General features: G+C 53.7%; 106 protein-coding genes (2 of these 106 only partly in view). 84 read left to right on the forward strand and 22 right to left on the reverse strand.

Annotated elements, in window-relative coordinates:
• From AWM70_RS00735 to AWM70_RS00870, 28 genes are all read left to right on the forward strand, one after another.
• On the forward strand, positions 1-958 hold the end of the coding sequence (locus AWM70_RS00735) for a xanthine dehydrogenase family protein molybdopterin-binding subunit (protein WP_068693467.1). The gene continues 1,274 nt to the left of window position 1, outside the view; the window shows 958 of its 2,232 coding nt (coding positions 1,275-2,232); its start codon lies off the left edge, out of view; the stop codon is at positions 956-958.
• A 64-nt stretch (positions 959-1,022) separates the two neighbouring features.
• Complete coding sequence (locus AWM70_RS00740) at positions 1,023-2,156, forward strand: XdhC family protein (RefSeq protein WP_068693469.1); 1,134 nt, start codon at positions 1,023-1,025, stop codon at positions 2,154-2,156.
• Positions 2,149-2,808 carry a nucleotidyltransferase family protein gene (locus AWM70_RS00745; protein ID WP_068693471.1) on the forward strand — a complete coding sequence of 220 codons (660 nt, stop codon included), beginning with the start codon at positions 2,149-2,151 and terminating at the stop codon, positions 2,806-2,808. The genes AWM70_RS00740 and AWM70_RS00745 overlap by 8 nt, the downstream gene beginning before the upstream one ends.
• A gap of 186 nt (positions 2,809-2,994) precedes the next feature.
• On the forward strand, positions 2,995-4,353 hold the full coding sequence (locus tag AWM70_RS00750; RefSeq protein ID WP_068693473.1) for an MATE family efflux transporter: 1,359 nt from the start codon (positions 2,995-2,997) through the stop codon (positions 4,351-4,353).
• A gap of 398 nt (positions 4,354-4,751) precedes the next feature.
• Entirely contained in the window at positions 4,752-6,386 is a 1,635-nt protein-coding gene (locus tag AWM70_RS00755) for a sensor histidine kinase (protein WP_068693474.1), read from the forward strand.
• Between the two features lie 26 nt (positions 6,387-6,412).
• Positions 6,413-7,045: a LuxR C-terminal-related transcriptional regulator gene (locus tag AWM70_RS00760; protein ID WP_068693476.1), complete on the forward strand. Its 633-nt coding sequence runs from the start codon at positions 6,413-6,415 to the stop codon at positions 7,043-7,045.
• A gap of 389 nt (positions 7,046-7,434) precedes the next feature.
• A complete protein-coding gene (locus AWM70_RS00765) occupies positions 7,435-8,178 on the forward strand; it encodes a YveK family protein (RefSeq protein WP_068693478.1) in 744 nt (247 codons plus the stop codon).
• Entirely contained in the window at positions 8,162-8,806 is a 645-nt protein-coding gene (locus AWM70_RS00770) for a CpsD/CapB family tyrosine-protein kinase (protein WP_068700219.1), read from the forward strand. The genes AWM70_RS00765 and AWM70_RS00770 overlap by 17 nt, the downstream gene beginning before the upstream one ends.
• A gap of 20 nt (positions 8,807-8,826) precedes the next feature.
• Complete coding sequence (galU, locus tag AWM70_RS00775) at positions 8,827-9,723, forward strand: UTP--glucose-1-phosphate uridylyltransferase GalU (protein ID WP_083180072.1); 897 nt, start codon at positions 8,827-8,829, stop codon at positions 9,721-9,723.
• Positions 9,724-9,744: 21 nt separating this feature from the next.
• Positions 9,745-10,458 carry a sugar transferase gene (locus AWM70_RS00780; RefSeq protein WP_068700221.1) on the forward strand — a complete coding sequence of 238 codons (714 nt, stop codon included), beginning with the start codon at positions 9,745-9,747 and terminating at the stop codon, positions 10,456-10,458.
• Between the two features lie 40 nt (positions 10,459-10,498).
• Positions 10,499-11,434 carry a glycosyltransferase gene (locus tag AWM70_RS00785; protein ID WP_068693484.1) on the forward strand — a complete coding sequence of 312 codons (936 nt, stop codon included), beginning with the start codon at positions 10,499-10,501 and terminating at the stop codon, positions 11,432-11,434.
• A 16-nt stretch (positions 11,435-11,450) separates the two neighbouring features.
• Positions 11,451-12,791, forward strand: coding sequence for an O-antigen ligase family protein (locus AWM70_RS00790; protein WP_068693486.1), 1,341 nt, complete (start codon positions 11,451-11,453; stop codon positions 12,789-12,791).
• 14 nt (positions 12,792-12,805) lie between these two features.
• Positions 12,806-13,606: a WecB/TagA/CpsF family glycosyltransferase gene (locus tag AWM70_RS00795; protein WP_068693488.1), complete on the forward strand. Its 801-nt coding sequence runs from the start codon at positions 12,806-12,808 to the stop codon at positions 13,604-13,606.
• Positions 13,599-14,123, forward strand: coding sequence for a VanZ family protein (locus tag AWM70_RS00800; RefSeq protein ID WP_068693490.1), 525 nt, complete (start codon positions 13,599-13,601; stop codon positions 14,121-14,123). Before AWM70_RS00795 ends, AWM70_RS00800 begins: the two co-directional genes overlap by 8 nt.
• Entirely contained in the window at positions 14,120-15,643 is a 1,524-nt protein-coding gene (locus tag AWM70_RS22480; protein WP_083180074.1) for an O-antigen ligase family protein, read from the forward strand. Before AWM70_RS00800 ends, AWM70_RS22480 begins: the two co-directional genes overlap by 4 nt.
• On the forward strand, positions 15,570-16,949 hold the full coding sequence (locus tag AWM70_RS00810; RefSeq protein WP_068693495.1) for a lipopolysaccharide biosynthesis protein: 1,380 nt from the start codon (positions 15,570-15,572) through the stop codon (positions 16,947-16,949). The genes AWM70_RS22480 and AWM70_RS00810 overlap by 74 nt, the downstream gene beginning before the upstream one ends.
• A gap of 20 nt (positions 16,950-16,969) precedes the next feature.
• Positions 16,970-17,827, forward strand: a complete 858-nt coding sequence (locus AWM70_RS00815; protein WP_068693497.1) for a glycosyltransferase family 2 protein — start codon at positions 16,970-16,972, stop codon at positions 17,825-17,827.
• Entirely contained in the window at positions 17,814-19,010 is a 1,197-nt protein-coding gene (locus AWM70_RS00820; RefSeq protein WP_068693498.1) for a glycosyltransferase family 4 protein, read from the forward strand. The genes AWM70_RS00815 and AWM70_RS00820 overlap by 14 nt, the downstream gene beginning before the upstream one ends.
• A complete protein-coding gene (locus AWM70_RS00825) occupies positions 19,007-20,149 on the forward strand; it encodes a glycosyltransferase family 4 protein (protein ID WP_068693499.1) in 1,143 nt (380 codons plus the stop codon). The genes AWM70_RS00820 and AWM70_RS00825 overlap by 4 nt, the downstream gene beginning before the upstream one ends.
• 28 nt (positions 20,150-20,177) lie before the next feature.
• On the forward strand, positions 20,178-21,287 hold the full coding sequence (locus AWM70_RS00830; protein WP_068693500.1) for a glycosyltransferase: 1,110 nt from the start codon (positions 20,178-20,180) through the stop codon (positions 21,285-21,287).
• Positions 21,284-22,624: a UDP-glucose dehydrogenase family protein gene (locus AWM70_RS00835; protein WP_068693501.1), complete on the forward strand. Its 1,341-nt coding sequence runs from the start codon at positions 21,284-21,286 to the stop codon at positions 22,622-22,624. Before AWM70_RS00830 ends, AWM70_RS00835 begins: the two co-directional genes overlap by 4 nt.
• A gap of 14 nt (positions 22,625-22,638) precedes the next feature.
• Positions 22,639-24,045, forward strand: a complete 1,407-nt coding sequence (locus AWM70_RS00840) for a sugar phosphate nucleotidyltransferase (RefSeq protein WP_068693504.1) — start codon at positions 22,639-22,641, stop codon at positions 24,043-24,045.
• A gap of 195 nt (positions 24,046-24,240) precedes the next feature.
• Positions 24,241-25,758 carry a glycosyl hydrolase gene (locus AWM70_RS00845; protein WP_068693510.1) on the forward strand — a complete coding sequence of 506 codons (1,518 nt, stop codon included), beginning with the start codon at positions 24,241-24,243 and terminating at the stop codon, positions 25,756-25,758.
• Positions 25,759-25,861: 103 nt separating this feature from the next.
• Positions 25,862-28,480: a discoidin domain-containing protein gene (locus AWM70_RS00850; protein WP_068693514.1), complete on the forward strand. Its 2,619-nt coding sequence runs from the start codon at positions 25,862-25,864 to the stop codon at positions 28,478-28,480.
• Between the two features lie 424 nt (positions 28,481-28,904).
• Entirely contained in the window at positions 28,905-30,089 is a 1,185-nt protein-coding gene (locus AWM70_RS22485) for a YecA family protein (protein WP_083180075.1), read from the forward strand.
• Positions 30,090-30,314: 225 nt separating this feature from the next.
• Complete coding sequence (locus AWM70_RS00860) at positions 30,315-30,575, forward strand: hypothetical protein (protein WP_151208716.1); 261 nt, start codon at positions 30,315-30,317, stop codon at positions 30,573-30,575.
• A gap of 85 nt (positions 30,576-30,660) precedes the next feature.
• Complete coding sequence (locus AWM70_RS00865) at positions 30,661-31,629, forward strand: aldo/keto reductase (RefSeq protein WP_068693518.1); 969 nt, start codon at positions 30,661-30,663, stop codon at positions 31,627-31,629.
• 116 nt (positions 31,630-31,745) lie between these two features.
• Positions 31,746-33,074: an IS3 family transposase gene (locus tag AWM70_RS00870; RefSeq protein WP_068693520.1), complete on the forward strand. Its 1,329-nt coding sequence runs from the start codon at positions 31,746-31,748 to the stop codon at positions 33,072-33,074.
• Positions 33,075-33,166: 92 nt separating this feature from the next.
• Here the strand turns inward: AWM70_RS00870 and AWM70_RS00875 are convergent, their stop codons facing one another.
• A complete protein-coding gene (locus AWM70_RS00875; RefSeq protein ID WP_068693522.1) occupies positions 33,167-33,568 on the reverse strand; it encodes a DoxX family protein in 402 nt (133 codons plus the stop codon).
• Between the two features lie 102 nt (positions 33,569-33,670).
• On the opposite strand from AWM70_RS00875, the gene AWM70_RS00880 reads away from it, so the two are divergent.
• From AWM70_RS00880 to AWM70_RS00895, 4 genes are all read left to right on the forward strand, one after another.
• Entirely contained in the window at positions 33,671-34,441 is a 771-nt protein-coding gene (locus AWM70_RS00880; RefSeq protein ID WP_068693524.1) for a protein-glutamine gamma-glutamyltransferase, read from the forward strand.
• Between the two features lie 238 nt (positions 34,442-34,679).
• Positions 34,680-35,948: a threonine synthase gene (locus tag AWM70_RS00885; protein ID WP_068693536.1), complete on the forward strand. Its 1,269-nt coding sequence runs from the start codon at positions 34,680-34,682 to the stop codon at positions 35,946-35,948.
• A 31-nt stretch (positions 35,949-35,979) separates the two neighbouring features.
• Entirely contained in the window at positions 35,980-36,453 is a 474-nt protein-coding gene (locus AWM70_RS00890) for a GNAT family N-acetyltransferase (RefSeq protein ID WP_068693537.1), read from the forward strand.
• 32 nt (positions 36,454-36,485) lie between these two features.
• Entirely contained in the window at positions 36,486-37,184 is a 699-nt protein-coding gene (locus AWM70_RS00895) for a DsbA family oxidoreductase (RefSeq protein ID WP_068693538.1), read from the forward strand.
• A 152-nt stretch (positions 37,185-37,336) separates the two neighbouring features.
• Here the strand turns inward: AWM70_RS00895 and AWM70_RS00900 are convergent, their stop codons facing one another.
• On the reverse strand, positions 37,337-38,947 hold the full coding sequence (locus tag AWM70_RS00900; protein ID WP_068693539.1) for a PucR family transcriptional regulator: 1,611 nt from the start codon (positions 38,945-38,947) through the stop codon (positions 37,337-37,339).
• A gap of 372 nt (positions 38,948-39,319) precedes the next feature.
• Here AWM70_RS00900 and AWM70_RS00905 point away from each other — a divergent pair, with 372 nt between their 5' ends.
• The 8 genes from AWM70_RS00905 to AWM70_RS00940 all read left to right on the forward strand — a co-directional run bounded on the left by AWM70_RS00905 (position 39,320) and on the right by AWM70_RS00940 (position 47,841).
• Positions 39,320-40,606 carry an amidase gene (locus AWM70_RS00905; protein ID WP_068693540.1) on the forward strand — a complete coding sequence of 429 codons (1,287 nt, stop codon included), beginning with the start codon at positions 39,320-39,322 and terminating at the stop codon, positions 40,604-40,606.
• A 27-nt stretch (positions 40,607-40,633) separates the two neighbouring features.
• Positions 40,634-41,497 carry a fumarylacetoacetate hydrolase family protein gene (locus tag AWM70_RS00910; RefSeq protein WP_068693542.1) on the forward strand — a complete coding sequence of 288 codons (864 nt, stop codon included), beginning with the start codon at positions 40,634-40,636 and terminating at the stop codon, positions 41,495-41,497.
• A gap of 104 nt (positions 41,498-41,601) precedes the next feature.
• A complete protein-coding gene (gene uraD, locus AWM70_RS00915) occupies positions 41,602-42,102 on the forward strand; it encodes a 2-oxo-4-hydroxy-4-carboxy-5-ureidoimidazoline decarboxylase (protein ID WP_083180077.1) in 501 nt (166 codons plus the stop codon).
• Between the two features lie 39 nt (positions 42,103-42,141).
• On the forward strand, positions 42,142-43,110 hold the full coding sequence (pucL, locus tag AWM70_RS00920) for a factor-independent urate hydroxylase (protein WP_068693544.1): 969 nt from the start codon (positions 42,142-42,144) through the stop codon (positions 43,108-43,110).
• Position 43,111: 1 nt separating this feature from the next.
• Positions 43,112-43,495: a hydroxyisourate hydrolase gene (gene uraH / locus AWM70_RS00925; protein ID WP_068693546.1), complete on the forward strand. Its 384-nt coding sequence runs from the start codon at positions 43,112-43,114 to the stop codon at positions 43,493-43,495.
• A gap of 83 nt (positions 43,496-43,578) precedes the next feature.
• The gene (locus AWM70_RS00930; RefSeq protein WP_068693548.1) at positions 43,579-45,108 is read left to right on the forward strand and encodes an allantoinase; all 1,530 of its coding nucleotides are present in this window, start codon (positions 43,579-43,581) and stop codon (positions 45,106-45,108) included.
• Positions 45,105-46,433 carry a Zn-dependent hydrolase gene (locus AWM70_RS00935; RefSeq protein WP_068693550.1) on the forward strand — a complete coding sequence of 443 codons (1,329 nt, stop codon included), beginning with the start codon at positions 45,105-45,107 and terminating at the stop codon, positions 46,431-46,433. The genes AWM70_RS00930 and AWM70_RS00935 overlap by 4 nt, the downstream gene beginning before the upstream one ends.
• A gap of 196 nt (positions 46,434-46,629) precedes the next feature.
• Positions 46,630-47,841 (forward strand): pyridoxal-phosphate-dependent aminotransferase family protein, encoded by a 1,212-nt coding sequence (locus tag AWM70_RS00940; RefSeq protein WP_068693552.1) that lies wholly within the window; start codon positions 46,630-46,632, stop codon positions 47,839-47,841.
• Positions 47,842-47,896: 55 nt separating this feature from the next.
• Here AWM70_RS00940 and AWM70_RS00945 read toward each other — a convergent pair whose 3' ends face one another.
• From AWM70_RS00945 to AWM70_RS00955, 3 genes are all read right to left on the reverse strand, one after another.
• On the reverse strand, positions 47,897-48,658 hold the full coding sequence (locus tag AWM70_RS00945) for a class I SAM-dependent methyltransferase (RefSeq protein WP_068693554.1): 762 nt from the start codon (positions 48,656-48,658) through the stop codon (positions 47,897-47,899).
• Entirely contained in the window at positions 48,651-49,568 is a 918-nt protein-coding gene (locus AWM70_RS00950) for an NAD(P)/FAD-dependent oxidoreductase (protein WP_068700227.1), read from the reverse strand. The genes AWM70_RS00945 and AWM70_RS00950 overlap by 8 nt, the downstream gene beginning before the upstream one ends.
• Positions 49,569-49,673: 105 nt before the next feature.
• Positions 49,674-50,171 (reverse strand): RrF2 family transcriptional regulator, encoded by a 498-nt coding sequence (locus tag AWM70_RS00955; protein WP_068693556.1) that lies wholly within the window; start codon positions 50,169-50,171, stop codon positions 49,674-49,676.
• A gap of 291 nt (positions 50,172-50,462) precedes the next feature.
• Between AWM70_RS00955 and AWM70_RS00960 the strand changes: the two genes are divergently transcribed.
• The 6 genes from AWM70_RS00960 (at position 50,463) to AWM70_RS00985 (ending at position 58,810) form a co-directional block, all read left to right on the forward strand.
• Positions 50,463-53,486, forward strand: coding sequence for an efflux RND transporter permease subunit (locus AWM70_RS00960; protein ID WP_068693558.1), 3,024 nt, complete (start codon positions 50,463-50,465; stop codon positions 53,484-53,486).
• 260 nt (positions 53,487-53,746) lie between these two features.
• Entirely contained in the window at positions 53,747-54,541 is a 795-nt protein-coding gene (locus tag AWM70_RS00965) for a methionine ABC transporter ATP-binding protein (RefSeq protein WP_068693560.1), read from the forward strand.
• Between the two features lie 65 nt (positions 54,542-54,606).
• The gene (locus tag AWM70_RS00970) at positions 54,607-55,275 is read left to right on the forward strand and encodes a methionine ABC transporter permease (RefSeq protein WP_068700228.1); all 669 of its coding nucleotides are present in this window, start codon (positions 54,607-54,609) and stop codon (positions 55,273-55,275) included.
• Between the two features lie 151 nt (positions 55,276-55,426).
• Positions 55,427-56,275 (forward strand): MetQ/NlpA family ABC transporter substrate-binding protein, encoded by an 849-nt coding sequence (locus AWM70_RS00975; protein WP_068693563.1) that lies wholly within the window; start codon positions 55,427-55,429, stop codon positions 56,273-56,275.
• A gap of 149 nt (positions 56,276-56,424) precedes the next feature.
• Positions 56,425-58,170 (forward strand): methyl-accepting chemotaxis protein, encoded by a 1,746-nt coding sequence (locus AWM70_RS00980; RefSeq protein ID WP_068693565.1) that lies wholly within the window; start codon positions 56,425-56,427, stop codon positions 58,168-58,170.
• 67 nt (positions 58,171-58,237) lie between these two features.
• The gene (locus tag AWM70_RS00985) at positions 58,238-58,810 is read left to right on the forward strand and encodes an SLOG family protein (RefSeq protein ID WP_068693567.1); all 573 of its coding nucleotides are present in this window, start codon (positions 58,238-58,240) and stop codon (positions 58,808-58,810) included.
• A gap of 91 nt (positions 58,811-58,901) precedes the next feature.
• On the opposite strand, the gene AWM70_RS00990 is transcribed toward AWM70_RS00985, so the two are convergent.
• A complete protein-coding gene (locus AWM70_RS00990) occupies positions 58,902-59,669 on the reverse strand; it encodes an SGNH/GDSL hydrolase family protein (protein ID WP_068693569.1) in 768 nt (255 codons plus the stop codon).
• Positions 59,670-59,864: 195 nt separating this feature from the next.
• Between AWM70_RS00990 and AWM70_RS00995 the strand changes: the two genes are divergently transcribed.
• The 3 genes from AWM70_RS00995 to AWM70_RS01005 all read left to right on the forward strand — a co-directional run bounded on the left by AWM70_RS00995 (position 59,865) and on the right by AWM70_RS01005 (position 62,122).
• Positions 59,865-60,860 (forward strand): Gfo/Idh/MocA family protein, encoded by a 996-nt coding sequence (locus tag AWM70_RS00995; RefSeq protein WP_068693571.1) that lies wholly within the window; start codon positions 59,865-59,867, stop codon positions 60,858-60,860.
• A 204-nt stretch (positions 60,861-61,064) separates the two neighbouring features.
• Positions 61,065-61,532 carry a MarR family winged helix-turn-helix transcriptional regulator gene (locus tag AWM70_RS01000; protein ID WP_083180078.1) on the forward strand — a complete coding sequence of 156 codons (468 nt, stop codon included), beginning with the start codon at positions 61,065-61,067 and terminating at the stop codon, positions 61,530-61,532.
• Positions 61,533-61,552: 20 nt separating this feature from the next.
• Positions 61,553-62,122, forward strand: coding sequence for an isochorismatase family protein (locus tag AWM70_RS01005; protein ID WP_068693573.1), 570 nt, complete (start codon positions 61,553-61,555; stop codon positions 62,120-62,122).
• A 79-nt stretch (positions 62,123-62,201) separates the two neighbouring features.
• Here the strand turns inward: AWM70_RS01005 and AWM70_RS01010 are convergent, their stop codons facing one another.
• Both AWM70_RS01010 and AWM70_RS01015 read right to left on the reverse strand, forming a co-directional pair.
• Positions 62,202-62,726: a hypothetical protein gene (locus AWM70_RS01010; protein WP_068693575.1), complete on the reverse strand. Its 525-nt coding sequence runs from the start codon at positions 62,724-62,726 to the stop codon at positions 62,202-62,204.
• A 91-nt stretch (positions 62,727-62,817) separates the two neighbouring features.
• A complete protein-coding gene (locus tag AWM70_RS01015; protein ID WP_068693577.1) occupies positions 62,818-63,558 on the reverse strand; it encodes a hypothetical protein in 741 nt (246 codons plus the stop codon).
• Positions 63,559-63,999: 441 nt separating this feature from the next.
• Between AWM70_RS01015 and AWM70_RS01020 the strand changes: the two genes are divergently transcribed.
• The 9 genes from AWM70_RS01020 (at position 64,000) to AWM70_RS01060 (ending at position 74,757) form a co-directional block, all read left to right on the forward strand.
• Positions 64,000-64,782: an HAD family hydrolase gene (locus AWM70_RS01020; protein WP_335582138.1), complete on the forward strand. Its 783-nt coding sequence runs from the start codon at positions 64,000-64,002 to the stop codon at positions 64,780-64,782.
• 10 nt (positions 64,783-64,792) lie between these two features.
• Positions 64,793-66,640, forward strand: coding sequence for an ABC transporter ATP-binding protein (locus AWM70_RS01025; RefSeq protein ID WP_068693579.1), 1,848 nt, complete (start codon positions 64,793-64,795; stop codon positions 66,638-66,640).
• The gene (locus AWM70_RS01030; RefSeq protein ID WP_068693580.1) at positions 66,621-68,540 is read left to right on the forward strand and encodes an ABC transporter ATP-binding protein; all 1,920 of its coding nucleotides are present in this window, start codon (positions 66,621-66,623) and stop codon (positions 68,538-68,540) included. Before AWM70_RS01025 ends, AWM70_RS01030 begins: the two co-directional genes overlap by 20 nt.
• 696 nt (positions 68,541-69,236) lie before the next feature.
• Positions 69,237-70,496: a GTPase HflX gene (gene hflX, locus AWM70_RS01035; protein WP_068700234.1), complete on the forward strand. Its 1,260-nt coding sequence runs from the start codon at positions 69,237-69,239 to the stop codon at positions 70,494-70,496.
• Between the two features lie 235 nt (positions 70,497-70,731).
• Positions 70,732-71,508: an ABC transporter permease gene (locus AWM70_RS01040; RefSeq protein ID WP_068693583.1), complete on the forward strand. Its 777-nt coding sequence runs from the start codon at positions 70,732-70,734 to the stop codon at positions 71,506-71,508.
• Positions 71,505-72,305 carry an ABC transporter permease gene (locus tag AWM70_RS01045; protein ID WP_068693585.1) on the forward strand — a complete coding sequence of 267 codons (801 nt, stop codon included), beginning with the start codon at positions 71,505-71,507 and terminating at the stop codon, positions 72,303-72,305. Before AWM70_RS01040 ends, AWM70_RS01045 begins: the two co-directional genes overlap by 4 nt.
• 117 nt (positions 72,306-72,422) lie before the next feature.
• On the forward strand, positions 72,423-73,403 hold the full coding sequence (locus AWM70_RS01050; RefSeq protein WP_068693587.1) for an ABC transporter ATP-binding protein: 981 nt from the start codon (positions 72,423-72,425) through the stop codon (positions 73,401-73,403).
• A gap of 135 nt (positions 73,404-73,538) precedes the next feature.
• Positions 73,539-74,147, forward strand: a complete 609-nt coding sequence (locus tag AWM70_RS01055; RefSeq protein WP_151208717.1) for a hypothetical protein — start codon at positions 73,539-73,541, stop codon at positions 74,145-74,147.
• A 157-nt stretch (positions 74,148-74,304) separates the two neighbouring features.
• Positions 74,305-74,757, forward strand: a complete 453-nt coding sequence (locus AWM70_RS01060; protein ID WP_068693591.1) for a cupin domain-containing protein — start codon at positions 74,305-74,307, stop codon at positions 74,755-74,757.
• A gap of 121 nt (positions 74,758-74,878) precedes the next feature.
• Here the strand turns inward: AWM70_RS01060 and AWM70_RS01065 are convergent, their stop codons facing one another.
• Positions 74,879-77,074: an alpha-galactosidase gene (locus tag AWM70_RS01065; RefSeq protein ID WP_068693593.1), complete on the reverse strand. Its 2,196-nt coding sequence runs from the start codon at positions 77,072-77,074 to the stop codon at positions 74,879-74,881.
• Between the two features lie 160 nt (positions 77,075-77,234).
• Between AWM70_RS01065 and AWM70_RS01070 the strand changes: the two genes are divergently transcribed.
• From AWM70_RS01070 to AWM70_RS01080, 3 genes are all read left to right on the forward strand, one after another.
• Entirely contained in the window at positions 77,235-78,122 is an 888-nt protein-coding gene (locus AWM70_RS01070; protein WP_068693595.1) for an AraC family transcriptional regulator, read from the forward strand.
• Positions 78,123-78,157: 35 nt separating this feature from the next.
• Positions 78,158-78,919, forward strand: coding sequence for a kanamycin nucleotidyltransferase C-terminal domain-containing protein (locus tag AWM70_RS01075; RefSeq protein WP_068693597.1), 762 nt, complete (start codon positions 78,158-78,160; stop codon positions 78,917-78,919).
• A 129-nt stretch (positions 78,920-79,048) separates the two neighbouring features.
• A complete protein-coding gene (locus tag AWM70_RS01080) occupies positions 79,049-79,348 on the forward strand; it encodes a Dabb family protein (RefSeq protein WP_068693599.1) in 300 nt (99 codons plus the stop codon).
• A 244-nt stretch (positions 79,349-79,592) separates the two neighbouring features.
• Here the strand turns inward: AWM70_RS01080 and AWM70_RS01085 are convergent, their stop codons facing one another.
• Positions 79,593-80,441: a 1,4-dihydroxy-6-naphtoate synthase gene (locus AWM70_RS01085; protein WP_068700235.1), complete on the reverse strand. Its 849-nt coding sequence runs from the start codon at positions 80,439-80,441 to the stop codon at positions 79,593-79,595.
• A gap of 15 nt (positions 80,442-80,456) precedes the next feature.
• Entirely contained in the window at positions 80,457-81,134 is a 678-nt protein-coding gene (locus tag AWM70_RS01090; protein WP_068693601.1) for a futalosine hydrolase, read from the reverse strand.
• Positions 81,135-81,371: 237 nt separating this feature from the next.
• On the opposite strand from AWM70_RS01090, the gene AWM70_RS22490 reads away from it, so the two are divergent.
• The 7 genes from AWM70_RS22490 to AWM70_RS01125 all read left to right on the forward strand — a co-directional run bounded on the left by AWM70_RS22490 (position 81,372) and on the right by AWM70_RS01125 (position 88,160).
• Positions 81,372-82,604 (forward strand): polysaccharide deacetylase family protein, encoded by a 1,233-nt coding sequence (locus tag AWM70_RS22490; RefSeq protein WP_099093052.1) that lies wholly within the window; start codon positions 81,372-81,374, stop codon positions 82,602-82,604.
• 196 nt (positions 82,605-82,800) lie between these two features.
• Complete coding sequence (locus AWM70_RS01100) at positions 82,801-83,277, forward strand: chromate efflux transcriptional regulator ChrS (protein ID WP_068693602.1); 477 nt, start codon at positions 82,801-82,803, stop codon at positions 83,275-83,277.
• An 88-nt stretch (positions 83,278-83,365) separates the two neighbouring features.
• Entirely contained in the window at positions 83,366-83,926 is a 561-nt protein-coding gene (locus AWM70_RS01105; RefSeq protein WP_068693604.1) for a mismatch-specific DNA-glycosylase, read from the forward strand.
• 274 nt (positions 83,927-84,200) lie between these two features.
• The gene (gene nrdI / locus AWM70_RS01110; protein ID WP_068693606.1) at positions 84,201-84,560 is read left to right on the forward strand and encodes a class Ib ribonucleoside-diphosphate reductase assembly flavoprotein NrdI; all 360 of its coding nucleotides are present in this window, start codon (positions 84,201-84,203) and stop codon (positions 84,558-84,560) included.
• The gene (gene nrdE / locus AWM70_RS01115; protein ID WP_068693608.1) at positions 84,547-86,631 is read left to right on the forward strand and encodes a class 1b ribonucleoside-diphosphate reductase subunit alpha; all 2,085 of its coding nucleotides are present in this window, start codon (positions 84,547-84,549) and stop codon (positions 86,629-86,631) included. The genes nrdI and nrdE overlap by 14 nt, the downstream gene beginning before the upstream one ends.
• Positions 86,632-86,695: 64 nt before the next feature.
• On the forward strand, positions 86,696-87,655 hold the full coding sequence (gene nrdF / locus AWM70_RS01120; protein WP_068693610.1) for a class 1b ribonucleoside-diphosphate reductase subunit beta: 960 nt from the start codon (positions 86,696-86,698) through the stop codon (positions 87,653-87,655).
• A gap of 205 nt (positions 87,656-87,860) precedes the next feature.
• On the forward strand, positions 87,861-88,160 hold the full coding sequence (locus AWM70_RS01125; RefSeq protein WP_237167803.1) for a DUF6944 family repetitive protein: 300 nt from the start codon (positions 87,861-87,863) through the stop codon (positions 88,158-88,160).
• Positions 88,161-88,298: 138 nt separating this feature from the next.
• Here the strand turns inward: AWM70_RS01125 and AWM70_RS01130 are convergent, their stop codons facing one another.
• Positions 88,299-89,711, reverse strand: a complete 1,413-nt coding sequence (locus AWM70_RS01130) for an MFS transporter (RefSeq protein ID WP_068693612.1) — start codon at positions 89,709-89,711, stop codon at positions 88,299-88,301.
• Positions 89,712-89,938: 227 nt separating this feature from the next.
• Here AWM70_RS01130 and AWM70_RS01135 point away from each other — a divergent pair, with 227 nt between their 5' ends.
• From AWM70_RS01135 to AWM70_RS01155, 5 genes are all read left to right on the forward strand, one after another.
• Positions 89,939-90,280, forward strand: a complete 342-nt coding sequence (locus AWM70_RS01135) for an ArsR/SmtB family transcription factor (protein ID WP_068693614.1) — start codon at positions 89,939-89,941, stop codon at positions 90,278-90,280.
• A gap of 278 nt (positions 90,281-90,558) precedes the next feature.
• Positions 90,559-91,416, forward strand: coding sequence for an aldo/keto reductase (locus AWM70_RS01140; protein WP_068693616.1), 858 nt, complete (start codon positions 90,559-90,561; stop codon positions 91,414-91,416).
• Between the two features lie 353 nt (positions 91,417-91,769).
• Complete coding sequence (gene thiM / locus AWM70_RS01145) at positions 91,770-92,645, forward strand: hydroxyethylthiazole kinase (protein ID WP_068693618.1); 876 nt, start codon at positions 91,770-91,772, stop codon at positions 92,643-92,645.
• Complete coding sequence (gene thiD / locus AWM70_RS01150) at positions 92,629-93,453, forward strand: bifunctional hydroxymethylpyrimidine kinase/phosphomethylpyrimidine kinase (protein ID WP_068693620.1); 825 nt, start codon at positions 92,629-92,631, stop codon at positions 93,451-93,453. The genes thiM and thiD overlap by 17 nt, the downstream gene beginning before the upstream one ends.
• Positions 93,454-93,685: 232 nt before the next feature.
• Positions 93,686-93,994 carry a putative quinol monooxygenase gene (locus AWM70_RS01155; RefSeq protein ID WP_068693622.1) on the forward strand — a complete coding sequence of 103 codons (309 nt, stop codon included), beginning with the start codon at positions 93,686-93,688 and terminating at the stop codon, positions 93,992-93,994.
• Positions 93,995-94,140: 146 nt separating this feature from the next.
• On the opposite strand, the gene AWM70_RS01160 is transcribed toward AWM70_RS01155, so the two are convergent.
• The gene (locus AWM70_RS01160; RefSeq protein ID WP_068693624.1) at positions 94,141-95,142 is read right to left on the reverse strand and encodes a 3'-5' exonuclease; all 1,002 of its coding nucleotides are present in this window, start codon (positions 95,140-95,142) and stop codon (positions 94,141-94,143) included.
• Between the two features lie 227 nt (positions 95,143-95,369).
• On the opposite strand from AWM70_RS01160, the gene AWM70_RS01165 reads away from it, so the two are divergent.
• Positions 95,370-96,071, forward strand: a complete 702-nt coding sequence (locus AWM70_RS01165) for a pirin family protein (RefSeq protein ID WP_068693626.1) — start codon at positions 95,370-95,372, stop codon at positions 96,069-96,071.
• Between the two features lie 51 nt (positions 96,072-96,122).
• Positions 96,123-96,461 (forward strand): hypothetical protein, encoded by a 339-nt coding sequence (locus AWM70_RS01170; RefSeq protein ID WP_068693628.1) that lies wholly within the window; start codon positions 96,123-96,125, stop codon positions 96,459-96,461.
• A 124-nt stretch (positions 96,462-96,585) separates the two neighbouring features.
• On the opposite strand, the gene AWM70_RS01175 is transcribed toward AWM70_RS01170, so the two are convergent.
• Both AWM70_RS01175 and AWM70_RS01180 read right to left on the reverse strand, forming a co-directional pair.
• Complete coding sequence (locus AWM70_RS01175; RefSeq protein WP_068693630.1) at positions 96,586-97,953, reverse strand: Nramp family divalent metal transporter; 1,368 nt, start codon at positions 97,951-97,953, stop codon at positions 96,586-96,588.
• 305 nt (positions 97,954-98,258) lie between these two features.
• A complete protein-coding gene (locus AWM70_RS01180) occupies positions 98,259-99,044 on the reverse strand; it encodes an SDR family oxidoreductase (protein ID WP_068693632.1) in 786 nt (261 codons plus the stop codon).
• 272 nt (positions 99,045-99,316) lie between these two features.
• Here AWM70_RS01180 and AWM70_RS01185 point away from each other — a divergent pair, with 272 nt between their 5' ends.
• Complete coding sequence (locus AWM70_RS01185; RefSeq protein ID WP_068693634.1) at positions 99,317-100,660, forward strand: GH1 family beta-glucosidase; 1,344 nt, start codon at positions 99,317-99,319, stop codon at positions 100,658-100,660.
• Between the two features lie 118 nt (positions 100,661-100,778).
• Here the strand turns inward: AWM70_RS01185 and AWM70_RS01190 are convergent, their stop codons facing one another.
• Complete coding sequence (locus AWM70_RS01190; protein WP_068693636.1) at positions 100,779-101,984, reverse strand: MalY/PatB family protein; 1,206 nt, start codon at positions 101,982-101,984, stop codon at positions 100,779-100,781.
• A 182-nt stretch (positions 101,985-102,166) separates the two neighbouring features.
• Between AWM70_RS01190 and AWM70_RS01195 the strand changes: the two genes are divergently transcribed.
• Complete coding sequence (locus AWM70_RS01195) at positions 102,167-103,789, forward strand: S-layer homology domain-containing protein (RefSeq protein WP_083180079.1); 1,623 nt, start codon at positions 102,167-102,169, stop codon at positions 103,787-103,789.
• A gap of 133 nt (positions 103,790-103,922) precedes the next feature.
• On the opposite strand, the gene AWM70_RS01200 is transcribed toward AWM70_RS01195, so the two are convergent.
• Positions 103,923-104,885 (reverse strand): substrate-binding domain-containing protein, encoded by a 963-nt coding sequence (locus AWM70_RS01200; protein WP_068693638.1) that lies wholly within the window; start codon positions 104,883-104,885, stop codon positions 103,923-103,925.
• A gap of 204 nt (positions 104,886-105,089) precedes the next feature.
• Between AWM70_RS01200 and modA the strand changes: the two genes are divergently transcribed.
• Both modA and modB read left to right on the forward strand, forming a co-directional pair.
• Complete coding sequence (gene modA / locus AWM70_RS01205) at positions 105,090-105,971, forward strand: molybdate ABC transporter substrate-binding protein (RefSeq protein WP_068693640.1); 882 nt, start codon at positions 105,090-105,092, stop codon at positions 105,969-105,971.
• A gap of 3 nt (positions 105,972-105,974) precedes the next feature.
• Complete coding sequence (gene modB, locus AWM70_RS01210) at positions 105,975-106,646, forward strand: molybdate ABC transporter permease subunit (protein ID WP_068693642.1); 672 nt, start codon at positions 105,975-105,977, stop codon at positions 106,644-106,646.
• 112 nt (positions 106,647-106,758) lie between these two features.
• Here the strand turns inward: modB and AWM70_RS01215 are convergent, their stop codons facing one another.
• The 3 genes from AWM70_RS01215 to AWM70_RS01225 all read right to left on the reverse strand — a co-directional run bounded on the left by AWM70_RS01215 (position 106,759) and on the right by AWM70_RS01225 (position 109,226).
• Positions 106,759-107,742 carry a ring-cleaving dioxygenase gene (locus tag AWM70_RS01215; protein ID WP_068693644.1) on the reverse strand — a complete coding sequence of 328 codons (984 nt, stop codon included), beginning with the start codon at positions 107,740-107,742 and terminating at the stop codon, positions 106,759-106,761.
• A 254-nt stretch (positions 107,743-107,996) separates the two neighbouring features.
• Positions 107,997-108,437, reverse strand: coding sequence for a threonine/serine exporter family protein (locus tag AWM70_RS01220; RefSeq protein ID WP_068693646.1), 441 nt, complete (start codon positions 108,435-108,437; stop codon positions 107,997-107,999).
• Positions 108,438-108,467: 30 nt separating this feature from the next.
• Entirely contained in the window at positions 108,468-109,226 is a 759-nt protein-coding gene (locus AWM70_RS01225; protein ID WP_068693648.1) for a threonine/serine exporter family protein, read from the reverse strand.
• A 379-nt stretch (positions 109,227-109,605) separates the two neighbouring features.
• Between AWM70_RS01225 and cyoA the strand changes: the two genes are divergently transcribed.
• The 5 genes from cyoA to AWM70_RS01250 all read left to right on the forward strand — a co-directional run bounded on the left by cyoA (position 109,606) and on the right by AWM70_RS01250 (position 114,055).
• Entirely contained in the window at positions 109,606-110,580 is a 975-nt protein-coding gene (gene cyoA, locus AWM70_RS01230) for a ubiquinol oxidase subunit II (RefSeq protein ID WP_068693650.1), read from the forward strand.
• A 21-nt stretch (positions 110,581-110,601) separates the two neighbouring features.
• Positions 110,602-112,569, forward strand: a complete 1,968-nt coding sequence (locus AWM70_RS01235; RefSeq protein ID WP_068693652.1) for a cbb3-type cytochrome c oxidase subunit I — start codon at positions 110,602-110,604, stop codon at positions 112,567-112,569.
• A complete protein-coding gene (gene cyoC / locus AWM70_RS01240; RefSeq protein ID WP_068693654.1) occupies positions 112,569-113,186 on the forward strand; it encodes a cytochrome o ubiquinol oxidase subunit III in 618 nt (205 codons plus the stop codon). Before AWM70_RS01235 ends, cyoC begins: the two co-directional genes overlap by 1 nt.
• Positions 113,187-113,516: a cytochrome o ubiquinol oxidase subunit IV gene (cyoD, locus tag AWM70_RS01245; RefSeq protein WP_068693656.1), complete on the forward strand. Its 330-nt coding sequence runs from the start codon at positions 113,187-113,189 to the stop codon at positions 113,514-113,516. It abuts the gene before it with no gap.
• Between the two features lie 251 nt (positions 113,517-113,767).
• Positions 113,768-114,055 (forward strand): hypothetical protein, encoded by a 288-nt coding sequence (locus AWM70_RS01250; RefSeq protein ID WP_083180080.1) that lies wholly within the window; start codon positions 113,768-113,770, stop codon positions 114,053-114,055.
• A gap of 97 nt (positions 114,056-114,152) precedes the next feature.
• On the opposite strand, the gene AWM70_RS01255 is transcribed toward AWM70_RS01250, so the two are convergent.
• Positions 114,153-114,587, reverse strand: a complete 435-nt coding sequence (locus AWM70_RS01255; RefSeq protein WP_068693658.1) for a hypothetical protein — start codon at positions 114,585-114,587, stop codon at positions 114,153-114,155.
• Positions 114,588-114,735: 148 nt separating this feature from the next.
• Positions 114,736-115,343: the 3' portion of a peptidylprolyl isomerase gene (locus AWM70_RS01260; protein WP_068693660.1), read on the reverse strand. Its footprint extends 184 nt past the window's final position; only the last 608 of its 792 coding nucleotides appear in the window; the start codon falls outside the window, past its right edge; its stop codon occupies positions 114,736-114,738.

Genomic DNA, 115,343 nt, shown 5'->3' on the forward strand with positions numbered 1-115,343 from the left:
TGGTCTGGCCGTTGCCAACCATGTGTCCGGCTTCCGGGCCATTGATCCCCGCTTTGATGGTTCTACGGCGGTCATCCGTCTGAAGCAGGACGGAGGGATCGAGGTCGAAACCGGGGAAATAGAGCTGGGTCAAGGCATGTCCCTGACGTATGCCCGCATAGCCAGCAAAATTCTGGGGATCCCGGAAGAAGCGATTCTGGTCAAGTCTGGCGACACAGGCCGGTATCCGTTTGGCATCGGCACTTTGGCTTCGCGCAGCACGGTTATGGGCGGCAACGCGGTACAGAAAGCGGCACAGTCGCTGGCGGCCCGCTTGAAAGAGCTGGCCAGGGAGACGCTGGGCGAAGCGGCGGACTTCCGGGAAGGTGCAGCTGTATTGGAGGGGCAAACTTATTCCTTGAGCGAGCTCGCTTCCTGGTACCGTGCCCGCCATGCGGGTGAAGAGCTGGAGATCAAAGAAACCTACGTGCCGGATACGGACCTGCCGGACGCCACTTATTTCGGCCACCCGTCGCCCAACTATCCGTTTGCGGCTCATGTAGCCGAGGTAGAGGTGGATCCGGATACAGGCAGAACGAAAGTCATCGGCTATTGGGCCGTACATGATTCAGGCACAATTATCCACGAAACAATGGCCAAAGGTCAGGTGCTTGGTGCCATCGCACAGGGGGTGGGCTGGGTGACGATGGAGGATCTGCTCGTCAAGGACGGCAAAGTCATGAACCCGTCGATGATGGATTACCGGATGCCGGGCGCCAATGATATGCCGAAGGCGGAAGTCTTTTTTATTCAGGGAAAGGATCCGAACGGTCCGCTTGGAGCCAAGTCGATCGGCGAAGTGGCGTTAGACCCGGTGCCTGGCGCTATCGCCAATGCGATTGCCCATGCTACGGGCAAACGGGGTTATGCCCTGCCGCTGTCGGCGGAGAAGGTTTGGAAATCGCTGCAGAACACGTAAGCCGATTGCGGCTGCTGGTCGGAATAGGCCCAGCCGATTTTGCGGACGGGAGGGGAAACAACAAATGGAAGAAATCGTCCGGATCTTAAAGGCTTGTGAAGAAGAGAGCTGCTCCTGCGTCATTGCCACGATCGTGGAGGTGGCCGGCTCCGCTTACCGAAGAGAAGGAGCCCGCTGCGTTATTCTGGAGAATGGCGAGGTCAAAGGCATACTCAGCGGCGGCTGCATCGAAGAGGACCTGAAGGAGCATGCCGCCAAGGTGTTTGCTACAGGGCTTCCCCGCCGTTTATATTATGATTTCCGGGCCGGGGATGACGAAGTCTGGGGGCTGGGCATCGGCTGCAACGGCGCTGTCGGGATTTGGCTGGAGCTGTATGATCCGGCCCGCTTCCCGGAGCAGGCGCGGCGAATGAGTGAAGACTACCGGCGCCGCTTGTCCGCCCGCCTTCCATATGTGGCGGTGACGGTATTGTCTTCCTCGGACCCGCTTGCTCATCCCGTCGGCGAACGCTGGACGGCTTCTGAAGAGCTTTCTGCGGAGGCCGGAGAGCTTCGTGAGCTGCGTGAGGGTCAAAAGGCAGGACGTGTAAAAGTCGCAAAGGATGGAGCAGAGCTTGAGCTCCTCGTGGAGCACGTTCGTCCGGCAGCCGAACTGGTGATTGTCGGCGCGGGGGAAGATGCGCGTATCTTATGCGAGATGGCCAAGCAGCTCGGCTGGAGAGTCGGCATCCTGTACCATGCGACAGATAAAGCAAGCCGGCAGCAGTTCCCGCACGCGGATGAACTGATGATCATTCCCCGCCTCGCTTATGAGCAGGCGGATGTTGCGGGGAAATCGGTGGTGGTCATGACCCACAATCTGGAGCTGGATCGCGAAGCGGTCCGGCAGCTGCTCCGGGCTAATCCTGCTTACTTGGGGCTTGTTGGCTCCAAATACAGACTGGAGCAGATTTTGAGCTATATTCGGAAGGCAGACCCGGGATTTGAGGACAGTCTGCTGGAGAAGCTGTATTCTCCTGCAGGGCTGGATATCGGCGCAGAAACGCCGCAGGAAATTGCGCTCAGCATTTTGGCCGAGGCGGCTGCCTGCCGCAGCGGGCAGTCCGGCGGCTTCCTGCGCGACCGCAAAGGCCTGGGCCGCCGATTCCAGGCGCACGGTCAAAGCCAGGGCCAACTTCAGGAGCCCAGCCATGTTTGAGCAAATCGGCGTGCTGATTCTCGCGGCAGGCTCGTCCAGCAGGATGGGCACTCCAAAAATGCTGCTCCCGGCCCCGGAAGGCAATCTGCTCAAGCAGACGGTTAGCCGGGCGCTGTCTGCGGGACCGCTTCATGCAGCCGTCATAGCGGCCAGGCAGGGCCCGGTCCGGCGTGAGCATATCGCCGGCCTGCCGCTGCCGGTAGAGTGGCTGGAGACAGATCACGCACAGCAGGGGCTGGGAGCTTCCTTGTCTGCGGGAGTCGAGGCTTTGGCGGGAAACAACCGCTCGCTTAGAAGCGTTATCGTGCTGCTGGGTGATCAGCCTCTGATCGATGCCCGGATCATCAGACAGGTGGCCGAACGTTACCTGGAAACCGGAAACCTGATCGTCCAGGCCAGGTACACGGACCGCCCTGCGCATCCCGTATTGTTTGATGCCGCTCTGTTTCCGGAGCTGCAAAACTTATCGGGGGATGAAGGAGCTCGCCGGCTGCTGCAGAAATACAAATCCAGAATTGATTACGTAGACGCCGGCTGTCCGGCCCCGGAGGATATTGATACACCTGAGGAATACCGGGAATATATCAGACAGCTCCAGAACGTTAACGTGCATAAAGCTCCATGGCCGGCGGACAGCTTTAAAGCGGAATAAGCCGAATAAATACAGAAACCGTTCCAAACTTATTTTGGGCGGTTTTCTGTTTGTTGCGGCTTCATAAGGCAGCGGGGATAACCAGTCTGGTGCAGGAGAGCCTGCCCTCTAAATTTTTAGGCTGATAAATCCGCAGAGTTGTTATATAGTAGCTTTACAAATATATAACAAAGAAGGTAATGGTACTTGAGTTTATTTGTGCGTGAGAAGCCGTTTTACCGGGCCTTTATTTCATTGACGCTGATCATCGGGCTGCAGAATTTGATCACTTTCGGCGTAAATTTGTCCGACAATCTGATGATTGGCGGATACAGCGAAGCGGCGCTGTCGGGCGTTGCTTTGGCTAATCAGATCCAGTTCCTGCTGCAGATGCTCGTCATGGGCACTTGTGAAGGCGTTGTCATTTTGTCCGCGAGAGCCTGGGGGGCAGGCCAGATTCAAACCGTCAAGCAGGCGGCTGCGATCGGCATGTGGATTGCCATGCTGCTTAGCGTTTTGATGTGGGCGGTCGTCTTTTTTGCCCCGCATGCCGTTTTATCCGTGTTCACAGGAGATGAAGCGGTCATTGCCGAAGGTGCGCGTTACCTGCGGATTATCTGTTTTTCTTATTTGTTTTTTGCAGCTACGAGCATTTTGCTGGCAATGCTGCGGAGCGTCGAGACGGTCAAAATCGGATTTGTTGTTTCTTTATCCACGCTTATCATTAACATTTGCCTGAACTATGTACTGATTTACGGAAAATGGGGATTCCCGGAGCTTGGTATCCGCGGCTCGGCCATTGCCACATTAAGCGCGCGTATGCTGGAAACGCTCATTGTGATTGGATTTGTCAAACGGTTTGACGACAAAATCCTGCTGCGCTTCCGAGAACTTCTGCGCATTAATCAGCCTCTGCTCCGGCAGTATCTGAGGATAGGCTCTCCTATTCTGATGTCCAACACGATCTGGGGAGCCGCCATGGCCGCGCAGACCGCTATTTTGGGACATATGGGGGCTGCCGCCATCGCGGCCAACAGCATCGCGACAACGGTGTTTCAAATCGTGACGGTTATCACTTATGCTTCGGCCAGCGCCACCTCGGTTGTCATTGGCAAAACGATCGGCCAGGGCCGGATGGAGAAGGTGAAGCCTTATGCGAAGACGCTGCAGCTGCTGTATGTCGCCATCGGGCTGGTCACTTCCGTGCTGCTGTTTGTCAGCAAAGGGTACGTGCTGCAGTTCTACAGCATTTCGGGCGAAGCCAAGGAGCTGGCTCTGCGGTTTATGACGGTGCTGGCCGTGACGGTCATTGGAACAGCCTATCAAATGCCGGCATTGACCGGCATCGTAAGGAGCGGCGGGGATACCAAATTTGTGCTGTATAACGATACGATTTTTATGTGGCTGGTGGTGCTGCCTTCATCGGCTTTGGCCGCTTTCGTATGGAATTTGCCGCCGCTCGCCGTCTTTATCTGCCTGAAATCGGATCAGATTCTGAAGTGTTTTGTAGCTTTGGTGAAGGTGAACCGGTTCCGCTGGATTCGAAGCTTTGAAAGAGCGGCCTGAGCCCAAACTGGAGCGACGTAAGCTCTGTATATATTGTGAAATGCTGTCGAACCAGAAGATGTCGGATGATGACGAAGAGCCTTCCCCATAGAAAGGGAAGGCTCTATTTTTTTGAAGAATATGGTTACAGATTGAAGGAATTGGGTAAAGAGTACTAGCCAAAATTATGTCATCAAGTGGTGGGCCAGCTCTAGGACAAACGGTTTAGAAGGAGGTGTGTTAAGCTCAAAATTTATAGGAATTTCGATTCTAATATCGAATGTAAGCGCTTTTTGAAAACGATCAGGCTTGTTATCAATTTCCTTTTTATGTATCATCCAAATAAACCTGTAAACCTGATTCCGTTCTCTTCAAAAAGCCGAACAACGGTTTGTGAAACAAAAGAATAGGGTGGTGGGATGAAGTCCAAGTCAGCATTTGAACGCAACACGTGGAGATTTACACGCTATGGTTCATTGTTTCTGATAACCTTGGTTTATCTGTTTAATCCTTCGAGCATTCCCTTATGGATCAGGTTAGGTATGATTATTGCTCTATTGGCGTCTGTCCCTGTAGCCGTCAACTTGTACCGGCATTATGCCGACAAGCCGGTTGCTCTGAAAATTGCCGTGATCTGCGAGATGGCGGTGATTGTGCTGCTTCTGCTGCCGACCGGAGGAATGGACAGCCCGTTCAAGTGGTATGCCTTAAATCCGCTCATGGTGGCGTCCGAGCTGCTGAGCGCATGGTTCGCTTGGAGCCTTCTTGTTAGCTATATCGGCGTTCTTGGTGCCGTATTTTATATCTTTTTAAATTTGGAGTTAAAAAATGTTCCAGCGTTTGCCTTTCAGAATTCCGGACTGATTGCTGCGCTGGTCGTTGTGGTTGTGGCCATGCAGATGATCGGCAGCGTGCTCCGCGAGCTGGACCGGGCCAATGAACGGACGGATGAAACGCTGGATCATATCAAATCGATTTATCACATTGTCGAAACGGCGAGCCATCACGAATTGATGAATATTGGCCAGATTATTGCCGATTGTGTGGTCAAGCTCACCAAACTTCCGAAAGCTTTGTTCTGGTTTGCCCCGCGGCCCGGGGAGGTCACGCCGGCCAGCTGCCAGACTGGCTGGAATCAGGCTGAGGAAGCGCAGCTGTTTGCACGCATGGAGCAGCATCTGGAGGAGTGGAGAAGAAACGACGAACCCTTTTACCGCGGGATTGAAGGTTTTGGCGACTTTCTGTTCATGCCGGTGCGGATGAATACCCGTTTTGTTGGCGTAATCGGCGTCAGGCTGGAAGCGGAGGGCAAGATGGAGGTGAACCGCTGGCTGGCGCAGCAGCTGATTTTGCTTCAGGAGCTCAGCTCAATTATTCTGGAACGCCATGAGCTGGCCGTGACGGAGAATCGGCTGACGATTATCAACGAGCAGAACCGGATTGCCGACGAGATGCACGACAGCGTTTCGCAAAGCCTGTTCGGCATTGTGTATGCCGCCCATTCGCTGAAGCAGACCTGGCGCGAACTGTCCGAAGAAGAGCTTGAAGAGCAGATTGATCTGATCAAGGACAGCGCAACGATGGTAGCCAAGGAGCTGCGCAAGACGATTCACAGCTTAAGCTCCAAGAAAAGCGGAGGGCAGAACTGGCTGGGCACCGTCCGTTCCCATCTCAGCACGATTTCGAGGCTGAATGGCGTTGAGATCGATTTTAAAGTGAGCGGTGATGATTACGGGCTGCCTTATCATTACCAGAAAGCCTTGTTCCGGATGATCTCGGAAACGACGGGCAACGCGATCCGTCACGGCAAAGCCAAACTGGTCCGGGTAGAGATGGCCCTGCGCCCTGAATTGATCAAGCTGTCGGTTACGGATAACGGGACCGGCTTTGACATGGACAGTGCGGCGGCCAAAGAAACCGAAGGCGGCTTAGGCATGCCTAACATGCATTATTTGACCAAATCGCTTGGCGGGGAAATCAGCATTTCCAGCACGATCGGCACAGGGACCCAGGTGGAATTGTCCATTCCGGTCGGCGTTCTTGAATACAAATAAAGTTACGCTTAGGAGGCTGCTTAACGATGAAAATCGTCATTGTAGATGACCATCCGCTTGTCAGGAAGGGACTGGCTGCCGTGATTTCCATGCAGCCCGATGTCCAGTTCGCAGGCGAAGCGACAAACAAGCGTGAAGCTTTAAGTGTTATTGAGCTTACAAGCCCTGATTTGGTATTGCTGGATTTGAAGCTGGCCGAGGAATCCGGCCTTGATGTTATTGTTGCAGCCAGAGGCATGGGCATTCGCAGCAAATTTGTGCTGCTCACCTCATCGGCAAGCCGGGAGGACTTCAAGCGGGCGGAAGAAATGCAGGTAGACGGATACGTCATGAAAGAGGCGCTGCCCGAAGAACTGCTGTATGCCATTCATCTGGTGCATAAAGGACGGAAATATTATGATCCCGGTCTTGTGACCAGCCAGCTTCAGGATAATGAAATGAGTCCTGCGGATGAATTGACGCCGAAGGAGAAAGAAGTGCTCATCTCGCTGGGGCAAGGCTGCAGCAACCGCGAGATTGCCCAGAAGCTGTTCATCAGCGAATACACGGTCAAGAAACATGTTAGTCAGATTTTGGCGAAACTTCAGGTTGCGGACCGGACCCAGGCTGCTCTTTATGCCAATTCCATCGGTTTGTGCAAATACGAGGCGACAAATTAAGCACGCTAAAATTAGACAAAAATAGAGGGTTTTCGCTCCGCATGGACGGAGGCGGGACAACAAAGGCGCGGATGCTTTCATCCGCGTCTTTGTTTATGTCCGGAAAGCAAGCCAGACAGCCGGAAACCCGCGCCGCTCTAGGGAAACGCTTACATCTGCGGCAGGCTTTGACCGCCCGATTTCACTGGTACAAAAGTGTACTTTTTTGATGTTCACAAGTAGCACCTCCCTTTCTACGAAAGTTAACCCTAAAGTAATCCAAGGAGTCATGTAATTTCACATGTAATTGCTAGAATGAAAACAGCAATAAGAGGAAGTGCTGATTTTGGCGGCTGCCGAAGGCAAGCCGTTTGCCCAGGGGCCGGCTGATAACGGAAAGGGGGATACCGATGGAGAAAACGATTTTGGATTATGTCCATATCATCCAAAAAAAGCTCTGGATCATATTCGTCTTCGTATTGATCGCTTGTGCAACCACCTATTATGTGAGCAAGACGTTTGTTACTCCGGTTTACGCTGCTTCCGGTCAGTTGATCGTTAATTCTATCAATCCTGCCCAGGGAAGCAACAATTTGAACGATCTAAATACAAGCTTGAATTTAGTCCAGAGCTACAAGGAAATTATGGAGTCGCCCAAAATTCTGGGCGAGGTCGTCACCCGTTACCCGGAGCTTGGATTAACGGAAGATGAACTGGCCAAGAAGCTGGAAGTGAAGGTTTCTGAGAAAAGCCAGGTCATGAACCTGAAGGCAACGGATGAAAGCTATTCCAGAGCGGCCGGGATTGTCAACGCGGTGTCCGCAACTTTTATCGACGCCATCCCGTCGCTGATGAATTTGAATAATGTGAAGCTGCTTACGTCGGCAAATGCCGAGCAGCCTGGCGCTCCGGTCAACGGAAGCGTGGTAATGAATCTGCTGATCAGCTTTGTTGTCTCCTTGATGGTTGCGATCGGCGTCATTCTTTTCCTTGAAAGCATCAATGACACGGTGCGGACGGAAAAGGAAGCCGAGGAGTGGTATGGGGTTCCGGTCATCGCAAGCGTTCCGATGATGTCGAGAAAGCAGGCCGGCAAACCTTCCGCCAAAATCACAGGAAGAGTGGAGGAACCGTCTTATGCTGCGTTTAAATGACAGCCTGGTGTCCGAACGAAATCCTGCTTCGGCAGCAGCGGAATCGGTCAGGTCGCTGCGGGTATATATCCGCCAGCATTTGCAAAGTGCCGGGAAGGACAGTACCGTCCTGATGCTGACTTCAGCCAATGAAGGAGAAGGGAAAACGCTGCTGGTCGCCAATCTGGCCGTATCTTTTGCCCAAGAAGGCAAAAGGGTCTGCGTGATTGACGCCAATTTGCGGAAACCGGCTCTTCATCTGGCTTTTGGCCTAAACAACGGAGGAAACGGGCTATCCGACTACTTGAGAGGCGCCTGTGAAGCAGAGGCGGCCATCCGGCCCAGCTCGATTCCGGATTTGGACGTGATCACGGCAGGGGCTGCGCCTTGGAACCCGGCTGAGCTGCTGTCCGGCGAACGAACGGAGCAGCTGCTTGCCCATCTGAAGCAGCAATACGAAATCGTGCTGCTGGACTCCGCCGGTGTACTCGGCTGCATTGATGCCCGCGTCCTGGCCTCGCAGGCCGACGGCGCCGTCCTTGTCGTAAGGTATGGCCGGACGAAACGTACAGCTGTCAGCAAAGCCAAGCAATACATGGATCAGGCCGGCGTTCCACTGCTCGGCATTGCCATGAATCAGGTCAAATAACGAAATCATTGGGAGGGTACATGATGAAAAAAGTTAAAAAGGCAATCATCCCCGCTGCAGGTCTTGGCACACGTTTCCTGCCGGCAACGAAAGCAATGCCGAAGGAAATGCTCCCGATCATCAATAAACCGACGATTCAGTATATCGTCGAAGAAGCGATAGAATCCGGCATCGAAGATATCATCATCGTAACCGGCAAAGGCAAACGGGCAATCGAAGATCACTTCGACAATGCCTTTGAGCTGGAATCCCGGCTGCTTGAGGACGGCAAGCTGGAGCTGCTGAAAGAGGTTCAGCGGTCAGCAAAGGTGGATATCCACTATATCCGCCAGAAAGAACCGAAAGGCCTTGGTCATGCCGTCTGGTGCGCGCGCCGCTTCATCGGCGACGAGCCGTTTGGCGTGCTGCTCGGGGACGACATTGTGACCGGCCAGAAACCGTGTCTGCGCCAGCTGATTGATCAATATGAAGAAACCCAAAATTCGGTGATTGGCGTCCAGCAGGTTCCCGATGATTTGACCCACCGCTACGGCATTATTGAGCCTGATTTCCAGCAGGACCGCTTGTATCGCGTTAACAACTTCGTTGAGAAGCCCTCCCCAGGTACGGCGCCTTCTAATCTGGCGATTATGGGACGTTATGTATTTACCCCAAAAATCTTTAAATATCTCGATCTGCAGGAAAAAGGTGTCGGCGGCGAAATTCAGCTGACCGATGCGATTCAGAAGCTGAATCAAAGCGAACGCGTTTATGCTTACGACTTTGAGGGAACCCGCTTCGACGTGGGCGAACGTCTGGGCTATATTCTGACAACATTGGAATTTGCGATGCAAAGCGAAGATTTGCGTTACCCGGTATTGGATGCTATGGCGGAGTATTTAGAGCGGATAGAACAAAGAACAACCATGATCGGTTGAGAGGAGTTGCGATAGATGAGCATGCCTAAGCCTAACCTTCCCGAAGAAATGGACTATGCCATGCCCACGCAAAATGTATTTTATGCCCGATACGAGGAATCCAAAACAGAGTCCAAGTCAGATCCCGGACCCATGTATCACTTTTTGAAAAGGTTCCTGGACATTGTGCTTTCCTGTATCGGTCTGGTGCTGACTGCGCCGGTATTTCTGATCGCAGCGATCTGCATCAAAGTAGAGGACCCGGGCGGCAAAGTCTTTTTCAAACAGACACGGATCGGCAAAAACGAGCGCCCCTTCGAAATGTATAAGTTCAGATCCATGGTCTCCAACGCTGAAGAGCTGAAGAAAGAGCTTATGAAATACAACGAGGTCAGCGGAGCCATGTTCAAGATGAAAAATGATCCCCGCATTACGCGCACCGGACGTTTTCTCCGCAAGACGAGCATCGACGAGCTTCCCCAGCTCTGGAACGTGCTGCTTGGCAATATGAGCCTGGTAGGTCCGCGGCCTCCTCTGCCTGACGAGGTAGCTCAATATACGGAATATCATAAGCAGCGGCTGAAGGTCATTCCCGGCTGCACGGGCTACTGGCAGGTCGGAGCGCGAAACAGCGTCGGTTTTGATGAAATGGTGCAGATGGATCTGAAATATATCAAGGACCGCTGCATCCGGCTGGACCTCAAAATCATCATGCTGACCGGCTTGAGAATTCTTAACTCTAAAGATGCCTATTAAGACTGGCAGCAAGGATGGGCGGACAGCAGGGAGGGATTGGATGCCTGACAGGAATAAACAACCAGCGCTTTCGATTATCATCTGCACTTACAACCGGGCTGCCCTGCTGTGCCAAACCCTGGAATCCCTGAAAGATCTCCGGGGGGTGGAGCAGGCTGAAATTATCGTGGTGGACAACCGCTCTACCGACGATACCCGCGAGGTGGCAGGCCGGTTCGTGAATCGCGGCGTGCTGCCGGCTCCCTGCCGCTATGTGTTTGAGCCAGTTCAAGGCTTGTCGGCGGCGCGCAATGCCGGAATTATAGCGGCGCAAGCGGAGCTGATTGCTTTTCTCGATGACGACGCCATTCCTTCGGCCGGCTGGCTCGAGGCTATTTTAACCACCTTTGAGCAGAGGCCCGAGGTGAACGCCATGGGCGGGAAAATCCATCCGCGGTTCGAAAGCGAACGCCCCGGCTGGCTGTCGGGACCGTTTGAGCTCCCTTATACGATTGTGGATTTGGGAAATGCCGTCAGGGAATATCCCTCCTCCATGCATCCTTATGGAGCGAATATGGCGATGCGCCGGACAGTTTTTGATGAAGGGATGTTCCCGCTGGAGCTGGGGCGCAAGGGCAGTCTGCTGCTGTCCGGGGAAGAGACCTGGATCTTTGAGCAGATCCGCCGCTCGGGCGGCAAAACGATTTACCACCCGGAGATGGAGGTGGAGCATTTTATTCCCTCCAGCCGGCTGAACAAGGAATGGATCATGAGGCGTTATTATTTTCAAGGCATATCAAACGGGATGAAGCGGGAGGGGTTCGGCTCCACCTGTTATCTGCTCGGCAAGACGGCGGCCAAAGTGCTGTACGTATCCGTGAGCAGGTGGTTTGCCCGGAATGAAACCGCAAGACTGTTAAATCAATGCCGAATGGAGAGCATCCGCGGAACCCTGCATACCGTGCTGAGCCGCGGAGGGGAACCAGGGACGGAGTAAAGGTGGGAGTTGGACGATGATCAACGAATGGTGGGCAGGAAGACGAAGTATGTATCCGGTAGGCGCGGGGGTCATCGTTCTCCTGTCAGCCCTGCTGCTTGGCGGCGCCGTCATTTATCAGCCCGGAGCCTGCGCAGCGCTTGCCGTTCTGGTTCTCCTGCTGGCGTTTACAATCCGGCATCCTCATCGCATCAGCTATCTGGTCCTGCTTTCAACGGCTTTGTCCGTTGATTACCTTTACAGCGGCTCGCTGTTTGGTATTGAAATTTTATCGCTGTACAAATTGGCGATTCTGGCGCTGCTGGTGCCTTGTATTTTGATTTACGGCATTTCGCTGAAATTCATATACCCGGTACTGGCGCTGTTTGCGCTGCTGGTCATTACCTTCTTTTTCTCCACTTGGCTGCCGCAGCTAACGGCATCGATTGCGATTAAGTCGTTTATCGGACTTTCACTGCCGTTTGTATTCCTGCTTATTAAATGGAGGAAAGAAGTAGCCGAGCGGCAGATGAAGATCATTTGCCTGCTTCCCATCGTAAGCGTCGGCGTCGGCGCCGTGCTGCAGCTGCTTCATCTGCACGAGCTGCTGGACGTCGAATTCACGGGAGCGGTTCGGCTGCAGGGCGCCAACATTCCGCCGCATCTTGCCATGCTGTCGTTTCTCGGCACTGCGGTTCCTTTTGTAGAGCTGAAGCGGGGCGGAGCGAACCCGAAATTTCTGTATACCGTGATGGCAGTCAATTTCGGGATTTTGATCGCGACGGGCACCCGGGGACCGATTCTGGCGCTGGTCTTCCTGGCGCTCTATTATTTCTACGATTTGGCGCGGGAATATTTGAAAGGCAAAGTCCAGCTGATCATTCCCCTGCTCGGCGGCATGGCCGTGATTATCGCAGCCGCTGCGCTGCAGTGGGACAATATGAAGAAACGCTCCTTCGAGAGATCGACGGATGATGCCGTAGACCTCTCGGGGCGATCGGAAGCGTGGGCCTATTTCCTGAAACAGGTGGACGGCCATACGCTGGCGGGCAGGGGGCTGGGCTCCGTAACGGTAGCTAATGACGGCACCTTATTCGAAGGGTTTGTTGTCCCGCACAACGAGTATATCCGGTTCTATGTAGATACCGGGTATACCGGGGCGGTACTGCTGTTTCTGTCCCTCTTCATCATCTTCTGGAAGATTTACAAGGTGCTTCCGTCCGCCGTCAAGCCGTATTATCTCGGATTGATTCTGGCGTTCCTGATTTATTCATTCTCTGACAACACGCTTTCTACCGTGCAGTTCATTATTCCGTTCTGCTGGTACCTAAACGGTCTGTACCGTTATTCCAGGCCCGGGTCAACCGATTCCTCTTAAAGAGAAGTGATACGATGAGCCAAGTTAATCTGTTTGATGTCAATTTCAATAACTACGATTTCGCTGATCTGCTGGATTACATCGACGATTCGATCCAGAACCGGAAACATTCCTATATCCTGACCTGCAACGTGGATCACTTGATCAAGCTGCGCAAGGATTCAGAGTTCAGAAACGTTTATTCGAAAGCAGGAGCCATCGTGGCCGACGGCATGCCGATTATTTGGGCCTCTCGTCTGTTGGGCAGTCCGCTGAAGCAGAAAGTATCAGGCTCGGACCTGTTCCACCGGCTCGGGAGCGATTTTGAGAAACGGAAATATCGTTTGTTCTTCCTGGGTTCCGCCAGCGGAGTCCCGGAAATGGCGAGCCGCAATCTGAAACGGCAGTTTCCAGGCATTAACGTGGTTGGCTGTTATTCGCCTTCCTATGGCTTTGAGAAAAATCCGGAGGAGAACGAATATATCGTCCGCATGCTGATCGAAACCCGGCCGGACATTGTATTCGTCGGTGTAGGTGCGCCCAAGCAGGAGAAATGGATTTATCGGAATTACCTGGAATACCAGGCGCCGGTCTCCATCGGCGTAGGCGCCACCTTCGACTTTCTGTCCGGCTCCGTCAAGCGGGCTCCCAATTTCATGCAGAAAGCGGGTTTTGAATGGTTCTGGCGGCTTGCCCAGGAGCCGCGGCGGCTATGGAAAAGATATCTGATTGACGATTCCCAGTTTGTGGCGCTGCTGATGAAAGAGTATTTCAAACAAGGTAAACGGAGAAGGGAGGGAGCGGAGATGCTGAATTCCGCGGATGACCATGAGTAAGCCGGCCCGCGTGCTGTGGCTGCCTGCAGCGGTCATGCTGCTGATCTTCCTGTTCTCGTCCCAGTCCTACGAGCAGCAAACCATTAAGAAGCCGCTTGCGGACTGGCTGGGGAGCGGCAGCATCAGCCGTCATCTCTCCGGCTTGACCATCCATTACGGGTCGCAAACGGTGGATGGCAAAACCGAAGGCTCGGCGGCAGTAGCCGAATTTTTGCTCCGTAAATGCGCTCATTTGCTGGAGTATGCCATTTTGGGCTTCTGCCTGATTTGGGCCATTCGGACCTTTCTTAAGCCGGGACTGCCGAAGGCGGCGGCGGCCGCGGTTTTCGCCAGTGCAGGTTATGCTTCTTTGGATGAATTCCACCAGCTCTTCGTCAAAGACCGCGGTCCTCATCCGGAGGATGTGCTGCTGGATACGACCGGCGCTTTGATCGGGCTGCTTTGCTATATCGGCTGGGAGAAGCTGAAAGCCAGACGGATGAAAGCCGGATCTGGCGGAGACAGGAGGACGTTATGAAACCGTTGGATTCCTTGGTTCGATATGTGCGAAGTCGGGACCAGGCCTTCTGGCTGACGGTAGCCGCCTGGGCTGCCTGCACGCTGCTGCCTTTTGCCATCGGTTCGGTCAGCGCTAAGCTGAGTCCGGCTTTGAGCCAGCAGGGGCTACTGCTGCTTCTGCTGCTGTTTCCGGCCTTTCTGCTCGCTTTAAACGGTTCGAAATATTTAGTGACCTATACCTTGTTTGTCTGGGCTATCGGTCCGGAAATCCGCAGAATATCCGATTGGCTGGGCGGAGAATACACCTCTGTCTCCGTGCTTAGCCTGGCACCGCTCCTGGCCAGCTCGATGACGATGATCCCGGTGCTCCGCGGCATTCACCGCATGGAGAAGTCCGGCAGGAAGGTGCTGCTCTATTTCGGAGCCGCCCTTCTCTATGGAAGTGTAATCGGGCTTGCGAGGAACGGAACAAGCTTTGTGTACGACTTGGCCAATTATGCGATACCCATGCTGCTGCTGCCGTTTTTTGCGATCAGACGGTTCAGCTCGGCGGAGGCGGACAACATCCTGTCCGGTTATGCCAACATTGCGGTGCTGGTGTCCGTGTACGGGATCGTTCAGTATCTGGTTGTCCCGCCTTGGGATGCGTTCTGGATGACCCATGTGGAGATGAACTCCATTGGCCTGCCGGAACCTCTGGAGGTCAGGGTGTTCTCTACCCTCAATTCGCCGGGTCCTGCCGCCGGATTCCTGGCTTGTGCCCTGGTGCCCATGGTGCTGGAGAAAAGGTGGAGAGGCAGCCTCGGCTGGATTGGCGTACTGCTGGTCGCCTTCTGCCTGCTGACGACGCTGGTCCGTTCTTCCTGGCTCATGATTATCGTGATGCTGCTGGTCTACATTGCTTCATCTCCTTCCAGGCGGAAATGGAGAACGCTGCTCCAGCTTGCCGTAGTCGCGCTTGTTCTGACCTGGGCGCTGCCCAAGCTGCCTGGAGCGGAAGGTTTGACGGCCAGAATGCAAACGCTGGGCTCCATTGAAGAAGACCATTCCTATAACGAGCGGCTGGACCTGCTGAATACGATGCTGCCAACGGTGCTTCACAACCCGGCCGGGCAGGGCATCGGCAGCGTAGGAACCGGAACCAAGCTGGGGAATGATGGCGAGCTTGGGGAATACGGCATTATGGACAATGGGTTTCTCGCCCTGCTGCTCACTTTCGGGATTGCAGGCGGACTTTGCTTCTTCGGAGCGCTGGGGCTTGTCGGCCGTTCGGTGATTGTCTCCGTACTGCGCAAGGGAACGATGCAGCTGTATGCCAGATTAGCTTTGGCCGTGTGGGCAGGGGCGGTGGCGAGTTTATTTTCGGACAACGGATTCCCGGGCCTGCGCGGCTATCTGATCTGGATGCTGATCGGCATCGGGCTTGGAGCCGGATCATCCGCAGCGGATCGAAAGGAGGAGAGCTATGGAGCAGTCCAACGTGAAGTCGTTCCCCGGCAGGAACGTATTCAGCACGTTCGGCCGATTCGCCAGAAGTAAAGCGCACAGCTCAGAGGCGCTTAAGACGATGTTCTTCAGCATCTTTATTCTGCTGATCAACATGCTGACCGGCGTCCTCACCGCCCGGTTCCTTGGACCGACGGGACGCGGGGAGCAGACGGCTATGGTGAACTGGTCGCAATTCCTCGCCTTCTGCATGACCTTCGGGATTCCTTCGGCGCTGGTATACAACGCCAAGAGAAGGTCGGAGCAGACCGGCGGTTTATATGCGACAGCCCTGCTGATGGGCGTAGGTTTCGGCGGCATCGCGATGGCAGTCGGCATTCTGGTGCTTCCGATGTGGCTCGATTCCTTTGAGCATGATGTGGTCCTGTTCTCTCAGTGGTCCATGATTTTATGTCCCTTGATCGTCATCTCGCAGATCAACAATGCCATTCTGCAGGTCAGGGACGAATACAGGCAGTACAACAGGCTTCGTTATCTGGTGCCGCTGACCACCCTGCTGATGCTGGTGGTTCTGATCCTCACCGGTACGATGAATGCTCATACGTCGGCTATAGCTTACCTGCTGCCGGCTGTGCCGTTCTACATTGCTATGACGGTACGGATGCTCCGCATTTATGGCAGACAGCTCAAGGTCAGCCTGGACAATTTCAAACGGCTGTTCACCTATGGGTTAGGTTCTTACGGGAATGACTTGATGGGTCAGGTCTCCTTGTATATCGACCAGATTCTGATAGCCGGTCTGCTGAATCCGTCGGATTTGGGTCTTTATGCCGTAGCTGTCAGTCTGGCCAAAATGGTCAGTGTGTTCTCCAACTCCATTATCGTGGTGCTGTTTCCTAAAGCGAGCGGCCTTGATAAACAGGAGGCGGTGGATATTACCTTTCGCGCCTTCCGGATCAGTATGGCGGCCACCCTTCTGGCATCGCTCGCGCTGATGCTGATCGCGCCGTATGTATTGACCCTGCTGTATGGGGCCGAGTTTAAGGCGGCGCTTTCCGTGTTCCGGCTTCTGCTGCTGCAGACGGCAATTGGCGGAGGAACCATGGTGCTGGCCCAAGCCTTTATGGCGCTCGGCAAACCGAAGGTCGTTACGCTGCTTCAGGGGCTGGGACTGGCGCTCGTGGTGCCTATGCTGTTCCTCGTGGTGCCTCATTTCGGACTGATCGGCGCCGGATATGCGATGCTGGCTTCGGTGCTGATCCGCTTTATCTTCATTTTGCTTAACTTCAAATATACATTGAAGATCAAAATTCCGCCGCTTTGGGTTACACGCGGAGATATTCAGTGGCTGCGGAAGACGATGTATTCCACACTGCGCAAAAAATCAGTGAACATGTAGAAAGGAGAGGGGAACACGCCATGCATCCTAAGACCGTTGGTTCAAAGGAAAATCGGATATCCGTCGTCATCATCGCCCAGAATGACGAACAACGCATCCCAGATGCTGTTGCTTCATGCCGCTCATTTGCGGATGAAATTGTCGTTGTGGATGGAGGGAGTGAAGACGGCACAGTAGCCACCGCCGAAGCGCTGGGGTGCCGCGTGTATGAGAACGCTTGGCCCGGGTATGCCAAACAGCGGCAGTTCGGTGAGAATCAAGCTTCTTATGATTGGATTTTTGTCATCGATACGGATGAGGTGGTGGACACCAAGCTGGCCGCCGCTTTGTTCAAGCTGAAACCCGAATTGACCGACCCCACCTCGGCTTATTCGGTTTACCGGATCGGAGACTTCCTGGGACGCTGGCTCGACAAAGGCGAATATCTGGTTCGCCTGTACAACCGCAGAGCCTACAAAATCTCGGATTCCCTTGTTCATGAGATGCCTGATGTGAAAACCTCCAAGATCGTAAAGCTGAACGGCGTTTTGTGGCATTACGGCTTCCGCAGCATTAACGACCATGTGAACCGTTTCAACAAATATACGGATCTGGAGGCACAGACGGCGCTGCGCGTACGCAAGCCGTTCCGGATCGCCAATCTGCTGTTCCGCCCGCCGGCCCGGTTTGTGCAGAAATATTTCCTTCACGGGCTGTACCGTAAGGGGGTAGCCGGGTTCGCCGTGGCGATCTTCTGGATGATGTACGAATTCCTGGCTTGCTTCAAACACTACGAGCTGACCTCCGCTCGCAAAAGGCTGGATCAGCATCAGCCTTCCAGCGCAAGAAAAGCAGCCGACCCGGAGAAGAAAGGGGAGACGAGTTATGCCGTACAATAATGGGGGCCTGGACGGCCTGAATATCATAACGACCGGCATGAGCTGGCCCACGGTTCAGCCGGGAGGATTAAATACTTATTTCAAAAATATTTGCGAGCAGCTGGCGGAGCGCAACCGCGTCCAGGCTCTGATATACAGCGCCGAGAAGCCGGATGTCCGGGAGGGGCTGGACATTCATCTGGCCGGCGAGCCGGGCATGACGATCTGGAAACGCAAAGACGCCTTTCAGCGGCTTGCCGCTGAAAGAATGGACCAAGGGCCTGTCGATGTGTTTTACTCTCATTTTGCCCCTTATGGGGTAGGTCCAGCGCTCGAAGCGAGGAAACGGGGCATTCCCGTCATCATGACTTTTCACGGTCCCTGGAACGAAGAGATGAAGATTGAAGGACGGGGTTTACAGCACCGGGTCAAGACCACAATCGCCAAAACGATTGAACGCAAGGCATACCGCCTGGCCGACCATTTTATTGTGCTCAGCGAGACGTTCCGGGACATTCTGCACCGCAATTACGGTGTCCCGCTCCACAAAATTTCCATCATTCCCGGAGCTGCGGATATTCACCGCTTTACGCCGGCCCAGAACCGGCTTGCCGTACGACGACAGCTGAATTTGCCGGAAGGGGCAACTACGATCCTGACCGTGCGTCGGCTGGTGAACCGGATGGGGCTGCTGCAGCTGCTGGATGCGTGGAGAAGGGTTTCGGCCAAATTTCCGAACGCGATTCTCCTCATCGGGGGGCGCGGACCGCTGCGGGCCGAGCTGGAGAGCCGAATCGCCGACTACGGCCTGTCCAGCAAAGTACGCCTGCTCGGTTATATTCCTGACGAAGAGCTGCCGGCCTATTACCAGGCTGCGGATATGTTTGTCGTACCGACGCAGGCCTTGGAGGGCTTTGGACTGATAACGGTTGAAGCTTTGGCTGCCGGCCTGCCGGTCATGGCTACGCCGATCGGCGGCAACCGCGAAATTCTGAGCGCATTCCGGCCGGAGCTTTTGTTTAAAAGCGCGGACAGCGCCGATATCGCAGACGGGCTGATCCGGATGCTGAGTAACCGCCGTCTGCTGCCGGACCGTGAGCAGTGCCGCAGCCATGTGCTGGAGAAGTACACCTGGGCAGGGGTTGCGGATCAGGTACAGGAACGCTTCTATGAAGCGCTGAGAAAGGAGGCCGTTTCAGGATGATTAAAGTGGCTTACATTGACCATACGGCGAAATGGAGCGGCGGTGAAGTTGCCTTGTTCAACATCCTGACGAATGTAGGCGACCACGTCGAGCCTCTCGTTATCCTTGCTGAAGAGGGAACGCTGGCCGACAGGCTGCGCGAACGAGGCATTGACGTCCGGGTTGTGCCGCTAGATGAACGCGTAAGGACAAGAGGACGAAATGCCTTAAGTCCTGGAATTGCCGGAGCGGCGCTGAAGCTGTTCAACTATGGCAGAAAGCTGGCTCCGCTGCTCAGGGAGGAGAAGGTGGCCTGCGTCCATACCAACTCGCTCAAATCGGCTTTGTACGGCACTATAGCTGCAAAGAAAGCCGGTGTTCCGCTGGTTTGGCATATCAGGGACCACATCGGCCCGCCTTACCTGAAGCCGATTGTAGCCAAATCGATCCGGTTTATGTCAAGGAGCCTGCCGAATGGCGTTATCGCCAACTCCAACTCTACCTTGAACGCGCTGGAGCTGCCGAAGTCGAAGAAGACGCTGGTTGTCTATTCGGCTTTTGCGAAAGCGATCAGCGACCAACAGCAGACCCGCAGTACCGGACAATCCTTTAACGTCCTGCTGGTCGGCCGGCTGGCCCACTGGAAAGGACAACATGTGCTGCTGGAAGCGGCGAAATCGTTCAAAGAAGATCCGCGGGTCAACTTCTGGCTGGCCGGGGATGCTCTGTTCGGGGAAGAGGCTTATAAAGATCAGCTTCTGGACCAGATGCAGGCAAGCGGCTTGAAGAACGTTTCCATGCTTGGGCATGTGGATGACGTTCAGTCGTTGATGGCTTCGGCCGATCTGCTGGTGCATACCTCCATTACACCGGAGCCTTTCGGCCAGGTGATCGTGGAAGGGATGGCGGCAGGGCTGCCGGTCATCGCCTCGAACGAAGGCGGTCCAGTTGAAATTGTTGTTCCGGGCCAGACCGGGATGCTGATTGAACCAGGCAAACCGGATATTCTCGCCGAGGCGATCCGCTGGATGCTGGAGCATCCTGAGGAACGGGAGCGCATGGGGCAGAAAGGCATCCAGCGGGTGAAGGAACGTTTTGTGATCGAAAATACGGTCAAGGACATCGTTGAATACTACCAAGGTCTTCTTTCCACGGTTTAACCGACCTTTGGGCTAAAGGATGATGGGGATGAAAGTGGCAATTGCTCATGATTATCTGATACAGATGGGCGGGGCGGAACGGGTGGTGGAGGTGCTCCACGACATGTACCCGGAGGCTCCGATCTTCACTACCGTTTCTCACAGCAGCCGTCTGCCGGACTCGCTGAAAGATGCGGATATCCGGACGACCTGGCTGCAGAATGTACCGGGGGTCAAGACGAATTTCAAAAAAATGCTGCCGCTCTATCCGCTGGCGATCCGCGATTTTGATTTCCGGGGCTACGACATCGTCCTCAGCTCCAGCAGTGCTTTCATCAAAAGCATTCAGGTGCCCCAAGGCACGTTCCACTTGTGCTACTGTCATACGCCGATGCGGTTTGCCTGGGATTATGACACCTATATGGAACGGGAACGCCAACCCGGCATGGTGAAGAAGCTGCTCAAGCTGTATATCAAACAGCTCAAATCCTGGGACCAGCGAACCTCCTCGCATGTGAACCAGTTTGTAGCCAATTCTTCAGTCGTGCAGCGCCGGATCCAGAATTATTATCAGCGGGATGCCGAAGTGATTTTTCCGCCGATCAATACTTCCCGGTTCCAAAGAGCGGCCGAGGTCGAAGACTATTACCTGATCGTATCGCGGCTTGTCTCCTACAAACGGATCGACCTGGCGGTAGAGGCTTTCAACCAAAGCGGCCTGCCGCTGTACATCGTCGGCGATGGACCGGACCGGAAACGGCTGACAGAGATGGCCAAAGGCAACATCAAATTTCTTGGCCGCCTGGACGACTCCCAGGTCAATGAGCTGATGTCGAAGTGCCGGGCGTTTATTTTTCCTGGAGAAGAGGATTTCGGCATAACACCGCTCGAAGCCAACGCGGCAGGACGTCCGGTTATCGCTTACCAAGCCGGCGGTGCGCTCGATACGATCGTGCCTTACGTAAACGGGGTATTCTTCCGCAACCAGAGGGTGGACGATCTGCTTGGAGCAGTTGCCGAGGTCGAGAGGCATGCCTGGGATGTCGAGCAGATTATGGGCCACGCGAAGAAATTCGATGAAGATACCTTTAAAGCGCAGTTCAAGGAGTATGTGGAGCAGGCTTATTTAAATTTTCTAAAGGGAGGAAGCGGATCATGAAGTTGGCAGTCATTGGAACCGGTTATGTAGGGCTTGTGTCGGGAGTATGTTTTGCTTCGAAAGGAAACGAGGTTGTATGCGTCGATATGGATCAAAACAAGATCGACAAGCTGAACCGCCTCCAGTCCCCGATTTATGAGCCCGGCATCGAACAGCTGATGGAGGAGAATGTCCGGGAAGGACGTTTATCCTTCACCTCCGACCTGCAGGAGGCCGTGCGCCGCTCCGAGCTGATCATACTGGCGGTGGGCACGCCTTCGCTGCCGAACGGCGAAGCCAATCTGCAGTTTATTGAGCGGGCGGCGGCCGACATCGGGGAAGCCATGGACGGCTACAAAATCATCGTGACCAAAAGCACGGTTCCGGTGGGCACCAATGAGAAGATCCGGCAGGTGATTGCTTCCCGCACCTCGTTTTCGTTTGAGATAGCTTCCGTTCCCGAATTTCTGCGCGAAGGTACGGCGATTCGAGATACGCTGAAGCCGGACCGCGTCGTGATCGGCCTTGACAATCCCGGGCTCGAAGGCGTGCTGACAGCGCTGCACAGGCCGTTTACGGAGAACATTTTTGTGACCGACATTCGCAGCGCGGAAATGATCAAATATGCTTCCAACGCTTTTCTGGCAACCAAAATCTCTTTTATCAATGAAATTGCCAACATTTGCGAGAAGGTCGGCGCGGATGTGACGGAGGTGGCCAAAGGCATGGGCAGCGATCAGCGCATCGGCTCGGCTTTCCTGCGGGCAGGCATCGGCTACGGGGGCTCCTGCTTCCCGAAGGATACCAAAGCGCTGATCCAGATTGCCGGCAATGTCGATTACGAGTTCAAGCTGCTGAAATCCGTGGTGGAAGTCAATACGGGTCAGCGCTACAACGTTATTGCCAAGCTGAAGGAATCGCTTGAAACGCTGAAGGGCGCCCGCATCGGCATCTGGGGCGTATCCTTCAAGCCGGACACTGATGACATCCGGGACGCCCCGGCGCTGGAGATCGTCGAAACGCTGATCCGCGAAGGGGCGGTCGTCAAGCTGTATGATCCGATTGCGCTGGACAATTTCCGGCAGCAGTTCGACCATCCGGGCCTGCACTGGTGCAGCTCTGCCGAAGAGGCGGCGGGCGGCTGCGATGCGGTCTGCCTGCTGACCGACTGGCATGAATTCAAGGAGATCAACCTGCACAAGCTGGCCGCCATGATGAGGCAGCCGGTGCTGATCGACGGACGAAACGTTTACGGGCGTGAGCAGATTGAAGGCACCGGGCTGGAATATATCTCGGTCGGCAGACCGCATATGGGCGCTTATTCCGAATATCCCCGCAAAATTGCGGAGGTTCTGTAAAGGGGTGGATGACAATGAAATTGGTACTTCTATCAGGCGGTTCAGGAAAAAGATTATGGCCTCTCTCGAACGACTCCCGGTCCAAGCAGTTCCTCAAGGTGCTTCATGATCCGGCCGGACGCCCGGAATCAATGGTGCAGCGCGTTTGGCGCCAGCTCGACCAGGTCAACCTGGCAGATTCTGCTTATCTGGCCACCGGCCGGGCGCAGGTGGAAATGATCCAAAGTCAGCTCGGCCCGGAAGTGCCGATCATTGTGGAGCCCGAGCGCCGGGATACTTTCCCGGCCATTGCGCTTACGGCAGCCTATCTTTATTCAGTAGAGAACGTTTCCCCCGAAACGGCCGTTGCGATTTTGCCGGTGGACCCTTATGTGGAGGATGCTTTCTTTCATACGGTATCAAGCCTGGAAGCTACGCTGGAGCAAAGCGGGGCCAATCTGGCGCTGATCGGCGTAGTGCCGAACCATGCTTCGGAGAAATACGGCTATATCATTCCGGCAGATGCAGGGTATGAAGCAGACGCTGCGGATGGGGCACAGGAGCGGGATCACGTATCCTTTATGCCGGTCGGCCGTTTTCAAGAGAAACCTGCGGAGGAAGCGGCCCGGGAGCTCATCGGGCAGGGCGCTCTTTGGAACTGCGGCGTGTTCGCCTTCCGCCTTGGTTATCTGCTGGATATTTTGCAGGCCAAGGGGCTGCCGCTGCAGTATGAAGAGCTGCAAAGGCAATACAAGCTGCTGGCCAAGATCAGCTTCGACTATGAAGTTGTGGAGAAGGAGCAGAACATTGTGGTCGTTCCGTACGACGGCTATTGGAAAGACCTCGGCACCTGGAATACGCTGACGGAGGAGATGGCCAATCCGCAGCTCGGCAAGGGCACAATGACCGTGGACTCCAGCAGCAGCTGCCTGATCAATGAGCTGGACATCCCGGTTGCCGTGATCGGCGCGCCGGATTTAATTGTGGCGGCAAGTCCCGACGGCATTCTGGTCACGCAGAAGGATGCATCGCCCCGGGTCAAAGAGGTGCTGAAGTCTTTCGAGCAGCGTCCGATGTATGAAGAGCGGCGCTGGGGGCACTACCGGGTGGTGGATTATATCCAGTATGATGACGGCAGCAAGGTGCTGACCAAACGGATCTTCGTTCATGCGGGACGGAATATCAGCTACCAGCTTCATAACAAACGCTGCGAAGTGTGGACGCTGGTCAGCGGTCAGGCGAAGGTGATCCTGAACGAGAAAATGCATGATGTCCGCGCAGGCGACGTCGTGCGAATCCCCGAAGGAACCAAACACAGCATTCTGGCGGTGACGGATGTCGAATTTATCGAGGTTCAAACCGGACCGGAGCTGGTGGAGGAGGACAATATCCGGATTTGCATGGATTGGGATGACATTGACCTGCACCAATTTATTTCCTGATCGTATTCTGCTTGTATAAGCAATTATGAAGAAACTGGACCAATTGGAATGCCATTCTGCCAGGATTTTCAGTAAAAATTCATACCAATGCATGAAAATTATTTATTTTTTCAAAAATCGACTAAAAACGCTAATAATAGACAAAAGAAATGTCGATACATACGGTATTCAGGTCCGAAAGGGGAAAATATCAACATGAATTACCACCGTGTGTATCGCTCTGTTTGTCGTTTATTTTTCGTCGTCCTGCCGCTTATTATTGCTTCTGTCTCTGCTGCTGTTCCTGCAAACGCCTTGGCGGGCGCGAATCCGATTAATCCGGGCGCCACTTCGGAAGCAAAAGAGTTATTGAATACGTTATACACCGTTTCTGGTAAAAATATAATCTCGGGGCAGCATGACTATCTGGAAAGCCCCGATGAAATCAATAACCGGCTTACCCGGATCAGCGGGCAGTATGCCGGGGTCCACGGCTATGAGCTAGGCCCGATTATGGGACAGACGCCAAGCCAGATTGCCGAGCAGCGCCGCAATGTCGTAAACAGCGCCATCAACTGGTACCGCTCCGGCGGTATTGTAACTATGACGTTCCATGAAGCTTTGCCAGGCACAAGCCCGCTCTGGAGCAATGTTCAGAAGTCGATTTCCCAAGCGGATTTTGATAAATACGTAACGCCTGGAACCGACGAATACAAGGCCCTGATTGCCGATCTGGACAGCGTGGCCGCATCCCTTCAAACGCTGAAGGATGCCGGGGTGCCGGTGCTGTGGAGACCGTATCATGAAATGAACGGCGACTGGTTCTGGTGGGGCAAGAAAACAAACTTCACGGATTTGTGGAACCTGATGTACGACCGGTTCGTCAATGTCCACCATCTGGACAACCTGATTTGGGTGTGGTCTCCGAATGCGCCGACCAACAGCAATTATTCTTATGGTCCTTATTTTCCGGGATTAAACAATGTCGATGTACTGGCACTGGATATCTACAATAATGATTTCAGACAATCCTATTACGATAACCTTCTGAAGCTGGCACAGGGCAAGCCGATTGCGATCGGAGAAAGCGGAGAAATGCCGGATCCGGGCGTATTGTCTTCCTCCCAGCCCCGCTGGTCGTATTTCATGACTTGGGGAAGCATGCTGACGGACAATAATTCGACCTCTACGATTGATAATTTCATGAACAGCAATTATTTTCTGACCAAATTCAAGCTTTCGCTGCTAGACAAGATTCCGTTGCTTCCGCAGCTTGAGCAGCCGGTGATCCCACTGTCGAGCGGATTGTTTGGCGAATATTATTCGAACGTTAATTTGACCGGCGTTCCGCTGACCCGAACCGATGCCAAAATCGACTTCAACTGGCGCAGCGGTTCGCCGGGTATGTCTATACCAAACGATAATTTTTCCGTCCGATGGACAGGGCAGATCAAACCGCTGTACAGCGAAACGTACACGTTCAGTACCCTGTCTGACGACGGAATACGCGTTTGGGTAAATGGCAGCCTCATCATAGACAGCTGGTTCAAGCAGAGCTGGTACGAGCGTTACGGCAGCATTGCGCTTAATGCCGGTCAGCTCTATGACATTAAGGTGGAATACTATGAGGGGCAGGGCGACAGCATGGCCAGATTGATGTGGCAAAGCGCAAGCCAGACCAAACAAACGGTACCGCCGGAAGTGCTCTTCCATTCCGAGGCTTTGCTTCAATAGATCGGCTGGGGAATTTACTGCCGACAAGCCAAGCGGCTGGCGCCCTAACATCATGCCTATCCGGTTCAAGGCTGTCCGGCTGGCAATCTTGGGGTGAAACCATATGGGATTAAGACGTCTTGCTGGAATTAAATACGGGTTGTTTATTTTGGAAATCGTCGGACTTATCGTCTTGTTATCTCATGCGGGCCGGTCCGGGCATGCGGATCTCGCAGTAAGCGCTATGGGCAGCAATGCCGTGATCTGGAAGCTGGGCAGCGAAGACGGGAAATCGGCTGAATTCGCTTCCTCCGCTAATGCTGTTAAGACAATGTCTGCTGCGGAGGCAAAGGTGGAAGCCGATTGGAGCCAGGTTCCGCCCGGCTTGAATGCGGCCAAGAACCCTGTATTCGAAATGGACTATAACCTGAAGCAAATTCCGGAGAACGGGGTTCTGTTTCGGGTTAAAATTTTGGATGCCTACAAATCCGTTCCGCAGCTGGCGGTCTTCTCCAATCATCAGCTGTCGGGCATCATTCAGGTGGCCGGCTCGTCCGGGACGGGCAGCGGCTACTCGTACAACAAGTCTTATGAGCTTTATATTCCAAAGGAACAGCTGCAGACCGGCAGCAATCAGCTCAAGCTCCAGCTGATCCGCTGTATGTACTGTTCAGCAGGGGAAGATCCTTTTCTTTGGCTGACCTGGGATGATCTCAGTCTCGAAGCGTTGTCGGCCCCGGCTGATGAGCCGATTCATGGACGTTACGTTCAGACGGGCACGAATGTCAATAACTTTGAATTTTATTACGATGAAGGCGCCGTCCGCCACCTGCCCTATGTGCTGAAATGGCTGGGGCTGGCGTACAGCGGCAACATCATGCGGGTCAGCTGCGCCAGCGATGTAGGGGAAGCCTGCTCGGACGTACTCGATTACTACAAGGTACTGAAAGAGTATAATACGCAGGCCGCGGCCTTGTATTTGTATACGGGCGATATCAAGCTGAATGCGGACGGCTCACTGCCGGACGCCGCGAAGCAGAAGCTGGCCGATTACTTTAAGCGGTATGGCAGCTATTTTCAATATTATGAAGTGGATAATGAACCTGGTCTGTTTAATCGTTCCAAAGCGGTGGATCTGGCTGTCGCCAACTGGCTGAATGAGGAGGGGAAAAAGATTTCGCCCGGACTCAAAACCGTCGCCCCGGGCTGGGCGTATTGGCCGGCTTATTCCATCAAATCGTGCCAGAACCAGAAGGGCGGCAGCCGGACCTGCGGAACGCCGGACGGTTGGGAACGTGATCCGGCGCAGCGGCTGGAGCTTGAACGGGTAACCGATCTGACCAACGGCCATGCTTACGGCAATTCTTATGCCGATCCGCAGGGCGGAAGCCTCCCGGAGAACCTAATGACGTTCAAAGGAACGCAGGATTCCTTCAGCAAACCGATGTTGTCCACTGAGTTTGGGACATCAGGCGGCCATACGGATCTGCCGATCTATGGCGCTTCGGAACCGCAGTCGGCCGTCTTTGACCGGATCATGCGGGCGCATATCGGGTTCGCCGATATGTTTATCCAGCATGCGGCATTTTACAAGGATTTCTCATTGTTCCAGACCGGCTTTGATTTGTCCGGACGTAATCCGGCGGATACCCGGCAATATGAATTCGAGACAGGCGGGGAGACAAGGGTCGATATTATGCGCCGTTTGACGCTGGCATACGCCACGCACGGCAAACCGCTTGTCTATAAGGTGCTGAACAAAGACGAGACCAAGGACAAGCTGGTCTATGTGAGGGCCGTCGATACCTCGAAGCTGGCTCCGCTGCCGGTGTCAGAGGCGACCTCCAATAAACTGCTGATTAATTTCGTCAATTTCGAGAACCGTACGCAAACGCTGAAGGTTAAAGTGACAATGCCGGAATCAACCGTTTATGAAGGGGAGAGGTTCGGAGCCGGGGAAACCTATGCAGACTCACGAACTTACGTGACGGGGCTGCAGGCGTCACCGGAGCTGACCTTCACCGAAACGCTTGGTCCTGGAGAAGCGGTGCAGTACATTCTGCAGCCTTCATCAAGCGTAGCCGCAAAGCCGCCGGCCTGGATAACGGCCTCCGAAGCCAAAGGCAGCGGGATTCAGGTTTCATGGCTGGAATCGGAAGGGGCGGCCAGCTATGATGTGCTTCGGGCGGAAGGAGAATCGGGAGCGCTGACGCCTATAGCGGAACAAGTGAAGGGAACCACCTATACCGACAGCGGGGTGGAGAAAGGCAAGCTTTACCGTTATGCGATCCGGGTGAACGGCAAAAACGAACGTTCGGAGGAAGCGAAGGTTCTTTACACGGGAACCGCCGAGCTGGATCGTTTGGCGTTTACGGTCAGCTCGAATATTCCGCTCGAGAAATCCGATCCGAAGGCTGCGATCGACGGGAATCCCCGTACCCGCTGGGATACCGGCAGCAACCAGACACCGGGCCCGTATTATCAGATTGATTTGGGGGCCATTCGCCAGGTGGGCAAGATTGTGCTCGATTATGCGAAATCCCCGTATGATTATCCCCGTCATTACCGGGTGGAGGTTTCGCTGGACGGGCGGAATTGGCGGCAGGTTGCTGAGGGGGAGGGCCGAAAGGAACGAACGGAGATCACTTTTGCTCCTGCGGAAGTGAAGCAGATCCGAATCAACCAGACCGGAACGGGCGGCAATTTCTGGTCGATTCATGAGCTGCATATTTATTCGGGTTAGATCAGGGAATAAGGTTCGCCAGGATAACTCCCAGCTGCAAGCGGGTGGCCTGGCTTTTTTTATATTCCGTTTAAAGGACGTAATGAATAAAGGCCCAAATTAGCAGAATCCAGATCGGGATCGAAATGACAAGGCTCCAAAGAAATCCCTTGGAAAAAGAGGAGTTATTGTTCTCTTCCATGACGCTCTCTCCAATACTATGAAATAAACGGAACTGAAAGGTTCCGTGCTTTACGTATAACTTACCATAGGCCGAGACCTGCTTTCCAATGGAATTCGGCATCCGGCCATTTTTTACATTGGAAATTGGCCAGGCCCAGGCTTGACAGATTGGCCGCCGGGATATAAATTGAGGGTCATATATGATATATTCGTAGGGTATATTCAGTCTTATGGGGAAATTAGAGAAAATGAGGTTTTTTCAATGTTAACTGAAATCCAATCTCTTTCTGAACAACTGACTAGAGAGTACGCAATTAAGGGGAAGGTCGCAACGGGGCTGGCCGATTTGTTGTCCTTGCTGAACAAGAACCGGCTGTTGGCATTAGCCGCTACCTATGAGGTTGCCGGCCGCTCCAAGATGAAGAAAGAACAACTGGTGGAAGCGCTTGTAGACCGGATGACCGATCCGGATTATGTCAGATCCGTTCTGCTGCTCGCTGAAGAGCCGGAATGGAAATGGTTTGAACGTCTTCTGAAGAAGCCGGTTCTGGAAGACAAGGGAGACGCCTTCGGCGAATTTGTTTTTCTACTGGAATATGGTTTGGTGCTGGCTGTTGAGGAAGAGGGGACAACGTATTTTATTCTGCCTGATGAAATCAAAGCCGCTTACAGCAAGCTGAATAAGACGCAATTCCGCAAGCAGCAAAGCCGGCTGTGGCTGATCCATGATTACGCCGCTGCTTTGACGAATCTTTACGGCGCTTATAAAACCGATACCCTGCTGAGCATATTCAACGCGCAGAACGAGGAACAGCTCACGGAAGAAGAGCTTTGGACCGCGCTGAATCACTTTCAGCTGCGCGAGCAGCTGTTCACAATCTATGGGGAATATATCGTGGATCTTTCGCTAGAGCCGGAGGAATCCGAAGAGGATTTGAACGGTCTGCTTGAGCTTCGGGGCAATAAACCTTTCTATATTCCTGAACAGTCCGAGCTTCTGAAATATAAAGACGATCTTTATTTTGAAATTACTCCGCAGCTGACCCGCCTGAAAGAGTATATCGTCAAGGAATTTGCAGCGGAAGAGGCGAAGGCCGATGCGCTCGTGGACAATGTGCAGTTGGCCTGCGCGGTCGAATCGCCAATGGAAGAGATTTTTGCCGAGTTTGAGCCTTTTGGCATTAAGTTTGAGACGGAAGAACAAGTCCGGCAGCTGTCCGAACTCGTCATCGACGTATACAACCATACCCGGATGTGGTCGAATGGCGGACATACGCCAACCGGACTCCGCAAGCTGCTCAAGCCGGATGTGGTCAAAGCCGCCCATACCACGCATTATTTTCCGAACAAAAAGCAGCAGGTTACCGTAACCAAAGTGGGCCGCAACGAACCTTGCCCTTGCGGAAGCGGACTCAAATACAAGAAATGCTGCGGCAAAGCGCAATAATATAAAATAATAAGTCCAAAGCGGCCCCTCTGCCCAAGCAGAGGGGCTTTTGATGCTGTGCAAAAGGAACGGAAACGTCTGCCGGAGCGGAAAAAAGGATTAAAGCTGTTTTCTGCCCTTACCAACTTCCTGAAACCAAACTATGATAGTGAGGGGCTGCGGGATGGCTCCTAAGAGAAGGAAATGTTGGATTGATTTGTTATATAAGAAATGGGGTCAGATACAGTGAATAATTTAAACCATATAGACATTGCTTTGCTGCATGCCCGGCAGATATATGAGGAATGCCTGCGTTTGCAGGAGGCCCGGACAGCCAAAGAACAGGCTAAAGAACAGGCCAAAGAACAGGGCAAAGGACGGAGCAGCAGGCAAAGCGCAGGCGGATTTCGAAGTGAAATGCGGAACGCGAAGCAGGCTGGAGGACTTGTCAAGATTGGGCTGAAGTTTTGGCACGGGCTGACGGGATTTGGGCGAAGGCTGCTGTAAGGCTGCCTTTATTGTTTCCGCTTTCTGGAGGAGGTTATAATAGAGGTCGAACAACCAATCTGCTCTAGGGAGGTTTGAAGGGAACATGAATTACAGAACACTTGGAAGAACAGGACTCAAGGTATCGGAAATCGGATATGGAGCCTGGGGCATTGGCAAATCGGGCTGGCTGGGTGCAGAGGATCAAGAATCGCTGAAGGCGCTCCACCGCTCCATCGACCTGGGGCTGAACTTTATTGATACTGCACTTGGTTACGGGAACGGGCACAGTGAAAGCCTGGTAGGGCAGGTCGTCCGGGAACGTTCGGAGACAATTTACGTGGCCTCTAAAATACCGCCAAAGAACGGACAGTGGCCCGCTCGGGCAGGAGTTCCGTCATCAGAAACGTTTACGGCTGAGCATGTTATTTCCAGCACGGAGCAAAGCCTGCGGAATTTGGGCATGGACACGCTGGACGTTCAGCAGTTCCATGTCTGGTCGGACGAATGGGTCGGCCAGGGCGACTGGCTGGAGGGCGTTCTGAAGCTGAAGGAGCAGGGGAAAATCCGCTTCTTCGGCGTGTCCATCAACGACCATCAGCCGGCCAATGCAATCAAACTGATCGAAACCGGAGTGGTGGATACCGTCCAGGTCATCTATAATCTCTTTGATCAAAGTCCGGAAGATGTGCTGCTTCCGGCTTGCCTGAAGCATAATGTCGGCGTAATCGTACGCGTTGCTCTGGACGAAGGCGGACTCACCGGCACTTTGACGTCGGACACGACTTTTGCGGAAGGGGATTTCCGCAGCCGGTATTTCAGGGACGACCGCAAGCAGCAGGTTGTGGAACGCGTGAATAAGATCACTCAAGATCTGAACATCTCGAACACGGAAATGGCAGAAACAGCGCTTCGTTATGTGCTCAGCCATCCCGCGGTTTCGACGGTGATCCCAGGCATGCGCACCGTCCGAAACGTGGAACGGAATATGGCGGTAGGAGACGGGAAAGGCCTGCCGGACGACCAGGTGGCTAAACTTAAGAAACACCGCTGGATCCGGAATTTTTATCAATAATACAAAAGGTGGAGCCGAGGATTAAACTGGTACCCATAGACTGGACACTTTGAAAAAAAAGGTGTCTGGGCTATGGGTACTTTTTGTATACTGGAAGAGGCAATGGAGGGGATGACATGAGTAAGAAACATTTTAACCAAGCAGAGCGCAAGGCTTTATCTAAAAATCCATATATCGCTAAGGTTAGTGAAAAATCATTAACATACACAGATGAATTTAAACGCCTTTTCATCGATCAGTATCTGTCAGGGAAAACACCTAGAGAAATCTTTGAGACGGCTGGATTTGACGTGTCTCTCATCGGCATGACGCGGGTGGAGCAGTGCGCAGATCGTTGGAAGAAGGCCTACGAACGGGATGGGATTATCGGACTCACCGACTCCAGAAGAGGGGCTTCAGGACGTCCACGGCAAAGAGAGCTTACACCTGCTGAAATCATGGCCAAACAAGAAGCGAAAATCAAACTTCTCGAGTCGCAGATTGACTTGCTAAAAAAGTTCGACAAGAACGAAAGGAGGCTATGCTTAGAGAAAAACAATCCAAGCGAAAGTCATAGATTTGAATGGATTCATCAAGCAATGAACCAGGGATTTAAGCGGATGACCCGGTATTTTTGTGAGCTCCTAGGGGTCTCAAGATCTGGCTACTATCATTACCTGCAAACCGCGGATGTACGCATCAAACGAGCTCAAAAAGATGAGGAAAGCGTAAAGTGGGTGAAGAAAGCCTTTGATCGCCGAGGTTTCAAGAAAGGAGCTCGCTCCATCAAGATGACCTTAGAGAATGAGTTTGGCATTGTGTATAACCTCAAACGGATTCGCAGACTCATGAAAAAATTCAATATCGTCTGTCCTCACCGGAAACCCAATCCCTACAAACGAATGGCCAAAGCCACTCAGGAGCACCGGACCGTGCCCAATCTTTTGCAAAGAGATTTCCGAAAAGAAATCCCCGGTCTCGCCCTGCTCACGGACATCACCTATCTGCCTTATGGATCTTCCCAAATGGCCTATTTATCCACCTTACTGGATGCTTCCACAGGCGAAGTTTTGGCTCAACATCTCTCGGACCGAATGACGCTGGATTTAGCAGCTGATACCGTAGAAAAGTTGATGAAGCAAAAGCGGCTTAAACTGCCTAAAGGAGCTTTTATCCATTCCGACCAGGGCAGCCACTATACAAGCCCAGCCTTTCAAAAGCTGCTCAAGAAGTACAAGCTTGGCCAGTCGATGTCCAGACGCGGTAACTGTTGGGATAACGCTCCGCAGGAGTCTTTCTTTGGTCATCTCAAAGACCATGTGGATCACCATAGCTGTACAACCTTTGAGAGCCTCAAACAGGAAGTAAACCGATACATACAGTATTACAACAACCACAGATATCAATGGGGACGTAAAAAGATGACTCCTGTACAGTACAGGAATCATCTTTTATCTGCGGCTTAAAACCACAAGTCCCTTTTTTTACAAGTGTCCTTGACAAAGGGTACAGTTCAGATCGTTATCCTGGCTCCACCTTTTTTTTAGGTTGGCTTCTTTTATTCGAAGAGCAGTGAATCAAGGGAATAGGAACCGGCGCCCGTGAAGGCAAGACCGATAAAAACGGCAATCAGGATCAAATGAAACTCATAGCCGTTCGCCGTGCTCCAGAAGCCGTTAGGTCCATGAACCTTAACGATCGCCATTACCATGGTCAAGGCTAACAGAATCGCAACCACCGCTGTGAACAGCCCCGCCGCAAAAGCCAGGCCGCCTATAAGCTCAACCAGGCCCGCAGCGGCTGCAGCCGGTACGCCGGGTTTAATGCCAACAGACTCCATCCACCCGCCGGTTCCTTTAATCCCGTGTCCGCCGAACCAGCCAAACAGCTTCTGGGCGCCGTGAGCGGCGAAGATCAGACCGATAACCAAACGGATAATCAACAAACCTAAACTAAGCATGGCTCCCCCTCCGGATTCGCGTTCGAAACGAACTTACACCAAAAGAGCCCAACTTACGTACAATAACCTATATTTGCGTCTGAATAGAGGAGGACTCTTCTAATGATTACTATCTTGTCCGGAAATAATGCCTTGCATGCATTAAATTTAACGCCCTGGGAACAGAATGTCCTTAATATGAAACAAAGCAGCTCGGTTACTTACACCTACAGTTCCGCTGAAGCTTTGGTGTTTGAACTCAAAATGAGAAAATCCATTGTGGATGCCGCCACGGATCTATACCGGAGCGGAGCTTCCTTTGCCGATTTCAACCGGAGCAGATGCAACCCCCGTTATTGGACCCGAACCCGTTTGGGAGGTTTTCAATTAAGAAATGATGTGCTGCCTTCGGACGGCATCAACGATATTTTCCAAAATGGGCGGATGTACGGGTTCGAATGTGCCACCGCTATTGTGCTGGTCATGTATAAAGCTATTCTGGACACGGTGGGACCAACTGCGTTCAACACTTATTTTCCCAATTTGCTGCTGTTCACCTGGTATTACGATAACGATTTGCAGTTTAACCGGGTTCAGCTGCCTGATGTATATCCCGGTGATGCTCTTTATTTTAACAATCCTGATTTCAACCCGGCTAGACCAGGCTGGCGCGGCGAAAATGTGATCATGCTGGAGCGGAATCTTTATTTTGGTCATGGTCCCGGCATATTGCCCGCAGAGGCTATGCTGGCGATTCTGAACGCCAACCGGATTCCGGGCAGCATGACCCCGGCTTACGTGCTGAAGGATGCGCTTGCCCTTAACTTCGAACATATTCGCAAGCTGCAAAGCGGGGCAGCCCGCATTGGAAGACGGAAATATTTGTTTGCCTAGCTGTTAGGCTGATCAGGGAGAAATCTCCGTTCCTAGTAGGGCAGGGCCGGAACGGAGACCCTCTTATTTTCGCTTGAATGGAACAGGAGCCGAAGAAGTAGCTTAGGAGATATTTATACAAGTTGACAGCCTATATCCGCCATGATAAATTCATTCCTGAAATGGACGGAAAGCAGTGAACAGCAAGCTAGAATAGGAGAATTTCCATCATTTAATAGCAGAGAGAAGGACTAAGGATATGCGATTCAGTTATATCAGCCACCTGCACTGCCCGAAATGCGGCAAGGAGTATCCCGCTGACCGAATTCAGCAGCTGTGCGAATGCGGTTCCCCGCTGCTGGTCGATTATGATCTGAAAGAATTGAAGAAGAACTGGATGCCTGCCGATCTGGCAGGGCGCAGCAACGATTTATGGAGATACCACGAACTTTTGCCTGTAATGGACGAGAAGAACGTGGTAACGCTTGGGGAAGGCATGACCCCTTTGCTGCGGATGGAACGTGCAGGACAGGATATGGGCATTCCACATCTGCTGATGAAAGACGAAGGCATTATTCCAACCGGCAGCTTCAAAGCCCGCGGCGCGGCTGTTGGCGTATCGAAAGCCAAGGAGCTTGGCGTTCAGGAGCTGGCAATGCCGACCAACGGAAATGCGGGAGCGGCATGGGCCCTCTACGCGGCAAGGGCGGGGATTAAGGCTTCTATCGTTATGCCGGTGGGTGCGCCGCTCATTACCCGAAACGAAGTGGCCGTATCCGGCGCCAATCTCAACCTGGTGAACGGGCTCATCAGCGACGCCGGGCAAATGGTCGGACAAGCCGTTAAAGCTCATGGGCTGTATGATGCTTCGACGTTGAAGGAGCCCTACCGGATTGAAGGCAAAAAGACGATGGGCATTGAGATTGCTGAACAAATGCACTGGAAGGTTCCGGATGTCATCTTGTATCCGACTGGCGGAGGAGTAGGGCTGATTGGCATACATAAAGCATTGAAAGAGCTTGCCGAATTAGGCTGGATTAAAAATAAGCTGCCGCGTCTGGTTGCCGTACAGGCGGCCGGCTGCGCACCGATCGTGAAGGCCTGGGAGGAAGGCCGGACCGATTCGCAGTTCTGGGAGCAGTCCGAAACTGTTGCTTTTGGCATTAACGTGCCGAAGGCGCTCGGCGATTTTCTCGTGCTTGCAGCGATTGCCGAAACGGATGGATGTGCTGTTGCGGTAGAGGATGGCGAGCTGCTGCAGGAACAGGCGCTGATCGCCCGGCTGGAGGGCGCCTTTGTTTGCCCGGAAGGAGCGGCAGCGTTTGCTGCGGCCCGCAGGCTTAAGCAAAGCGGCTGGATTCAAGCCGAGGAAACGGTGCTGGTTCTGAATACCGGCAGCGGAATTAAATATCCGGAAACGGTTAACGTAGAAGCACCGGTTCTTCAACCGGGCGATCTGCTGCAGCGCCGTACGGAAGAAGGGGAAGTAAGCTGGGGAAGAAAAGGTAAATCTACGAACGAAATGTAATTCGGGGGTGGAAGCCACGGAGGAGAACAGAATGCGGCAATCTGACGATAAGGGGCTGGAGCTGGAGATTATCCCGTGGGGTTCGCCGGCTTATGAACAGGCGCTGGAGCTGAGGGATCGGATTCTCCGGAAACCTCTTGGAATGAGTATATATAAGGATGACCTGAAGGCCGAGGAAGAGGATCTCCATATCCTGGCCCGCCAGGACTCAGCGCCGGCTGGTGTACTGCTGCTGCGCAAAGTCGATGAGGATACGCTGCAGATGAAGCAGGTAGCGGTCGATGGAAGCCGGCAGGGCCAAGGGATTGGCAGACAGCTGGTTGCCTTTGCGGAGCGAACGGCTATACTTAAGGAGGTCCGGAAGATCATTCTGCATGCCCGCTTGACCGCGGTTCCTTTCTATGAAAAGCTGGGATATGTCCGGTACGGAGAGCCTTATACGGAAATAGGCCTCCCGCATTGGTCCATGCAGAAGACACTGAAGAAGCCGGAGCCACGCGAATGAGCGGTTAAGAACGACGACTGGAGGAATTGGGAATGAACATTGAGATTTGGTCGGATTATATGTGTCCTTTTTGTTATATCGGGAAACGCAGACTGGAAACAGCCATACAGCGTTTCGGTCATCACGAGGAAATCGCAATCCGCTTTCGCAGCTTCGAGTTAAATCCGCAGGCTGAAGTGAATAGCGGCAAATCCATTGCGGAGGAGCTGGCAGCCAAATTCGGCGTCAGTGTTGAACAAGCCAAAGCGATGAATGAACAGATGACAGCTAATGCGCGCACGGCCGGTCTGACCTACAACATGGAAACCATGGTGCCGACCAATTCGTTTGATGCGCTTCGTTTGACCCACTGGGCCGCTTCCTTGGGGAAAATGAAAGAGATGAGCGAACGGCTGTTCAGCGCGGTCTTTACGGAATCCAAATCTATTGCGGACCACGAGGTATTGGCCGAGCTTGCTTCAGAGGTAGGGTTATCCCGCGAAGAGGCCAAGCAGGTGCTCGAAGGAGACGCTTATGCAGCCGAGGTGCGAATGGATGAAGAGGAAGCCGGCAAACTCGGCATAACTGGCGTTCCGTTTTTTGTATTTGATCGTAAATTTGCCGTCTCGGGCGCTCAGCCGGAGGAAGTGTTTATGCAGGCCCTTCAGAAAGCCTGGGAAGAAAGCCAACCGTTTACCGTTCTTGGAGCCGATTCTGAGGCGACCTGTACGGATGACGGCTGCAAGCTGTAAATGAAAGGAAGGGGCCAATGTCAATGACATGACGTCCTATAAACAAAATCAAGAAAGCCGTTCCTGAACCGGTTAGCTGCCGGACTGGGAACGGCTTTTTTGTGCTGATTTCCAGCTGATTTCCCGTACGGGAAAAAGGCAAGGGGCAGGGATTAAGAAACAGGTTCCCGCTCCAGGAAATCCTCAAACAGGAGAGCCAGCTTCAGCTTCAGCAGATGTTCATAGTTCCGCAGATCAAGACCAAGCAGCTCTCCGATTTTCTCCAGGCGGTAGGCCACCGTATTGCGGTGAACAAACATGTCTTTAGCCGCTTCGGCGGTCTGGCCGTTGTGATGGAGATATAGGCGCAGGGTAGTCAGCATTTCCTCAGCGGCCTCGGGGGGCCGTTCCCAAATGGGAGCCAGCAGACGGGCGCTGAATTGACGCATTTTATTGACGGGCAGCCCGGTAAAAAGGTCAGCGAACTCGATACTGCGGTAATCGACGACACGCCGGTTCAGATTCAGCCGTCTGGCTGTGTCGGCAGCGCTGAGGCATTCCTGATAAGCCTCGGCTAATTGAACGGGCTTGTGCTTCAGATTGCTGATATAAAAATAGCAGTAGCTTCCGGCCGGTTTGCCTGCCTGCTCGTCTGCCTGAGAAGAGAACAGCTGAGGGAGCAGACTGGCGAGCCGCTGAACCTCGCTTACGTTCTGACAAGGTACGATGGAGAGCAGTCCTTCTTCCATTTCTACCTGCAGCTGTGCCATTCCCTTAAGGCTGGGGTGGTATTGAAATTCCTGGCGAATTCCCCGGAGCACGGAGCGGACCGAAGCCGGATCGGTCATGGAAGGCAGCGGAGTGGTCCACAGGCACAGGAAGGGCTCTTCCATCAAATTAGTCTGCATATCGCGGGCATACCCCAGCACAGCTTCAATTGAAATATCCCGGTTGAGATAACATTGGACAAGCCAGGCCAGCTGATGATCATCATGATCCTTGCGGCTGACCTCCAGCTCTTCCAGATGATAAGCGATCCATTCAGCTGCCTGGGCGAGCAGCCGCTCTTCTTCTTTGGTTGCCCCGTCCGCCTGCCTTTGGAAGACGGCAAAACCATTCCATTGTTGATGTTTATCAGCTAAAGGGAATAGAAGCAGTCTTTGGCCGGTTTCGCTCCGCCGGGTATGGGGATGAGGTTTCCATGGCCATGTCTTGAGCAGCTCGCTTTCCTCGGCAGCCATACTGCTGAACAGAACCCGCTTGTCAGAACGAATTACGGCCATCGGGCAATCCAGGATGGATGCGAGTTCTTCGAAGAAATTCAGTTTTTTGCCACCCAAGGCAAACCGGAGCAGTGCCTGCTGCTTCTCTACAAGATGTTTGAGCGCCAGGGTTGTTTGGTTCAATTCGGCCCTGAATAAACCGTTCATCTGATCGGAGAAGGTGAAGGGATAAGGCAGCTCAATGATCGGAAAACCGATCCGGTCCGCCTCCTGCAAGATCGTCTCGGGAATTTCAGTCCAGAACCGGCCAAGCTTGATGCCAAGAGCAGCCGCTCCTTTGCGGGCAAGCTTGCCGACAAGCGCCGCCCCTTCTTCGGGATGATCCTTGATTAAATAAGCGGTAGTGAACAGAACTTCTCCTTCATGGACCCAATCGGCAATATCCGGAGCATCCATGACATTCACGGATTTCACGATTCGCCGCAGGCCGGTTTTGCCGGCAACTAAATTTCCTTCCGACAGCGGATATATGGAAAGCGCCTCTTCAACGGTCATGTACATGGGGAGTCCACCTTTCATCAGAAGGTCAACAAATCTTTTGGGGTCAATACATAGAGGTTTTTAATCATTAATTATACGGCAGCAGCCTTCTGTAGGCTAGTAAAATGTCAGCTTATATGACAGAGACTAAACAAAAAATCAAAATTCAAGCTGTATCAAGGGGGATAGCAGGGGAGTATGAATCTCATTAACTTAAAAAAAGCCGGCATCTTGTCAAAAATTCCGGCTTATGCTGCTGATTTTGTGCATAGGCATAAAAATCGGGTTTAAGCACTGTGCCTTCATTCATGAATATGTTATAAAAAGTCACACGTATTTATGGGAGTCCTAGCTTTGGAAGGACAATACTCCCGCAGGAGGTGCGCCTTGGAGATGAACATGGACCACGCCGATCAGTGGAACGCATATATCCAAAAAGATCTGAATATACAACCGCAAAGCGGCGGGAGACTCGAGGGTTTGTCTTTTGCCGTTAAAGATGTGTTTGCTGTGAAAGGCCACCGGAATGCGGCGGGGAATCCGGCTTGGCTCCGGACCCACGATCCTTCCGGCTATACGGCTCCGGTTATCGAGGCGCTGCTGGGTTCGGGCGCCGCGCTGAAGGGGATGACCCATACGGATGAGCTGATGTACAGCCTGAGTGGAGAAAATGTCCACTACGGGACCCCGGTCAATCCTGCGGCTCCGGACCGTATCCCGGGCGGCTCCTCAAGCGGTTCGGCGGCAGCGGTGGCTGCAGGGCTCAGCGACTTTGCGCTGGGCACGGATACCGGAGGTTCGGTGCGTATCCCTTCCTCTTATTGCGGAATTTACGGCTTCAGGCCCACGCATGGGAGAATCTCCGTACACGGAGTGATTCCGCTGGCGCACAGCTTCGATACGGTCGGCTGGATGAGCAGGAACCCGGATGTGCTTCGCAGAGTCGGCGAGGTGCTTGGGGCGCCGCAGCCTAATCTGGGGCTCCCTTTTCTGGAGGTCCATTTGCCTTCAGATGCCTGGAGTCTGCTGGATTCTGCGGCTTCCCGGGTCCTGCGCAGCCTGATCCCGGCGGTTGAACAAGCAGCTGCGGCCGGGCGGTGGGGGAGGCTGGCCGATGCTGGACTGCCGGACTGGGCACGGATCTTCCGGACAATCCAGGGCTTCGAGATCGCGGAAGAACACGGGGGGTGGATCGCCGAATATAAGCCGGTTTTTGGTCCGGATATCGCCGGGAGATTTGCCTGGGCACGGACGATTAGCCGGGAACAGGCCGAAGCATGCCGGACTGAACGAAGCAGTATTCAAAGCAATCTGATGCAGCTGCTTGGAAGGGACGGCCTGCTGGTGATTCCGACGGCCCCTGGCGGAGCGCCCCGGACAGGAGCGAAAGGAGAAGCAGCAGAGAACGTGCGCTCCAAGGTTATGCAGCTGACCAGTATTGCCGGTCTATCCGGTTTCCCTCAGGTGACCCTTCCCGTGGCCCGGATTGACGGGCTGCCGCTTGGGTTATCGATATTGTCCGCCCCGGATCAAGACGGCAGGCTGCTCAACTGGGTGGAGAAGCAGCTTGTACCTGCGATTGAACCTTTAACGTCTTTGGAGGGGCCTGCTAAGATGGGGCGGAGCCAGGCAGAACCGGGCTGCGCAAGCGATAGACGACATTTAGGGGAGGGACGGTAAGCTCCCTATAATAGGCGGGGTGAGAGCATGAAGCTGGTTTCCATAGTACGTAACGGAACGGAAGAAGCGGCCATCTTAACTGAGGAGGGGTACCTGGCCCTATCGGCCGTCAACGAAGCCGCGGGCAAGACCTGGCCGGTTCATTTATCCGCCGTTTTGAAAGGCGGTTTCCTGGAAGAGATCCGGGTCTGGTACGAACATCAGCTAAGCAGGGGCTGGGACCCGAAGCTTGCTGCCGAACCTTTTGCGTCGGTTCGTTACGCGCCGCCTGACCGGCATCCCGGGAAAATTTGGGGTGTAGGAGCGAACTATGCGGAGAAAGCCGCCGAAATGGCGGTGTGTCCCGAGGAAGAGCCGATTTGTTTTATGAAGCCGAACACAACTTTGATAGGACCTGAAGACATAATTATATTGCCTCAAGGTTCGAAGCGGGTAACGGCCGAAGCGGAGCTTGCGATCATTATCGGAACAGCTTGCAAAAACGTTGCGCCTGCCGAAGCGCTGGATTATGTAGGCGGATACGCCGCCAGTCTGGACATGACGGAGAAAGACATTCACGCCCGCAATCCCCGGTTTTTGGGCCGGGCCAAAAGCTTTGATACCTTCTTCAGCTTGGGTCCTGAGCTGGTTACGCCGGATGAAATCACCAGCCTCCAGGACCTGACTGTGGAGACAGTGCTGAACGGGCATATCGCTTGCGGCAGCCATATCGCCAATATGATTTATTCGCCGGCGTATATCCTATCGTTTTTCTCCCGGTTCATGACGCTGCTGCCCGGCGACATTTTAATGACCGGTACTCCGGGTTCTGTAGAAATCCATGAAGGAGACACGGTGGAGTGCCGGATTGGCGGCTTTCTCCCGCTTCGCAACGGGGTTGGACGTGAATAAGGCCAGAAAACAGGAATAAGGCCTTGCTTTGCAGCAGATATACCTGCAGCGGACCGGAGAGGGGAAGCAAAAGGGGGAAAACGAGGGAGAAAGGAGAAATGAGGATGGGAATTACGCTGCAGGAGATCAACGGGCTGGAGAAGGCGGCGTTTATCCGGGTGCTCGGAGGGATTTTCGAGAAGTCGCCTTGGGTGGCCGAAAAGGTTTATCGGCAGGCGCCGTTTCGGACCAGGCAGGAGCTGTATGCTCAAATGCTTGAGGTTGTCGTCACTGCCGGGGATGAACGTATTCTGGAGCTGATCTGTGCCCATCCCGATCTGGCGACCCGGCTGAAGACGGACAGCTACAGTGCGGTAGAGCAGCGGGGGGCCGGACTTGATTCATTATCGCCGGAAGAATACGAACGTTTCTCGAAGCTGAACGAAGCTTATAAACGCAAATTCGGGTTTCCGTTTATTTTGGCCGTTACGGGCAGAACGAAAGAAGAAATTGCGGCTGCTATGGAAGAGCGGCTGCAGCATCAGCCGGAAGCCGAGCGGCAAACCGCGCTCCGGGAAATCGGCCGTATTGCCGAAATCCGCTTAAACCAATTAATAGCCGGCTAGAACCGGCGCATAACGGAAATGGGAAAGGATGGATGGATCATGCTGAAGCATTCCAGCGGACGTACCCTTTATTACGGCAAAGGCGATGTGCTTGTCTACCGTACTTATGCCAAACCTCTGCAGGTTGCGGCGGTGCCCGAATCGGCGTTTGAAGGGGACCGCAACATTATTTTTGCCCATAATATAAAGTTTGCGGTCAGCGGCGATAAGCTGCTCGCTTCGTTCACCGAGGGAAGCAACACGTTTGTAGTAGCCACGGATTCCATGAAAAATTTCCTTCTGCGAAATGCCGCCGAATATGAAGGAGGGACGACGGAAGGGCTGCTGCTGTTCCTTGGCCGCCGTTTTCTGCAGCGGTATCCGCATATCACTTCCGCTGAAATCAGCGCAGACCGCTTGCCGTTTCAGGCGCTGGATGTACCCGGCTCAGACGGGTTCGTCCGCAATGAGCTGGTCTTCCGCCGTTCGCATAACGATCACGCCAGCGCCGGACTTGAGCTGGTCAGCAGAGACGGGAATGTCGAAGTGCTTGCCTCTTGGTCGGGACTGACCGGTCTGCAGCTGATCAAGGTGAGCGGCAGCTCGTTCTACGGGTTTGTGAGGGACGAATATACAACGCTGCCGGACAGCTATGACCGTCCTTTGTTTATTTTTCTCGACATTTTCTGGCGGTATGGGGACCCTGAACAAGCGGCAGATGCTGCAAAAGGCAAATATGTGGCGGCTGAGCAGATCAGCGATATCGCCCATACTGTGTTTTACGAGGAGCAATCTCCGTCCATCCAGCACCTGATCTGGCTGATCGGTCAGCGCATTCTGATTCGGTTCCCGCAGCTTGCCGAAGTCAGCTTTGAGTCCAATAACCGCACCTGGGAGACGATTGTGGATCCCGCCAGCCCCGGCCAGCCCGGCGTCTTTACGGAACCCCGTCCGCCATACGGCTTCCAGGGCTTTACCGTCATCCGGGCCGATGTCCAGCCGGAAGCGCCGGCCGCCGGAGGCGAATGAAATGGCGGGGAGGGGCAGACTTACTACTCATGTGCTGGACCTGTCGCGCGGCCGGCCGGCGGAGGGGGTAGCGGTAACGTTATACAAATTGAACGATGGTGGTCTGATGAACTCAGGTGGGAGCTCAGGAGGAGCGAGGCAGCTGCTGCGGGAGGCGGTTACCAATTCCGATGGCCGGCTGGATGAGCCGCTGTTAACCGGTGAAAGCATGGAGGCAGGGCTCTATGAGCTGGAGTTTGACGTGGGAAGTTATTTCGGTCAGGAGGCATCGGGCGGTTTCCTTGAGCTTGTTCCGGTCCGCTTTCGCATTGCCGGTCCCGATGAACATGTACATGTGCCGCTGTTGGCTGCACCCGGCGGGTACAGCACATACCGGGGGAGCTGATGAACCGGGCCGGAAGCATAAGCTGGTGGCTGTCATAAATTACGCAGCCGATGATGGAAAAGCCAAGCTAAGGGGGAGAGAGCATGGGCGGACAATTGGACTGGATCATCCAGGGGGGCAGCGTCGTACTGCCCGGTGAAACACGGCGGCTGGATATCGGTATCCGGGACGGGGAAATAGCGGTCCTGCGGGACAAGTTGAACCCCGCCGAGGCCAAAGCCAGCGTGGATGCCGCCGGCAAGCTGGTGCTGCCGGGCATGATTGATGTTCACGTTCATTTCAATGAACCGAATCTGGGTCATTGGGAAGGCTTTGAAACGGGCTCGGCGGCGCTGGCGGCCGGCGGCTGCACCTTGTATGCAGATATGCCGCTGAACGGCAATCCGCCGACGGTAACCCTGGAAGCGCTCCGGATGAAAGAGCGGCTGGCTGCTGAGGATTCGCTGACGGATTACAGCTTCTGGGGCGGTTTGATGCCGGGGTATCTGGACCGGATTGAAGAGCTGGCCGCAGCCGGGGTGATCGGCTTTAAGGCATTTATGTCGAATCCGGGCGGAGAAGGCGAAGGGCGGTTTCGCGAAGTGGACCGGGCTGCGCTTTATGAAGGCATGAAACGGATCGCGGCGGTTGGCGGCATCCTCGCCCTTCATGCGGAGAGTGAGGATATGACATCCAGCTTAGCGGCGGAGGCGGTTGCCGCCGGGCGATTAGACGCCCGGGCTTTTGCCGCATCCCGGCCCCCCGCAGCCGAGCTGGAAGCCGTGTCGGAAGCGCTGGAGCTGGCGGAGCAGACGGGCTGCAGGCTTCATTTTGTGCATATCAGCACGCCGGAGGCGGTGGATCTGATTGATGAGGCGAAAAGGCGCGGTCTGGATGTCACGCTGGAAACGTGTCCGCATTATCTAGCGTTGACAGTGGAAGATATGGAGCGTCTTGGGCCTGCAGCCAAATGCGCGCCTCCTCTGCGGGATGAAGCGCGCCGGGAGGAGCTTTGGAAGCGGGTGGCCGAAGGTAAGATCGACTGGATTGCCTCCGATCATTCGCCCTGCCCGGCCGATATGAAGCAGCCGGCCAGCGGCAGCTATTTCGAAGCATGGGGCGGGATCGCCGGAGCGCAGAGCAGTCTTGAGCTGATGTTTGAAGAAGGCTGCGTCAAACGTGGATTGCCGCTGCATCAGCTCGCCGCTTTGTTGTCGGCGCATCCGGCTGATCGTTTTGGATTCCGGCGCAAAGGCCGGATTGCTGAAGGGTATGACGCCGACCTCGTTCTTTTGGACCCGGGTAAGCCCTATACGCTGACCGTAGATGATTTGCGGCACCGGCACAAGCATAGTCCTTATATTGGGCGGACCTTTTCAGGGAAAGTTAGTGCCGTTTATTGCCGGGGAAATGTCATATACAGTGAAGCTGGCGGTACAGCGGCGCCAGGCGGCGGCGTCTGGATCAAACCCGGCGGCAGGGAGTGGGTGGAAAGGACGGAAGGGATAGAAGGATTAGAGAGCGGGGAAGAAGGGGCAGACAGGAGCGGGGCGGCCGGCAAGCCTTCCTTAACCCGTGCGGCATCCGTTCATGCTGAAGCTGACACAGGCAGAGAAGCGGAGGGGAGCCGATGAAGAAGGAGTTTATTCAGCCGGGAGACAGCCCGGCCGGTGGCGGGGGGGTATCCGGGGAAAACGAACAAGATATTCTGGCAGGATACATGTTCGACATTCTGGACTCGTTATCGCAGTACGGCGCCGGAGCCCCGGGCGAAGGGATTACCCGGCTGTTGTATTCGCCGGCCTGGCTGGAGGCGCAGCTGTTTCTTGCGGAAAGGATGCGGGCAGCCGGTCTGGAGGTCCGCTTTGACCGGGTTGGCAATCTTTATGGCAGACTGCAGGGGAGCGAGCCCGGGCGCCCGGTGGTTGCAGCCGGCTCTCATGTCGATACGGTAAAGCAGGGCGGGAAATACGACGGCGCTTTGGGAATAGCCGCTTCGTTGGCGGCCGTTTCCTATTTGAAGGAATGTTATGGTGTACCCAAGCGGACGCTTGAGGTGGTCTCCTTTTGTGAAGAGGAAGGGAGCCGCTTCCCGTTTGCATATTGGGGTTCGGGCAGTGTAACGGGAGAGCGTGATTTGCAGCGTTACGGATCTATTCGGGATGGAGCGGGCGTCACTCTTCAGGAAGCGATGGAGCAGGCCGGCTTTGGACGGGCGGAGCAGGCCGATCCGCTGCGCCGGGATCTGGGCGCCTACCTTGAACTGCATATTGAGCAGGGAATTATGCTTGAGCGTGAAGGCGCGGATATCGGCATCGTTGAAACGATTGTCGGCCAGCGGCGGTATACAGCCCAAGTTACGGGCGAAACCAATCATGCGGGTACGACGCCGATGCGGATGCGCAGCGATGCTCTGGCCGGAGCCGCAGAGATGGTGGTGGCGCTGGAGCGGATGGCGCTGGAGGAGGGGCCACCGCTCGTCGCCACCGTAGGCCGGTTGGAGGTGAGTCCAAACACCTCCAACGTCATTCCGGGGCGGGTCAGCTTCTCCCTCGACATCCGGCACGAGTCGGGGGAGAAGCTGCAGGGCTTTTGCGGCCGCATGAGCGAGGCTTTCGCCGGGCTTGCGGCCGCGAGGGGGCTGAAGCTGGAGCTTCAGCTTCAGCTGGCAACCGCCCCGGCGCCGATGGACGCCGGGCTGGGCGGCAGGCTGGAGCGGCTGTGCAGCAGCCGCGGCATATCCTGCCGCCGGATGGTCAGCGGCGCGGGGCACGACGCGCAGCTGCTCGCCGCCGTATGTCCGGCGGCGATGCTGTTTGTGCCGAGCCGCGGCGGCATCAGCCACGCGCCGGAGGAATACACCGCGCCTGAGCATTTGGCGCGGGGCACCGAGCTGCTGGCGGCTTTGCTGCGCGAGCTGGCCTATGGAGACAACGACGAACAAAAGGGGGAACGCTGACATGATGGAGCCACGGCCACAACAACCAAAACAACCGCAACAACCAACACAACCAGTACAGTCACAACTAGCACAGTCACAATCGACACAAGTGTCACCCTCACCCCAGCCACCGTCACACCTCCCACGGCACAAGCCGGATCTGCCTCTTGATCGCCAACCTTATGCCGAGTTCTCTCCTTCGCCTAGAATCATTATGACCCCGGGGCCTGTCGAGGCGGATCCAAGAGTGCTCCGCGCTTTGTCCATGCCGATCCTTGGCCAGTTCGATCCTGAGTTTACGGCTCTGATGAACCGGATAATGAGCATGCTGCGCGAGCTGTTTCAGACCTCGAACCAGTGGGCTTATCCGGTCGACGGCACCTCCCGTTCCGGGATTGAGGCGGTGCTGGGCAGCCTGATCGAGCCCGGAGACAAGGTGCTGATCCCGATCTACGGCCGGTTCGGCTACCTGCTTTATGAAATCGCCGAGCGCTGCGGCGCGAAGATCACGGTCATGGAGCAGGAATGGGGAACGGTGTTTGAACCGGCTGAAATCATTGCGGCTATCCGGCAGCATCGTCCGGCCCTAGTGGCGATGGTGCATGGGGAAACGTCCACCGGGCGGATGCAGCCGATGGAGGGCATCGGGGCAGCCTGCCGGGAGGCGGACGCCCTGCTGGTGATCGACGCCGTCGCTACGCTCGGCGGAGTTCCGGTCCGGACCGACGAATGGCAGGTGGATGCTGTAATCGGCGGCACCCAGAAATGTCTGTCGGTTCCGTCCGGCATGGCGCCCGTGACTTACAACGACCGGGCGGAGCGGAAGCTGAACGCCCGAAAGAGGGTGGAGCGCGGGCTTTGGGCCGAGCCTGGCCAGTCTGCCGCTTCGCCTGCAGCATCTCTTCCCGCTAGGATTCAAAGCAATTACCTGGATCTCAGCCAGCTGCAGGATTACTGGAGTCCGGCAAGACTTAATCATCACACCGAGATGACGTCCATGCTGTACGGTTTGCACGAGGGGCTGCGGCTGGCCTTAAACGAAGGGCTGGAGAGCCGCTTTGCCCGTCACCGCCTTCATGAGGCCGCCTTAACGGCAGGTCTGCGGGGAATGGGGCTTAGCCTCTATGGCGACCCGTCCTGCAAGCTTCCTGTCGTCACTTGCGTCAGCATCCCGGACGGGGTAGACGGCGAGAAGGCGAGGTCGCAGCTGTTGGACGACTTCGGTATTGAAATCGCCAGCTCCTTCGGCCCGCTCAAGGGAACAATCTGGCGCATCGGAACGATGGGCTACAGCTGCCGCAAAACCAATGTGCTGCACCTGCTGGGTGCGCTTGAAGCCGTGCTCCTGCGCAGCGGCCACCCGCTTCCTGCCGGTGAAGCTGTCCAGGCCGCCCTGCAGGTTTATGACGCGGCAGCGGCAGATTGATTTAGGTCAAACCAGATCGAATCAGATCGAATCAGATGAGCCCGACTTTGCCGAGTCAGATTTTGATTGCTGCGATGCGCAGCCGGCTGGTGTCGGCCATCCATTGGCCGTCCCGGTACAGCTGCGGCTTAACCCGATTTTCAATGGCCTCGAACATGGTCGATTTGGCATCTTCCGGGACATCTGCGAAGAAATAGGGGGAGAAGCTGTTCAGCCATTTTCGGACCCCGGCTTTTAGCGGAGTCGGATGATCGAAATGCCGGGCCTCCATTACCCGGAATCCATTTTGCTCCAGCAGCTCTGCGTATTGATCGGCCGTAGGCAGATACCACGGATTCCGGCCCTCCCAGACATAACCTTCTTCCTCCAGCGTTTCTTTCATCGCCGCCGTCAGCGTGGAGACATTTCCGCTGCCGGCGAATTCGGCCACAAATCGTCCGCCTTCCCGCAGGGCAAGCCTGATCGAAGTGATCACCTCCGGCGCGTCCTTAATCCAATGGATCACCGCATGGGAGAACACAGCGTCAAACCGGACTTTGGTCCGGTAATGCCGTATGTCTCCCGTCCTGAAGCTCAGCGACGGATATTTCAGGGCGGCGCGTTTCACGGCTTCCCCGGACACGTCAATGCCGGTCGGGATTGCGCCGGCTGCAGCCATGGCGGCCGTTAAATCGCCGGTTCCGCAGCCGGCGTCGAGAATCCGCTCCCCCGGAGCGGGCTGCAGCAGAGCTAAAGCCCCGTTCCCGGGTTTTCCATCCAGTTCCCCTGTTCCTTTCTTATCGCTGCCGGTTTCCCCGGTCGCTGCCTTTTTATCCATGTTGTCTCCATGCCTCCATGTTCAGCTCGTTATTCAGGGCTGCAGCGGCAAAAGCCCCCGCGGAAGCAGCCATAATCGCCTGGTGGGCCCGGGAGGCAGCATCTCCGGCGCTGTAAACACCCGGGACGGTCGTTTTCCCGAATTCATCGACGACGACCATATCGGTTTCCGTAACCTCACATCCCAACGATTTGGGAAGATCCGACCCGGCAGCCAAATCCGGTTTGAAAAAGATCCCCCCGCAAGCAACTGTCGTTCCGTCCTCGAGTACGACCTGCCGGACTTGTCCGTTCACGGACTCGATCTCTTTGATCGGCGAATCGAAGACCTGTACCTGATGGGCATGCAGCTCCTTACGCTGTTCATCCGACAGCTCGTCGGGTCCGTTCGTGCAGAGTGTAAACCGCTTTGTCCATCCGGAGATCAGCTGTGCGAAATGAAAGGCCTCCGCGCCATTGTTTATCACGACAAGGTGTTGATCCCTGAGCTCCCAGCCATCGCAGTAAGGACAGACAAATGCGCTTGTGCCGTAAACCTCGGCAAGTCCTTTAACGGGCAGCGGCCGATCCTTCATCCCGGCGGCGAACAGCAATTTACGGCTATGATAGGTTTGGTTTGAGGCTGTTGAAATTTGAAAATGGCCATCCGCTCCCTCAGCCGAAACCACCTTATCATCGGCAAAAATAACAGACGGATAAACGGCGATTTGTTCCCTGCCAATCCGTCTTAATTCCCCAGGCTGGATGCCGTCGCGCGTAAGGAAGCCGTGGGCTTCGCGGGTGACACGGTTGCGGGGTTTACCTTCGTCGATAACCAGCACCGTTTTTCTGGCCCTTCCCAGGACAAGGGCGGCGTTTAAGCCGGCAGGGCCGCCCCCGATGATGACTACGTCAAATGATTGATTTTCCATGTTCATAGAAATTCAGCTCCTTATTATTTTGTGTATATAATAGATCTTTAATATCCATGATTAAATTGTAAAAAGGAGTGCTCCACTCCTTGCAAGAAACGGGATTTACGCCTGGTGCACTCCGCATTTAGGAGCTTCCGCCGCAGCGTCCAGCACAGATTGGATCGTGTGTTGTTCGAGATATTGATGCAGCTGCCGCTCTGCCCCGTCCATCACTTGTTTGACCAGGCACTCACTGCCGCGTGCAGGAGCGGAAGAGGGCTCGTCTTCATGAGCATCCGCCGGTTCTGCCGACAGTAGACGGTGCTGCTGCGAGTTCTGGTTTGAACATTCGAACAAATGCTGCCGGCCCTCAATGACCTGAATGACTTGCAGAAAAGTCACCTGACTGGCCGGGCGGGCCAGCTCATAACCGCCTTTTACGCCTGGCACGGCACGGACAATGCCATCCTGTCTCAGCTTGGACATAATTTTGGATAAATAGCTTTCCGAAACGCCAAGCGTGGCTGACAGCTCTTTGATCCCGATATTGTGCTCGCGCTCCGAAAGAGCCAGATGAATCAACGCGTGAAGCGCGTAATCGGTGCTTTTTGAGAATTGCATAAGAATCAGCTCCTTCTTCCTTACGGACTAACCCAGGTGATCGTTTGAAATATGGATATCACGTATCCATAATACACTTCGCACTCTCTCGTTGCAACTCTATAACAATTTATAACCGAAATTTCTTCCTTCCTGAGACCTGCCCGCCTTCCGACCAAGGTCCAGGACCAAGAACCGCCATAGGGCGGTTTTGGCAGGCAGGGGCTTCCTCTAAACTTAGTAAGCGAGCAAGGCGGACCTACATAGGAAATCAGAATATTTTTTAGAAGAGGAAGGGGAACAGGAAACATAATGGAGAGGTTAACCAAATGGGCTTTTAACAACAAAGCTGCAGTCGGACTGCTGATTGCGATGGCTTTGGTCATCGGGGTGTTCAGCTACACGACTTTGCCGATGGAATTTATGCCGGAGGCGGATAATCCGCAGGTGACCGTCACCGTGCTGGGACAGGGGCAGAATGCCGGGACGATGGAAAGCCAGGTCACGAAACCGATGGAGCAGGCAGTCGGCGCCATCAAGGGCAAAACAGAAATGTTCTCGACTTCGGGCGACGGTTACGCTCAGGTCAATCTGTATTTTGATTCGAAGACGGATATGAAGCAGGCGGCGCAGGATGTACAGAAGGCGGTAGACAACGTGCCGCTGCCTGACGGGGTAATGAAACCTTTTGTCGTGCAGCTGAACACCTCGATGATTCCGGTGTCGGAGCTGACGATCTCCTTTAAGGACGGATTAACGGAGCAAAACGTGCAGAAGGCGGAGGACGAAATTGTCCCGGCGCTTCAGAAGCTTAAAGGGGTGGCGAACGTCAGCCTGGGAGGCAAACCGGAATCCGTGGTCAGCGTAACCGCTGATGCAGCCAAGCTGGCGGCACGTCATGTCACGTATCCCCAATTGATGACAGTGCTCCAGGGCCGCAGCCTTTCGGTTTCGCTGGGGGAGCAGACGCTAAACGGGCAGGCTGGCAATGTCAATGTCACCTCGACAGTTGACAGCCTGGATATGCTCAAAGAACTGCCTGTAGCCCCCGGGGTGAAGCTGGAGGATGTGGCTTCCGTTCAGTTCAAGCAGCAGCAGGAAAGCGTCAGCCGGTCAGGCGGCAAAGAAGTCTTGTTTGCGATCGTAACGAAAGAGGCAAATGCCAATGCTGTTGAGGTCGGCAAAGAAGTGCAGAAGGAAGCCGAGAAGCTGAGCGAATCCGGTGAGGTGCAGGTTGAAGTGCTGGTCAGCACCTCAGATATGGTTGTGGACTCCGTTAACAGTATGATGCGAGAGGTCCTGCTGGGCGCTTTGTTCGCCACGATCGTCATTCTGCTTTTCCTGCGGAATTTGCGGGCCACGCTGGTTACAGCCATCTCCATTCCGCTGTCGCTAGCCGTTACGCTTTATTTGCTTAAAGCGTCTGGCATTACGCTGAACATCATCACTCTTGGTGCGGTGGCGGTTGCCGTAGGACGGCTGGTGGACGACAGCATTGTGGTGATCGAGAACATCTTCAGAAGGCTGCAGAAAGAGAAGTTCTCGCTGGACATGATCGTCAGCTCAACCAAAGAAGTGGCCGGTGCCATCACGTCTTCTACGATTGCAACGGTTGCGGTGTTTCTGCCGATGGGGATGCTGCGCGGTTCGCTGCAGGCTTTCCTGCTGCCGTTTGCGCTCACCGTAACGTATTCGCTGCTGACCAGCCTGGTCGTGGCGCTGACCGTGGTGCCGCTCCTGAGCTCTTGGATGCTGAAGCAGTCGCATTTACGGGAACCTGAGCCGTCCAGACGTTTCGTTTCGTTCCTGAACTGGAATCTCCGCTACAAGTGGGTAACCTTGTCTCTGACGCTGGTCCTGTTTGCCGGCTCCATTGCCGCTTATGTACTCATGCCTAAGGCAGCGCTTGATTCCTCGGACGCCAGCTTTGTATCGGTTCAGCTCAGCTACCCAAGCGATGTGCCGGTCAAGGAGGTGCTTGATCAAGGCCGTCAGCTTGAACGGACTCTGATGGAGCAGGAGCAGGCCAAGACGGTCATTCTGCAATCCGGCAACAGCTCGGACGGCGCGCAATTCGGCAACGTCAGCTCCCTGACCCAGGTTGATCTGATGGTCATTCTCAAAGAAGGGGCGGATGCCGAGAAGCTGGTTGACTATGTGAACGGACTGAAAAAGGATTACGAAGGCGCCACGCTTACCGCAGCGACATCCGGCCTGATCAGTGGCGGCAGCTCCGCCGTGGAGAACATTGATATCATCGGCGACGATTATGCGGCTATCAGCAAGGTCGGGGATGAGGTTCAAGCTGCGATTGAAGGCTTGGACGGGGTCAATAAAGTAACCAACAATATGAAGGACACCAAATCGGTCTACAGCTTTGAAGTCGATCCGGCTTTGGCGAACGGCCAGGAGGTGGCCCAGCAGCTTGGAGCGATGCTGCGTCCGGTGCCGCTCGGAACTATCGAATGGAGGAACAATCCGGTCAACGTGCTTCTGGAGCCGATGGCAGCGCCGCAATCCGAACAGGACCTGCAGGATTTGACGGTGGTGACGGCTTCCGGACCGGTGAAAATCACCAAGCTGGCCAAGTTTGAGGTCCAGAATCAGCCGGCTATGCTGTACCACAAGGAAGGGAAGACCTACCTGCGCATCAGCGCCGAAATTGATCCGAAGAAAGTGTCGCTGGTTGGCGGCCGGATCAAGGAGCAAACGGACAAAATCCAGCTGCCGGAGGGAGTAACGCTTGCTTTGGGCGGCGCTTCGGCTGACCAGGCCGGGGACTTTAAGGATTTGGGCATGACGGCCCTGATTTCGATCGGTCTCGTCTACCTGATTATGGTGTTGACCTTCAAGACACTGCGGGCTCCGCTTGCGATTATGCTCTCCCTGCCGCTGGCTGCGATCGGAGCCGTCGCCGCGCTGATCGTATCCCGGGTGACTCCGGATTTCACCGCCTTGTTCGGCGCGCTGATGCTGATTGGCATTGTCGTAACCAATGCCATTGTGCTGATCGACCGGATTAGGCACAACGAGCAGCATATGACGATCCGCGAAGCGATTCTGGAAGCAGCCAGCGTCCGGATGCGGCCGATTCTGATGACGGCGATCGCTACAATCTGTGCGATGCTGCCGCTGCTGTTCCATCCTTCCAAAGAGGGGAGCATCGTTTCGCAAAGTCTGGCGATTGTCGTAGTCGGCGGATTAGCCGCAGCCACGCTGCTGACTTTGTTTGTTATCCCGGCTGTGTACGAACTGCTGTATTTCCGGAAATCGGCACGTCAGCGCCGGAGTCAGGCTAGTCAAGCCGGGGCGGAAGCCCGGACTGCGGAGGGCTGAGGCTCCCCGCCAATCTGCAGGGTACAAGGAAATGTGAAGCAGAAAGTTAAATAATCAAAAACCGCCCAAGGCGCACGGCTGCTGCGTTTTGGGCGGTTTTTGCCTGTTTGGGTCCGGTGGATTCAGGTAATCAATATGCTAAAAATAGTGACACAGTCTTCAATTTGAACTATAATTGCTGAGGATTGCAAACTATAACAGATATTTAATAATTGTAATACAACAATAATCACACCCTGTGGGAAAGGCGGAGGCAGAACATGATTTCGCTTAAACAGGTCGGCAAAACCTACGGGACACCCGGACAAGAGGCTTTTTCAGCCGTTCAGGATGTTTCCCTCCATATAAAGCCCGGCAGCATACATGGCATTATCGGGGAAAGCGGCGCCGGGAAATCGACGCTGCTGCGCATGATGAATATGCTGGAGCGTCCGGATACCGGACAGGTCTGGTTTGAAGGCCTTGAGCTGACCGGCATGACGGAACATCAGCTGCGGGAGATTCGCCGCCAATCCGGCATGATCTTTCAGCAGTTCAATCTGCTGCACAACCGGACGGTTGCCCGCAACGTGGAGATGCCGCTTGAACTGGCGGGCGTACCGGGGAAGCAGCGGCGGCAGCGGGCTGAAGAATGTCTGGCCATTACAGGCCTGACCGATAAAGCCCGTCAATATCCGGCGGCGCTGAGCGGCGGACAGAAACAGCGGGTAGCGATTGCCAGGGCGCTTGCGCCTAATCCGAAGGTGCTGCTCTGCGATGAACCGACGTCTTCGCTGGACCCGCGGACCACAATCGATATTTTAAGCGTGCTGCGGGAGATTAACCGCAGCCTGGGGGTTACGATCGTGATCGTAACGCATGAAATGGACGTGGTCCGCCGGCTCTGCGACGAGGTAACGGTTATGGAGGGCGGACGTCTGACCGATCAGTTCATGCTGCCAAGCCGGGGAGCCGGGCGTCACGGGGAAGGCGGGGCTTCCGGCGATGAAGCCGCGTTGTCCCCTCCTGCCAGCTACCGTGAGCAGCTGCTTGGGAAAGCGGGTGAGCGGGAATGATAGGAGGAGCCTTTAACGAGCAGGCGGTGCTTTTTACCTCCAGGCTGGCTTCCGCTTCAGCAGATATGTCGTTGTATGACAAGCTTGTCCACTATCAGACGGAGATCTGGAGGTCGATTGGCCAGACGTTTGAGATGGTCGGCATTTCGCTTGCCGCTGCCATTCTGCTAGGCCTGCCAGTCGGCACGCTGCTGTATTTGTCCAGGCGCGGGCAAATGTACGAGAATCGTACATTGTCCCTCGTGGTTAACACGCTGGTGAACATTATCCGTTCGTTCCCGTTTCTGCTGCTGGTCGTTTTCCTGATTCCGTTCACGCGGCTGCTGGTCGGCACATCCATCGGAACCATTGCGGCTTCGGTGCCGCTGGCGATTGTGGCTATTGCCCATTATGCAAGGCTGGCAGAGCAATCGCTGCTCGAGGTTCCGCGCGGCGTCATAGAAGCGGCCAGGTCGATGGGCTCTTCGCGGCTGCAGATTATTTGGAAGTTTCTTTATCCGGAGGCGCGTTCAGGTCTGGTGTTGGGACTTACCACCTCTACAATCAGCTTTATTTCTTATTCGACCGTGGTCGGCATTGTAGGCGGAGGCGGGGTCGGGGATTTTGCGATCCGTTACGGCTATCAGCGTTATGAGATGGATATTACCGTTTTTGTGATCATTCTGATGATTGTTTTGGTCCAGGCCGTGCAGTTTGCCGGCAGCCGGCTGGCCGCCTGGCTGGACAAACGCTGAGTTCTGCCGAAAGGCGCAAGCGATGAAACAAAGGAAGCTTAGATTGGGCATGCCATTGGGATGCGGTTCGCAGCCCCCCGCTGCGATTTAAATATAGCCGTTTAAACGGCAGCATCAGGTGAAGCAGAATAAGAAGAGAGGGTGGTTTTACATGTTTAGAAAAATGGGATTGCTTTCGCTGACCTTGGCGATCGCGTTTGCCGCGGCAGGCTGCGGCAACAAGGATGACAACGCCGGAAATGCAGCGGCCCCCGCATCAAACGATGCAAGCAAGGAAGTAACGCTCAAGGTCGCTACATTGATTCCGCCGATGACGGATATTTTGGATATTGTTACGCCGATTTTGAAAGAAGAAGGCGTTCATCTGGAGCAGGTCGTGTTGTCTGATAACGTACAGCCGAACGATGCCTTGGCCAACAAGGAAGTGGACGCGAATTTCTTCCAGCACGTTCCTTACATGGAGCAGTACAATGAAAGCAAACACGCCAATCTGGTTGCTGTGCAGCCGGTATATAACGCCATCTACGGCGCTTATTCCAAACGCTATAAATCTATCAACGAGCTTCCGGACGGCGCAACGATTGTGATCGCCAATGACCCGTCCAATATCGGGCGTTCCCTGAACATGCTGGACGTTGCCGGTCTGATTAAATTAAAAGAAGGAACAGGCATCAACTCCACGCAGGCGGATATCACCGAGAACCCGCACAAATTCAAGTTTCAGGAAGTCGATCTGCTGATGCTGGCCCGCATGCTGGATGACGCGGATCTCGTGCTGATGACTCCGGCGTATGCGAAGCCGGTCGGCCTGACGCCAACCAAAGATGCTTTGATCAAAGAAGGCAAAGACGACTCCGAATTTGCGATTACGCTTGTAGCCCGTGAAGACAACAAGGATTCGGACGCGATCCAGAAGCTGGCTAAAGCGATCTCCGGTCCTGAAGTGAAGAAATTCCTGGACGATAATTATTCGGACATTGCCATTCCTGCATTTGAATAAGGTTTGAGGCAGTTACGGTCCCCATGCTCCTGCGGCAAGCAGCGAGTATGGGGATTTTTTTTAGAAAAGTTTCAGTTTCTACTCATATGGGCTTCAGCTTGCCGAATTATGCTAAATACGCATAATAGAAGCTTCTGGGAGGGAAAGTCATGCAGTGGTTTAGCAATATGAAGATCGGCTACAAAATGGGCATGCTGTTGATTTGTTTTTTAGTTTTCTTAGCTTTCATAGGATTCACGGCGCTGAAACGGGTTTCAGACGTCAATGCCAAAATCGTAGAATTAAATGATTCCAGACTGGTGCCGATTGTAAATTTGGAAGATATCAAGTCAAGCATTGAATACATACGTTCACAAGCCAATTCCATGATGACGGTCGGCAATGATGAGGCCAAGAAACAGCCGATTCAGGATGAAATCAACCAACGGGCGGAGGAGACCGCCAAACAAGTAGAAGCCTACAGAAGCAATCCGGAATTCCAAGAGGCTATCGAGGCTTATGATGCTTTTGTGTCGGCTAAGGATGTTTTTCTGGACAAGCATGGGACAGGAAGCGTTGATGAAGGCATGCCGGCAGCCGGATCGGCAGCAGCGGCAGCTCCCGCTGCAGGAGGACTTGAGGAAATTGAAAATTTTGATGCGGCCAGAACGAATGTGGTAAGCGCCTTCGACAAGCTGATTAAACAGCAGGTTGGGAATGCCAAAGCTACTTATGATGACAGCAGGCTTGTTTACAACCGCACGCTGATTACGATAGGGGCAGCCCTTCTGGTCAGCGTACTTATCGTACTGCTGATAGGGTTCTTGATTACCCGCTCCATTACGGTGCCGGTCAGGAAGGTTACGACCAAGCTGAAGGAAATCGCCAGCAGCGGCGGGGATTTAACCCGGCGGATCGATTATGACAGCAGGGACGAGATCGGCGAGCTCAGTTCGAGCTTTAACGAATTTGCCGGCAAGCTGCAGATGATTATTCAAGAGGTATCCAGCGTGGCGGAAAATGTGGCCGATTCCAGCGAACAGCTGAACGTTCAGGCGGCAGCTACGTCCCGGTCGCTCAAGTCCGTTTCCGGCACCATTGCCGAAATTGCCGCAAGCTCCTCGGACGGGGCGGCTGTGGCTGAGGAGACGACGGCCAGCTTGACGGAAGCGGCTGCCTTCTCGGCAGCGACCTCTCAGGCCAGCCGGGGGACGACCGAGAGCAGCCGCAGGGCCCGCAGCGCCGCGGAGAATGGCGCCCAGCGGATAGCCGAAGTCGTCGCCTCCATTACGGAGATTGAGTCGTCTTCGAAGCATGTCTCCGGTGTGATGGCGGAGCTGGATCGCTCCTCCAAACGGATTGCCGACAGGCTGAAGATCATCAGCGACATCTCGGAGCAGACGAACCTGCTTGCGCTGAACGCAGCGATCGAAGCAGCCCGCGCAGGTGAAGCCGGACGCGGCTTCAGCGTGGTGGCGGATGAAATCCGCAAGCTGGCTGACGAAAGCGCGGCGGCAGCCAAGCAGATCGCCGGACTTGTACAGGAGAACGAGCTGAAAACCGGCTCTGCCGTCGATTCGGTCCAGCGGGTGGAAGCGAAGATAGCTGCCGGGGTAGAGAAAGCGTCTCAGGCCGGCGGCAATATCGAGGAGATATTGACCAGCATAACCTATATCGTCGAACAGATCGAAGCGATTGAAGACGCCAACGCCAGACAGGCCCAAAGCGCGGATGAAATGTCCAAGGCGATGGATCAGCTGTCCGCCTCCTCCTCGGATATAGCGGAAGGCACCGACCAAATGAAGTCTGAAATCAATCAGCAGCTGGGCCTGATGGATCAAGTCGAGCATACGACCAGCGAGCTTGCCGTGACGGCGAAACGCCTGCGCACCTTAACTTCGGGTTTTACCGTTTAAACGTTCCATCCGCCTCCGGAATGTACTATAATGAAGGGCATCTTTGGACCGGAGGTTACTTGGAAGCATGAAAAATCTGCTCGTTACCGGCTACCGCGCACATGAGCTGAATATTTTTAACCAGAAGCATGAGGGCATTCCTTATATCAAACAAGCGATTGTAAATAAATTGATTCCGCTGATTGAGGAGGGGCTGGAATGGGTGATTACCCCCGGCCAATACGGGGTGGATCTATGGGCCTGCGAAGCGGCCATCGAACTGCGCCGGACCATTTATCCGCATCTGAAATGTTCGATTCTTGCGGCATATGCCAGCCCGGAGGAGAAATGGAAGGAGGACAAACAGGACTATTTCCGCCAGATGATTGGGCAGGTCAATTATTACGGTACCGTCAGCAAGCAGCCCTATAACGGCGTCTGGCAGCTGACCGCCCGCGACGATCTGCTGCTGCGCAAAACCGATGGCCTGCTGCTCGTCTATGATGAAGAGGCCGGCGAAGCCAGCCCTAAATTCATCAAAATGAAAGCATTGAAGAAACAGCAGCAGGAAGGTTATCCGGTCATTACCATAAGTGCCGAAGATATCGAAAGCGTCGTGAACGAAGCGAGAATGGACGAGCCGGGACTAGACCTGGATTGATGAAAAAAAGAAGCTGTTCCCGACGGATGGCAGCGACATGCCGCCATATCATGGAAAGCTTCTTTGCTATTTTGCAAGAGTGTCGTCCTGCTTATCCCAGGGTCTCTTTCATGCCCGGCTGAAGCAGGTGACCGTAATTCGTCTTCAGGAACTCGACCACCTTCTCGCAAATAATCCGGTGTCCGTCCTTATTCGGATGGATACCGTCCACGCACAGGAACTGAGTGAAATCGGGATGAGCGAGAAAAGCGCTCCGCACGTCGATCATTTTGGTTTTGGTCAGCTCCGATACCTTCAGAATCGTCGAGTTGTAACGCTCCTGCCACCAATAAATTTTGGTTACGCTGCCCAGCCACTTCATGATGTTGCTCTCCGCTGCCGGGTTACTGCCGCTGACCCATTTGAAATAATTGTCCGCGTTCAGCGGCGGGAGATTCATCAGGATCGGGGTAATTTGCTGGCCGCGCAAATATTCGATCGTTTCGGTCAGCATGCGTTCAAACAAATTGAAGTCCGTCTTTGGATGATGTTCGGCTTCGGGATTGGCGGCGATCTCCTGCCAGTTGAAATCACAGTCGTTGCCGCCGTATTCGATAAGAACGATATTGGGCTTGTCTTTGGAAATATCCTTCTTCAGGCTGTTAATGCCTCTCATCAGCGTATTGCCGAATCTGGCAGTATTCCGGACAGCCCCTTTTAATTTATCCTGCAGCAATGAGACGTAGTTCTCCTCCAGAATCACATATTTGCTCCGGTCCTCGTCATACACGACCCCTTTGGAAATGGAATCGCCGCTGACGATATATTTCAGTTCTTCGCCGCTGTTTGCCGCAGGGCCCCCATTGTCGATTTCCCGCATGCTTCCACCCCTTTTGTCCGATTAATTTGGTTATCTTTATTGTAATCCAGCGCAAACGGGAAGAGCAAGCGGTCCAGCTGCCGGAGAGATGGTTGAAAAGGTTTCCATTTTGAAATATCAAAACTTTCTTTGAGATGATAGAATAGAACCGAATAAGAGGAACACCAAAACCACCAGGGATCAGGAGGGATTCACATGGCACAAGCAGAACCCAAGAAAATCAAATGGGGGATTCTAAGCACAGGCTGGATAGCCGAGATGTTTGTACAGGACTTGGCTCACGCTGCGAACGGGGAATGTGTGGCGGTTGGCTCGCGGACTTTGGAAAGCGCTTCTAAATTTGCTGAAAAATATAGGATTCCCCGCGCATATGGCACCTATGAAGAACTGGTTCAGGATCCGGACATTGATGTCATTTACATAGGCACACCGCATCCTTACCATAAGGAAAATACGTTAACCTGCCTTCGCGCGGGCAAAGCGGTATTATGCGAGAAACCTTTTACGCTCAATGCCCGGGAACTGCAGGAAATGATCGATCTGTCCAAGGAAAAGGGCTTGTTCCTGATGGAGGCCATGTGGACCCGCTTTCTGCCGCCGATTCGCAAGGTCAGAGAATGGATTGCCGAAGGGCGGATTGGCGATGTTAAAATCGTCAAAGCCGAATTTGGCTTCAAGACGGACTGGAATCCGCAGCACAGGCTGCTGAACCGGGAGCTTGGCGGCGGAGCGCTGCTGGATGCGGGGATTTATCCGGTATCCTTTGCTTCGATGGTTCTTGGCCCTTCTCCGGAACAGGTCCACAGCACCGCCTATATCGGCGAGACTGGCGTGGATGAGCATTTCTCAATCCTGCTGGATTACGGCAGCGGCAAATCTGCGCTGCTCAGCGGAGGAGTACGGATCGGCATGCCGAACGAAGCGATCATTTACGGAACCGAGGGATATATCCGTATTCCTTCTTTCCTGAATGCGAAGGAGGCAGCCCTGTTTGTCAACGGGGAAGAAATTGAAACATTTAAAGATGACCGCGAAACCCACGGTTATAAATTCGAGGCAGAAGCGGTCGGCGAATATTTGCTGGCAGGGCAAACGGAGAGCGATGTTATTTCGCTGGATGAGTCTTTGAAGCTGATGAAGCTGCTGGATAAAGTCCGCGGCCAGTGGGGACTGGCTTATCCTACGGAATAAATAGAGCAAGCGTTGCCTTGATGCACGCCGATGAAACCGTCCTTTCAACCTTCCAATACGAAGGGGGAGGACGGTTTTTCTAAATTATTCAGCCGCTCTAGCGGGCCTGATGTTTGGGGACATCCGCCGCATGCGGCTAATAAATTTGTATCATACACCTAATTAGGTGTATAATACATATAAAAGGATGGGAAAGGAGATCCTGTGAGACAACGATATGTCGAAGAGATCGAGCATGAAGTGATTGCGATGATGAGGCGGGCTGATTTCAAGCGGACGCTGGACGGCTCTGAAACCTCCATGGACCGCTCGGCTTATTTGCTGCTGAAGTGGCTGGAGAAGGATGGACCGGCAGCAATCGGAGCGATTGCCGAAGCCTTCCAGCTGGATCATTCCACGATCAGCCGGCAAATTGCCGCGCTTGAAGGCAAAGGCTGGGTACAGCGGACGCCAAGCCCGGAGGATGCGCGGAGCAGCGTGATCGGTGTCACGGAGTCCGGCGCCGCGGCTGTGGCGCTGGCCCGGGACAAGCGGGCGGCAGCATACGACAGGCTGCTGGAGGACTGGACGGAGGAAGAGCTGGAGACTTTCTCCGGGCTGTTAACGCGGCTGAACCGATCAATCGATGCTTATAAGCGGGGGAAACATCCGGGGATCAAATCCGGAAAATAAACGATAAGGAGAATTTATTTATGAATGAATTGCATGTGGATTTTGCTAAAACAGCGCTTGTGCTGATTGACCTGCAGAAGGGAATTGTCCAAATGTCCGATGGGCAGGAAGTGGTGAACCATGCGGAGAAGCTGGTGAAGCTGTTCCGGCAAAATAAAGGGTTTATCGCTTTCGTAAACGTAGCTTTCCATGATGGACGCGACATCCTGCAGCCGCTGACCGACCAGCCAGCAGCTTCAGCCGGCGGCGAACGTCCGGCAGATTTTGCGGAATTTGTACCTGAGCTGGGAGTGGGAGCGGGCGACTATGTCGTAACGAAACGGCAGTGGGGAGCGTTCTTCGGAACGGATCTGGACCTTCAGCTGCGCCGCCGGGGCATCGACACGATTGTGCTGTGCGGCATTGCCACCAATATTGGCGTGGAGAGCACAGCTCGAGAGGCGTTCCAGCACGGCTACAACCAGATTTTTGTGACCGATGCGATGAAGACGTTCAGCCAGGAGCAGCATGAGGCTACGGTGAAGTATATTTTCCCGCGGATCGGGAAAATCAGAACAACCGAGCAGTTTCTGACTCAGGTTCAAGGCTGATTTGACCAAAAAGGGTTGGCCCCTCCGTCGACTAGACGGAAGGACCAACCCTTTTATTGTTCCTTTGTTCTGTTTGGGCTTACCCTTTCTGCGGCGCAAAACCTTCTTCAGCCAAATATTCGCCGGCTTCTTCCCGGGTTTCAAACGCCATTTCCAGGCTTTCTCCGGCAAAAATGTACCAAAGGTCGTCTTCGTATTTCAGCGTTAATATCTGCCCTTGGTCATTTGTCCAAAGTCCGCCGGAGGTTTGCGGGCGGACAGCAGCGGTTTGGTCAGCAGTCGCCGGAGAAGCGGAAGCCCCGGCAGGTTTGTCCGAGCCGCTGCCGTCACCGGACAGGGAGCGGATTGATTTTTCCACCAGCTCACGCAGTTCGGCCTCCGAATAATCGCGGATATTCACAAACCCTTTATCGTCGGTTTCATAGCCTTCCAGAAGCCCTGCATAAATGAAGCCGTTGCCGTTCGGATGAATGTGGAAGGCCACGGTCTTTTTGTCATAAACGCTTTGCTCGTAGTGAAAATTAACCCGCTTCAAGGAGACGTTTCTTCGCTCCAGCTGCGGGAAGGACTCTAGAATTTCCAGTTTCTGTTCAAAGGTTAACATATGTTTATCCAGCCTTTCGGGTAATCATGCCGTTTGGACATGAGGGTTATAGGGGTATAGATACGTCAGTTGATTATACCACAAGACGGCCCTAGAACATGCTCATGAACCCGCCGAACAAAGCCTGGACCGCGCTGAGCAGCGTTGAATACAACGTCGTGTAGATCAAATACAAGGTAATCGCATTTACAATAAACAGACTGTACATGCCATCCAGCCTGCCGACCGTTAACCGGGACACCGGATGGCTGAGCAGCACGACGTTGACGGCAATAATCAGAAACAGGATGGCCGCCAGAAAGAACAGGTACGACAGCCCGTACAACGCGATCAGCGCGGCCAAATCGGCAAGCAGCAGACAGGCTGCCACAGGCACCAACAGCGCACCAAAGCGGGAAAAGGTAAAGGACCAGCGTTTTTCGGCCCGGGTCCATCGGAGCAGGCCGGCAGTCAAAGCTGCCGACACGGCCAGCGTTATGGCCATCAGGAACAACGGTTTAATGAAGGTGGCCGCAAAGGGAATATGCAGCGGCTCCAGCCGAATCACAAAATACAAAGCGGATAATAACGAAATGACGACCATCGTGATTAAAGCATGCGGCAGGTGGACGCTGGTAATCCCGCGCACCGTCTGGTAAGGCTGGATCAGCAGGTTTAGGGCGTATTTCAAGTATCTTGTGCTTGCAGCAGCCGTCCGCTGCAGCGGTTCACCGCCGATGCCGGCACGTTTGTTAGTCTCAAGACCCGGAGTTGTTCCGGTTCCTTGCAGGCTGTCCTTCTGGCCCGAAGCTGAAGGAAGGCCGGATTTAGGTCTGTTATCGCCGGCTTTCAAGCTCTCAGGCGAGACTTTTGGAAAGACGTAATGATCCCTGTTCTCAGAGGAATAGGGAGAGGTTGTCCGGATCAGTTCTGCTGAAGGGACGGGTGCCGGAGAAACATTATGTAGGTTTGACTTGCTATGCGGCTCGTTGCCGGAGCTGCTTGTACCTCTATTGCTGTTAGTGTTGCTGTTGCTGTTGCTGCTGTTGCTCTTATTGTTATTGCTGCTGTGATCTTGAATGGTCTAATTCACCTCCTCCTAATAATTTACATAATTAGCTCTTCCATGCTCTTCCATTCTACATAGTAAAATAGTTTAACCGATTTTGTACACCGGAAACTTGAAAATAGGGCTGAAAATCTCTGGAAAATGCCGGCCGCGTATAACCCGTGTTATACTTATTTTTAATGATGTTTGGGGAAATAAGGCCTGAAAAAGGGGAGGTGTTTGTTCATGAAAGACGAACCTCGTTTATCCTCCGTGTCCTCTTTGGCAGAGACAGCTGGAGGCCAGATGCGCCAAGCGATTTTTCTGGATGTTGACGATACCTTGTACGACCATTTGAGCCCTATGCGGGAAGCTTTGGAGGAGGAGCTTCGGCTGCCGGCTTCTTTTCCTTATGAGCGGGCTTATTATCTGTTCCGTTATTACAGCGACCTGCTGTCCGACCGGGAGGGACTGTCCGCTTCTCCGGACAGAGACAAAATTGCGAATATGCAGAAGCAGCGTTTTATGCTGATGCTGGCTGATTTGGGAGTTACGATCGACGAGCGGCAGGCCGGACGTCTTCAGGCTGCTTATCTGGCGAGGCAGTTTGCGATTCGTCCCTTTGAAGGAGCTCTTCAGCTGATTGAGGGTCTGAAACGGAAGGGGCATCTTGTCGGGTTAATTACAAACGGTGCAGGTCCGCATCAGATGCGGAAAATCGGGGCGCTTCAGATGGAGAACCATATTCCGAAGCAGCGGATTTTTGTATCCGGCGTCGTGGGCATGGCCAAGCCGGATCCCGACCTGTTTGCCCATGTGAACCAGGTGACAGGGACCCTGCCTGAGCACAGCATCTACATTGGCGATTCCTGGAGAAATGACGTGGCGGGCAGTCTGGGGGCCGGGTGGACCTCCATCTGGTTTAACCATAGGCATGCTGAGCCGGAGTCCGAACTTACGCCGCATCATGTCGTATCCAGCTATGCCGAGATGAGCCGGATTTTATTAGGTGAACAGGCCGGGGAGTGAGGGAGAACGCATGGCTTTTATTTTTTCTTATCTGAATAAATACCGGGTAGCCGCCGTTTCTGCCATCGTTATGATGCTGGTTGAATTGGCGGTGGAATTGATTCAGCCTTACCTGATTTCCAAAATTATTGACGACGGGATTCGCCTGCAGCAGCTTTCGGTCGTATGGCTCTGGGGCGGCGTGCTGGTCGCCAGTGCGGGGCTGGCATTTCTGGCCGGCGTATCCAGTTCATTTTTCGCTTCGCATACAAGCCAGGGGTTTGCTTATGACCTTCGCGACCGGCTGTATAACAAGGTTCAGTCCTTTTCCTATTCGGTGTTCGGACGGTTTGGGGAGTCCTCGCTGATTACCCGGCTTACCGGAGATATTACAGTGCTGCAGGACATGATCTTCATGAGCCTGCGGTTTGCCACACGTGTGCCGCTTGTTGTGGCGGGAAGCATGGTGATGGCGCTTGTTGTCAATGTGAAGCTGGGTTTGTTCCTGACGGTTATGGTCCCGCCGCTGCTTGTTTTTGCATTTTTCATGATGCAGGCGACGACCAGGCAGTTCCGCAAGGCGCAGCGCAGATTGGATGATGTCAACGGCATTATCCAGGAGAACCTGATCGGGATTCGGCTGATCCGTGTGTTTGTCCGCATGGGACATGAGGTAGAGCGTTTCTCCAAAATGGCCTCCAGGCTGATGAGCGATACGGTAAAAGCGCTGCGGCTCACCGAAACGACTACGCCGGTTATTCTGCTGATGATCAACGCCGCCGTTATTGCGGTTCTGTGGATGGGGCGGATCGACATCCGGACCGGGAACGCTACGGTAGGAGAAGTGGTTGCCGTCATTAACTATTCCCTGCGCGTGACGGGCGCCTTATCGGCGTTGTCCTGGATTATGGCTTCTTATTCGCGGGCCAGCGCTTCGGCGCAGCGGGTTGGCGAAGTGCTGGACACGGAAAGAAATGAGCAGGCATTTGGAGAACCACCAGAGACAGCCGGAGAACGCCAAACCCGGGTTTCGCCCGGTACCCCGCATTTTAAGGGAGCCGTCGAATTCCAGGATGTCAGCTTCCGATACCCGGGCAGCGAAGTCCAAATTCTTGAGCACATTTCTTTCTCGGCGGAACCTGGCCAGACGATTGCCATTATGGGAGCGACCGGCTCCGGCAAGTCGTCGCTGGTACAGCTTATTCCGGGTCTGCACGAGCCGGAAGAAGGGAACCTCCGCATAGACGGACAGCCGATCGCCGCGCTTGAGGTGTCCGATCTCCGCAAAGCGATCGGGTATGTGCCGCAGGAGATTGTTTTATTTGGCGGTACGATCCGCGAAAATATCGCCTGGGGGCGTGAAGACGCCACGATGGAGCAAATTCAGCAAGCCGCCCGCAGGGCCCAGATCCATGAGACGATCGAGAAGCTGCCGCTAGGTTACGAGACGCTGCTGGGACAAAAAGGCATCAACCTGTCCGGCGGACAGAAGCAGCGGCTGTCGATTGCCAGAGCGCTCGTAAGGGAGCCGGCGATCCTGATTCTGGACGACAGCACCAGCGCGCTTGATCTGCGGACGGAAGCTGCGCTCCTGAATGCACTGAAGGAGTTGTCCTGCACGACCTTCCTGATTACGCAGAAGATCAGCTCAACCAGGTCCGCCGATCTGGTTCTGCTTCTGGATGAAGGCCGGCTGATCGCCAAAGGCCGGCATGAGCAGCTGCTTGCGGAATCGCCGCTGTACCGGCGAATTTGCGAGTCGCAGAACCAGCTTTCAGATGTGGATCAGCTGGAGGAGTCTGCCCGGGCCGAACGTTCCGAGTCCAGGTCCGAAAGCAAGAAAGGGGAGGAAGCCGCCCATGTTCAAAACCTTCGTTGAACCCTTCAAACATCCTTATCCGAAGCTGGAGCAGCTGGATTCAAATGCCGGTACAGCCGGCGCAAAGGCGGGAACGCCCGTACCGGCAGGAGGAGGCCCTGGAGCCAGGGCCGGAAGCAGCGCCAGAGGGAGACTCAAACCAAAAGCCAAACCGAAGAACTGGTCTGCGGCGCTCGGCCGGATTTGGATTTATTTGGCCAAACGCAAGCTGAAGCTGATGCTGGTGCTGCTCATGGTGGTCTTCAGCTCGGCGCTTTCGCTGCTTGGACCTTACCTGATCGGAGCCGCAGTCGACCGCTATCTGGAAGGGGGAAATGACGGACAGTGGGTGAGATTTCTGGTCGGGCTGGCGCTGGTCTACCTGCTGTTCTCTTTGACCTCCTGGCTGCAGAACATCTGGATGATCGAAATTGCCCAGGAGACGGTCTACCGTATGCGGCATGACCTGTTCTCTCATCTGCACCGTCTGCCTATCCCGTTCTTCGGCAAAAGGCAGCAAGGGGAGATTATGAGCCGGCTGACGAATGACGTGGACAACGTCAGTTCAACCCTCAACAGCTCGGCCATCCAGCTGTTCTCCAGCGTGCTGATTCTGATCGGGACGTTGTCGGTCATGCTGTTTCTCAGCCCGCTGCTGACCCTGCTGACGTTCATCGTGGTGCCGCTCATGATGCTGGGCATGCGCTGGATCACCCGGCGCACGGGTCCGCTTTATAAGCAGCGTCAGCGCAATCTCGGAGAGCTGAACGGTTATATCGAAGAGACGTTGTCCGGACAGCGGATTATCAAGGCTTTTTCCCAGGAGGAGAAAGTGATTCGGGGTTTCCGGCAGCGGAATGAGGAAATCCGTTATTCGGGATTTTGGGCCCAGACGATCTCCGGTTTTATTCCCAAGCTGATGAATGGACTCAACAACCTCAGCTTTGCTATCGTTGCCGGCATGGGCGGGATTCTGGCGATTCAGGGTTCCATTACAGTAGGCGTAATTCTCGTTTTTGTCGAATATGCGAGGCAGTTCACTCGGCCTTTAAACGATTTGGCCAACCAGTGGAATACGCTGCTTTCCGCCGTTGCCGGCGCGGAGCGGGTATTTGAGGTCATCGACGAGGAAGTCGAAACGAAAGACGAGCTTGAAGCCGCTTCGGTAAGCCGGGTGGAAGGAGCGGTAGCTTTCTCCCATGTCGGGTTCTCCTACGAGGCGGACGGGGATACACTTTCCGATATTTCCTTTGAGGCCAAACCAGGCGAGATGATCGCTTTGGTAGGTCCGACGGGAGCCGGGAAAACAACGCTGATTCAGCTGCTCTCCCGCTTCTATGACGCCACTTCCGGCACGATTACGCTGGATGGCCGGGATATCCGTTCGATGAAACGGGAAAGCCTGCGCTCCCATATGGCGTTTGTGCTGCAGGATTCTTTTCTGTTTCAAGGGACGATCCGGGAAAATATCCGCTTTGGCCGGCTGGACGCTACCGACGAGGAAGTCGAAGAGGCGGCCAAGCTGGCAAACGCCCACGGCTTCATCAGCCGGCTGCCCGGCGGCTACGACAAGGTGCTGGACGTAGGGGGCAGCGGCATCAGCCAGGGACAGAAGCAGCTGCTCGCTATTGCCCGGGCAATTTTGTCGAATCCCGCGCTGTTGGTGCTTGATGAAGCGACGAGCAGCATTGATACCGTTACCGAGCTGAAAATTCAGGAAGGGCTGCAGAGGCTGATGCAGGGCCGCACGAGCTTTGTGATTGCCCACCGCCTGAATACGGTCCGCCAGGCTGACAAAATTCTCGTGCTGAAGGAAGGCCGGCTGATTGAGCAGGGTTCCCATGAGGAGCTGCTGGCCCAGGGCGGCTTCTACAGCAGCTTGTATTACGGGCGGCTGGAAGAACAGCAGCAGGAGGTTTAGGGAACCACGAAGCAGCTGTAGCGTCTATGCTCAGCCGTGTAAAAAACAATTTAGGCTGTTTGCTCGTTTGTGCTGGCTGGTGTTTTATGGTAAGGTAAAAACAATTCTTAGGATCGGAGGGTTTGCGAAGCGATGTGGAACTTTATCCGTTTGCGTAATTACGCTTTGTGCATCTAATTGAATAGGGCTCAAAGTTCCTGCCTGGACGGCGGGACGAACGGGATTGGTCTGCATATGTACGTAAACCGGAATAGATGGCCGCTCCAGGCTGCAGCTTAACCTGCAGCTGGCATTTGCGGTTATATACAAGGGGGCGGACAACAGCGCCCTCTTTTTTTGTGCGCCTGGACGCTAGTAGAAGCGGGGAGGCTGGAGGGCGGTTTTTGCTGCACTGGCCTTTAACCTTTTTCGGATAGGACATTCCGGGCTCTGATATTCAGAATCAGGGTTCAGAATCAGGATTCGAATTCAGGATTCAGGATTCAGGATTCAGGATATTCAGGCCGGGTACAATAAAATCAGATTTTTCCGTTCGTATCCATCCGCCGTCCCGGGCAGGGACCAGGGAGCAGGCGACAGCCTGCAGAGAAGGAACAGATATGCATACAGCGGGAAATAGAAGCCGCCTGAACCTTAAACGGGGTGGGTTGCCCTTATTGGAGAGGTTCAGATCAAACGGAGGTAGATGAATAGATGATGGACATTCAAGAGCAGAAAGCCGTCCTGGTCGGCGTAAACCTGAACAACCAGCTGGATTTCGAATATTCCATGGAGGAACTGGCGAATCTGGCTGCTGCCTGTGACGTGGAAGTCGTTGCCGAGCTGACCCAGAACATGGAGAAGATCAATAAATCGCATTATATCGGTACGGGAAAAGTGGAAGAGGTCCGCGAGCTGTACAACAAACTCGAAGCCAATCTGGTCATCTTTAATGACGAGCTGTCCCCCTCGCAGATCCGCAACCTGGAGAGCGATCTGGACTGCAAGGTCATTGACCGGACCATTTTGATCCTGGACATCTTTGAGCAGCGGGCCAAAACGCGCGAAGCCCAGCTTCAAGTCGAGGTAGCCCAGCTGCAGTACATGCTGCCGCGCCTGATTGGCCTGCGCGAATCACTGGGCCGCCAAAGCGGCGGCGTCGGCACCAAGAACAGAGGCGCCGGGGAAACCCGGCTCGAGCTGGACCGCCGGCGGATCGAAGAGAAGATCAGCGCTTTGTCCAAGGAGCTTGAAGTGGTGGTCGCCCAGCGGCAAATCCAGCGCAAGCAGCGGAGGAAAAATGAAATTCCGGTCGTCGCTTTGGTCGGCTATACGAATGCTGGCAAATCGACGGTTATGAACGCGCTGCTGGAGGTGTTTGGCGGTGGAGAAGGCAAGCAGGTCTTCGAGAAAAACATGCTGTTCGCCACGCTGGAAACGTCCGTCCGCAGCATTGAGCTGCCGGACAACAAATCGTTCCTGCTTACGGATACAGTCGGGTTTGTCAGCAAGCTGCCCCACCATCTGATCAAAGCGTTCCGCTCGACCCTCGAAGAGGTGGCGGAAGCCGACCTGCTGGTTCATGTGGTGGATTACGCCAATCCGAAATACGAGCAGCTGATCCAGATCACTGAGCATACGCTCAAGGAGATCGGGGTTAAGGACATCCCGACGATTATGGCCTACAACAAAGGTGATCTGGCTGGCGTTGAGATTCCGAGAGTCGAAGACGCGGCGATTTATATGGCCGCCAAACCGAGAACCGGCGTTGCCGAATTGGTTGACCTAATCAAGCAGCAAATTTTCAAGGATTATGTAACCTGCGAAATGCTGATTCCTTATGATCAGGGGGCTGTCGTTTCTTATTTCAATGAGCATGCAAACGTGCTGGAGACGGAATATGAGAACGAAGGAACCCGGCTGAAGCTGGAGTGCAAAACGAAGGATCTGGAGAAATACCGGGAGTTCGTGCTGTAGCTCGGAGCTCTAAAAGCTAAACTCTAAACTGAATAAATGCATAAATTCACGGTCCCTTACAGGCCGGTTCCTTACAGAATCGTTCCCTAAAGGGACCGTATTTTTTAGTAAAGCACATTTTTCAAAAAATCTTGCCTCCCGTGGAACATTCTGGTATGATCGAATCCTTCTCGCAATTGCCCTTGTCTGAAGTAGACGGATCAGCCGTCATACACACTTATCGGAGGTGCTCCACATGCTTTATTTGACTTTGGCTTCCAAAGCCTACGCCCGCAACCTGCAGTTTAGGGGCGCGCATTTATTCCATAACATCGCAAGCGCCGCTTTTGGCTTCTTGTACGCCAGCCTTTGGATCGGTCTGGGACAGGATCACAGCTTGGGCGAATACGGTGTGCAGGGCATGGTGGCCTACATAGCCTTTAATCAGGCCGCCTTATGGATTACAACTTTTACCTCAAACGGGCTTGGAATTCCCCAGTCGGTCAGGACAGGCCAGATCTCGCTGGATCTGATGAGGCCGGTCCATTTATTCAGCCACCTGATGGCCCGGGAATGGGGGCAGCTTGCCTACCAGTTTGTTTACAAATCCCTTCCTATCTTTACTCTCTATTTCTTCCTGTTCCATTTGGAGCTGCCGCGAACGCTGTCCAGCGTACTCTCATGCCTGCTGGGCCTTCTGGGAGCTTCCTATATGTCGATCTGCATCAACTATTTAATAGGCGTTACTGCGCTCTGGACGACAGAATCGAATTGGCTGTATTGGGGCAATTACAGTTTGAGCAATCTGTTGTCCGGCTTTTTTGTGCCGCTGGAATGGCTCCCGGATTGGCTGGCCCGGCTGGCCTGGTTGTCCCCTTATCCTTATCTGCTGTATGTTCCTTCGCGATTATTTCTGGGATTAGGCGCCGGTTCATTGCTTTGGGGAACCCTGTTTTGGTGTCTGCTGCTGACCATCCTCTGCCTGTCGGTTACCAGACTGCTTCGGCAAAAGGTGGAGGTGCAGGGCGGATGAGAAGCGAGTCCTGGCTGTCTATTTATAAGCTGTTGATTCTGACAACACTACGGAGCCGGATGCAGTATAAATTCAACTTCGTATTTGGTTCGCTGATGGCGGCAATCGTCCAGATTAATGAATTCCTGATGGTCGCAATCGTGCTGTATAAGTTTGGGGAAATTAAGGGCTGGTCGCTTTATGAAATCGGCTATTTGTATGCCGTGTTGACCTTGGCGAGGACGCTTTACCGCACCTTCGGAGATGAAGTGCATCATTTGGAAAAATATTTGGTGAGCGGGGACCTTGACGGCGTGCTGATCCGGCCGCTTCCTGTCCTCTTGGCCTTAATGCCGCAAGGCTTCCGCTTGATGATCGGTGAAGTGCTGCAAGGCGGCTTTGTCCTGGTCTGGGCGTTCATCGGTTTGCTGCGCAGCGGGCAGATAGACTGGACGGCCATCCCTTTGACCTTGTTTATTATCGTGACCGGGGCGGGGATTTTGTTTGCCATTGGACTTGCGACGGCGACGATGGGCTTCTGGACGACACGGATTTCCGAGCTGCAAAATCTGACGGAAGATGCGGCGAGAGCCGCCGCGCAATATCCGCTGACGCTTTATCCGAAATGGCTGTCCGGCCTCCTGTTGACCGTAATTCCGGTAGGCTTGGTCAACTACATACCTTCCCTTTATATTCTGCGGGGAGAATTAGGTCTATGGGCCGTTGGCCTGACGGGTTTGGGAGCGGTGTTTTTTCTGCTGCTGAGCCTGTGGTTCTGGCGGTTTGGGCTGACCAAATATCAAAGCACTGGAAGCTGACGGCAGCACATGTCTCCCCCGGGCGGCCGAAACACAAAAGGGCGGAGAAGCGGCCGGGGGACAACGCGAACCATAATAAGCAATCCTAATAAAGGTATCCGTGAAGGAGGATGAAACATGCGCATAGAAGCCAGACATTTGAACAAACAGTTCAAAACCCCGGTGGTGCGGGAAGGACGATTTGCCGGACTGCGGTCTTTGTTCGCCCGGGATTACCGAATTAAAGAAGCCGTCAAGGATATCAGCTTCAACATTGAATCCGGCGAATTTGTCGGTTATATCGGCCCTAATGGTGCCGGCAAATCAACAACAATCAAAATGCTGACCGGCATCCTGCACCCTACAGGCGGGGAGGTGCTGCTGGGCGGAATCAACCCGCACCGGGAACGGAAAAGGGCCGTCCGGCGGCTTGGAGTTGTGTTCGGACAGCGCAGCCAGCTGTGGTGGGACCTTCCGGTCAAGGATTCCTATGATATTCTCGCCAAAATGTACGGCGTAGACGAGGCGCTCAAGCAAAGCCGGCTGGCGCAGTTTGCAGCATTGCTGGACCTTGAGGAATTTTGGCTGACTCCAGTCCGCAAGCTGTCGCTGGGACAGCGGATGCGGGCCGATCTGGCCGCTGCGCTGCTTCACGATCCGGATCTGCTGTTCCTGGACGAGCCGACGATCGGGCTGGACGTCAATGCCAAACGTGAAATCCGCCAGTTTCTGAAGATGCTGAATGCCGATTTCGGCAAAACGGTTCTGCTGACCACTCACGATATGGACGACATCGAGCAGCTGTGCAGCCGGGTCATGGTGATCGGGAATGGGGAACTGTCGTTTGACGGCACGGTCCAGTCTCTGCGGGATACGATCGGCCTGCCGACGAGATTCAGAGTCACTTATCGCGGTGAAGTGAACATTCCTGCGATTCCTGCACTGGAACATGCCAGACTGGCTGTCACCTTACAGGAAGGCAGCGTCATCACCGTTGAAGCCAACCGGAAAACCATCAACACGATGGAGGTGCTTCGCGAGCTGGGCAGCTGGGGAGAAATAGAAGACGTGGAGATGATGGAGCCTGATTTCGAGGAAGTCATTCACCGGGTTTATTAGGGATTAGACGGGAATGAGCCAAGCCATAAATTAGTGAGTATAAAAAACCAATATATGGTAGTATAAAAGCAGGATTGAGGGTAAGATGAATCCGTTTTATTAAGGAGTGATAAATTGAGGCGAGCAGGATTAGTTTTGTTAGTGCTGGCAATAATGTCCGTAGTGTCAGCATGCAGCAGTGAAGATACAGATATGACCATGATGTCCGAAACTCCCGTGGAAGCCCAAGACAAAGACCAAGTGAAAAAGGCTCTCAATGAGGATATAAACTCGAACCCTGGTGAGAAGTACGTTGAAAGGTTCTCTTATCTGAAACAGCTGTCTTTAGAGAAGCAGGAGGCTTTTGCTCGATTTAAATCGGAGAGGAACCTGCAAGAACTTTACGAGTTCACTCCTGAAGATATGGTGCTGGTTTATCTTTATTGTCTATCAATAGGCGACCCGGACTTAATATATGAGATTACTTTTAATGGGGGGCAACTTCCTGACCGAGATAAATTTCGGAAAGATTACTTCGAGTATGTAATGAATTATGATTCTGAAACAGCCGTGCATTACAGATATTATGATTCTATAAAAGTGGATGAGAGTACGGCCAAGGAAAAGCAAGTAACTGTACTTATAACGGTTAGTATTGAAACAACGACCCATACTATGGCTTTAGGACTGCAACGGGAAGATCAGGTATGGAAATTGGATATCTATCCTTTGATACAAGATTATATAAATAAAGCAAGCAAGTAAAAACAAAACCCAATAGGTTACTCAGGTATGATCAAAATTAGAATTTAACATAGCCAAGCATTCAAGAATCGAGACTGAATAAGCCTCCCGCCTTGCCCGGTTCTCCCGGTTTGTTTATAGTAGAGGGAAGATGAGTGAACAGAACAGGAGAGTCGATATGAACGAGAAAGCATTATCCCCGCTTGTCCAAGCATTAAATATGGAGCGGCACGTCGAAGGCGGCTGGTTTAAGGAGCTGTGGAAGTCTTCCTTTGAAATCCCGCACGAAGTCCTGAAACCGAAATACTCAGGCGCCCGCGCGGCGGCCAGCTCGATTTATTTCCTGCTGCATCCAGGCGAAACCTCGGCTTGGCATGTGGTGCTGTCTGACGAGCTGTGGCTGTATCACTCCGGCGGTCCGCTCGAGCTGACGCTGGGCGGCAGCGGAGACAGTCCGGAAGATGGCGAGAAATTCATCCTCGGCATGGACATTGAAAATGGGCAAACCCCGCAGGCGCTTGTACCTGCAGGCGTCTGGCAGTCGGCAAGACCCTTGGGCGACGAGCCGGTATTTGTATCCTGCGTGGTAGCTCCGGGTTTCCACTATGATGATTTCAGCCTGGAGAAATAGGATAAAGCAAGAAGCCAGCCGCATCCGGAATCGGATCAGACTGGCTTCTTGGATGCAGAGCCCTTGAACATTTTGGTTCAGGGGCTTTTTTTCTCTGAAGCAAGAATGTTATCTTGTTCGCTTACTGTTCGCCGGCCTTCTCAAACCGCCAGAACAGGCTGACGAAGTCGCCCTCAAGCCGAGGGAGGGTGATCCCGTTATACATCAGCTCATCCCCGCCGTAGACGCGGCCGGTTTCCAGATGACGGTACAGATAGTTCGGGTTCAGACCTTTGGTTCGCAGAATCTGTACCCGCTCGTTCGGCTGGGACAATACACGGAAGAAGGCGAGCACCGCTTCATCCTGCTGCTCGGACACAAACGTCCAGGCCGCTTCGTTGCCTTCAAACGGATTCAGGATCCGGTAGAACGTGCCGAACTGGATCAGCTCGCGGACCTCTTTGTAAAGGGCGACCTGCGCTTTGACCGTCTGTTTCTCCTCTTCGGTCAGTTTGGTCAAATCGAGCTCATAGCCGAAGTTGCCGGACATGGCGACATGGCCGCGAATATCCAGCGAAGTAATCCGCTTTACCTGATGATTAGGGACGGTCGAGACATGCGAGCCCATGGTGACAGCCGGATACATGAGACTGTTGCCGTACTGGATCTTCAAGCGGCTGATGGCATCGGTGTTGTCGCTCATCCAGGTCTGAGGCATGTAATACAGCATGCCGGGATCGTAACGTCCGCCTCCGCTGGAGCAGCTTTCAAAAAGCACGTCAGGGAAAGCGGAAGTAAGCTCCTCCATGACCCGGTATAAGCCCAGCATGTAGCGGTGAGCCGTCTCCCGCTGCCGTTCCGGCGGAAGCCCAGCCGAGCCCACTTCGCTCATGTGCCGGTTCATGTCCCATTTTACGTAGCTGATCGGGGCGGAGTCCAGAATGCTGCCAACGGCCTGGATGATGTAATTGCAAACCTCCGGCCGCGATAAATCAAGCACCAGCTGGTTGCGGCTTTCGGAACGGGCGCGGCCGGGAACATGAATACACCAGTCCGGATGGCTGCGGTACAGATCGCTGTCCGGGGACACCATTTCCGGTTCAAACCAGAGGCCGAATTGCATGCCCATATCCGTAATGCGGCGGGCCAGACCGTCCAGGCCTTCCGGCAGCTTGCGCAGGTCCGTCACCCAGTCGCCAAGCGAGCTGTGGTCGTCATCGCGCCGCCCGAACCAGCCGTCATCCAGCACAAACAGCTCCATGCCCAGCTCATGTCCGGCTGAAGCGATGGCGGTAATTTTGTCGGCGTCAAAATCAAAATACGTAGCTTCCCAATTGTTGATCAGAATCGGCCGCACGGCATCGCGGTGTTTGCCCCGGACCAGCCGGCTTTGGTACAGCTTGTTCAGGATGCGCGACATTTCGCCGAGTCCTTCGCTGGCATATACCATGACAACCTCAGGCGTCTGGAAGGAAGCCCCCGGCTCCAGCAGCCAGGAGAAATCAAACGGATTAATGCCGATCGATACCCGGGTTGTCTGAAATTGCTGGACTTCGGCCTGGGCGATAAAGTTGCCGCTGTAGACCAGATTAAAAGCATATACCTCGCCTGCATCTTCGTTGGTGTCCTTGCGAAGCAAAGCGAGGAACGGATTCTGCTGCGGGCTGCTTGCCCCGCGGCGGCTTTCGGCTGCCTGAATGCCGGGTACCAGCGGACGGCGGGCGATATTGCGTTCTTTCAAATGGGCGCCGTAGAAAGTCAGCATGTCATATTCGTCATCCCGGAAATCGACGCTGGCGCTTAGCGCCCGAAGCAGCTTCAGGTTCTGCTGGCCGTGATTCTCCAGACGGACGGAACGGGTCATAACCCCTTGCGTGTTGTAGACAGTATAAAGGAGAGTTGCCTGCAGTCCGGTCAGCTGGTCTTCAAGCAGAAGCTCCAGCGTGTCCGCTTCGCTGTCGGACTCGGCGTAAGTGGCAGGAAGGCCCGGCAGGGCCGGCTTGCCTGCATAGATCTTATGCGAAACGTAACGCAGGTCGGTAACGGTCGAGCCGTCCTCCTGACCAACCTGGTAAGCCGGTGCGCCGAAATCGCCGGTGCCAAAGCCCGGATACTCCTGCGGCAGCGTGTCCAGCGAGATGTTGTGTTCCTTCGGCTCGGCGTTAGGGGCGAATGCCCGGCCGACAAAAGCAAGCGGGCTGCTGTCCCGGTAGAATTTGATTTTTTTGCCCCAATAAAGATGGGTTACGAATTCTCCCTTTACAATCTGCAGCACATAGCTGGAATTGGCGGACTGCAGGTGAAACACACGCTGCTCCGCATCAAATTGAATAGGCATCTCGACTTGTCCTCCTGACTTCTTCGGAAAATAATTGCTTTTCTTTCAGACAGCTGATTACCGGTGTCGCGAATCTTTATTTTTAAGCTATAATCAGGATAAAGCGCTTAACTAAGCTCATCAAGAGTAAGATATTTTTAGTGAAAGGTAGAATATTGCTATGGAATCTAAAGATCGCGAGCTCAACAGGCAAACCTCGGTTTCGTTTCATTTTGTGCTGCCCATGCCGATGATGATGCTCAAGGCGATCGGTTGGCAGACGGTGACCACACATAACTATGTCTGGGACGGGCGGAACCGTCCCGGTGATCACTGCATCCTGCAGATTACGCTGTCGGGGCGGGGAGAAATTGAGCTTAACGGGAAGAAGCACAGCCTCGAACCCGGCCATGTGTTTCTGGTGGATGTGCCGGGCAGCCATGTCTACCGACTGCCGGCCAGCTCGTCCAGCTGGGAGCTGCTTTATGTCGAGCTTTCGCACGATGCGCTGAGCTTCTGGAAAGAGCTGATTGCGGCCGAGGGGCCGGTTGTCCGGATTGATCTCGACTCGGCTTTCATGAAGCTGATGTGGCGGATTTACGACGAGGCGGTGCAGGACCGGTATAAAGACATTTATCAATGCTCGGAAGCGGCCTATTCGATCGTCATGCAGCTGGCGAGCCTGTTTGAGAGCCGCCGGGGGAACCGCAGGCTGCCGGCCGCAGTGGAGAAATGCAGGCTGTTCATTGAGGAGAGATATAGCGAACCGATCGGGCTGGACGAAATGGCCCAGGCGGCAGGCTGCTCCAAATATCACCTGACCCGGGAATGCGAGCGCACCCTCGGGGCCACGCCCGGCCGTTATTTGACTATGGTGCGGCTGGAACGGGCTTCGGTGCTGCTGTTATCGCCGGAGGAATGGACGCTGGAGGAGGTGGCGTCGATGACCGGCTTCTCGAATGCCAATTATTTCGGCAAGGTATTCCGCAGGCACACTGGTATGTCACCCGGCGAATTCCGGCACGGCAGCGATCTCTATGAGATCCGGCGGATGCTTTTTCCGAGCTGAAACCAATCAATCAGAAGATAGGGGGGATAAAGCGGATGTTGCCTTACCCGGCTGCAACGGACCGGACAGAGAAGATCAAGCTGATTCAGGAAGTGAAGGAGAAGCTGCTAAGTCGATATGGTGAGCAGATTTTGGCAATTGGATTATATGGCTCGGTAGCACTTGAGCAGGAAGGACCCTACTCCGACATCGAGCTTCGGGTGGTTACCCGGGATGGGATTGAGCTTCCGGGGTTTGAGATCATACTTCCTCCATTCAAGCTGGAGGTCGGTATGGTTCAACTGGAGATCTGGCTGGAGCGGGCAGGCGCAGTGGACGACTCCTGGCCCATAAAAGCGGGGGCAATTCTAAATATGGTCCCGTTGTTTGATCCCCAAGATTATTTCCGGCAGGCGAAGTCTCTCGCTCTTTCGATTTCGGATGACGCCATTAGAGAAGTTATGCGCGAATTTATGATTTGGGAGCCTTATGAAACGATGGGGAAAATCAGAAACAGCCGTCAGACCGGCAGCTTCGGCTATCTGCCAAGGGCCGCTTATGATTTGACGTGGCAGACAGCCAAGCTGATCGGCCTGGCAAACCGGCATCCCTACAGTACACGGGCGAGAACGTTTGAAGAGTCGGTGACGTTGTCCAGCAAACCGGAAGGATACGCAGAGCTTGCCAAGCGGGTTATGGACGGAGATTTAAGCGATAAGCAGCAAATTTATGAGCTGTGCGAGAAGTTATGGACAGGTTTGAACCGGTGGACCGAGGAGCAGGGGATAGCCTACATAAGCCGGGAGCTGCCGCTTTAACGGCTCTGCCGCGGGGCTGCGGTCTTCTTCATTCCTTGTCCGGGCAGAGGTTTAAAACAGGATGCGGATAGTCGTATAATAGGGACGAAGCCTTCTTCAGCTTCAATCTTATTCAGGAGGAAAAATCCGATGTATGAACATCTTGTTCTATTGAAAGTGAAAGACAGCTTTACCGCCGAGCAGCGGGAAGAAACCGTCAAGAAGGCTTTGGCGTTCAAAGAGGAAGTGCCAGGTATCCTCGGCATTAGCGCCGGGGTTATTGAAACGGAGAATCCGCAGCATAAGCAGGGTTTTGCTCTTGCGCTCCGTCTCACCTTTGAAGACAAGCAGGCTTGTCTCCATTATGATGCCCATCCGGCTCATCAGGCCTTTCTGAAGGAAGTTGGTCCGTATATCGAAGAGATCATTATTGCGGATTATCCGTTTTAACGAAAAAGAAAAGGGCGGGCACGTAATGTGCCTGCCCTTTTTTTGCTGCGCTTATGCCTATGCTTATGACTATGCCTAAGCCGCTTGATTTTTTTGTTGCAAGTGTTTTAACTGGCTGTCTGCTGGATTGCTTTCTACTATTAAGTAAGCGTTTTTCGTTCGCACAATCTATAATTCGTTTCGATATCATTTAGCTTCGCTTCGACAGCCATCAGGTTGGCTCTGGCAGCCGCCTGTTCTGCTGCTAGGCTTCGAATTTGAGCAGCCCCAGATCAAACTCGGGAATCAATCCTTCCGCCCCGGCCCGGCCGAGCAGGGAAGAGATGGCTTTGTAGCCGTCTGTGCCGAGATCGCGCGTAAACTCGTTGACGTACAGGTTGATGTGCTGCTGCGCTACGTCCGGATCCATTTCCTGGGCGTGCTCCAGAATGTAAGCCTTGGAGGCCTCGGGATGCGCCCAGCCGTAATCGATCGAAGAGCGGATCCAGCCCGGGATCGGCCCCAGGTCAAGAGAACGCCGGGCAATGATCGCACCCAGCGGAATCGGGGTTCCGGTGTCTTCCTCCCACCAGCTGCCGAGATCCTGAAGCAGCGCAAGCCCGTAGGACGGGTAAGTGAAGCGGGCTTCGTGGATAACCAGGCCGGCGTCGATATTGCCGTCGCGAACGGCCGGCATGATTTCGTCAAACGGCATGACGACGATTTCGCTTACGCCGCCGGGCACTTTCTGCGCTGCCCACAGGCGGAACAGCAGGTAGGCTGTGGAGCGGTCGCTCGGCACAGCTACCCGTTTGCCGGAGAGCAGCGCAGGGTCGGCTTCGGCGGACAAGCCGCTGCGCGAGAGCACGAGCGGGCCGCAGCCGCGTCCCAGAGCGCCGCCGCAGGGCAGCAGGGCGTAATCCTTCAATACCCATGGCAGGGCCGCATACGAGATTTTAAGCACCTCAGGGCCTTCGCCGCGGGCGGCTAAATGATTTGTAATGTCAATGTCCGCGTAAGTCACGTTCAGCTTGGGTGCTCCAGGCACCAGGCCATGCGCCCAGGCGTGAAAAACAAATGTGTCGTTTGGACACGGTGAATAAGCGATATTCATGCTGTTGCTCATCCGTTAATCCCTCCAAGATTGTGTAATCGCTGCAAAAGCAGCCTCCAAAGCCTTCAAGGCATCCCCGATTCGCCACAAGGATTTGTCGCGCGGGCCGACGGCGTTCGAAATGGCCCGCAGCTCGAGGGCAGGCAGCCCGAAGTCAGCGGCTGCCGCGGCGGCGCCGAAGCCCTCCATGCCTTCGGAGGCCGCGCCGGGGAACCGCGCGGCCAGCATGGAGGCGGTGGCGGCCGAGCCGGTGACGGTCGCCAGCGTCAAGGCCGGTCCCAGCGTGACCGGCAGTCCCGCGGCGGCCAGCATGCCGGCCACCCGCTCCGCCAAAGCGCGGTCCACGGGCACGACCGCGCTGCCAAAGCCCAGCTCGTCCAGGCTGCTGAAGCCCTCCGGCGTCTCCGCGCCGAGGTCGGCTGCAGCAATCTCGCTGGACACAACCAGCGAGCCGATCTCCGCCCGGCCCGCATAACCGCCGGCGATGCCGGCGCTCACGACGAGGCTGTAGCGGCCGCTCCCTGCGGCCAGCAGCCTCGTCGTGCTGATGGCGGCCTGGACCGGTCCTACGCCGGCCAGGGCCACCTCAAAACGGCCGTCTCCGCCCATACCGCGCAGCACCGCTTCCGCTTCCGCCTCGACGGCGGTCATAACCAATATTTTATGGTTCTCATTATGGTGAAATTGGGACATCTCGGCACAAACTCCTGTCTTTCATTCATGTTCTCGGACTCAACCTCATAGAATCTATTATAGCGCTCGGCCGCTTGGCGGAACAAGCATGACGCGCTGCTGCATGGTTGGACGGACTGCGGGAAATGCCGCTGAAATCGCGGCTAATCTAGCATTTTTTATCTTAAATTTTGTTTTATATTTTTATTTTTGCTATAAAGGGATTAACCTAATACGAGAATTGGAGGGAAGGCATCCATGCTTAGAAAATGCACATTGTGGATGATGCTCGTCTCCTGTCTGCTGCTGGCGGTGCTGCCGGGATGGTCGGCAGCTGCCGCTGCCGCTTCATCAGAGGTTTCGCCAAAGGTTTCGCCAGCGCCAGCCAAGGCTGTTGCATCATCCGCCGCATCCACCGCCCTGCTGGGGCTTAATGATGAGCTGACGGACCTGCTCCCGGTCTTTAAATCCGGCAACTATTATGTGCCTGTGCGCGAGGCCGCGCAGCTGTTTGGCCTCAAGCTTACGGGCACGCCGCAGGAAATTTCGCTGACCTCGGCGGGCGGATTCGTTCTTCTGCTGAAGGCTGAAGAAGGGCAGGCGGTGAAGCCGGACGGAACGACGGTACAAACCTCTCTCTTTGTAGAGAACGGTTCGACCCGCGTGCAGCTGGGGCTGCTGGCCAGATCTTTTGGTTATCCGATCACCTATCAGGCAGACAAGCTGCTGCTTCGGGTAGTGACGACCCAGGGAGCCCTGGATAATGACAAGTTTGATGCCGCCCACAAATCCGAAATCGACAGCCACCTCAAGGCGGTCAAGGAAGCGGAGCGGCAGGCCAAACCGGCTCCCCCGAAACCTGCCGGCAGACCGTCCGGCAAAACCATCTATTTGACCTTTGATGACGGTCCAAGCGCCCATACGGGGCAGCTGCTGGATATTCTGGACCGATATGAGGTCAAAGCCACCTTTTTTATGCTCGGCAATCATATCAGCTCTTATTCCGATTCGGTGAAACGGATGGTCCAAGAAGGGGATTCGGTCGGGCTGCACGGCATGACCCATCAGAAAGATCTGTTCTACAAGACGCCGGAGGCCGCGCTTCAGGAGATGAACGACGATAATGAAAGACTTTACAAAGCCGCCGGCGTTAAATCGGTGCTGATCCGTCCTCCATACGGCAGCAAACCGTATTTTAAGGAGGACTTCCGGGATAAGGTGCTGGGAGCGGGTTATCATCTGTGGGACTGGAACGTCGATTCCCAGGACTGGAAGTTTAAAGCGGATACGGCTTCAACCTATGCGAATGTCATGAAGCAGGTGAAAGCCGTATCCGCCCGCAAGACGGCTCCCGTCGTGCTGATGCACGACCTGCCGACCACGATTCAGATTCTGCCGAAGATTCTTGCCGAGCTTAAGAAAGAAGGTTATGCATTTGCGGTCATTACGCCCGAGCTGAAGCCCGTGAATTTCTGGAACGACGAGCGGTAGCGGATCGCTTTTGCTGGTTAGGCGCATTCGGCCTATTGATGATCTTTGGCAGTCCGGGAATCCCGTGCCGGCCCTTGCAGCAGACAGGTTCTGCCAGGGGCTGGCTTTTTCGCTGAAAAAGGATATATTTATAGGCAGAGAACAGGTACGACTGGTACGATTACCAATCCAGAATCTTTGAAAAGCAGGTGAACCGATGTCGAGAATGGATGAGCAGGGCCGGGTTACGCTGGATGAGATCGATCGCAAAATCATCAAGGAGCTGAACAGCAACGGCCGGATTTCTTATACGGATTTGGGCAAGGAAATCGGGTTGTCCCGTGTAGCGGTGCAGACCCGCATTAATGCATTAATGGAGGAAGGCGTTATTGAACGCTTTACAGCCGTCATAAATCCTGAGAAAATAGGTATTTCCGTATCGGCTTTTTTTAATGTCGAAGTAGAGCCTAAATATTTGCAGCGGGTGGCGGAAGCGCTGGCCGAGGAGCCGGTCGTAACGAGTCTGTACCATATGACCGGGCCGTCCAAGCTGCATATGCATGCGTTGTTCACGGACAACAAAGAGATGGAAGAGTTCATGAAAGAGAAGCTGTACATTCTTCCGGGTATCACCAGTGTTGATTCCCAGGTTCTTATAACCCGTTACAAGAGCCGGATGGGCATGAGGCTGTAACGGTAATCGTAACGGTAACGTTCAGGCCAGGACGCAGATACAGAAGAAGCAGAGGCCTTACCCTGCAGGAGCAGAAGGGGGGACAAGCATGAGCAGTCATGAGAACCAAGGCGGCACGGGCTCCGGAGGCGTGCCGGATCATCTGGACAGCGGCCTTCAGATTGTATTTGTCGGCTTCAACCCGAGTTTGATTTCCGGAGAAACCGGACACCATTACGCCAATCCCCGGAACAACTTCTGGCGTATCCTGCACCAGTCGGGGCTGACGCCGCGGCTGTATGACCCGTCCGAGGACGGCGAGCTGCTGAAGCTGGGCTACGGGTTTACGAACATTGTGTCCAGGCCGACTAAAGGCATCGACGATTTAACGCGGGAGGACTACAAGGAAGGCCGCGAGATCCTGAAAGCGAAGCTGCTGCATTACCGGCCGCGGGTCGTCTGTTTCGTCGGCAAAGGCGTATATACGGAATACAGCAGGCGCAGCAAAGTGCAGTGGGGGTTTCAGCCCGAACCGTTTCTGGAGGGCATGCACGAATTTGTAGCCCCTTCTTTAAGCGGACTGGTGCGGATGCCGATGCAACAAATTGTGGGCATTTATGGAAAGCTGGCCGAGGTAATTTCTGAAAAAGATCCAACTTCATTTTCATAGTTTGGCAGGAAACGTTTTCAGGAGAAAGCGAACCGCTTTCTCTATTTTTTTTTGCGCTTCAAAAAATGGTCGGAAACCCAGTTAAGGAGCGGAATCTCGGCGGACGACCCCCTTATATCGGGCTTTTGGCAGGATTGACATCACTATATCTAGAGGTTAAATTTAATATCAGACTCTAGATATTGGGTTTTGGAGCTTGTGATTTGGTTTAATGACACAAGAGGACAAAATCCGCAGAGTAGCGCGACCGATAAGGGTGAAAGGATGATTCCGAGTGCTGATCGCCTATGATTCTAAGACAGGAAATGTTAAAAGATTTATCAACAAATTGAAAATGCAGGCAGTGCAAATCGACGAATCGATGACGATTGACGAACCCTTTGTACTGGTTACATATACGACTGGCTTCGGACAGGTTCCGGAGCGGGTCGCTTCTTTTCTGCAGCGCAACCATGACCGGCTGGTCGGGGTCGCGGCAAGCGGCAATCGCAACTGGGGAGACAGGTTCGCGAAGAGCGCGGACATTATTTCGGAGAAATACGATGTTCCGGTCATCAGCAAGTTTGAGCTGTCAGGGACGTTTGGAGATGCGGAACGATTTAAACAGGAGGTGAGCCGGTTTGCGGCATATTGAGCTTAACAACATGTTGATGAAGACGGGCGAAGACGGATTTTTCCAATTGGAGATGGACCGCGAGGCGGTTCGCGAATTTTTGGCGGATGTCGAGTCGAAGAGCCTGAAGTTTGAAAGCACGGCGGCTAAGGTCGCTTATATGATTCAGAACGATTATTATGAGGATTTCTATCAGAAATATACCCCGGACGAAGTTGAACGGGTTTACGATATTACGCACAGCTATAACTTCCAGTTCCAGTCTTACATGGCGGCTTCGAAGTTCTATACGGATTACGCGGTCAAAACAAACGACCGTTCCCAATACTTGGAGCATTATCCGGACCGGGTAGCGGCCGTAGCGCTGCACCTGGGACGCGGCAACGCGGAATCGGCCTGCACGCTGGCGCATTCCATGATGGAGCAGCGCCTGCAGCCGGCAACCCCAACGTTCCTGAACGCGGGCAAAAGCCGCCGCGGCGAGCTGGTCTCCTGCTTCCTGCTGGAGATGGACGACTCGCTGAACTCCATTAACTATGTGCTGAACACCTGCATGCAGCTGTCCAAAATCGGCGGCGGCGTAGCGGTGAACCTGTCCAAGCTGCGCGGGCGCGGCGAACCGATTAAAGGCGTGGAAGGCGCGGCCAAAGGCATTATGCCTGTCCTGAAGCTGATGGAGGATGCTTTCTCCTATGCCGACCAAATGGGACAACGCAAAGGCTCTGGCGCAGGCTACTACAACATTTTCGGCTGGGACGTTATCGAGTTCCTGGACAGCAAAAAGATCAACGCGGACGAAAGAACCCGCCTCAAAACGTTGTCCATCGGCCTGATCGTGCCGAACCGGTTCTACGAGCTGGCAAGAGACAATCAGCCGCTGCATGTATTCGGCCCTTACAGCGTCTACAAAGCCTATGGCGTACACCTGGACGACATGGACATGGACGAAATGTACGACAAGCTGCTGGCGGACGACCGTGTTAAAAAGAAAGCCGTCATGAACGCGCGCGACATGCTGACCAAAATCGCTATGGTTCAGCTGGAATCCGGTTATCCTTATATCATGAACAAAACAAATGCCAACAAAGGCCATGCCCTGAAGGGCATCGGACAGATCAAAATGTCCAACCTGTGCACGGAGATTTTCCAATTGCAGGAAACCTCCGAAATTAATGATTACGGCATGGAAGACCAAATCCGCCGCGACATCAGCTGCAACCTGGCTTCCCTGAACATCGTGAACGTCATGGAGTCGAAGAAAATCCGAGAATCCGTTCACGAAGGCATGATGGCTTTGACTTCCGTCAGCGACATGACCAACGTCGGGAACGCGCCGGGCGTAGCGAAAGCCAATCGCGAGATGCATTCCGTGGGACTTGGCGTGATGAACCTGCACGGCTATTTTGCGAAGAACAAAATTGCTTATGAAAGCGAAGAGGCCAAAGAATTTGCCCGCGCCTTCTTTATGGCCATGAACTACTATTCAATTGAAAAAAGCATGATGATCGCCGTGGAAACGGGCGAAACGTTTGCAGACTTCGAGAAATCGGAATACGCGAACGGGAATTATTTCGACCGTTACCTGGAAACGGACTATCGTCCGACCAGCGACCGGGTGAAAGCTTTGTTCGAAGGCCTCGAGCTTCCTGCTCCGCAGGATTGGGCCAAGCTCAAAGAAGCCGTAATGAAGAACGGCCTGTACCATGCTTACCGGATGGCCATTGCGCCAACGGCCAGCATTTCCTACATCCAGAATTCCACTTCCAGCGTCATGCCGATTGTGGAACAGATCGAAACGCGGACTTATGCGAATTCAACAACGTATTATCCAATGCCTTATTTGCAGCGCGATAATATCTTTTTCTATAAATCTTCTTACAATATGGATCAGTTCAAGGTGCTGGATCTCATCGCCGAGATTCAACCGCACGTGGACCAAGGCATTTCGACCATCCTGCACGTGAACAGCAACGTGACGACACGCCAGCTGGCCCGTTATTACCTGTATGCGGCTCACAAAGGCCTGAAGTCCTTGTATTACACACGGACCAAAAAGCTGTCCGTTGAAGAATGTTTGACCTGCTCCGTCTAACCTTGAGAGGACGGGGAGAACAGCGCGCCTGAGCGGCGCCTCATAGAGGAAGGGGAACTTGGGAATGAACGCAATCAAAGCGGTGAACTGGAACCGTCCGGACGACGATTTCACGCTGATGTTCTGGAACCAGAACATTATGCAGTTCTGGACGGACGATGAAATTCCGCTCTCGGACGATAAAATGTCCTGGCTGACGCTGAACGATGATCAGAAGGACGCTTATATGAAAGTGCTCGGCGGATTGACGCTGCTCGATACGATTCAGGGCGGCGTCGGCATGCCGCAAATCATGGAGCATGTAGACGGCCTGCAGCGCAAAGCCGTGCTTGGTTTCATGGGCATGATGGAGCAAATCCACGCCAAGTCTTACAGCAGCATCTTCACGACGCTGGCTTCTACGGAAGAAATCGACTCCGTCTTCCGCTGGGTGGAGCAGAACACTTATCTGCAGACCAAAGCAGAGACGATCCGTCAATATTACAACAACATCAATTCGCCCAAGGAGCTGTTCCTGGCGATGGCGGCCTCCGTGCTGCTGGAAAGCTACCTGTTCTACAGCGGTTTCTTCTATCCTCTGTATCTGGCGGGCCAGGGCAAAATGACCTGCAGCGGCGAAATCATCGACTTGATTCTCCGCGACGAAAGCATTCACGGCGTTTATGTCGGCGTGCTGGCACAAGAGATTTTTGCCGAGCTTTCGGAGGAAGAGCAGCGCGACGCGCAGGAAACGCTGGTCGGCCTGCTGCGTTACCTGCATACCAACGAGGAGCGTTATACGGAACAAATCTACGCGCCAATCGGTTTGGTCGAAGATGTGAAAGTATTCCTTCGCTACAACGCCAACAAAGCGATGATGAACCTGGGCTTTGACCCTCTGTTTGAGGAAGAAGAAGTCAACCCGATTGTCTTCAACGGCATCAGCACCCATACAAAACAGCATGACTTTTTCTCCAAAAAAGGCAACGGTTATGTGAAGGCGCTGAACGTAGAACCTTTGACCGACGACGATTTTCAATTCTAACAAGAAAGCCGGCAGAAATTATGGAAGCGGAAGCCTTAGGGCTTCCTTTTTTTTATTCCTGAAAGCAAGACCGGCAGCGGCCCGGAGGGACAGATGAAGCAAAGCATTCATCCGGGTCTGTCTGAAATCTCTCAGCATATAGTAAAATATCAATTTGCATTTATCGCAGGGAGAAAGGGGGGGGAGTACGCTGCCGCGGAATTCCATGAGCATAAACGAACAGATTGCAGCTTACTCCTGGCTGCAGGCCCTTGGCACCAACATTCAGGCGGTAGGTCAGACGAAGCTGTTATCCAAGAAAAAAAGGCTGCAGAAAGAAGGGAAGGATCTCGTTATTCTCGGCAATATTTTGCAGGCGGTCGCCAATGCGGCGCAGACGTTTCTAACTTTGGAGCAGAGAGGAAGCACCGGCAAGGAAAGAACCTTAAATTCAGCCAACGCTTTTGGCAGCTTTCTGCAATCGGTGGGCAACTCCATTCAGGCTTTGACGACAGACGGTTCATAATCGGTAAAAAGATGGGGATGGCCGCTGGCTTGCCTACCCGTCGGCCTTCACATAAACACCAAGGCCCTGCAGATAAAACGCTGCAGGGCCTGAATTTATGATGAAGCGACGCTATAAGCGCGCGGATTTTGAAGGGCTTCAGCGATCAAGCGAGCCGGACTTGCTTTCGGACTTGAGCGAGCCGGTGCTTCGCAAATATACATAAGAAGAGATAAAAGCGAGCAGCGCCATAATCATCAGTCCCCAGAAGATATTGGAATAAGCGGAGGACAACGAAAGTCCTTTCTGCCACTCCATGGCACTGGAAGCGATGGCTACGCTGAATGCGCCGCTGAAGAACTGAAGAAGCTGGAAAAGCCCCATGCCCGAGCCTACCTGCGAAGCAGGGAGAATCCGGGAGATCTCGTTAGATACGCTGCTTGACAGCATGGTGAAGCTGAGGCTGATCAGCAGATAGATCAATAGAATCGCCAGCCAGGAATCAGCGGCAAACAAAGCGAACAATAGAGTGGCGCAAAGCACCAGCAAAGGAGCATAACGTAAAATATGCAGATTGCCGTGCCGGTCAATGATCGTACCGACTTTGCGCGAAGCTACAATGGCCAGCAGCGAGCCGGGGAAAATAATAAATCCGGCATGACTGGCGCTGAAATCGAAACGATGCACCAAAATTTGCGGAATCAGAAACAAAGTCGCAAAGCTGCACAGGTACGAAAGAATGCCGACCAATGATAAGGCCACATAAGCGGAATTAGCGAATAAGGCAGGCTGAACAAAAGGTTCTGACGCCAGGCGAATACGCAGGACAAACAGAACGAGTCCAACAACCCCTGCAGCCAGAGCAGGCCAGGAATGACTGGTCAGGAACAGCAGAATTCCGCTTGTGCCAACGGCGAGGAACACCGCCCCGGCAGTATCGAATACGCCACGTTTTGGGGTTTCCCGGGGAAGGGACAGGTATAGCAGCGGAACCAGCAGCAAACTGATGGCGGTCACCAGAAACAGATATCGCCAGCCAAAGTAATCAACGATAGCTCCGCCTGCAACCGGTCCAAGACCGAGTCCAAGAGAAACGGCTGACATAATGAAGGCCATCGCTTTGCCGCGGCGCTCGATCGGAATATAGCGGGTAAACAGCACCATCGACAAGGAAATGACTGCGCCGGCGCCAACAGCCTGCAGCACGCGCATGGTCAGCAGCAGCCAGAAGCTTGGACTGAACAGTCCGCCAAGGGCGGCAATTCCCAAGGTCAGCAGTCCGATCACAAGCAAACGCCGCAGCGGTACAAAATCGGAAAGCCGGCTGTAGGTGATTGAGGAAATCGCAAACATGATGGAATAGCCGGTGACGATCAGAGAGGAAACCGAAGCCGAAAGGCCAAATGAATCGGTAATCTCGGGAAGGGCCAAATTAAACATGGAGGTATTCATAATGGCCAGAACAACGGCAATCCCAAGCAGCACCGTCAATATGCCTTCTTTTCTTAAACCTGAACTTGCATGTCCCTCAGCAGCGAGGGAAGAGGAAACATCAGGAGATGCTGCCTTCATAAAATTTCACCCACTCTTATCTATTTTTATTGTTCTAAGATCATCGAACAATTGAAATATAGCATGGGATCGTTTAAAATGCAATTAGGATTTTAAAGTGCAGACCGGACCTGCAAGCTCGGCCGTTGTACAGCCTATCCGAAGTCATTTTAGGACAAAACCCGACGAACCATTCAGCATCTCAAGAAGTTGTATTAAAATTTCTTTGCAGCAAAGGGGACTTTCAGATGAAAGTGCTATACCATCCGGATCGGGATGAGATTGAACTCTCTTCCGTGTTATATGCTTTAAGTGATCCCATACGGTTATTTATTGTGTCGCAAATTCGCAAGTACGGGGAGAATCCGTGCAATTCTTTTGAAGTTCCGATTGCCAAATCAACCTTGTCCCATCATATCCGCACCTTGCGTGAATCCGGTGTAGTGTTTACCCGCAGCCAAGGAACGCAGCGTTTGATCTCGGTGAGGGAAGAGGATCTGAATCACCGCTTTCCGGGCGTTCTTGATGCGGTGCTGCAGGCCTATGAGGCATCCGGGCAGGGGCTTCCAAATAAAGAGGATTCGAAATAAAAAGGATTAATAGTAGAGAACAGGGGTTTTCATTAAGGAGGCACCTGATTAAAGAGAAACCTGACGTACACGGCCATTGCCGGTGTGTGTTTAGGTTTTTCTGGCATTAGCGGGGCTTTTGCGGGTAAATAACAAAGAAGAACGGAAACCCCGGAATCAAAGGGGCGGGCCGCTTCTTCAAAAAAAGGGAGATAAAGTCTGCAAGGATTACATACCCGGCTGTACAAGGATTAATCATAAATGATTTCTTGTACAAGCGGAGAAGAAAGGATGACGGGATGTTGATAAACAGACAGGTTGAATTTATTCCGGGGGAACCGGTTCCGGTTCTTGGGCAGGGCACCTGGTATATGGGCGAAAATGCAGCTCACAGGAAGCAGGAGGTATACGCCCTGCAGCTTGGTCTTGATTTGGGCCTGCCGCTGATTGATACCGCGGAAATGTACGCCGAAGGCGGAGCGGAGCAGGTGGTGGGCGAAGCGATTCGGGGGCGTCGTGATCAGGTATTCCTGGTCTCGAAGGTTTATCCGCACCATGCGGCCGGAGCTAAAATGAAGCAGGCTTGCGAACGGAGCTTGAAGCGGCTTGGCACGGACTATATGGATCTCTACCTGCTGCACTGGCGGGGGGATATTCCTTTGGCGGAAACGGTAGCGGCTCTGGAAGAGCTCCGTCAATCGGGAAAAATCCGTTCCTGGGGCGTCTCCAACTTCGACACGGCAGATATGGAAGAGCTGTGGAGCCTGCCGGACGGAGAGCGCTGCGCCGCGAACCAGGTGCTGTATCATGCCGCTTCCCGCGGCATCGAGGTGGATCTGCTGCCCTGGGCCCGGCGGCATCAGGTGCCGACGATGGCCTACTGCCCGCTGGCCCAAGGCGGGCAGCTGCGGAGGGAGCTGCTGACGCATCCGGTGATCCGCCGGATCGCGGAGGAACGCAGCGTCACTCCGGCGCAGATTGCTTTGGCCTGGGTGATCCGGGAAGATGGGATCGTCGCCATTCCCAAGGCTGTACAACCGCAGCATGTGAAAGATAATGCGGCGGCTGCCAACATCCGGCTGACCGCTCAGGAGCTTGACGATATCAACAAGGTGTTCCCTGCTCCGCCTGGCAAGGTGCCGCTGGATATCGTTTAGAATTTTTGCGGTAATCAGGAAATCAAAGCTGGCTTGTGGTAAAATGAGGGCATAAGAACAAGCAAATACAAACTAATAACATGGGAGCCTGCGGAAGCAAGCTGAGAGTACGACTAATCCGTCGTAGACCGTTCGAACCTGTTGGGTAATGCCAGCGTAGGGAGATCGTGATCCACATAGGGGGACACTCTGCTTAGGCGGAGTGTCTTTTTTGTATGGAGAAAATATCGGCCGGGGCCTGAAGGACCCTGAAGGAATATAGTTTTGGGCGTCCGGCCGCCTCTTGGAGGTTCGGGCAGGTACAGGGAACAAAAGGTTCGTTTGATTCAGGCTCCCCGAAAGGTTGGGATCACATGTCAGCAAACGTAAAAAATGAATTCCGGAAAGCCGCCGCTCCGCTGATCGAGCGAATCCGCCAGGTGAATCCTCTGGTGCATAACATTACAAACGAAGTGGTGACGAATTTTACGGCAAATGGTCTGCTCGCCTTGGGGGCTTCCCCGGTGATGGCGGCGGCCGTGGAGGAAGCGGTGGAGATGGCCGGCAAAGCCGGGGCCCTGGTACTCAACATGGGGACGTTAACCGGCAGTACGGTCGAAGCGATGCTGCTGGCCGCCCAAGGAGCCAATGAAGCCGGTGTGCCCGTGTTGTTCGATCCGGTTGCTGCAGGCGCAACCAGGTTCCGCAGCGAAACGGCGCAGCGCCTGTTAAATACGGTTAAAGTGGATGTTATCCGCGGGAATGCGGCCGAGGTGGCCAACCTGATCGGCGAGAATTGGGCGATCAAAGGCGTGGATGCCGGCGAGCTGCCGGAAGGACGTCATCCGGCCGAGCTTGCGCAGCGGGCGGCCAAACACTGGAACACCGTCGTTGCCGTAACGGGACCCAAAGATTATATTTCCGATGGAGCAGCCACCTATGAAATTGAAGGGGGGCACCCGATTCTGACCCGGGTGACGGGAACCGGTTGTCTGCTTACCTCTGTCATCGGCGCTTATTGCGCCGTGGAGGATAACAAGCTGCTGGCCGGCGCAGCCGCACTGGCCGGATATGGCGTAGCGGCTGCGCTTGCGGCTGAACGGAGCGCGGAGGCAGGGCCGGGAGCTTTCCAAATCGAATTGCTGAACGAGCTGTATAAGCTTTCGCCGCAAACGTTCCTGCGGGATGCGGTAATAACAAAAATTCAGGTCGATGAAGCGGGGGAAATCATGGATGAGCAGCGTATATAAAGCATTGACGATAGCCGGATCGGACAGCGGAGGCGGCGCAGGCATCCAGGCCGATCTGAAAACCTTTCAGGAGCTGGGCGTCTACGGCATGTCCGCACTGACCGCTGTAACGGTGCAGAATACGCTGGGCGTGCAGGGCGTACATCCGATTCCGCCGGAGACGGTAGCGGCCCAGATCGCATCGGTCGGGGAAGACTTGAAGCCGGATGCGCTGAAGACCGGGATGCTGTTCAGCGCGGAGATCATCGAGCAGGTAGCTGGTCAGGTCAGCCGGTTCGGCTGGAACAAGCTGGTGGTTGACCCGGTGATGATTGCCAAAGGCGGGGCCGAGCTGCTGCTGGAGGAGGCCGTGCAGGCTTTGCGCAGCCGGCTGCTGCCGCTGGCGCTGGTAGTAACCCCGAATCTGCCGGAGGCCGAGCGGCTGACTGGAATGACCATTGCCGGTGCCGAAGGCAAACGGGAGGCCGCCAAACGGCTGCATGCGCTTGGGACGGCTTATGTAGTGATTAAAGGCGGCCATGAAGAGGGGGATCCGGAGCGCTCCGTAGATCTGCTGTATGACGGCAGCGGTTTTACGGAATTTGCCGGGACCCGGGTATCCACGCCGCATACCCATGGCACGGGCTGCACCTTCTCGGCGGCCATTACGGCCGGTCTGGCCACGGGGCTTGAAGTGACCGAAGCGGTAGGCCAGGCAAGAGCTTTTATCCAGGCGGCCCTTGAGGACAGCCTGGGCATAGGGAACGGGCACGGTCCAACCAACCATTGGGCGTATAGAAGAAGGCAAACAGACGGAGTCGAACTTTGATTTAGATCAGGCTGAGAATGGACGGTAGTTGAACGGAAGCGGCAATCTGCGCCGGAATGGAAGCAGCCGGGCGGATTAACATGAGGTTCAAGGGGGGGGAGCTGGCTCAGAAGCCGCGGAAACTTTTGTTAGCCGCAGCCCTGCAGAGGGTTATATACCTATATGAAGCAGGAAGTTGAGGGGAGAACCCACTCCTCCGGCTGAATGACAATTTGCGGGGAGGCGGTTTCACATGATTATGATTCAGGCTCATCTTTATGTTCATCCGTCCGAGCGGGACGACTTCCTTGAGCAGGCTGGTTTGCTGCAGCGCAAAACACGCGAGGAAGCCGGCAACCTGTACTGTCTGCTGTATGAAGCCGTTGAGGATCCGAATACCTTTGTATTAATTGAGAAATGGGAAGACCAGGAGGCGGTGAACCGCCATAACAATACGGATCATTTTGTGGGTTTCTTCCAAATCGTTGACGGGTATTTAGTCAAACCGGTGAAGGCGGAGGTCCATGAGATACCGGACGCAGGGGCAGAGGCGGCCGGATGAGAGACGGCAGCGGAAGAGGCCGGAGCGGCTGAGTAAGCCGAAAGCCGCTTCCGGCGCCGGCCGGCGTGTCGCGGGGGATTCCGGCGACACGGCACAAAGCAAGGCAGGCACACCGGCGCAGAGCCGGGGGTGCCTGCCTTGCTGCTTTATCCGAGCAGCTCCAGAAACTGCTGCTCGGAGATCAGGCGGATCGGCAGGCCCGCGCCGGCCAGGCGCTCCGCCTTCTGGATTTTGCTGCTGCGGGCTTCGCCGCTTTGCAGCTTCAGGAAATCCTTCTGACCCACGACCAGGTAGTGGGTCTGCAGCTCCACGGCGTCGGCGCAGCGGCCGCCGCAGTTCACGACCCGCTGCATCGCTTCCAGCCGGGTCAGGGAACCGAGCCTGCCGGTGAACACGATATTTTTGCGATAGAAAATATGGTCTTCATCCACCTTGGCTGCGGGCACAAGCACCGGCTTGACCGTGCTGCGCGAACCTTTGGAACCGGCATTTGAAGCCGTCCCCGTGCGGGCTTGTCCCTTCCTGCCGCGGCCCCCTTTGCCGGCTGCTTTCGGCTTGGCGGAGGTGAAGGTTTGATAACTCCCTCCGGGAAACAAAGCCCCCAGCCGGTAGCCCTGCGCCTCCGCCAGTCCGTGGCAATCCGGCGCGCCGCCGGAAGCTTCAAAACATTTCAGCAGCAGCAAAGCCGCCACACGGGCATCTTCAAGCGCATCATGATGACGGAAGGCGGACAGCCGGTGGAAGGCGGCCATTTGATTCAGCTTGTAGCCGGGCAGTCCCGGCCAGATCTTTCGCGATAACAAATAAGAGCAGACATAAGTGCAATCCGGATAATCTAGGCCGAAGGCCTCCATGCAGTAGCGAAGCACGCTCATATCGAAAGAGGCGTTATGGGCCACCAGGGTGCGTCCCTCAATGAGCTCCCTGATCTCCTGCCAGACTTCCAGGAACGTTGGCGCGTCCGCGACCATTTCCGGGGTAATGCCGTGTACGGCCACGCAGAAAGGGTCAAAGGCGTCGTGGGGATTAACGAGCGAATATTTCTCCTGCACGATAACGCCGTCCCGGACCTCAACCAGGCCGATGGAGCAGACGCTGGCCCGGTTTCGCATATTGGCAACCTCAAAATCGATAGCTGTATAATTCAAGCGGATTCACCCCGTTGGTTGATGTAAGAAACGATGCAGAAAAAAGCTGCTGATTCCTATTTTACTATAATGGGGTGGCTGGAGCATACAAGCGAGAATAATCTTAATAAAAGTAAGTAACAACCGTTTGTATAGTCCTTTAACTTCTGTTACACTACAGAAAGCAGTAGTATTTCAAATTCAAGAATATTAACTTCATATTAAAATGAGCTAAAGGAGGCAGGAACATGATTACCCTTTATCCCGATTCGGAGCGGAACAAAGCTGATCTGGGCTGGCTGAAGACAGGCCGGAGTTTCTCTTTCGGCGATTATCAGGACGAGAACAATATGGCGTTTGGACCGCTGCGGGTCTTTAATGATGATGTTATTGCACCGGGCCGCGGCTTTGGCGCACATCCGCACAGCGATATGGAGATTGTCTCCATCGTGTTGTCCGGTCAGCTGCGCCATGAAGACAGCATGGGCAATGAGGCGATTACAACTTTTGGCGGCGTGCAGCGCATGTCGGCCGGAAGCGGCGTGATCCATACAGAGCACAACCCTTCGCAGGAAGAAGAGGTGAACCTGCTGCAGATCTGGTTTATGCCGGCTGAACGCGGCAAGCAGCCTTCCTACACCACCAGCCAGTTTGATCCCGAGCAGCTGAAGGGCCGTTTGCTGCCGGTCGTTACGCCTGTAGGTAGCAGCACGGCTGCCGACATCGGTCAGGATCTGACGATTTATATGAGCAGGCTGCAGGCCGGAGAATCCGTCCGTTTCCATCAGGACGCCGGGCGCCGGACCTTCCTGTTTGTTATCGAAGGGGAGCTTTCTCTGCAGGAGGAATACAAATTGGGCACACGGGATTCGGCCCGGATCATCCAGGTGACAGACCTGGACCTAACGGCTAAAGATGAGGTGCTCTTTATGCTGATCGATCTGCCTTAAAGCGGAATAACCCGGTTAGAAATCTGATTTTGATATGAAGGAGGGATTGGGATGGCGGAACGTGTACTTGTGAAACATGCGGTAGCAGGCCGAATGCTGCTGGATACCTCCAGGGAGGCTGGAGTCACTTATGAGGTCAGCCGGAGCGGGCGCGGTGATCAAACGGTTATAGAGCTGCGGGGAGTCACTCCCGAAATTGGCGCTGCCGTCATGAGCCTGAGGGAGGAATTGAACTTATTCCTGTTTGAAGAGCCGGAGCAGGGCGATACGATCAAACACTGGTTCTACGTCAACTCGGGCGACAAGGTGCATTACGAGGAGAACGGCGGTGTACTGCGGATTTCAGCCGCTGGCGAGATCGTCTACAATCCAAAGGATTATTGGGATTAATACGATTCTTACTCACGATTTGTACTCAGGATTCCAGTCTGCATGACAACAAGAAAGCCGGACCCCGCGGGGGCCGGCTTTCTTGTTGTTCTTCGAGCGGAAAGGAGTTCCTTTATGCTTTATATTAACCTATTCCGGCAAAGGTTCCGTAAATCAGGAACACGTTCAGCACGGACAAAATAACGGCAATAATCCAGGCTGTATATTTGACCCATGAGCGGTTGGCGAAGGGCCCCATCAATCGTTTGTCGCTGGTAAATAAAGCGAGCGGGATAATGGCGAAAGGCAATTGTACGCTCAGAAACACTTGCGTATACAAGAGCAGCTGCTCGACTGCGTTCTCTCTTCCGCCGAACATGACCACGCAGATGACTACGGGAATCACGGCAAGCAGACGGGTGATGATTCGGCGAAGCCAGGTCGGAATCTTCATCTGGATAAAACCTTCCATTACAATCTGTCCAGATAAGGTTCCGGTAATGGTGGAGTTCTGACCCGAAGCCAGCAGAGCAACGGCAAACAGCGTACTGAGCAGAGGACTGGCAATGGCTCCGACGATGGCATTGTCCGAGAGGGCGTTATACAGGTCGGTGAAACGTCCCAGATCGCTTGTCGTCCCGAAAAACATCGCTGCACCCAGAACGAGCAGCAGGCAGTTGATAATAAAAGCAATGCTCAGCTGAATATTGGAGTCGATCGTCGCAAATTTGATAGCTTCCCGTTTGCCCTGTTCATCCCTTTTAAATTGGCGGGTCTGGACAAGCGAGGAATGCAAATACAAGTTATGCGGCATTACGGTAGCACCGACGATGCCCAAAGCAATCAACAGCATGCCGTTATTCGTAGCGATTTCAGGGCTTGGAATAAAACCGCTAAGCAGCGGGCCGATGCTTGGGCTGGAGAGCAGCACTTCATATAAGAAGACGATAAAAATGGTAGCGATCAAGGTCGCGACAATCGCTTCGATCTTTCTGAATCCGACCTTGGTCAACAGCAATAATAAAAGGACATCCAGCGTTGTGATCAGAACCCCAACTAAAAGCGGGATTTTGAACAACAGCTGAAGCGCAACGGCTCCCCCGATCACTTCGGCAATATCCGTGGCCATAATCGCCAGCTCGGTCAAAATCCATAAGATAAAGGCAGCCGGCTTGCTGGTGGCCTGGCGGGTAGCCTGGGCCAGATCCATTCCGGTTACAATCCCCAGTTTGGCCGACATGCTTTGAAGCAGCATAGCAATCAGGCTGGAAATCAAAATGATGCTGAGCAGCGTATATCCAAATTGCGCGCCGCCTTGAATCGACGTAATCCAGTTTCCGGGGTCCATATAACCTACGGCAACCAAAACGCCGGGACCGCTGTAGGCGGCCAGCTTTTTCCAAAATCCGGCTTGGTTTGGAAGACTTACCGTATTGTTGACTTCCCCCAGGCTGGCTCCGTTGGCGTGAGCGAGCAATCTTTGTTTTTGTTTGACAGTAGGCAGTTCTCCCATAATCAGTCACCTCTTTAATTTAAATCTTATCTCTAGTTCTCCATTAGTTCTTGAACGGGATTCGAATTCTTTATGCTAATTTTGCTCCAGGTAAACTTTTTTGTCAATATAAAAATTATTTAATGCTGATTAAAATATTGTCACCGGACAAACAGTTTCAATTTAACCTTAATTTTATTAAATCCTCTTAGTTGCGGGGCTGGAGCAGGAGGAATAACCAAAAGGGCAAAAAAAAAGCTGCCGAGCTTCCTCGGCAGCCTGGCCGGACCCTGAGGCCCATATCATTTTTCAAAAATCTTCACCCGTTACAGCAGCGATTCGGCTCCGTCCACGTAAATCTCCGTGCCTGTCACATGAGACGACTCGCTGGAAGCGAGGAACAGGACAAGATCAGCCACCTGCTCGGCCGACCCCGGGCCTTGCTCCAAGGGCTGGCTTCCTTCCGGATATTCCACGGGAATGATAATTTTCTTAAGATCATCCGAAGGATAGGTGTTCTCGCCGATGTTGGTTTTGATCGCACCCGGACAAATCGCGTTGACACGGATTTTATACTGGGCAAGCTCCAGCGCAGCCATCTTCATGAAAGCGACCTGGCCGGCCTTAGAAGAGGAATAAGCAGCGAACCCGAAATTGGAGAAGACGCGGTTGCCGTTGACAGAGCTGGTGATGACGATGCTGCCGCCTTTCTTTTTCATGTAAGGGATTGCATATTTGACCGTGGCAAAGGTGCCGCGGAGATTGGTGTTCAGTGTCCGGTCCCATTCTTCAATGTCCAGCGTCTCAATCGGCGTCTTAGCCCCATTGATCCCGGCATTGGCGAAGACGATATCCACCCGGTCCTCCTGTTTGGCAATGTCTTGATAAGCTTGTTCGATCATTTGCGGCTCAGAGACGTCGCATTTAATGACGATAGCGGTGCCGCCTGCTTTCTCGATTTCCTGCTTGGTTTCATTGGCATGCTCCGGCGTCCGGTCCAGCATGTACACTTTGGCGCCGTGACGGGCAAAAGCGATCGCGCTTGCTTTGCCGATTCCGGAACCGCCGCCGGTGACGACGGCGATCTGGTCTTGAAGTCTTTGTTCTGGCATGAGGAACAGCCTCCTTGCGAATGAATTGTTTTTATGGAAGAAAGGGAAGTCGCTATAACATTACCCTCTTGGAAGGACCGGAACCAGTTTGAGCGAGGCAGGCATTGCCAGGCGGTATAACTTATAATTTGTGCAGAAAGGGATCCGATTATGTGTTTGTAAATTTTATATTGAGCTCGGCAAAAGGGGATTTAACTAAAAATAGCAGCATTGCTGATGGAATCGATTTCTTCTACAATATTCTTGTATAAATACTGGAGGGAGACGGGTTTATGACCACCTTTAAATTTCCTAACGATTTTATCTTCGGTTCGGCTACTTCTTCTTATCAAATTGAAGGCGCATACAAAGAGGGAGGACGGGGGATGTCCATATGGGACACCTTTGCCCGCACACCCGGTAAAGTGGAGAATGGAGATACGGGCGACCTGGCCTGCGACAGCTACCATCTCTATAAGGAAGATGTTCAGCTTCTGAAAAATATGGGTGCCAAAGCGTACCGCTTCTCGGTCGCCTGGCCGCGTATTATTCCTGTCGGCGACGGCGCCGTCAACCAGGAAGGCCTTGATTATTACCACCGCCTGGTAGACGAGCTGCTGGCAAACGGCATCGAGCCGATGTGCACGCTGTACCACTGGGATCTTCCGCAGGCCCTGCAGGACAAGGGAGGCTGGGAATCCCGCGAGACGATTGCAGCTTTCGTGCGTTATGCCGAAACAATGTTTAAATCGTTTGCAGGCAAAATCAAGAACTGGATCACCTTTAATGAACCTTGGTGCGTATCGTTCCTGTCCAACGAGATTGGCGCGCATGCTCCGGGCAAAACGGACTTCCAGGCCGCGCTTGACGTTGCTCACCATCTGCTGGTGGCACACGGGGAAACCGTAAAACGTTTCCGGGAACTCGGCGTAGACGGCGCGATCGGCATTGCGCCCAATACGGAATGGTTTGAACCGTTCAGCACCAAACAGGAAGACATCGACGCTTGCGCGCGCCGCAACGCTTATTTTAACGGCTGGTTTTTTGATCCGGTGTTTAAAGGGCATTATCCGCAGCTTGCTTTGGACTGGTATAAAGCTAAAGGTTATGAGCCGCCCGTTCAGCCAGGCGACATGGAGACTATCGCTCAGCCGATTGATTTCCTGGGCATCAACTATTATACAGGCGGGGTTGGCCGTAATAATCCGGAGGAAGGACTGCTGGAGTTTGAAATCGTGGACGCTGCGTTCGACAAAACGGATTTCGACTGGAACATTTATCCGCAGGGCTTCTATTCCGTACTGACCTGGGTGAAAGCCAATTACGGCGATATTCCGATCTACATCACGGAGAACGGCGCTTATTATGATTCCGACGAGGACAACGGGAAATATCATGATCCAAAACGCATTGAATACCTGCGCAAACACTTGATCCAGCTGAACCGAGCTTTGGCTTCCGGCGTCAATGTCAAAGGTTATTTCCTGTGGTCCCTGATGGACAACTTTGAATGGGCGTTTGGCTACAGCAAGCCGTTTGGTCTGGTGCACGTCGATTTCAAAACGTTCAAACGGACACCGAAAGACAGCTACTACTGGTATAAACAAGTGATCGCCGAAGGCGGGCTTGAATCTTAAATTTAAATCTTAAATCTTAAATCGGATGATAAACGAACACCCCTCCCGCGGTTTTGCGGGAGGGGTGCTGCATGTCTGACAGGGTGTTTCTGATGCCGCATGTCCAGGACAGGTTGGATTACTTCCCTATATAACGCTCCATGGCCTTATCCAGCCGCTGCATCGCTTCCTTGACAAGGCTGTGCGAACAGGCCAGATTCATCCGCATGAATCCTTCGCCTTCTTGGCCAAATGGAGCTCCGTTGTTCAGGCCAAGCCGGGCTTCCTTCACCATAAACTCATTCAGCTCTTCAGCCGTCATGCCCAGTTCACGGAAATCAAACCACATCAGATAGGTCGCTTCCGGGAGCAGGGTTTTAACCAGAGGTGTACCGTCTGCTTTCAGATAACGGGCCATATGCTGCTGAACAAATTCCATGTTGGAACGGATATAAGCCAGGCAATCGTTCAGCCAGGCCTCGCCATGGTTATAAGCGGCTTCGGCCGCGGTTAATCCGAAGATGCCGGCATGTGCCACCTCGCGGATGCTTAGGTTATGCACGAACTTTTCGCGCAGCTCAGGGTTGGCGATGATGATATTCGAAGTGTTCAGGGCCGCCAGGTTGAAGGTTTTGCTGGGTGCCGTACAGACAATGGAATGCTGGTTAGCCTGCTCCGACAAGGAGGCGAAAGGAACGTGCACATGAGGTTCGAAGACCAGGTCGGCATGAATTTCATCCGAGACAACAAGAACTCCATACCGTTCGGCCAGTTCATGAAGCTTCAGCAGCTCTTCACGGGTCCAGACGCGGCCCACCGGATTGTGCGGGCTGCAGAGAATCAGCATTTTGGCTCGGCCGGCCGTGCCGTCCATCAGCGTCTCAAGCTGCTCGAAATCCATGTCGTAATGTCCGTTCTCCCGCTCGCGCAGAGGGTTCAGCAGCAGCTTGCGATCCTGGTTGTTCACGACTCTGGCGAACGGCGGATAAACCGGCGGCTGAATGATCACCTCTTCACCTGGCTCCGTAAAGGTTTCGACCAGATGATAAAGCGCGGGAACAACTCCCGGAGCATAAACGATGGACTGAGGTTCGATCTTCCAATTATGCCTTCTGAGCATCCAGCCGGTTACGGCTTCCTTATAGCTGTCGCTTAAGAAGCTGTAACCGAAAACCCCGTGGTCTGCCTTGTCATGCAGGGCCTTGATCACGGCTTCCGGAACTTTGAAATCCATGTCAGCCACCCACATCGGGAGTACGTCTTCGCTGCCAAAAATTCTGGCCAGGGACCCCCATTTCTCGGATGACGAATTGGTGCGGTCGATAGGTGTATCAAAAGATGGCATAAGGGCCACAACCTCCTTGAGCTCACGTTGTATTTATAGAAACAGTCTATACGAAAAGGGGCCTTTTATCAAAAATAATAATCTATCAATCTGCCAATATTTACTTCATGACCGCTCTGAAAGCTCTTTGGTAACATAGACTTATTCCGGTAGATTTGCCGAAGTAAGAGCGGAGGTTATGTATGTATCGTTGGCTAAAAGCGGCAGCGGCCGCATGTCTGGGGGCGGGAATCTGTTCGGCGGTGCTTTCTATCAGCGCTCCGGCGGTCAGCTTTGCTGCAGGAACTTCACAAGTTTTCCAGGATATTGACGGCAGTTTTGCCAAAGATGCTATTATGGATCTTTATCAGCGCAAAATCGTAGAAGGGACTGCTCCCGGCACCTTCTCGCCCAAGAAAGCTCTGACCCGCGCTGAAGGAACCAAGGCGATGCTGGAGCTCTTGAAGCTTCAGCCCGTGGGGGGCGGAATCCCGGCCTTTCAGGATGTCCCCAAAACCGCCTGGTATTACGGATACGTGCAGGCCGGCGTTTATTTGAATTTGGCGCAGGGCAAAGGCAGCGGAAAATATAGGCCGGCCGACGGAGTAACCCGTCAGGAGCTGGCGGTTTGGCTGGTCCGCTTTCTGAAACAAAACGCTGCAGGCGGCAGCCTGTCCAGCCTTTATTCAGACGCGGCGCAGGTTGCCGATTGGGCGGCGTCTTCCGTTTATACGGTTCAGAAGCTTGGGCTGATGGAAGGGGCGGACGGACGCTTCCGGCCGAAGGCCGTAGTCACCCGTGAGGAAATGGCGGCGGTTATGGACCGGATCGTGACCAATAGAACCTACGCAAACCCCATTTCGGCACCTGTCTCCCAGCCGATCCAATTGGGCTGGCAATACGGACAGACCGATGCGGAATTTAAAGCCAGCGTGTCCGCATCGAATATAAACGTCATTTCTCCCAGATGGCATTTCCTGAATGCGGACGGCACCTTCGTCGATTCAACCGAAACGGCGCTGATCAGCTGGGCCAAATCTACGGGCCGGAAGGTATGGCCGCTTGTCGGCAACCGATCCAACCAGCAAATGACCCATGCCATGCTGTCCAATCCGGGCTTATCGGAGCGGGCGGCAGCTTCTTTGACGGCATATGCCGCCAAATATGAGCTGGATGGCCTAAACCTCGATTTTGAAAATGTGCTTCCGGCTGACCGCGCCTATTTAACTTCATTTATTGCCAATCTGGCCGGCAAGCTGCATCAGACCGGCAAGAAGCTGTCGGTTTGCGTTTCCCCGGATTTGGGCACGGATTGGACGGCAGCTTTCGATTATGCGGCATTGGCCAAAAGCGCGGATTATATCGTTTTAATGGGGTATGACGAGCATTGGGGCAGCGATCCGGCACCAGGCCCGGTAGCCTCGCTGGCCTGGGTGCAGTCTGGGCTGGATAAACTGCTGAAGCAGGTTGGAGCAGGAAAGGTGATTTTGGGTCTGCCGTTATACAGCCGGGATTGGCTGGTCAGCTCAAATGGCATCACGATTTCGGCAGAGGATCTGACTTTAAGCGAGCAGAATACCAGGATTTCCCGTTACGGCATTTATCCGTCCTGGAAATCGGCGCTGGGCCAATATACGGCTGCTTATCAGCTGAACGGGGGCAGGCATCAGCTTTGGTTCGAAGACAGCCGCTCGCTGACGCTGAAATACCAGCTGGGGCAAAGCCGGAGGGTGGCCGGATTTGCATACTGGTCCATCGGCGGAGAGCATGAGGGCCTGTGGAAAGCCTTAAATAACGCTACCCGTTTTAACGGCTATTCTTTCTAAACTGAAATAGGCATAAGAAAAAAAAGGGGTCCCGGTCTTTTTGACTGAGGATCCCTTTTGGCTGCGGTGAACTGAGCCGAGGTTGAGGTGCCGCCCGGGCTTGAGATGGCTTATTCAGGTGTGTCCGATCCGATTAAGTCTCGTACAGAACCGTTCCTGTCTCTGACAGATCATAGCCGGAGATGGAACGGAGTTCATTCTGGAAATTCTCCGATCTGATGATATGGAGTACGGTCCCGATCCAGCCAGCGTTCTGTTTGGTTCTAAGCAGGACAAGATCATAACGTTCATCGGTCAGTGGGATAAAATCAACGCCTCCGACCGTCATAGCGGCCTTCTCGATTCCAACACCGACATCCGCGTCTCCTGAAGCTACCCTGCCGGCGACGCCCAGGTGATTCGTTTCTTCGCGGTCATACCCAAGAATCTCATTCCCCCGAATGCCGAGCAGACGAAGCTGCTCATCAAGCAGCACGCGGGCACCGGAGCCTTTCTCCCGATTGGCCAGACGCAGTCCCGGGCGTTTCAGATCTTCCCAGCCGCTGATCCCGTCGGGGTTGCCTTCTCTGACATAAAGCCCGGCCTTCCGTTTCAATAGATGCACAACAACATAAGAAGAGCCAATGAGGAATTTCCGGATGTAAGGCAGATTGTATTCCCCGGTATCCCCGTCCAGAAGATGGGTACTGACGATGTCGGATTCTCCGCGATACATGGAAATAAGGCTGTCCACACTGCCGACGAAGGAACGCAGCGGGCGTATGCCGGGCAAATTCCGCTCCATATGTTTGGCCAGAATGTCCAGGCTGATATCCTGGCCGGTGATGACAAGCGACCGGGTTCCGTTTGGCGCTAAAGATGGAGGGGCGGCAGATGCGGTATAAGCGGCTTCCGCGGCGAAGGGGGCTTCTGCCGCTGCCTTTACGCCCTTGGAGCGGTTCTTGAAAGCCTCCAGGTCCGCAGCGTCAACCCGCATTTGTTTGCCGACACGGTAGGCAGGCAGTTCGCCTTTTTTAATGAGATCATATACGGTTAACTTCGAGATTTTAAGCAGCTTGGCTATCTCTTCGGTTGTATAGGAAACTTCACTGGACATGCTTGTCCTCCTTATATTATAGAAAGCTGATAATAGCTTGAGGGGCCCTGCCGGGTCCCCGACTGAAACGAACAGTTTAGTTCATTTATTTTAACATAAAATTGGATCCCGTCTGAAAAAGAGATTTACAAGCTTCTTTTTTCAAACGTATAATCATAACAATGATAACTAAATATACATAAACATAACTTTGGAGGATCAAATGTGATTAATAAAATTAAGTTTAGTATGGTTTTGTTATTTGTAGTTATGATTATAGCTGTACTCTCAGGCTGTGGAAACGGCGGGAAAAAGGAAAATGTAGCCCCGACGGCCGCATCGACGGATTCAGCGGCAGTTCCAAATGCAGGCACCCCGGCAAAGGCCGGCTCGGAGGAGCCTCAGTCCGACGTGGAGCTGACGATTTCGGCAGCGGCCAGCCTTACGGATGCGCTGAAGGAGATCAGTCAGTCGTTTGAAGCCCAACATCCGCATATCCATGTGAACTTCAATTTTGGCGCTTCGGGTATGCTGCAGCAGCAGATCGAGCAGGGGGCGCCAGCGGACTTGTTTTTATCTGCCGCTTCTAAGAACATGCAGGCGCTGCTGGACAAGCAGCTTATTGACAGCTCACAGGAAGTAAATCTTCTTAATAATGATCTGGTTGTCGTTACTCCTTTGGATAAAGGGGATATGGTGCAAACTCTTGACGATTTGAAGAAACCGGAAGTGAAGACGGTCGCCATCGGGATTCCGGAGAGCGTGCCGGCAGGGAATTACGCGCAGGAAGCGCTGCAGGCCGCAGGGCTGTGGGACAGCCTTCAGTCCAAGACCGTTCAGGGCAAAGATGTGAGGCAGGTGCTGCAATATGTAGAGACCGGAAATGCCGATGCCGGGTTTGTGTATAAAACGGATGCTCTGACCTCGGATCAGGTCAAGGTGGCGTTTAGCGTGGATTCTTCCCTCTATAAGGCGATTGAATATCCGATAGGGATTGTGAAGGCTACCAAACACAGCCGGGAAGCGGAGGCCTTTTATCAATACCTGCAAACCAAAGAGGCGCTGGATGTATTTGTGAAGTACGGCTTCACTATCCCGCAGAAATAACCGATGATGGAGATTAGCTGGCATGATTTCTGGCCGCCGGTCCGGCTTTCGCTGCAAGTGGCTCTGTTATCCAGCATTCTCGCCCTTATTCTGGGTGTTCTGGCTGCGCGATGGATGACTCGAGCGAGGTTTAAGGGCAAGGTGCTGCTGGAGACCTTGTTTATGCTGCCGCTGGTGCTGCCGCCGACGGTTGTCGGTTTTCTGCTGCTCCTCGCGCTGGGGCGTAGAAGCTGGCTAGGGCATTGGATTGAATGGGTATTTAATGCTCCGATTATATTTACCTGGTGGGCTGGTGTGATTGCTTCCGTGGTTGTTGCTTTTCCGCTGGTTTATCAGACGATGAAGACCGGGTTTCATTCCATCGACCGCAGCCTGGAGGATGCGGCGCGTTCGATTGGCGCCGGCGAATGGCAGCTGTTTCGGTACGTTTCGCTTCCGCTTGTATTCCATTCGCTGCTCAGCGCCTACATTCTCGGCTTTGCCCGGGCTTTGGGCGAATTTGGGGCTACACTGATGATTGCCGGGAATATCCCTGGCAAAACCCAGACCGTTCCTACGGCCATTTACGTGGCGGTCGATTCCGGCAATCTGCCGATGGCTTGGGCGTGGACGGGAACGGTGATCTTCATCTCGTTCCTGATGCTGCTGTTTACTGGCCGGAAAGCCAGAGAGTAGACGGCAATATCTTATAGCCGGTCTTATATAAACCCCATATAGGACTTTATACAATATAGAAATCCCCCGCTTGTCGCAGGCTGCGATCATGCGGGGGATTTTGGCTTATCTGTCAGTTGTGGGGGTTGGCCGTTTCCAGCGGCTTCAGCAGCGCTTCGATCTGGGCACGCTTCGGCTCAAGGAAAGGAGGCAATGCCAGCGATTCGCCCAGATGCTCAAAGTCTTCGTCCGTATCAAAGCCGGGGCCGTCCGTAGCAAGCTCAAACAGAATGCCGTTTGGCTCCCGGAAGTAAAGGGAATGGAAGTAGAAGCGATCCACATAACCCGAGTTCGGGAATTGCACTTTGCGTACCGCCTCAATCCACTGCTTCAGCTCATCATCATTGTCGACGCGGAAGGCGACATGGTGGACGCCGCCGCGGCCCAAACGTTCGTGAGCCAGGTCATGGCGTTCCTCCAGATGAATTTCCGCGCCGCTGCCGCCTTCTCCGGTTTCGAATACCTGGATATCCGGCTGGTCCGGCGCGTCTGTATTCGGGAAGCTGCCTTTGCTGCGGAAATTCAGCAGCTCCGTCAGCACGGCAGCAGTAGGAGCCGCTTCATGCACGGTCAGCTTGACGGGGCCAAGCCCGGTGATGCCTAACTCGGCAGGCACCGGGCTGCGGCTCCAGGGCGTTCCGGCTGCTACGCCGCTGTCATGCTCATCGGAGACAAGGATCAGGCGCTGGCCTTCGAAGTCGCGGAAAGCGAGCGACAACCGGCCGGCTCTTGGCCGGATCTCCTCATGAGCGACGCCGAATTCGTCAAGCCGTTTGGCCCAGTATGCGAGGGCCGCGTCATTCGGCACGCGGAGAGATAAAGCCGAAATACTGTCGTTGCCATCGCGGTTTTGGCCGGCCATCGGAATTTCAAAGAAGGTCAGCTCGGTTCCGGGGTTGCCTTTCTCATCTCCGTAGAACAAGTGGTACATCGAAACGTCATCCTGATTAACGGTTTTCTTGATCAGTCTAAGCCCCATCACTTTAGTGTAAAAGTTGTAATTGGCAGGTGCCTTGGCGGTCATGGCCGAAACATGGTGTATGCCTTTTAATTGCATATGCGATTCCTCCGATTTCTTGGTCCGGGTTCAACCTGTATGCCTACAATGTAGCTCATAAGCTATAAAAAATCAAGTAACTAAATTATTATCACTAACTAAACTAAACAGCAAATAAGCTGACGGCTCCTTGGAATCGTATTATAGTTCCCGCAAATCGGAGATAGATGCGAATAGAATCAGGAACTGGTTTTTGGATTGAAGGCTGTGATCATCCGGTCCGCAACAAACAAACCGCACCGGCAGGCTGGCTTTCAGCCCCGGTGCGGTTTTCGTTTTCTAATCAGCAGCTGGTTGAGCACCTCGGATACAACGAGGCCGATCGCGATGGAACCGGAGATCAGAAAGGCCTGGGCAGCCAGCTGAACAGCTGTGTTGTAGTCGTTCTCCACGAATTTGCGCATGGCGTCATAAGCAAGACCGCCGGGAACCAGCGGAATGATGCCGGCAACGCTGAAGACGATGACAGGCATCCGGTAGATCCGGGCCGACACTTGGCTGATGACCCCGACAACAAACGTTGCGGCCACCGTGGAAATGACCGTGTCGTAATAAGGGTCCAGCACGAGGTAAATAACCCAGCCGAGCATGCCGCCAAGCCCGCACTGAAATAAAGTCCGTTTGGGCGCATTAAAAATAATGCCGAAGCCGGCCGAGGCGATAAAGCTGGTGATAAGCTGCCAAATCATGTACATACAATCCCTCTTTAACTATAAAAATGACCTTTATAAAAAAGTAAATACGGCCGCTACGCCGGCTCCAATCGCAAAGGCCGTCAGCAGCGCCTCCGCTCCCCTGGACAAACCCGACACCAAATGTCCGGCCATCAGGTCGCGTACGGCGTTGGTGATCAGCAGCCCCGGAACCAGCGGCATGACGGAGCCGATAATGATTTTGTCCAGCTCGCGTCCCAGCCCAAGATAGATGAAGAAATAAGAAACCAGGCCGATCAGCAGCGAGGTCGTGAATTCGGCAAAAAACTTGACGTTAATCAATCTATGAAACAGGATTACCGCAGCGAATCCCAATCCCCCGCTGATCAGGGCTGGCAGAAAGTCGTATCCGCTGCCTCCGAACATGATGGCGAAACAGCCGCTGGAGATGGCGGCAGCCGTTACCTGCAGACCTACCGAATAGGCGTGCGAGGACTCGTCAATGTCCCGGAGCAGGGCAGCGGCCTCTTCGGCGTTGATTTCACCGGCAACAAGTTTTCTTGAAATGCTGTTGACAGCAGCGACCTTGTCCAGGTCCGTGGTTCGCTCCGCGATCCGGATCAGCTTGGCCGCCTCCGGACCGCCGGCCTGAAAAATGATCCCCGTAGGCGTTACGTAGCTGTGGGAGCTGGAAAGGCCCAGGGCATGGGCGATCCGGATCATCGTATCTTCCACCCGGTACGTTTCGGCGCCGCTTTGAAGCATGATTTTTCCGGCCAGCAGGCAAATATCTATTGGACTTAACAGGGGAATATTCTCCCGGGATGACATCGTCTCTTACACTCCTTTGATTCAAAAGCCAATATGTACGCGAGTATTATATCACGACAAGGGCATGGTCAACCGCCTGTTAAGCAGGTGAAGCGGAGAGAGAGGAGCGAAAATGCGTTTTTTTCTTGCACAAACCAAGGCAGACCGTATACTTTGCTTACAATCAAGTAAGAATACGGAATAACAACCTTACGAAAAGTTTGAGAAAATAATCACAAAAATCAATTTAAAAATCGACAATTTTGTTAAAAAAGCCATGTGAGATATTGTTTTCTGCTATCTTAATAGGGTAAGGTTATGGATGATGCATTGTGAATGTAAAAATTGTGCAATGCCCGGCATTACAGTTATTAAGGCATAATTAAGGAGAGAGGAAAAGATGGATAAAAAACCAAGATCGCTTCGAACGCTGATCGCAGTGGTTATCACCCTGGTCACCTTGGGAGTGCTGATCTGGGGAATGTTCTTCACAGCGGACTACCTTGTCCTCAACCCTAAGGGACCTGTGGGACAATCCCAAAAGGATCTGATCATCATTTCGACGCTGCTCTGCTGCATCGTTATCGTTCCCGTTCTGATTCTGACCGCATTCATCGTTTGGCGCTACCGCGACAAACCGAATCGCAAAGCGGCTTACAATCCGAATTGGCATGACAGCAAGGTGTTGGAGACCGTATGGTGGGGCGTGCCGATTCTCGTTATTATCGTTCTGGCGGTAGTAACGGCGCGTTATACTTATGCGCTTGAGCCTTCCAAGCCGATTGACGCCGAGCAAAAGCCGGTTACGGTGCAAGTGGTTTCCCTGGACTGGAAATGGCTGTTCCTGTATCCGGAAGAGAACATCGCTACGGTAAATACGCTGACGATTCCGAAAGGCGTTCCAGTCCGCTTCGAAATTTCCGCGGACTCCCCGATGAACTCGTTCTGGATTCCGCAGCTGGGCGGACAAATCTATGCGATGTCCGGAATGTCGATGACCCTTTATCTGAAGGCTGACGAAGTCGGCAAATATTTTGGCTCTGGAGCCAACTTTACCGGCGAGCATTTTGCTCAGATGCGTTTTGACGTTAATGCAGTCGAGCCGGCTGACTACCAGAAATGGGTAGATAAAGTGAAGGGCAACACCGGCAGCACGCTTACGGAAGCAAGTTATGCCGATCTGGCCAAACCAGGTGTCATGGGTCAAACGGAATATTCTTCGTTCCCTGAAGGACTGTATAGCAAAATTGCCTACAAGTACGTAGTGGACGGCAAAGACAACGCAGAATCCTCTGAGGATACGAAGCAAGAAGGAATGCCCCTGAATACTGGGTTCGGCATTAATGGGTTGGGCGAGGCTCAACCGGCACACTGATGAAAGGGAAGGAGACCCTCCATGCTAGATTCTATTAAAGACTTCGCATCGTGGTTCTTTGTTACGGGGGATCCGTTCATTTATGGTGCGGACGTATCCATCGTGGTTGCGACAATCGCGATTATTTGGGCGCTGACCTATTTCAAGAAATGGGGCTGGCTCTGGAGAAACTGGCTGACTACGGTTGACCACAAGAAAATCGGCATCATGTACATTCTCGCTGCGCTGCTCATGTTGTTCCGCGGCGGCGTAGATGCCATCATGATGCGAACTCAAATTGCTTTACCAGGAATGAAGTTCTTGGAGCCAGAGCACTACAATCAGATCTTTACAACTCACGGCACAATCATGATTCTGTTTATGGCAATGCCGCTGATGTTCGGTTTGTTTAATATTATTATTCCGCTTCAAATCGGAGCGCGAGACGTTGCGTATCCGTTCCTGAACGCATTGAGCTTCTGGCTGTTCTTCGTCGGAGCCATGCTGTTCAACTTGTCCTTCGTTATCGGCGGTTCGCCGGACGCAGGCTGGACCAGTTATCCGCCGCTTTCCGAATTGATGCATAATCCGGGCGTAGGTCAAAACTTCTACATCTGGGGTATTCAGATTTCGGGTATCGGTTCCTTGGCAACGGGTATCAACTTTATGGTTACTTTGATTAAAATGCGTGCACCAGGCATGACACTGATGAAAATGCCAATGTTCTCCTGGTCCGTATTTGCAACTTGTATCATTATCATCCTGGCGTTCCCGATTCTGACTGTAACGCTGGCACTGCTGTTTCTCGACCGCTTTGCGGGAGGTCACTTCTTTACGCTTGACCTGGGCGGCAACCCAATGATGTACATCAACTTGTTTTGGATGTGGGGACACCCAGAGGTTTACATTGTCGTTCTTCCGGCTTTCGGTATCTTCTCCGAAGTCGTGGCGACTTTCTCGCGCAAGCGGATTTTCGGTTACAAATCCATGGTATTCGCCTTGCTGACCATTAGTGTGGTTTCGTTCTTCACTTGGCTTCACCACTTCTTTACAATGGGCTCAGGCGCGGATATCAATGCGTTCTTTGCCATAACAACCATGATTATCGCAATCCCGACAGGGGTTAAAATCTTTAACTGGCTGTTCACCATGTACCGCGGCCGCATCCGTTTCGAGCTGCCAATGATGTGGACAATTGCCTTTATCCCGTGTTTTGTAGTAGGGGGTATGACAGGGGTTATGCTTGCCGTAGCGCCTGCTGACTTCCAGTTCCACAACAGTTATTTCCTGATTGCCCACTTCCACCAAGTTCTGATCGGTGGTGTAGTGTTTGGTTATTTCGCGGGTCTCTATTACTGGTGGCCAAAAATGTTCGGATTCATTCTGGATCACAAACTGGGCGTTTGGGCGTTCTGGTTCTGGAACATTGGTTTCTATGTATGTTTCATGCCGCAATATTCGCTCGGCTTGATGGGTATGACCCGTCGTGTAAGCGAATATTCCTGGGATACCGGCTGGGGACCGCTGAACTTAATCTCCACAATCGGCGCTTTGCTGATGGGTATCGGTTTCCTTTTCCAGGTGGCGCAAATCTTGTACAGTACGTTCAAACACAAAAAAGTCGGCAGCGACCCATGGGATGCTCGTACGCTTGAATGGACAACAGCATCTCCGGCTCCGGAATATAACTTTGCAGTTATCCCGCACGTTAAATCTGTGGATGATTTCTGGGAAGTCAAGGAGCGTCGTGCCAAAGGGATTGCAGATGATCCAATGCCGCCGATCGAACCGATTCATATGCCTAAGAATTCGATTATTCCGCCAATCATGGGGGCTTGTTGGTTTGTAGCAGGTTTCGGATTTGTATTTGAGTGGTGGTGGTTCTACATCCCAGGCATGATCGGTGTAGCCATCTGCATGATCGCACGTTCCTTCTCTTACGATACGGATTATTACATCCCTGTCGAAGAAGTGGAGCGTACTGAAGAGGCAATAAGGGGGTCTGTATAATGGCACAAAGCGTGGCACACAAAGGAAATCACAGTGCAGACCATGATCACGGGCATCACGATCCAAACGAACTTAAGGTTCTTGGCTTCTGGTTCTTTCTGATTTCCGACGTTATCCTCTTCTCCGTCTTGTTCGCAACCTTTATCGTGCTGCGTCACAATACGGCGGGCGGACCTGACGGCAAAGAGCTATTTGAACTGCCGGGAGTCATTTGGGAAACCTTCATCCTCCTGACAAGTAGCTTTACAAGCGGTTTGGCCACCTTGGCCATGAACCGCGGCAACAAGAAACAGCTGATCGGATGGCTGATTGTAACGGCACTCCTCGGTGCATCATTTGTTGCGCTTGAGGTTACCGAATTCGTCAACATGGTGAATGAAGGCGCAGGTTTCTCGAGAAGCGCATTCCTGTCCTCCTTCTTTACACTGGTCGGTACACACGGACTTCACGTTTCGGTAGGTCTTTGCTGGATGATCGCTTTGATGATTCAGCTTGGCAAACGCGGAATTACAGAGACGACCAAAGGGAAGGTTACGCTTATCAGCTTGTACTGGCACTTTTTGGACGTTATCTGGATCTTCTTGCTCACGATCGTATATTTGATGGGGGTGATGTAAATGGCGCAACCTAATACGCACGGCCATGATGCACACGAATCCCATGGATCGGTGAAATCGTATGTTCTAGGTTTCATTCTGTCCATTGTGCTGACCATCATTCCTTTGGTTATCGTGATGAACGACCTGATGGCGAAGACCGCCACCTTCATCGTTATCATGATTGCTGCAGTTCTGCAGCTTCTGGTTCAGCTGCTCTTCTTCATGCATCTTAGAGAGACCGAGAAACCACGTTGGAATGTGATGGGGCTTGTCCTCGGCATTATCATTCTGGTTACCGTGGTCGGCGGTTCGATCTGGATCATGGAAGTCAACAAAATCGGATATTAATAGCAACGGATTTTAAGTTGCCGGAAAGGCCTGCATGAGTACAGCATGCGGGTCTTTTTGTTTGTTTATTAACAGAAATATTAGCTTGAGGATTTGAGCGGTTTTGTATTTTGCACCATGTTTAATTGTTCCCGTAAACGGTTAGTATACAGTACAAAGGCAGACTTGCTTAATTAAGCTCAGTTGAAGCAGAAAGCAGCAATACCGGCTGAGCCTGTACTGAAAGTCTAAACTAACCGGGAGTGATCTGCATGGCCGCTAAAATATATCCGTTTAAAGACCGCAAGGAAATGAGAGAGAACGGCAATTATTTTGCTTTAGCCTTAACGACAATTGCCTGGGTCGTCTTGATTATAGGCATCGTGCTTTGTCTGGTTCGTTTATCTGATTTTAATGACCGCAATATGTACCTGATGGCCGGGATCGGCTGCATTGTGGGCAGCATCTTGATATACTGCATAGGCGGTTTCCTGCATGTTACTCAAACCAAGAAATTCCGTGAGGCTAATGACGATGTAGCCTCCAAACGGAAATCTTGACCATGCGAAACAGGCTTCCCGCAGGGAAGCCTGTTTCATTCTGTTGCAGATCAGCTTGTCTGGATGGTAGTGGAGGATGATTTTTCAGTTCGATGTTCTAGGCTTGCTTATTCCATACATGCCTATGAGGATAAAGCTCTTTGATCCGTTTCTTAAGCTCCGATAATTGGGCATCTTCATTATCGAAATCGCCTGTTATGCATCCTGAACAAAACTGGTGACTGTTGATTAGCATCGTTTTGTAGCTGTTGTTGTTTAACGTATGTAAGGCTCTTTGTGCGGCTTCGGGAAACCGGACAGGCTGACGATTGAACAGATGACAAGCCCAATAAATTTCACTTTTGAATCTGGTCGAATGAATATGACTGAACTCTTCTATGCTCATCTGAACCGGCGTGTGTTTGTTAGAAAGCGTAATGATCTGGTGATCGCCTATATAGATGCCCGAATACTCCCCCAGACCTTCATATAAAGCGGCAATCACAATCGAACCTCTGCCTGGCATGGACGGTTTCAATAAATGTGCTAACATGTGATACCTTCTTTATAAGTAAAATAATTCCAACAATAGGAATTATAAAACGCATCCGAATGTTAATCAATACTGCAAAAGTAGGACATATGTCGTTTCGAGAAAAAAATCCCCTGCTGATGGTTGGCCCGCAGCAGGGGATTTTCGTCTAATTCGAACCGACTTTTTCTGGTTCAGGGTAGGTTTTGCCCTTGGTATCTACCGTTACCTTGCTCATCACATCCAGGTCGTTATCGGCAGGCATATCATTGCTGTCACGCGGCAGATTGACGATTGCGTCTACGGTGCTCATGCCTTTAATAACTTTGCCAAAAGCAGCATACTGCCCGTCCAGGTAATCGGCATCAGCCACCATGATAAAGAACTGCGAACCGCCGGAATTGGGATCCTGCGCCCGGGCCATGGAAATAACGCCTCGGGTATGCTTCAGATCGTTTTTCACGCCATTTGTTGTGAATTCTCCGGCAATAGAATATCCCGGACCGCCTGTGCCATTGCCTTGCGGGTCGCCGCCTTGAATCATAAAGCCGGGGATAACGCGGTGGAATTTGGTTCCGTCATAAAATCCTTTTTGAACAAGGGAAATAAAGTTGTTGACGGTATTGGGTGCTGCTTTGGGATACAGTTCGATTTGGATTTGGTTGCCGGTCTTCATTTCGATAGTCACAACAGGATTATCCGTCGATGTAAAGGCAGGATCAGGTTGAACCTCTTTGGAGGGATCATCCGCAACCGGACCAGTGGAAGCTGGAGCTT

The sequence above is a fragment of the Paenibacillus yonginensis genome (assembly GCF_001685395.1).
In the GTDB taxonomy this organism is placed as follows: domain Bacteria; phylum Bacillota; class Bacilli; order Paenibacillales; family Paenibacillaceae; genus Fontibacillus; species Fontibacillus yonginensis.

Bases quoted from the DNA above. Each gene is read 5' to 3' on its own strand.
- AWM70_RS00740 (WP_068693469.1), top strand. From the start codon at position 1,023: ATGGAAGAAATCGTCCGGATCTTAAAGGCTTGTGAAGAAGAGAGCTGC.
- AWM70_RS00745 (WP_068693471.1), top strand. From the start codon at position 2,149: ATGTTTGAGCAAATCGGCGTGCTGATTCTCGCGGCAGGCTCGTCCAGC.
- AWM70_RS00755 (WP_068693474.1), top strand. From the start codon at position 4,752: ATGAAGTCCAAGTCAGCATTTGAACGCAACACGTGGAGATTTACACGC.
- AWM70_RS00760 (WP_068693476.1), top strand. From the start codon at position 6,413: ATGAAAATCGTCATTGTAGATGACCATCCGCTTGTCAGGAAGGGACTG.
- AWM70_RS00765 (WP_068693478.1), top strand. From the start codon at position 7,435: ATGGAGAAAACGATTTTGGATTATGTCCATATCATCCAAAAAAAGCTC.
- AWM70_RS00770 (WP_068700219.1), top strand. From the start codon at position 8,162: ATGCTGCGTTTAAATGACAGCCTGGTGTCCGAACGAAATCCTGCTTCG.
- galU (WP_083180072.1), top strand. From the start codon at position 8,827: ATGATGAAAAAAGTTAAAAAGGCAATCATCCCCGCTGCAGGTCTTGGC.
- AWM70_RS00780 (WP_068700221.1), top strand. From the start codon at position 9,745: ATGCCTAAGCCTAACCTTCCCGAAGAAATGGACTATGCCATGCCCACG.
- AWM70_RS00785 (WP_068693484.1), top strand. From the start codon at position 10,499: ATGCCTGACAGGAATAAACAACCAGCGCTTTCGATTATCATCTGCACT.
- AWM70_RS00790 (WP_068693486.1), top strand. From the start codon at position 11,451: ATGATCAACGAATGGTGGGCAGGAAGACGAAGTATGTATCCGGTAGGC.
- AWM70_RS00795 (WP_068693488.1), top strand. From the start codon at position 12,806: ATGAGCCAAGTTAATCTGTTTGATGTCAATTTCAATAACTACGATTTC.
- AWM70_RS00800 (WP_068693490.1), top strand. From the start codon at position 13,599: ATGAGTAAGCCGGCCCGCGTGCTGTGGCTGCCTGCAGCGGTCATGCTG.
- AWM70_RS22480 (WP_083180074.1), top strand. From the start codon at position 14,120: ATGAAACCGTTGGATTCCTTGGTTCGATATGTGCGAAGTCGGGACCAG.
- AWM70_RS00810 (WP_068693495.1), top strand. From the start codon at position 15,570: ATGGAGCAGTCCAACGTGAAGTCGTTCCCCGGCAGGAACGTATTCAGC.
- AWM70_RS00815 (WP_068693497.1), top strand. From the start codon at position 16,970: ATGCATCCTAAGACCGTTGGTTCAAAGGAAAATCGGATATCCGTCGTC.
- AWM70_RS00820 (WP_068693498.1), top strand. From the start codon at position 17,814: ATGCCGTACAATAATGGGGGCCTGGACGGCCTGAATATCATAACGACC.
- AWM70_RS00825 (WP_068693499.1), top strand. From the start codon at position 19,007: ATGATTAAAGTGGCTTACATTGACCATACGGCGAAATGGAGCGGCGGT.
- AWM70_RS00830 (WP_068693500.1), top strand. From the start codon at position 20,178: ATGAAAGTGGCAATTGCTCATGATTATCTGATACAGATGGGCGGGGCG.
- AWM70_RS00835 (WP_068693501.1), top strand. From the start codon at position 21,284: ATGAAGTTGGCAGTCATTGGAACCGGTTATGTAGGGCTTGTGTCGGGA.
- AWM70_RS00840 (WP_068693504.1), top strand. From the start codon at position 22,639: ATGAAATTGGTACTTCTATCAGGCGGTTCAGGAAAAAGATTATGGCCT.
- AWM70_RS00845 (WP_068693510.1), top strand. From the start codon at position 24,241: ATGAATTACCACCGTGTGTATCGCTCTGTTTGTCGTTTATTTTTCGTC.
- AWM70_RS00850 (WP_068693514.1), top strand. From the start codon at position 25,862: ATGGGATTAAGACGTCTTGCTGGAATTAAATACGGGTTGTTTATTTTG.
- AWM70_RS22485 (WP_083180075.1), top strand. From the start codon at position 28,905: ATGTTAACTGAAATCCAATCTCTTTCTGAACAACTGACTAGAGAGTAC.
- AWM70_RS00865 (WP_068693518.1), top strand. From the start codon at position 30,661: ATGAATTACAGAACACTTGGAAGAACAGGACTCAAGGTATCGGAAATC.
- AWM70_RS00870 (WP_068693520.1), top strand. From the start codon at position 31,746: ATGAGTAAGAAACATTTTAACCAAGCAGAGCGCAAGGCTTTATCTAAA.
- AWM70_RS00875 (WP_068693522.1), bottom strand. From the start codon at position 33,568: ATGCTTAGTTTAGGTTTGTTGATTATCCGTTTGGTTATCGGTCTGATC.
- AWM70_RS00880 (WP_068693524.1), top strand. From the start codon at position 33,671: ATGATTACTATCTTGTCCGGAAATAATGCCTTGCATGCATTAAATTTA.
- AWM70_RS00885 (WP_068693536.1), top strand. From the start codon at position 34,680: ATGCGATTCAGTTATATCAGCCACCTGCACTGCCCGAAATGCGGCAAG.
- AWM70_RS00890 (WP_068693537.1), top strand. From the start codon at position 35,980: ATGCGGCAATCTGACGATAAGGGGCTGGAGCTGGAGATTATCCCGTGG.
- AWM70_RS00895 (WP_068693538.1), top strand. From the start codon at position 36,486: ATGAACATTGAGATTTGGTCGGATTATATGTGTCCTTTTTGTTATATC.
- AWM70_RS00900 (WP_068693539.1), bottom strand. From the start codon at position 38,947: ATGTACATGACCGTTGAAGAGGCGCTTTCCATATATCCGCTGTCGGAA.
- AWM70_RS00905 (WP_068693540.1), top strand. From the start codon at position 39,320: ATGAACATGGACCACGCCGATCAGTGGAACGCATATATCCAAAAAGAT.
- AWM70_RS00910 (WP_068693542.1), top strand. From the start codon at position 40,634: ATGAAGCTGGTTTCCATAGTACGTAACGGAACGGAAGAAGCGGCCATC.
- uraD (WP_083180077.1), top strand. From the start codon at position 41,602: ATGGGAATTACGCTGCAGGAGATCAACGGGCTGGAGAAGGCGGCGTTT.
- pucL (WP_068693544.1), top strand. From the start codon at position 42,142: ATGCTGAAGCATTCCAGCGGACGTACCCTTTATTACGGCAAAGGCGAT.
- uraH (WP_068693546.1), top strand. From the start codon at position 43,112: ATGGCGGGGAGGGGCAGACTTACTACTCATGTGCTGGACCTGTCGCGC.
- AWM70_RS00930 (WP_068693548.1), top strand. From the start codon at position 43,579: ATGGGCGGACAATTGGACTGGATCATCCAGGGGGGCAGCGTCGTACTG.
- AWM70_RS00935 (WP_068693550.1), top strand. From the start codon at position 45,105: ATGAAGAAGGAGTTTATTCAGCCGGGAGACAGCCCGGCCGGTGGCGGG.
- AWM70_RS00940 (WP_068693552.1), top strand. From the start codon at position 46,630: ATGACCCCGGGGCCTGTCGAGGCGGATCCAAGAGTGCTCCGCGCTTTG.
- AWM70_RS00945 (WP_068693554.1), bottom strand. From the start codon at position 48,658: ATGGATAAAAAGGCAGCGACCGGGGAAACCGGCAGCGATAAGAAAGGA.
- AWM70_RS00950 (WP_068700227.1), bottom strand. From the start codon at position 49,568: ATGGAAAATCAATCATTTGACGTAGTCATCATCGGGGGCGGCCCTGCC.
- AWM70_RS00955 (WP_068693556.1), bottom strand. From the start codon at position 50,171: ATGCAATTCTCAAAAAGCACCGATTACGCGCTTCACGCGTTGATTCAT.
- AWM70_RS00960 (WP_068693558.1), top strand. From the start codon at position 50,463: ATGGAGAGGTTAACCAAATGGGCTTTTAACAACAAAGCTGCAGTCGGA.
- AWM70_RS00965 (WP_068693560.1), top strand. From the start codon at position 53,747: ATGATTTCGCTTAAACAGGTCGGCAAAACCTACGGGACACCCGGACAA.
- AWM70_RS00970 (WP_068700228.1), top strand. From the start codon at position 54,607: ATGTCGTTGTATGACAAGCTTGTCCACTATCAGACGGAGATCTGGAGG.
- AWM70_RS00975 (WP_068693563.1), top strand. From the start codon at position 55,427: ATGTTTAGAAAAATGGGATTGCTTTCGCTGACCTTGGCGATCGCGTTT.
- AWM70_RS00980 (WP_068693565.1), top strand. From the start codon at position 56,425: ATGCAGTGGTTTAGCAATATGAAGATCGGCTACAAAATGGGCATGCTG.
- AWM70_RS00985 (WP_068693567.1), top strand. From the start codon at position 58,238: ATGAAAAATCTGCTCGTTACCGGCTACCGCGCACATGAGCTGAATATT.
- AWM70_RS00990 (WP_068693569.1), bottom strand. From the start codon at position 59,669: ATGCGGGAAATCGACAATGGGGGCCCTGCGGCAAACAGCGGCGAAGAA.
- AWM70_RS00995 (WP_068693571.1), top strand. From the start codon at position 59,865: ATGGCACAAGCAGAACCCAAGAAAATCAAATGGGGGATTCTAAGCACA.
- AWM70_RS01005 (WP_068693573.1), top strand. From the start codon at position 61,553: ATGAATGAATTGCATGTGGATTTTGCTAAAACAGCGCTTGTGCTGATT.
- AWM70_RS01010 (WP_068693575.1), bottom strand. From the start codon at position 62,726: ATGTTAACCTTTGAACAGAAACTGGAAATTCTAGAGTCCTTCCCGCAG.
- AWM70_RS01020 (WP_335582138.1), top strand. From the start codon at position 64,000: ATGAAAGACGAACCTCGTTTATCCTCCGTGTCCTCTTTGGCAGAGACA.
- AWM70_RS01025 (WP_068693579.1), top strand. From the start codon at position 64,793: ATGGCTTTTATTTTTTCTTATCTGAATAAATACCGGGTAGCCGCCGTT.
- AWM70_RS01030 (WP_068693580.1), top strand. From the start codon at position 66,621: ATGTTCAAAACCTTCGTTGAACCCTTCAAACATCCTTATCCGAAGCTG.
- hflX (WP_068700234.1), top strand. From the start codon at position 69,237: ATGGACATTCAAGAGCAGAAAGCCGTCCTGGTCGGCGTAAACCTGAAC.
- AWM70_RS01040 (WP_068693583.1), top strand. From the start codon at position 70,732: ATGCTTTATTTGACTTTGGCTTCCAAAGCCTACGCCCGCAACCTGCAG.
- AWM70_RS01045 (WP_068693585.1), top strand. From the start codon at position 71,505: ATGAGAAGCGAGTCCTGGCTGTCTATTTATAAGCTGTTGATTCTGACA.
- AWM70_RS01050 (WP_068693587.1), top strand. From the start codon at position 72,423: ATGCGCATAGAAGCCAGACATTTGAACAAACAGTTCAAAACCCCGGTG.
- AWM70_RS01060 (WP_068693591.1), top strand. From the start codon at position 74,305: ATGAACGAGAAAGCATTATCCCCGCTTGTCCAAGCATTAAATATGGAG.
- AWM70_RS01065 (WP_068693593.1), bottom strand. From the start codon at position 77,074: ATGCCTATTCAATTTGATGCGGAGCAGCGTGTGTTTCACCTGCAGTCC.
- AWM70_RS01070 (WP_068693595.1), top strand. From the start codon at position 77,235: ATGGAATCTAAAGATCGCGAGCTCAACAGGCAAACCTCGGTTTCGTTT.
- AWM70_RS01075 (WP_068693597.1), top strand. From the start codon at position 78,158: ATGTTGCCTTACCCGGCTGCAACGGACCGGACAGAGAAGATCAAGCTG.
- AWM70_RS01080 (WP_068693599.1), top strand. From the start codon at position 79,049: ATGTATGAACATCTTGTTCTATTGAAAGTGAAAGACAGCTTTACCGCC.
- AWM70_RS01085 (WP_068700235.1), bottom strand. From the start codon at position 80,441: ATGAATATCGCTTATTCACCGTGTCCAAACGACACATTTGTTTTTCAC.
- AWM70_RS01090 (WP_068693601.1), bottom strand. From the start codon at position 81,134: ATGTCCCAATTTCACCATAATGAGAACCATAAAATATTGGTTATGACC.
- AWM70_RS22490 (WP_099093052.1), top strand. From the start codon at position 81,372: ATGCTTAGAAAATGCACATTGTGGATGATGCTCGTCTCCTGTCTGCTG.
- AWM70_RS01100 (WP_068693602.1), top strand. From the start codon at position 82,801: ATGTCGAGAATGGATGAGCAGGGCCGGGTTACGCTGGATGAGATCGAT.
- AWM70_RS01105 (WP_068693604.1), top strand. From the start codon at position 83,366: ATGAGCAGTCATGAGAACCAAGGCGGCACGGGCTCCGGAGGCGTGCCG.
- nrdF (WP_068693610.1), top strand. From the start codon at position 86,696: ATGAACGCAATCAAAGCGGTGAACTGGAACCGTCCGGACGACGATTTC.
- AWM70_RS01125 (WP_237167803.1), top strand. From the start codon at position 87,861: ATGAGCATAAACGAACAGATTGCAGCTTACTCCTGGCTGCAGGCCCTT.
- AWM70_RS01130 (WP_068693612.1), bottom strand. From the start codon at position 89,711: ATGAAGGCAGCATCTCCTGATGTTTCCTCTTCCCTCGCTGCTGAGGGA.
- AWM70_RS01135 (WP_068693614.1), top strand. From the start codon at position 89,939: ATGAAAGTGCTATACCATCCGGATCGGGATGAGATTGAACTCTCTTCC.
- AWM70_RS01140 (WP_068693616.1), top strand. From the start codon at position 90,559: ATGTTGATAAACAGACAGGTTGAATTTATTCCGGGGGAACCGGTTCCG.
- thiM (WP_068693618.1), top strand. From the start codon at position 91,770: ATGTCAGCAAACGTAAAAAATGAATTCCGGAAAGCCGCCGCTCCGCTG.
- thiD (WP_068693620.1), top strand. From the start codon at position 92,629: ATGAGCAGCGTATATAAAGCATTGACGATAGCCGGATCGGACAGCGGA.
- AWM70_RS01155 (WP_068693622.1), top strand. From the start codon at position 93,686: ATGATTATGATTCAGGCTCATCTTTATGTTCATCCGTCCGAGCGGGAC.
- AWM70_RS01165 (WP_068693626.1), top strand. From the start codon at position 95,370: ATGATTACCCTTTATCCCGATTCGGAGCGGAACAAAGCTGATCTGGGC.
- AWM70_RS01170 (WP_068693628.1), top strand. From the start codon at position 96,123: ATGGCGGAACGTGTACTTGTGAAACATGCGGTAGCAGGCCGAATGCTG.
- AWM70_RS01175 (WP_068693630.1), bottom strand. From the start codon at position 97,953: ATGGGAGAACTGCCTACTGTCAAACAAAAACAAAGATTGCTCGCTCAC.
- AWM70_RS01180 (WP_068693632.1), bottom strand. From the start codon at position 99,044: ATGCCAGAACAAAGACTTCAAGACCAGATCGCCGTCGTCACCGGCGGC.
- AWM70_RS01185 (WP_068693634.1), top strand. From the start codon at position 99,317: ATGACCACCTTTAAATTTCCTAACGATTTTATCTTCGGTTCGGCTACT.
- AWM70_RS01190 (WP_068693636.1), bottom strand. From the start codon at position 101,984: ATGCCATCTTTTGATACACCTATCGACCGCACCAATTCGTCATCCGAG.
- AWM70_RS01195 (WP_083180079.1), top strand. From the start codon at position 102,167: ATGTATCGTTGGCTAAAAGCGGCAGCGGCCGCATGTCTGGGGGCGGGA.
- AWM70_RS01200 (WP_068693638.1), bottom strand. From the start codon at position 104,885: ATGTCCAGTGAAGTTTCCTATACAACCGAAGAGATAGCCAAGCTGCTT.
- modB (WP_068693642.1), top strand. From the start codon at position 105,975: ATGATGGAGATTAGCTGGCATGATTTCTGGCCGCCGGTCCGGCTTTCG.
- AWM70_RS01215 (WP_068693644.1), bottom strand. From the start codon at position 107,742: ATGCAATTAAAAGGCATACACCATGTTTCGGCCATGACCGCCAAGGCA.
- AWM70_RS01220 (WP_068693646.1), bottom strand. From the start codon at position 108,437: ATGTACATGATTTGGCAGCTTATCACCAGCTTTATCGCCTCGGCCGGC.
- AWM70_RS01225 (WP_068693648.1), bottom strand. From the start codon at position 109,226: ATGTCATCCCGGGAGAATATTCCCCTGTTAAGTCCAATAGATATTTGC.
- cyoA (WP_068693650.1), top strand. From the start codon at position 109,606: ATGGATAAAAAACCAAGATCGCTTCGAACGCTGATCGCAGTGGTTATC.
- AWM70_RS01235 (WP_068693652.1), top strand. From the start codon at position 110,602: ATGCTAGATTCTATTAAAGACTTCGCATCGTGGTTCTTTGTTACGGGG.
- cyoC (WP_068693654.1), top strand. From the start codon at position 112,569: ATGGCACAAAGCGTGGCACACAAAGGAAATCACAGTGCAGACCATGAT.
- cyoD (WP_068693656.1), top strand. From the start codon at position 113,187: ATGGCGCAACCTAATACGCACGGCCATGATGCACACGAATCCCATGGA.
- AWM70_RS01250 (WP_083180080.1), top strand. From the start codon at position 113,768: ATGGCCGCTAAAATATATCCGTTTAAAGACCGCAAGGAAATGAGAGAG.
- AWM70_RS01255 (WP_068693658.1), bottom strand. From the start codon at position 114,587: ATGTTAGCACATTTATTGAAACCGTCCATGCCAGGCAGAGGTTCGATT.